101 protein-coding genes and 3 pseudogenes (2 of these 104 only partly in view) are annotated in these 114,335 nt (G+C 69.7%); 59 read left to right on the top strand and 45 right to left on the bottom strand.

Annotated elements, in window-relative coordinates; all coding sequences use genetic code 11:
* A protein-coding gene (locus OG194_RS32835) for a hypothetical protein (protein ID WP_327404382.1) crosses the window boundary here: on the bottom strand, positions 1-1,070 show its 5' portion. The gene continues 211 nt to the left of window position 1, outside the view; 1,070 of the gene's 1,281 nt are visible here — the first part of the coding sequence; it begins with the start codon at positions 1,068-1,070; its stop codon lies beyond the left edge, outside the window.
* 43 nt (positions 1,071-1,113) lie between these two features.
* Positions 1,114-3,297 carry a transglycosylase domain-containing protein gene (locus OG194_RS32830; RefSeq protein ID WP_327407294.1) on the bottom strand — a complete coding sequence of 728 codons (2,184 nt, stop codon included), beginning with the start codon at positions 3,295-3,297 and terminating at the stop codon, positions 1,114-1,116.
* A gap of 300 nt (positions 3,298-3,597) precedes the next feature.
* Here OG194_RS32830 and OG194_RS32825 point away from each other — a divergent pair, with 300 nt between their 5' ends.
* Positions 3,598-3,813 carry an FmdB family zinc ribbon protein gene (locus tag OG194_RS32825; RefSeq protein WP_327404381.1) on the top strand — a complete coding sequence of 72 codons (216 nt, stop codon included), beginning with the start codon at positions 3,598-3,600 and terminating at the stop codon, positions 3,811-3,813.
* Between the two features lie 62 nt (positions 3,814-3,875).
* On the opposite strand, the gene OG194_RS32820 is transcribed toward OG194_RS32825, so the two are convergent.
* Genes OG194_RS32820 through OG194_RS32810 form a run of 3 tightly spaced genes read right to left on the bottom strand, consistent with a single transcriptional unit; the run spans position 3,876 to position 8,442 of the window.
* A complete protein-coding gene (locus tag OG194_RS32820; protein ID WP_327404380.1) occupies positions 3,876-4,688 on the bottom strand; it encodes an HAD family hydrolase in 813 nt (270 codons plus the stop codon).
* On the bottom strand, positions 4,688-7,261 hold the full coding sequence (locus tag OG194_RS32815; protein ID WP_327404379.1) for a phosphoribosyltransferase: 2,574 nt from the start codon (positions 7,259-7,261) through the stop codon (positions 4,688-4,690). The genes OG194_RS32820 and OG194_RS32815 overlap by 1 nt, the downstream gene beginning before the upstream one ends.
* A gap of 14 nt (positions 7,262-7,275) precedes the next feature.
* Positions 7,276-8,442, bottom strand: coding sequence for an HpcH/HpaI aldolase/citrate lyase family protein (locus OG194_RS32810; RefSeq protein WP_327404378.1), 1,167 nt, complete (start codon positions 8,440-8,442; stop codon positions 7,276-7,278).
* 176 nt (positions 8,443-8,618) lie between these two features.
* On the opposite strand from OG194_RS32810, the gene OG194_RS32805 reads away from it, so the two are divergent.
* Complete coding sequence (locus OG194_RS32805) at positions 8,619-9,386, top strand: TerD family protein (protein ID WP_327404377.1); 768 nt, start codon at positions 8,619-8,621, stop codon at positions 9,384-9,386.
* 71 nt (positions 9,387-9,457) lie between these two features.
* Here the strand turns inward: OG194_RS32805 and OG194_RS32800 are convergent, their stop codons facing one another.
* From OG194_RS32800 to OG194_RS32775, 6 genes are all read right to left on the bottom strand, one after another.
* A complete protein-coding gene (locus OG194_RS32800) occupies positions 9,458-10,192 on the bottom strand; it encodes a TerD family protein (RefSeq protein WP_327407293.1) in 735 nt (244 codons plus the stop codon).
* Between the two features lie 116 nt (positions 10,193-10,308).
* Positions 10,309-11,454 (bottom strand): DUF475 domain-containing protein, encoded by a 1,146-nt coding sequence (locus tag OG194_RS32795; RefSeq protein ID WP_318016087.1) that lies wholly within the window; start codon positions 11,452-11,454, stop codon positions 10,309-10,311.
* 153 nt (positions 11,455-11,607) lie between these two features.
* Positions 11,608-12,183: a TerD family protein gene (locus tag OG194_RS32790; protein ID WP_327404376.1), complete on the bottom strand. Its 576-nt coding sequence runs from the start codon at positions 12,181-12,183 to the stop codon at positions 11,608-11,610.
* 115 nt (positions 12,184-12,298) lie between these two features.
* A complete protein-coding gene (locus OG194_RS32785) occupies positions 12,299-12,874 on the bottom strand; it encodes a TerD family protein (protein WP_019060360.1) in 576 nt (191 codons plus the stop codon).
* A gap of 113 nt (positions 12,875-12,987) precedes the next feature.
* Positions 12,988-13,446: a peroxiredoxin gene (locus OG194_RS32780; RefSeq protein WP_318016088.1), complete on the bottom strand. Its 459-nt coding sequence runs from the start codon at positions 13,444-13,446 to the stop codon at positions 12,988-12,990.
* Between the two features lie 138 nt (positions 13,447-13,584).
* Complete coding sequence (locus OG194_RS32775; RefSeq protein ID WP_019060358.1) at positions 13,585-14,022, bottom strand: DUF3052 domain-containing protein; 438 nt, start codon at positions 14,020-14,022, stop codon at positions 13,585-13,587.
* Between the two features lie 429 nt (positions 14,023-14,451).
* Here OG194_RS32775 and aceE point away from each other — a divergent pair, with 429 nt between their 5' ends.
* Together aceE and OG194_RS32765 are read left to right on the top strand one after the other, a co-directional pair.
* Positions 14,452-17,199 carry a pyruvate dehydrogenase (acetyl-transferring), homodimeric type gene (aceE, locus tag OG194_RS32770; RefSeq protein WP_327404375.1) on the top strand — a complete coding sequence of 916 codons (2,748 nt, stop codon included), beginning with the start codon at positions 14,452-14,454 and terminating at the stop codon, positions 17,197-17,199.
* A gap of 111 nt (positions 17,200-17,310) precedes the next feature.
* Positions 17,311-18,042 (top strand): annotated as a pseudogene (locus OG194_RS32765) (potassium channel family protein); the annotation flags it as partial.
* Between the two features lie 162 nt (positions 18,043-18,204).
* Here the strand turns inward: OG194_RS32765 and OG194_RS32760 are convergent.
* Positions 18,205-18,477, bottom strand: a complete 273-nt coding sequence (locus OG194_RS32760; protein WP_327404374.1) for a DUF4190 domain-containing protein — start codon at positions 18,475-18,477, stop codon at positions 18,205-18,207.
* A gap of 259 nt (positions 18,478-18,736) precedes the next feature.
* Positions 18,737-20,356, bottom strand: a complete 1,620-nt coding sequence (locus OG194_RS32755; RefSeq protein ID WP_327404373.1) for an MFS transporter — start codon at positions 20,354-20,356, stop codon at positions 18,737-18,739.
* 47 nt (positions 20,357-20,403) lie between these two features.
* On the opposite strand from OG194_RS32755, the gene OG194_RS32750 reads away from it, so the two are divergent.
* The 3 genes from OG194_RS32750 to OG194_RS32740 all read left to right on the top strand — a co-directional run bounded on the left by OG194_RS32750 (position 20,404) and on the right by OG194_RS32740 (position 23,308).
* Positions 20,404-21,075: a TetR family transcriptional regulator gene (locus tag OG194_RS32750; RefSeq protein ID WP_327404372.1), complete on the top strand. Its 672-nt coding sequence runs from the start codon at positions 20,404-20,406 to the stop codon at positions 21,073-21,075.
* A 93-nt stretch (positions 21,076-21,168) separates the two neighbouring features.
* Positions 21,169-22,401, top strand: a complete 1,233-nt coding sequence (locus tag OG194_RS32745; RefSeq protein ID WP_327404371.1) for an alpha/beta hydrolase — start codon at positions 21,169-21,171, stop codon at positions 22,399-22,401.
* Positions 22,402-22,459: 58 nt separating this feature from the next.
* Entirely contained in the window at positions 22,460-23,308 is an 849-nt protein-coding gene (locus tag OG194_RS32740) for a DUF4429 domain-containing protein (protein ID WP_327407292.1), read from the top strand.
* Positions 23,309-23,387: 79 nt separating this feature from the next.
* Here OG194_RS32740 and OG194_RS32735 read toward each other — a convergent pair whose 3' ends face one another.
* Entirely contained in the window at positions 23,388-24,404 is a 1,017-nt protein-coding gene (locus tag OG194_RS32735) for an aldo/keto reductase (protein WP_327404370.1), read from the bottom strand.
* Positions 24,401-24,865: a MerR family transcriptional regulator gene (locus OG194_RS32730; protein ID WP_327404369.1), complete on the bottom strand. Its 465-nt coding sequence runs from the start codon at positions 24,863-24,865 to the stop codon at positions 24,401-24,403. Before OG194_RS32730 ends, OG194_RS32735 begins: the two co-directional genes overlap by 4 nt.
* A 97-nt stretch (positions 24,866-24,962) precedes the next feature.
* Here OG194_RS32730 and OG194_RS32725 point away from each other — a divergent pair, with 97 nt between their 5' ends.
* Together OG194_RS32725 and OG194_RS32720 are read left to right on the top strand one after the other, a co-directional pair.
* Entirely contained in the window at positions 24,963-25,430 is a 468-nt protein-coding gene (locus OG194_RS32725) for a GNAT family N-acetyltransferase (RefSeq protein WP_327404368.1), read from the top strand.
* 19 nt (positions 25,431-25,449) lie between these two features.
* On the top strand, positions 25,450-26,271 hold the full coding sequence (locus OG194_RS32720; RefSeq protein ID WP_327404367.1) for a serine hydrolase domain-containing protein: 822 nt from the start codon (positions 25,450-25,452) through the stop codon (positions 26,269-26,271).
* Here OG194_RS32720 and OG194_RS32715 read toward each other — a convergent pair.
* Positions 26,268-26,918, bottom strand: coding sequence for a pirin family protein (locus OG194_RS32715; RefSeq protein WP_327407291.1), 651 nt, complete (start codon positions 26,916-26,918; stop codon positions 26,268-26,270). The two genes, OG194_RS32720 and OG194_RS32715, sit on opposite strands and share 4 nt — an antisense overlap.
* A gap of 297 nt (positions 26,919-27,215) precedes the next feature.
* On the opposite strand from OG194_RS32715, the gene fasR reads away from it, so the two are divergent.
* The 5 genes from fasR (at position 27,216) to OG194_RS32690 (ending at position 32,219) form a co-directional block, all read left to right on the top strand.
* Entirely contained in the window at positions 27,216-28,421 is a 1,206-nt protein-coding gene (gene fasR, locus OG194_RS32710) for a fatty acid biosynthesis transcriptional regulator FasR (protein WP_266855956.1), read from the top strand.
* An 89-nt stretch (positions 28,422-28,510) separates the two neighbouring features.
* Positions 28,511-29,428 carry an ACP S-malonyltransferase gene (locus OG194_RS32705; protein ID WP_327404366.1) on the top strand — a complete coding sequence of 306 codons (918 nt, stop codon included), beginning with the start codon at positions 28,511-28,513 and terminating at the stop codon, positions 29,426-29,428.
* 18 nt (positions 29,429-29,446) lie between these two features.
* Positions 29,447-30,445, top strand: coding sequence for a ketoacyl-ACP synthase III (locus OG194_RS32700; RefSeq protein WP_327404365.1), 999 nt, complete (start codon positions 29,447-29,449; stop codon positions 30,443-30,445).
* A gap of 106 nt (positions 30,446-30,551) precedes the next feature.
* A complete protein-coding gene (locus OG194_RS32695; protein ID WP_015660680.1) occupies positions 30,552-30,800 on the top strand; it encodes an acyl carrier protein in 249 nt (82 codons plus the stop codon).
* Positions 30,801-30,947: 147 nt separating this feature from the next.
* Entirely contained in the window at positions 30,948-32,219 is a 1,272-nt protein-coding gene (locus OG194_RS32690) for a beta-ketoacyl-[acyl-carrier-protein] synthase family protein (RefSeq protein ID WP_327404364.1), read from the top strand.
* A gap of 137 nt (positions 32,220-32,356) precedes the next feature.
* Here the strand turns inward: OG194_RS32690 and OG194_RS32685 are convergent, their stop codons facing one another.
* Positions 32,357-32,851, bottom strand: coding sequence for a DUF3145 domain-containing protein (locus tag OG194_RS32685; RefSeq protein ID WP_327404363.1), 495 nt, complete (start codon positions 32,849-32,851; stop codon positions 32,357-32,359).
* Positions 32,852-33,105: 254 nt separating this feature from the next.
* Here OG194_RS32685 and OG194_RS32680 point away from each other — a divergent pair, with 254 nt between their 5' ends.
* Both OG194_RS32680 and OG194_RS32675 read left to right on the top strand, forming a co-directional pair.
* Positions 33,106-34,011, top strand: coding sequence for an SGNH/GDSL hydrolase family protein (locus OG194_RS32680; protein WP_327404362.1), 906 nt, complete (start codon positions 33,106-33,108; stop codon positions 34,009-34,011).
* 10 nt (positions 34,012-34,021) lie between these two features.
* Entirely contained in the window at positions 34,022-35,002 is a 981-nt protein-coding gene (locus OG194_RS32675) for an aldose epimerase family protein (RefSeq protein WP_327404361.1), read from the top strand.
* Positions 35,003-35,084: 82 nt separating this feature from the next.
* Here the strand turns inward: OG194_RS32675 and OG194_RS32670 are convergent, their stop codons facing one another.
* Complete coding sequence (locus OG194_RS32670) at positions 35,085-37,583, bottom strand: beta-glucosidase family protein (protein WP_327404360.1); 2,499 nt, start codon at positions 37,581-37,583, stop codon at positions 35,085-35,087.
* Between the two features lie 107 nt (positions 37,584-37,690).
* Between OG194_RS32670 and OG194_RS32665 the strand changes: the two genes are divergently transcribed.
* Positions 37,691-38,275, top strand: coding sequence for a TetR/AcrR family transcriptional regulator (locus tag OG194_RS32665; protein ID WP_327407290.1), 585 nt, complete (start codon positions 37,691-37,693; stop codon positions 38,273-38,275).
* A 36-nt stretch (positions 38,276-38,311) separates the two neighbouring features.
* Here OG194_RS32665 and OG194_RS32660 read toward each other — a convergent pair whose 3' ends face one another.
* Positions 38,312-38,677 (bottom strand): YrdB family protein, encoded by a 366-nt coding sequence (locus OG194_RS32660; protein WP_327404359.1) that lies wholly within the window; start codon positions 38,675-38,677, stop codon positions 38,312-38,314.
* A gap of 156 nt (positions 38,678-38,833) precedes the next feature.
* Between OG194_RS32660 and OG194_RS32655 the strand changes: the two genes are divergently transcribed.
* Positions 38,834-40,087, top strand: coding sequence for a pyroglutamyl peptidase (locus tag OG194_RS32655; protein WP_327404358.1), 1,254 nt, complete (start codon positions 38,834-38,836; stop codon positions 40,085-40,087).
* On the opposite strand, the gene OG194_RS32650 is transcribed toward OG194_RS32655, so the two are convergent.
* Together OG194_RS32650 and OG194_RS32645 are read right to left on the bottom strand one after the other, a co-directional pair.
* Positions 40,073-40,876 carry an EI24 domain-containing protein gene (locus OG194_RS32650; RefSeq protein ID WP_327404357.1) on the bottom strand — a complete coding sequence of 268 codons (804 nt, stop codon included), beginning with the start codon at positions 40,874-40,876 and terminating at the stop codon, positions 40,073-40,075. The genes OG194_RS32655 and OG194_RS32650 overlap by 15 nt on opposite strands.
* Before the next feature lie 26 nt (positions 40,877-40,902).
* The gene (locus OG194_RS32645; protein WP_327404356.1) at positions 40,903-41,766 is read right to left on the bottom strand and encodes a hypothetical protein; all 864 of its coding nucleotides are present in this window, start codon (positions 41,764-41,766) and stop codon (positions 40,903-40,905) included.
* A 239-nt stretch (positions 41,767-42,005) separates the two neighbouring features.
* On the opposite strand from OG194_RS32645, the gene OG194_RS32640 reads away from it, so the two are divergent.
* Both OG194_RS32640 and OG194_RS32635 read left to right on the top strand, forming a co-directional pair.
* Positions 42,006-44,561, top strand: coding sequence for a M14 family zinc carboxypeptidase (locus OG194_RS32640; protein WP_327404355.1), 2,556 nt, complete (start codon positions 42,006-42,008; stop codon positions 44,559-44,561).
* Positions 44,558-45,712 (top strand): serine hydrolase domain-containing protein, encoded by a 1,155-nt coding sequence (locus tag OG194_RS32635; protein ID WP_327404354.1) that lies wholly within the window; start codon positions 44,558-44,560, stop codon positions 45,710-45,712. The genes OG194_RS32640 and OG194_RS32635 overlap by 4 nt, the downstream gene beginning before the upstream one ends.
* 72 nt (positions 45,713-45,784) lie before the next feature.
* Here the strand turns inward: OG194_RS32635 and OG194_RS32630 are convergent, their stop codons facing one another.
* Complete coding sequence (locus OG194_RS32630; RefSeq protein WP_327404353.1) at positions 45,785-46,783, bottom strand: NADP-dependent oxidoreductase; 999 nt, start codon at positions 46,781-46,783, stop codon at positions 45,785-45,787.
* A 126-nt stretch (positions 46,784-46,909) separates the two neighbouring features.
* Here OG194_RS32630 and OG194_RS32625 point away from each other — a divergent pair, with 126 nt between their 5' ends.
* Complete coding sequence (locus tag OG194_RS32625; protein ID WP_327404352.1) at positions 46,910-47,347, top strand: MarR family winged helix-turn-helix transcriptional regulator; 438 nt, start codon at positions 46,910-46,912, stop codon at positions 47,345-47,347.
* A gap of 10 nt (positions 47,348-47,357) precedes the next feature.
* On the opposite strand, the gene OG194_RS32620 is transcribed toward OG194_RS32625, so the two are convergent.
* Complete coding sequence (locus OG194_RS32620) at positions 47,358-48,254, bottom strand: hypothetical protein (RefSeq protein WP_327404351.1); 897 nt, start codon at positions 48,252-48,254, stop codon at positions 47,358-47,360.
* A 255-nt stretch (positions 48,255-48,509) separates the two neighbouring features.
* Here OG194_RS32620 and OG194_RS32615 point away from each other — a divergent pair, with 255 nt between their 5' ends.
* The 8 genes from OG194_RS32615 to OG194_RS32580 all read left to right on the top strand — a co-directional run bounded on the left by OG194_RS32615 (position 48,510) and on the right by OG194_RS32580 (position 59,305).
* Complete coding sequence (locus tag OG194_RS32615; RefSeq protein WP_327404350.1) at positions 48,510-49,667, top strand: mandelate racemase/muconate lactonizing enzyme family protein; 1,158 nt, start codon at positions 48,510-48,512, stop codon at positions 49,665-49,667.
* The gene (locus tag OG194_RS32610) at positions 49,664-50,668 is read left to right on the top strand and encodes a zinc-dependent alcohol dehydrogenase (RefSeq protein WP_033286858.1); all 1,005 of its coding nucleotides are present in this window, start codon (positions 49,664-49,666) and stop codon (positions 50,666-50,668) included. Before OG194_RS32615 ends, OG194_RS32610 begins: the two co-directional genes overlap by 4 nt.
* A 121-nt stretch (positions 50,669-50,789) precedes the next feature.
* Positions 50,790-51,764 (top strand): hypothetical protein, encoded by a 975-nt coding sequence (locus OG194_RS32605; protein ID WP_327404349.1) that lies wholly within the window; start codon positions 50,790-50,792, stop codon positions 51,762-51,764.
* 381 nt (positions 51,765-52,145) lie between these two features.
* Positions 52,146-53,255: a multiple monosaccharide ABC transporter substrate-binding protein gene (chvE, locus tag OG194_RS32600; protein WP_327404348.1), complete on the top strand. Its 1,110-nt coding sequence runs from the start codon at positions 52,146-52,148 to the stop codon at positions 53,253-53,255.
* Between the two features lie 47 nt (positions 53,256-53,302).
* Positions 53,303-54,853 carry a multiple monosaccharide ABC transporter ATP-binding protein gene (gene mmsA / locus OG194_RS32595; RefSeq protein ID WP_327404347.1) on the top strand — a complete coding sequence of 517 codons (1,551 nt, stop codon included), beginning with the start codon at positions 53,303-53,305 and terminating at the stop codon, positions 54,851-54,853.
* On the top strand, positions 54,850-56,094 hold the full coding sequence (mmsB, locus tag OG194_RS32590) for a multiple monosaccharide ABC transporter permease (RefSeq protein WP_327404346.1): 1,245 nt from the start codon (positions 54,850-54,852) through the stop codon (positions 56,092-56,094). The genes mmsA and mmsB overlap by 4 nt, the downstream gene beginning before the upstream one ends.
* 73 nt (positions 56,095-56,167) lie before the next feature.
* On the top strand, positions 56,168-57,328 hold the full coding sequence (locus OG194_RS32585) for an aldose epimerase family protein (protein ID WP_327404345.1): 1,161 nt from the start codon (positions 56,168-56,170) through the stop codon (positions 57,326-57,328).
* 297 nt (positions 57,329-57,625) lie between these two features.
* The gene (locus tag OG194_RS32580; protein WP_327407289.1) at positions 57,626-59,305 is read left to right on the top strand and encodes a pyridoxal phosphate-dependent aminotransferase; all 1,680 of its coding nucleotides are present in this window, start codon (positions 57,626-57,628) and stop codon (positions 59,303-59,305) included.
* Positions 59,306-59,413: 108 nt separating this feature from the next.
* Here the strand turns inward: OG194_RS32580 and OG194_RS32575 are convergent, their stop codons facing one another.
* Entirely contained in the window at positions 59,414-59,791 is a 378-nt protein-coding gene (locus OG194_RS32575; protein ID WP_327404344.1) for a MerR family transcriptional regulator, read from the bottom strand.
* Between the two features lie 72 nt (positions 59,792-59,863).
* Here OG194_RS32575 and OG194_RS32570 point away from each other — a divergent pair, with 72 nt between their 5' ends.
* Positions 59,864-60,592 carry an SDR family oxidoreductase gene (locus tag OG194_RS32570; protein WP_327404343.1) on the top strand — a complete coding sequence of 243 codons (729 nt, stop codon included), beginning with the start codon at positions 59,864-59,866 and terminating at the stop codon, positions 60,590-60,592.
* A gap of 71 nt (positions 60,593-60,663) precedes the next feature.
* Here OG194_RS32570 and OG194_RS32565 read toward each other — a convergent pair whose 3' ends face one another.
* The 4 genes and pseudogenes from OG194_RS32565 to OG194_RS32550 form a co-directional block, all read right to left on the bottom strand.
* Positions 60,664-62,268 (bottom strand): methyltransferase, encoded by a 1,605-nt coding sequence (locus OG194_RS32565; RefSeq protein ID WP_327404342.1) that lies wholly within the window; start codon positions 62,266-62,268, stop codon positions 60,664-60,666.
* 68 nt (positions 62,269-62,336) lie between these two features.
* Entirely contained in the window at positions 62,337-63,545 is a 1,209-nt protein-coding gene (locus tag OG194_RS32560; RefSeq protein ID WP_327404341.1) for a 4-hydroxybenzoate 3-monooxygenase, read from the bottom strand.
* Between the two features lie 131 nt (positions 63,546-63,676).
* Complete coding sequence (locus OG194_RS32555; protein ID WP_327404340.1) at positions 63,677-65,017, bottom strand: DUF3500 domain-containing protein; 1,341 nt, start codon at positions 65,015-65,017, stop codon at positions 63,677-63,679.
* Between the two features lie 74 nt (positions 65,018-65,091).
* A pseudogene (locus tag OG194_RS32550) lies at positions 65,092-65,547 on the bottom strand (ATP-binding protein); the annotation flags it as partial.
* A gap of 130 nt (positions 65,548-65,677) precedes the next feature.
* Here OG194_RS32550 and OG194_RS32545 point away from each other — a divergent pair.
* Complete coding sequence (locus tag OG194_RS32545; RefSeq protein ID WP_327407288.1) at positions 65,678-66,502, top strand: helix-turn-helix domain-containing protein; 825 nt, start codon at positions 65,678-65,680, stop codon at positions 66,500-66,502.
* On the top strand, positions 66,499-66,735 hold the full coding sequence (locus tag OG194_RS32540) for a DUF397 domain-containing protein (RefSeq protein ID WP_327404338.1): 237 nt from the start codon (positions 66,499-66,501) through the stop codon (positions 66,733-66,735). Before OG194_RS32545 ends, OG194_RS32540 begins: the two co-directional genes overlap by 4 nt.
* On the opposite strand, the gene OG194_RS32535 is transcribed toward OG194_RS32540, so the two are convergent.
* Positions 66,725-67,144, bottom strand: a complete 420-nt coding sequence (locus OG194_RS32535) for an MmpS family transport accessory protein (protein ID WP_327404337.1) — start codon at positions 67,142-67,144, stop codon at positions 66,725-66,727. The two genes, OG194_RS32540 and OG194_RS32535, sit on opposite strands and share 11 nt — an antisense overlap.
* Positions 67,141-67,368 (bottom strand): hypothetical protein, encoded by a 228-nt coding sequence (locus OG194_RS32530; RefSeq protein WP_327404336.1) that lies wholly within the window; start codon positions 67,366-67,368, stop codon positions 67,141-67,143. The genes OG194_RS32535 and OG194_RS32530 overlap by 4 nt, the downstream gene beginning before the upstream one ends.
* A gap of 349 nt (positions 67,369-67,717) precedes the next feature.
* On the opposite strand from OG194_RS32530, the pseudogene OG194_RS47705 reads away from it, so the two are divergent.
* The 5 genes and pseudogenes from OG194_RS47705 to OG194_RS32510 form a co-directional block, all read left to right on the top strand.
* Positions 67,718-67,900 (top strand): annotated as a pseudogene (locus OG194_RS47705) (transposase); the annotation flags it as partial.
* Positions 67,901-68,197 (top strand): hypothetical protein, encoded by a 297-nt coding sequence (locus OG194_RS47700; RefSeq protein ID WP_442811663.1) that lies wholly within the window; start codon positions 67,901-67,903, stop codon positions 68,195-68,197.
* 846 nt (positions 68,198-69,043) lie between these two features.
* A complete protein-coding gene (locus tag OG194_RS32520) occupies positions 69,044-70,855 on the top strand; it encodes a hypothetical protein (protein ID WP_327404335.1) in 1,812 nt (603 codons plus the stop codon).
* Between the two features lie 63 nt (positions 70,856-70,918).
* Entirely contained in the window at positions 70,919-71,245 is a 327-nt protein-coding gene (locus tag OG194_RS32515) for a hypothetical protein (protein WP_327404334.1), read from the top strand.
* Positions 71,246-71,864: 619 nt separating this feature from the next.
* Positions 71,865-72,878, top strand: coding sequence for a catalase (locus OG194_RS32510; RefSeq protein WP_327404333.1), 1,014 nt, complete (start codon positions 71,865-71,867; stop codon positions 72,876-72,878).
* A gap of 20 nt (positions 72,879-72,898) precedes the next feature.
* Here the strand turns inward: OG194_RS32510 and OG194_RS32505 are convergent, their stop codons facing one another.
* The 4 genes from OG194_RS32505 to OG194_RS32490 all read right to left on the bottom strand — a co-directional run bounded on the left by OG194_RS32505 (position 72,899) and on the right by OG194_RS32490 (position 76,923).
* The gene (locus OG194_RS32505) at positions 72,899-73,942 is read right to left on the bottom strand and encodes an alpha/beta fold hydrolase (RefSeq protein WP_327404332.1); all 1,044 of its coding nucleotides are present in this window, start codon (positions 73,940-73,942) and stop codon (positions 72,899-72,901) included.
* A gap of 123 nt (positions 73,943-74,065) precedes the next feature.
* Entirely contained in the window at positions 74,066-74,587 is a 522-nt protein-coding gene (locus OG194_RS32500) for a hypothetical protein (RefSeq protein WP_327404331.1), read from the bottom strand.
* A 40-nt stretch (positions 74,588-74,627) separates the two neighbouring features.
* Positions 74,628-75,539 carry an NAD-dependent epimerase/dehydratase family protein gene (locus OG194_RS32495; protein ID WP_327404330.1) on the bottom strand — a complete coding sequence of 304 codons (912 nt, stop codon included), beginning with the start codon at positions 75,537-75,539 and terminating at the stop codon, positions 74,628-74,630.
* 505 nt (positions 75,540-76,044) lie between these two features.
* The gene (locus tag OG194_RS32490) at positions 76,045-76,923 is read right to left on the bottom strand and encodes an alpha/beta fold hydrolase (RefSeq protein ID WP_327404329.1); all 879 of its coding nucleotides are present in this window, start codon (positions 76,921-76,923) and stop codon (positions 76,045-76,047) included.
* A gap of 73 nt (positions 76,924-76,996) precedes the next feature.
* On the opposite strand from OG194_RS32490, the gene OG194_RS32485 reads away from it, so the two are divergent.
* A complete protein-coding gene (locus tag OG194_RS32485) occupies positions 76,997-77,539 on the top strand; it encodes a MarR family winged helix-turn-helix transcriptional regulator (RefSeq protein ID WP_327404328.1) in 543 nt (180 codons plus the stop codon).
* Positions 77,540-77,723: 184 nt separating this feature from the next.
* Positions 77,724-78,497 (top strand): intradiol ring-cleavage dioxygenase, encoded by a 774-nt coding sequence (locus tag OG194_RS32480; RefSeq protein ID WP_327404327.1) that lies wholly within the window; start codon positions 77,724-77,726, stop codon positions 78,495-78,497.
* Positions 78,498-78,585: 88 nt separating this feature from the next.
* Here OG194_RS32480 and OG194_RS32475 read toward each other — a convergent pair whose 3' ends face one another.
* Complete coding sequence (locus OG194_RS32475) at positions 78,586-79,239, bottom strand: DUF4360 domain-containing protein (RefSeq protein ID WP_327404326.1); 654 nt, start codon at positions 79,237-79,239, stop codon at positions 78,586-78,588.
* Between the two features lie 268 nt (positions 79,240-79,507).
* Between OG194_RS32475 and OG194_RS32470 the strand changes: the two genes are divergently transcribed.
* The gene (locus OG194_RS32470; RefSeq protein ID WP_327404325.1) at positions 79,508-80,338 is read left to right on the top strand and encodes an intradiol ring-cleavage dioxygenase; all 831 of its coding nucleotides are present in this window, start codon (positions 79,508-79,510) and stop codon (positions 80,336-80,338) included.
* A gap of 43 nt (positions 80,339-80,381) precedes the next feature.
* Here the strand turns inward: OG194_RS32470 and OG194_RS32465 are convergent, their stop codons facing one another.
* Positions 80,382-81,305 (bottom strand): sulfite exporter TauE/SafE family protein, encoded by a 924-nt coding sequence (locus tag OG194_RS32465; RefSeq protein WP_327404324.1) that lies wholly within the window; start codon positions 81,303-81,305, stop codon positions 80,382-80,384.
* 81 nt (positions 81,306-81,386) lie between these two features.
* Positions 81,387-81,962, bottom strand: a complete 576-nt coding sequence (locus tag OG194_RS32460) for a TlpA family protein disulfide reductase (protein ID WP_327404323.1) — start codon at positions 81,960-81,962, stop codon at positions 81,387-81,389.
* 111 nt (positions 81,963-82,073) lie between these two features.
* On the opposite strand from OG194_RS32460, the gene OG194_RS32455 reads away from it, so the two are divergent.
* A complete protein-coding gene (locus OG194_RS32455) occupies positions 82,074-82,574 on the top strand; it encodes a DUF3515 family protein (protein WP_327404322.1) in 501 nt (166 codons plus the stop codon).
* Between the two features lie 29 nt (positions 82,575-82,603).
* Here OG194_RS32455 and OG194_RS32450 read toward each other — a convergent pair whose 3' ends face one another.
* Positions 82,604-83,077 carry an RrF2 family transcriptional regulator gene (locus OG194_RS32450; RefSeq protein ID WP_327404321.1) on the bottom strand — a complete coding sequence of 158 codons (474 nt, stop codon included), beginning with the start codon at positions 83,075-83,077 and terminating at the stop codon, positions 82,604-82,606.
* Between the two features lie 118 nt (positions 83,078-83,195).
* Between OG194_RS32450 and OG194_RS32445 the strand changes: the two genes are divergently transcribed.
* The gene (locus tag OG194_RS32445) at positions 83,196-86,171 is read left to right on the top strand and encodes a glycoside hydrolase family 35 protein (RefSeq protein ID WP_327404320.1); all 2,976 of its coding nucleotides are present in this window, start codon (positions 83,196-83,198) and stop codon (positions 86,169-86,171) included.
* A gap of 5 nt (positions 86,172-86,176) precedes the next feature.
* Here the strand turns inward: OG194_RS32445 and arfA are convergent, their stop codons facing one another.
* The gene (gene arfA / locus OG194_RS32440; protein WP_327404319.1) at positions 86,177-87,691 is read right to left on the bottom strand and encodes an arabinosylfuranosidase ArfA; all 1,515 of its coding nucleotides are present in this window, start codon (positions 87,689-87,691) and stop codon (positions 86,177-86,179) included.
* A 345-nt stretch (positions 87,692-88,036) separates the two neighbouring features.
* Between arfA and OG194_RS32435 the strand changes: the two genes are divergently transcribed.
* The 4 genes from OG194_RS32435 to OG194_RS32420 are packed head-to-tail and all read left to right on the top strand — an operon-like array spanning position 88,037 to position 92,335.
* Positions 88,037-89,377 (top strand): DUF6545 domain-containing protein, encoded by a 1,341-nt coding sequence (locus OG194_RS32435; RefSeq protein ID WP_327404318.1) that lies wholly within the window; start codon positions 88,037-88,039, stop codon positions 89,375-89,377.
* A 56-nt stretch (positions 89,378-89,433) separates the two neighbouring features.
* On the top strand, positions 89,434-89,949 hold the full coding sequence (locus tag OG194_RS32430; RefSeq protein ID WP_327407287.1) for a toxin: 516 nt from the start codon (positions 89,434-89,436) through the stop codon (positions 89,947-89,949).
* Positions 89,946-91,151 (top strand): MAB_1171c family putative transporter, encoded by a 1,206-nt coding sequence (locus tag OG194_RS32425; protein ID WP_327404317.1) that lies wholly within the window; start codon positions 89,946-89,948, stop codon positions 91,149-91,151. Before OG194_RS32430 ends, OG194_RS32425 begins: the two co-directional genes overlap by 4 nt.
* The gene (locus OG194_RS32420; RefSeq protein ID WP_327404316.1) at positions 91,148-92,335 is read left to right on the top strand and encodes an MAB_1171c family putative transporter; all 1,188 of its coding nucleotides are present in this window, start codon (positions 91,148-91,150) and stop codon (positions 92,333-92,335) included. Before OG194_RS32425 ends, OG194_RS32420 begins: the two co-directional genes overlap by 4 nt.
* Before the next feature lie 65 nt (positions 92,336-92,400).
* Here the strand turns inward: OG194_RS32420 and OG194_RS32415 are convergent, their stop codons facing one another.
* The 4 genes from OG194_RS32415 to OG194_RS32400 all read right to left on the bottom strand — a co-directional run bounded on the left by OG194_RS32415 (position 92,401) and on the right by OG194_RS32400 (position 95,556).
* Positions 92,401-93,243: an SMP-30/gluconolactonase/LRE family protein gene (locus OG194_RS32415; protein WP_327404315.1), complete on the bottom strand. Its 843-nt coding sequence runs from the start codon at positions 93,241-93,243 to the stop codon at positions 92,401-92,403.
* Positions 93,240-94,013 carry an IclR family transcriptional regulator gene (locus OG194_RS32410; protein ID WP_327404314.1) on the bottom strand — a complete coding sequence of 258 codons (774 nt, stop codon included), beginning with the start codon at positions 94,011-94,013 and terminating at the stop codon, positions 93,240-93,242. Before OG194_RS32410 ends, OG194_RS32415 begins: the two co-directional genes overlap by 4 nt.
* Before the next feature lie 144 nt (positions 94,014-94,157).
* Entirely contained in the window at positions 94,158-95,375 is a 1,218-nt protein-coding gene (locus tag OG194_RS32405; protein WP_327407286.1) for a helix-turn-helix domain-containing protein, read from the bottom strand.
* Between the two features lie 28 nt (positions 95,376-95,403).
* Positions 95,404-95,556 carry a hypothetical protein gene (locus OG194_RS32400; RefSeq protein ID WP_327404313.1) on the bottom strand — a complete coding sequence of 51 codons (153 nt, stop codon included), beginning with the start codon at positions 95,554-95,556 and terminating at the stop codon, positions 95,404-95,406.
* A 154-nt stretch (positions 95,557-95,710) separates the two neighbouring features.
* Here OG194_RS32400 and OG194_RS32395 point away from each other — a divergent pair, with 154 nt between their 5' ends.
* The 10 genes from OG194_RS32395 (at position 95,711) to OG194_RS32350 (ending at position 107,776) form a co-directional block, all read left to right on the top strand.
* The gene (locus OG194_RS32395; protein ID WP_327404312.1) at positions 95,711-96,670 is read left to right on the top strand and encodes a DUF3068 domain-containing protein; all 960 of its coding nucleotides are present in this window, start codon (positions 95,711-95,713) and stop codon (positions 96,668-96,670) included.
* A 243-nt stretch (positions 96,671-96,913) separates the two neighbouring features.
* On the top strand, positions 96,914-98,059 hold the full coding sequence (locus OG194_RS32390; RefSeq protein ID WP_327404311.1) for a glycosyltransferase family 4 protein: 1,146 nt from the start codon (positions 96,914-96,916) through the stop codon (positions 98,057-98,059).
* 5 nt (positions 98,060-98,064) lie between these two features.
* The gene (locus OG194_RS32385; RefSeq protein ID WP_442811816.1) at positions 98,065-98,859 is read left to right on the top strand and encodes a class I SAM-dependent methyltransferase; all 795 of its coding nucleotides are present in this window, start codon (positions 98,065-98,067) and stop codon (positions 98,857-98,859) included.
* Positions 98,856-103,148: a DUF3367 domain-containing protein gene (locus OG194_RS32380; RefSeq protein ID WP_327407284.1), complete on the top strand. Its 4,293-nt coding sequence runs from the start codon at positions 98,856-98,858 to the stop codon at positions 103,146-103,148. The genes OG194_RS32385 and OG194_RS32380 overlap by 4 nt, the downstream gene beginning before the upstream one ends.
* On the top strand, positions 103,145-104,446 hold the full coding sequence (locus tag OG194_RS32375; RefSeq protein WP_327404310.1) for a condensation protein: 1,302 nt from the start codon (positions 103,145-103,147) through the stop codon (positions 104,444-104,446). Before OG194_RS32380 ends, OG194_RS32375 begins: the two co-directional genes overlap by 4 nt.
* A complete protein-coding gene (locus tag OG194_RS32370; protein WP_327404309.1) occupies positions 104,443-105,171 on the top strand; it encodes a class I SAM-dependent methyltransferase in 729 nt (242 codons plus the stop codon). The genes OG194_RS32375 and OG194_RS32370 overlap by 4 nt, the downstream gene beginning before the upstream one ends.
* 23 nt (positions 105,172-105,194) lie before the next feature.
* Positions 105,195-106,100, top strand: coding sequence for a hypothetical protein (locus OG194_RS32365; RefSeq protein WP_327407283.1), 906 nt, complete (start codon positions 105,195-105,197; stop codon positions 106,098-106,100).
* Positions 106,097-106,306: a Trm112 family protein gene (locus OG194_RS32360; protein WP_019060261.1), complete on the top strand. Its 210-nt coding sequence runs from the start codon at positions 106,097-106,099 to the stop codon at positions 106,304-106,306. Before OG194_RS32365 ends, OG194_RS32360 begins: the two co-directional genes overlap by 4 nt.
* Positions 106,303-107,298 carry an FkbM family methyltransferase gene (locus OG194_RS32355; protein ID WP_327404308.1) on the top strand — a complete coding sequence of 332 codons (996 nt, stop codon included), beginning with the start codon at positions 106,303-106,305 and terminating at the stop codon, positions 107,296-107,298. Before OG194_RS32360 ends, OG194_RS32355 begins: the two co-directional genes overlap by 4 nt.
* A complete protein-coding gene (locus tag OG194_RS32350) occupies positions 107,186-107,776 on the top strand; it encodes a hypothetical protein (protein ID WP_327404307.1) in 591 nt (196 codons plus the stop codon). Before OG194_RS32355 ends, OG194_RS32350 begins: the two co-directional genes overlap by 113 nt.
* A 3-nt stretch (positions 107,777-107,779) precedes the next feature.
* On the opposite strand, the gene OG194_RS32345 is transcribed toward OG194_RS32350, so the two are convergent.
* The gene (locus tag OG194_RS32345; RefSeq protein ID WP_327404306.1) at positions 107,780-108,658 is read right to left on the bottom strand and encodes an ATP-grasp domain-containing protein; all 879 of its coding nucleotides are present in this window, start codon (positions 108,656-108,658) and stop codon (positions 107,780-107,782) included.
* A gap of 138 nt (positions 108,659-108,796) precedes the next feature.
* Here OG194_RS32345 and OG194_RS32340 point away from each other — a divergent pair, with 138 nt between their 5' ends.
* From OG194_RS32340 to OG194_RS32330, 3 genes are read left to right on the top strand one after another with little or no spacing between them, the layout of a single operon-like run.
* On the top strand, positions 108,797-109,855 hold the full coding sequence (locus OG194_RS32340) for a MerR family transcriptional regulator (RefSeq protein ID WP_327407282.1): 1,059 nt from the start codon (positions 108,797-108,799) through the stop codon (positions 109,853-109,855).
* A gap of 59 nt (positions 109,856-109,914) precedes the next feature.
* Positions 109,915-111,366 (top strand): acyl-CoA synthetase, encoded by a 1,452-nt coding sequence (locus OG194_RS32335; RefSeq protein ID WP_327404305.1) that lies wholly within the window; start codon positions 109,915-109,917, stop codon positions 111,364-111,366.
* Positions 111,359-112,957, top strand: coding sequence for a carboxyl transferase domain-containing protein (locus OG194_RS32330; protein WP_327404304.1), 1,599 nt, complete (start codon positions 111,359-111,361; stop codon positions 112,955-112,957). The genes OG194_RS32335 and OG194_RS32330 overlap by 8 nt, the downstream gene beginning before the upstream one ends.
* Before the next feature lie 48 nt (positions 112,958-113,005).
* Here the strand turns inward: OG194_RS32330 and OG194_RS32325 are convergent, their stop codons facing one another.
* On the bottom strand, positions 113,006-114,335 hold the 3' portion of the coding sequence (locus tag OG194_RS32325; RefSeq protein WP_327404303.1) for a S8 family serine peptidase. The gene runs 2,318 nt beyond the window's last position; only the last 1,330 of its 3,648 coding nucleotides appear in the window; the start codon falls outside the window, past its right edge; the stop codon is at positions 113,006-113,008.

Below are 114,335 nucleotides of genomic sequence, written 5' to 3'. Positions count from 1 at the left end.
AACAGGGGCGCCCGACTGCCGTAGTAGACGCGGTTGAAGCCGGCCATGTACGAGTCGACGGTCTTCTTCTCCCAGTCGGCGAACTTCGTGGGGTCGCCCTGGGTGGCGCCGCCCGACTGGTTGTAGAGGAAGTTGAAGTCCATCGACAGGGCCTGGATGTTGTCCCCGTAGGGGAGGAGTTCGAGCGGGAAGTCCCAGAGGCCGTCCTTCTTGGTGGGCCATATCTGGAAGTCGCCCGGGGAGCTGGCGTCGTAGCGCCAGCCGTAACCCTTCAGCGCCTTCAGGAGGTTGGGCTGGCCCTCCAGGCAGGGGGCGCGGCCGCCGACGACCTCCTTCTTGAAGTCGAAGGGCAGGGCCGGGATGTCGGTGTAGCCGGTGTTCGTCTTCCAGTTCTCGACGAAGGAGAAGAACTGGTCGATCTCGCTCTTCCACTGCGCGACGCTCCAGTCACCGCCGCCCTTGGCCTCGCAGAAGTGGCCGTTGAAGTGGGTGCCGATGTCGTTGCCCTGCTCGTAGGCCAGGCGGAGTTGCTCCAGGGTGTCCCGGATGTGCTGGTCGGTGGGGAAGTCGATCGCGGCCGAGCCCACCGGGTGCATCGGCGGGTGGTACAGGTCCCTCTTGCTCTTGGGCAGCAGATAGATGCCCGTGAGGAAGAAGGTCATGTGCGCGTTGTACTCCTTCGCCATCTCCCGGTAGTGCGAGAAGAGTTTGTCGTCCCCCTGCAACGCGCCGTCCCAGGAGAAGACCACGAACTGGGGTGGTTTCTCACCGGGCTTGAGCGGCACGGCCTTCAACTGGTCCTTCTGCGGCCCCGTGTACGAGGTCGAGCCGTCCCCCAGCACCTGCGTCTTGCCGTCCCAGGCAGGTTCCTTGGTCGACTTGGGCTCGGCGGTCTTGCCGGCCGACGCGGTGGGCGCCGTGTTGTCCCGGTTCAACGCCAGATACCCGGTCACCAGCGAGGCGACGACAAGGAACACGGCCAGGGTGAGGAACCCCGGCTTCGGGGTACGACGGCGCGGTTCAGGGGCTCGGCGGCGGCGGCCGGACGGTGCCTTCGTCCGAGGCTTCATGGGCGGCTCATTCTGCGAGGAGGTGGCGGTTTCGCTGCGGTGGTCAGCCGAGCGGGGTCATGGCTCTCGACCAGATGCCGTAGGGGACGTCGGTGACTGGCGTGCCGGAAACTCCCTTCAGCGGCAGAGGTTCGAGGCTCTTGCTCAGGTCGATGCGGTAGACGACGACGGCGGTCGACACGGACTCGGCCGTCCCGACGTACCAGGCCGCGGTGTCGTCCTGCGTGGTGCCGGTCTTGCCCGCCACCTCGGTTCTGGCGGCCTTGGCGGCGCTGGGGTGTGCGAAGCCGAAGGAGTCCGTGAGCGCGTCCGTCACCTCGCTCGCGGTGGTCTTGCTCATCGCCCGGACCGGCTCCGGCCGCTCCACGGCGACCGCGGCACCGTTACGGGTGATACGGCGGACCGAGTACGGCTCGGTGTGGAGGCCCCCGGCGTCGAACGTGCCGTACGCGCTCGCCATCCGCAAGGCGCTGGGCGTCGCGTTCCCCAGCGACAGCGCGGGCACCTGTGCCCCGAAGCTGGAGGAGAGCAGGCCCGCGTCCTCGGCGGTCTTCCGTACGGTCGTCAGGCCCGTGTCCATGCCGAGCTGCATGAACGGGGTGTTCACGGACTGGGCGAGGGCCTGGCGCAGACTGATCTGCCCGTAGGACTTGTTGCCGTCGTTGTGCGCGGCGACCTTCTTGCCGCTGCGGTCCCAGTACGGCCCCTCGGGTGTGGTGACCGGCACGGCGTCGTCCCCGTCGTACAGCGTGTCCGGGGTGACCGAAGTCGGCGGTCTGCCACGGGTCTTGGTGACCCCGTGCTCCAGGGCGGCGGCGTAGACGAACGGCTCGAAGGCCGAACCCGCGGGCACAGTGGTCGAGTTGGAGTCGTTGTAGCCCTGCTTACGGTGGTCGGGGCCGCCGTAGACGGCGAGGATCCGGCCGTCGGAGGCCACCGAGGAGGCGCCGTAGTGCGCGGTCTTCGCCGTGTCGGCGTTCTTCTTCCGCGCGTCCTTGCGGGCCTTGTTCACGGCGTCCGTCAGCTCGGTCTCCCGCTTGCGGTCGAACGTCGTGTAGATCTGGTAGCCGCCGAGGTCGAAGTCCTTGTCCGAGATGTGCGCGGTCTTCTTCACGTACTGCGTGGCCAGTTCGACCAGGTAGTCGCTCTGCTTGCCGGTGTCGTAGGTCTTCGACTGATTGAGCGGCTCGGGGAAGGTCTTGTACTTCGCGCGCTCGGCCGGCGACAGCTTGCCGATCTTCACCATACGGTCGAGGATCCACGACCAACGGGCCACCGCCCGGGCGTGGTTGGCCTTGCTGAGCGTCGGGTCGTAGAGGCCCGCACCCTTCAACAGCGAGGCCAGGAAGGCGCCTTGGCTCGCGTTGAGCTGGCTGACGTCCTTGCCGTAGTACGCCTGCGAGGCGCGCTGGAGGCCGTAGGTGCCGCGGCCGAACCAGCTGGTGTTGAGATAGCCCTCAAGGATCTTGTCCTTGCTCATCTTGTTGTCGAGCTTGAGGGAGATCATCGCCTCGGTGAACTTGCGGCTCACCGTCTGGTTCTGCGTCAGGTAGACGTTCTTCACGTACTGCTGGGTGATCGTCGAGCCGCCCTCGGTGTCCCCCTCACCGACCGTGCGGTAGAGGGCACGGGCGATGCCCTTCATGGAGATGCCGGGGTCGCTGTAGAAGCTCTCGTTCTCCGCGGCGAGCACGGCCCAGCGGACGTCGGTCGGGATGTCCTTCAGCGGCATCGCCTGCCGCTGCACCCAGCCGGTCCGCGCCATGGGCGTCCCGTCGGACCAGAAGTACACGTTGTCCTGCTGGGTGGCGTACGTGTTGAGGTTCGAGGGGATGTCGGTGGTCGCGTAGGCCACGACCAGGAACATTCCGCTGAGTCCTACGGCGGCCAGGACACCCCCGACCGACTGCCGCCAGGAGGGTATCCAGCGGCGCCAGTCCGTACGGCCGGGGCGCGGGTACATCGGGCGCAACTTGCGGACGTACGGCGTGAGGAAGATCACGGCCGGGGCGAGGCGGGCGGCGACAAGGGCGAAGCGGGTGCGGAGGACTGCGGCGAGGCGGGAGAGACGGCTGTGGAGGGACGCGCGGTAGGCCTTGCGGCCCCGGTGCCGGACCGGTTTCGTCTCCCCCTCGGGTATCTCCGACGCCTCCGGTATCTCCAGGTCGGACAACCGCAGCTGCATGGTCTCGTCCGGCCGGAACCCGGCGGGGAGCTTCAACTGCATGGTCTCGTCCGGTGCCTGGCGCTCCTCCCCCTCCCCCTCGTCGGTCACGACGCGACTCCCCTCCGCACTCCTATTGCTCGCACAGGCAGACGCATTGACGTACGAGGGTCTGAAATGGTTGCCATGAACACGACTGCAAATCCCGGTTCCCCCCGGCCTCACAGATCACGCGGCGCCCTCAAATTACCAGTGGTCTTCGCAAGTTCTCCATATAAGAAAACGACAGAACAGGACACAGCCGAAACCTTCATGAAAAAAGAAGGTGCCGTACTCATGTGAGGTGGGGGTTAGCCTGAGGCCATGCCTCGCTACGAGTACCGCTGCCGCACGTGCGGATCTACGTTCGAACTGAGTCGGCCCATGGCGGAGTCGTCCGCGCCGGCGGATTGCCCTGCGGGGCACGGCGACACCGTGAAGCTGCTGTCGGCTGTGGCGGTGGGGGGTACGTCCTCTGCGCCCGCGGCCGGAGGGGGCGGCGGGGGCGGCGGTTGTTGTGGGGGCGGGTGCTGCGGCTAGGCGAAGCCTGTGCGTTGTCGGGTGCGGGTGCGTGGGGGCTGGGCGCGCAGTTCCCCGCGCCCCTACGGCATCGCCCTCAGGAACTCGTAGAGGATCCGTTCGCCTGCCTGGACGCCTCGCTCTGGTAGCGCCGTGATGTTGGGGGCCGTCCACGCCTCGTCTGCCAGTTCACCGTGGCCCGGGCGCCAGCCCTTGTCTGCGGCGAGGAGCAGGTCGGCGTCGAGTAGGGAGTCGCCGGCTGCCAGGGTCAGGGTGGCGTTGGTGCGGTGGGCCACCTCTCGCATGGCCGCGCTCTTGGTGAGGGGCTTCGGGACGGCGTAGATCTTGCGGCCCTGCAACGACACCGTCCAGCCTCGGTTCTCCGCCCAGACCGCCAGCTCCTTGACCCATTCCTCGGGGAGCAACTCGCGCTCCACTACGAGGTAGGCGAAGAGGTCCTCGGCGATGCGGTGTTTGCGGACCCAGGCCGGGTCGGCGGTGTCGGCGAGGTACTGCCGGACCTCCTCCAGCGGGGCGCACTCGGCGGCCAGCTTCGCCTGGACCTGGGCGTGCCAGTCCTCGTCGGTGACGCCGTCGACGAGGAGGTGGCCGCCGTTGGCGCAGATCGCGAACTTCGGTTCCGGGCCGGGCAGGTTGATGCGCTGGTACTGCTTGCGGGTGCGGGTGGTGGTCGGGACGAAGACGGCCGCGTCACCGAGTTCGCCGAGTTGAGTGAGCAGTGCGGCCGACGTCTCCGTCATGAAGGACAACGGCTTGCTCTCGTGCACCTCGACGCAGAGCAGCCGGGGCGCCCGCGCGTCCGGCATCGTCAGGGCGAGGGCCGCCGCGGAGTAGATGAGCGTACGGTCGAGGTCACTGGCGACGAGTACCGGCATCAGACCGCCACCGCCTTGCCGTCGGCGCCGGTCGCACCGCGCGTGTACTTGGGGTGGATCAACCCCACGCAGGTGTACGGCAGTTCGGCCACCTCCTCGACGGGCACCCCCCGCTGCTCGGCGAGCAGTCTGACGTGGTCGAGGTCGGCGCCCGCACCGGCTCGCGCGAGGATCTTCCAGGGCACCCGGCGCAGCAGCACCCGGGTGGTCTCGCCGACGCCGGGCTTGACGAGGTTCACGTCGTGGATGCCGTACTCCTCACTGATCCGCTCAACTGCCGCCCAGCCCTCCCAGGTTGGGGTGCGGTCGGCGGCGAGCAGTTCCTTGGCGAGGACGGTCACCGCGTCCGACACCTCCGGGAAGCGGGCGGCCACGGCGTCCAGGAAGTCCACCGAGACGTCCGCGCCGGCGAGTTCGCGGTAGAACTTGGCGCCGTGGAAGTCGTGCGGGCCGACCAGGTCCGAGCGGAGCACCGTACGCGAAATCAGGCCCGACACGGTCGAGTTGAGGCAGGCGGAGGGGATGAGGAAGTCCTCGCGGGTGCCGTATGTCTTCACGCAGGAACCGGGGTCGGCGAGCACCGCGATCTCCGGGTCGAAGCCGGTGATGCCGTCGGACTCCTCGAACTCCCTGACCGCGTCGGCGAGTTCACGGGTGATGGCGCCCTTGCCGGTCCAGCCGTCGACGAACACGACGTCGGCGGGGTCGTGGTGGGCGGCGAGCCAGCGGAGCGCGTTGGCGTCGATGCCCCGGCCGCGCACGATCGACACGGCGTAGTGCGGGAGGTCGAGACCGTGGCGGTGCTGGGCCCAGCGGCGCATCAGGACGCCTACGGGGGTGCCGGCGCGGGCGAGCGAGACGAGGACGGGGTGGGGGGAGCGTTCGGCGAGGACGAGTTCGGTGACGGCGCCCACGGCCAGCGCGAGTCGTCCGGCAGCCTCGTCCAGGGCGGTGTGGAACAGCTGTTGGTAGTGCTCGCTCGGCTGGTACTCCACCGGCAGCGACTCCGCGTAGTGCGCGCCGCCGCTCTGGATGGCCTCCTCGCGCTCCTCGGTCGGCGCCTCCAGCGTCACGTCCGAGAGGTCCTGGAGCAGCCAGCCGACCTCTTCCGACGCGTACGAGGAGAAGGCGGGGCCGCGGAGGGGGTCGGGGAGCATGGGGGGCCTTTCGGGGACGTACGAGGGCACCACCGCGAGGACGACGTGCGGGGTGTGTTCGGCGAGCCTCGCCAACAGGCCGTCCGGGGCGTGGAGTTCGGGGGTGTCGGCGGTGTCGTCGAGCACGGCGACGACCGCGTCGAAACCGGCGCCGGCGATGTTGTAGGCGTAGCGGTCGCCCGGGCCGTCGGCGGGAGTGTCGTGGGCCGGGAAGGTCAGGCGGGTTCGTATCGCGTAGCCCGGGTCGTCCACCGCGAGGACGGGTGAGCGGGTGGTGGTGGAGTAGGTGACTCCGGCATCCACGACCTGCTCCAGCTCGCGGGCGAGGCGGAGGGGGGCGTACATCAGCTCTTCGAACCCGAGGATGTGCACGCGGCGAGCGTCTTCCGGGAGTGCCTCGGCCAGGCGGGCGGCCATTGCGGGGAGGGCGCGTTCGAGGCGTATTCGGTGTTGGGGAGTGAAGCCGTGTCGTCCGCCGTCGGGAAGGTTTCTGGGCCAGCGGAGTTCGACTCGGGTGATTCGGTTGTGGGTCGAGTGCGCGCCGGTGGGGGCCGGTCGCGCAGTTCCCCGCGCCCCTGCGGAGTCGGCGTCCAGGTTAGTTTTCAGGGGCGCGGGGAACTGCGCGACCAGCCCAGACGGCGCCGCAGACGACGAACCACCTGTCCCGGTACCCCCTGACTCGTACCGCGCCACCAACTCCTGCCCCTTCTCCAGCACCCCCGCCGGCAGGCGAACCGTGCCCGAGGCCGCAGCCACCAGGTCGACCCTCGCGCCTATCTCCGCCGCGAACTCGTCCAGGCGGCCCGCGTCGGCAGAGGAACGCATGTCGACCAGGGCGACCACCACGTACCGGTCTCGCGGATAACGCTCGTGCAGGTCGCGGATCGTGTTCAGGACCGTGTTGCCCGTGGAGAACTCGTCGTCCACCAGGATCAACGGGCCCTCGCCCGCGAGGAGTTCGGGGTTCTCGGGGAGCAGGAGGTGGGACGTCGCGTGGGAGTGGGACTCCTCGAAGCCGCCTGCCGTGGCCACGCCGGTGACAGGGCGGCGGGTCGAGTGGAGGTAGGGGGCGACGGCGATGCCGTCCGCCACCGCGTGGCCGAGGCCCGTCGCCGTCTCCGCGTAGCCGAGGACCACCGCCCGGGCGGACTCGTCAGGGCCGAGGAGGTCGCGGACCCTACGGCCCAGGGTGAAGCCGTAGCCGTACACGATCGACGGGGACTGCGGGACGTGCTTGCCGAGCACGTTCGACACCAGCAGGTGGGCCCGCTTGGGGTTGCGGCGGAGGGCCAGGCCCAGGAGGTCGGTCAGCTCGGGGTCGCCGAGCAGTTCGACCCCGAGCCGCTCCGCGACCCACCTGCCCGACCAGACCCCGTTGCCGCCCGACCGGACACCGTCGTTCACTGCCTTGTTCATACGTCCCTTGCGATTCAGCCGGGGATTCCGGCGGCGAGCAGCTCCACGAAGCCGACGTCCTCGCGTGCGACCCCGAAGATCTCGGCGCGCAGCATCGTCCGCTCGGCCCAGGCGCGGTGCGGCTTCACCTCGTTCATCTTGTTCGTGTACGCCGAGCGCAGCACGCCCCCGCCGCCCCTCTCCGGCCGCAGGATGTCCTGCGCGTCGCAGAACTCCTCGTGGCTGACCACGGACAGCGCGTGCACGGGCAGCACGTGGGTGGGGTGGATGCAGGTCTTGCCCAGCAGCCCGTTGGCCTGGTCGAGGGCGATCTCGCGCAGCAGGCCGTCCATCGCGTGCTCGATCAGCGCCTCGCGCAGCTCCTCCGCCTTGCCCTCCAGGAAGGGGCTGCGGCGCAGCTGCGGCTTGAACATGCGCTCCTGGACCCGGAAGTACTCCCACACCGGGCCGGTCACCGTGAAGCCGGTGCCGTCGGCGCGGCCCAGCATGTTCACCACGTCACCGATCACGTTGGCGACGATCTGGACGTCGTAGGCCGTCATGTCGGAGGCCCGGCGCAGGCCGTAGGACGAGCAGAAGTCCGTCACGCCGAGGCGCAGGGCGAGAACGCGGTCGCGGTACTTGTCGACCGCCCTGGAGATGCCCTCCAGGGTCTCGACGCGCGACTCGCGGTACAGCAGCTCCGGCGACTCCAGGACCGGCATGCCGAACAGCCGGTGCCCGCTCGCCGCCTCCGCGGCGGCCAGCGCCTCCAGGAAGGGCGTTCCGCTCTCCTCGGTGAACTTCGGCATCACGAATCCGGAGAGCAGTTCTACGGCCGGTCCCATGCGGCGGACGAGATCGGGGATCTGCTCGGGCACGCGGACCCGCACGAACAGCAGCGGAAGCTCGGCGTCCGGGCGGGCGGCCAGCTCGGTGAACTGCTGGACCAGGTTCTCCTCGGCGGCCGGTACGTCCTCGTCGCCGATCGAGTCCTCCAGGCAGAGCACCATCGACACGACGCCGCGTCCCGCCAGCTTGACGATGTCGTCGGCGAGGCGGGGGCGGGTGGCCGGGCTGTAGAGCGTGGCGCCCAGGGCCGCGGCGAGCAGCCGGGCCGGGGAGTCCGCGTCGAACTCGCACGGCTCCTGGAAGAAGAGATGCTGCCGTACCTCAGGGGCAATGTGCCCGAAATGACGCATAAAGCTCCCCCGTGGTCCGGTTGTGGTTCGTGATTGTTTTCGATAGGTGGCCGGTAATAGTACGTACAAACCCATGTCAGGGGTTCCCGCCGGGCATGAACTTCAGGTAACTCGGCCGTGTCGGTGTCCGAACCCCCACGTTGTCGTGACCAGGACCGAGAGGGCAGGATGACCGCATGACGCACGCGATGCTGAAGGGGTCGAACGTCCCGCTGGAAGCCACCACGGTACGTGCCGTGCTGCGCTGGACTCCCGGGCAGGGGGTCCCGGACGTGGATGCCTCCGCGCTGCTCCTCGGCCCCGCCGGTCAGGTGCGTTCCGACGAGGACTTCGTCTTCTACAACCAGCCCCGGCACCCCTCCGGGAAGGTCTGGTGGCTCGGCAAGAAGCGTGTCGCGGAGGGCCCCACCGACACGATCCAGACAGATCTCGCCGGTGTCGAGCCCGAAGTCGGCCGGATTCTCGTGGTCGCTTCGGCGGAGGACAACACCTTCGACCGCGTACAGGGGCTGCGCATCCTGCTGTACGACGCGGCTGTCGCCGAGGGTGAGCCGCTGCTGTATTTCGACATCAAGCCGGAGACGGGCGAGGAGACCGCGCTGATCTGCGGGGAGCTGTACCGGCGGGGTGACGGGTGGAAGTTCCGGGCGCTGGGCGAGGGATACGCGAACGGGTTGCGTGGGCTGGCGATGGACTTCGGGATCACGGTGGACGAGTCGGAGGGGGTCGCTGCGGGGGCCGTTCCGGAGGTTTCACAGCCGTTGCCTCCGGCGGTTCCGGTGCAGTCCGGGTACGGGTATCCGCAGGAGCCGGCGACCCAGCCGGCGTACGGGTATCCGCAGACGGCTCCGGCGGGGACGTATGGGTATCCGCAGCCGGTGCCTTCGGCGATGGCACCGGATCCTGACTTCCGGTTGCCGCCGCAGGGGCCGCAGTTCATCTGACGTGGGGGCGGTAGTTCGTTTGGTGCGCGCCCGGTGGGGGCTTGTCGCGCAGTTCCCCGCGCCCCTAAAAACTAGCGCTCGACCTTGGTTTTGTAGCCCCGGCCCCACTGCAAGCCCCACCCGTACAACCGGTCCAGTTCTGCCTGGAAGCCGTAGACGAACTTCACTTCCCGGCGGACGACCAGCTCGCCCTTGACGTTCTCGATCATGACGACCGCGCAGGAGCGGGCCTGGGGGTGGCGTTCGTCGAGGCCTATCTCGATGCGGGGGCCGTTGCTGGGGTAGAGGGTGACGATCGCGTGGGTGCGGTCGAAGGCCGGGGTCTGGTCGTAGATGTAGACGAAGACCAGGAGGCGCTTGATCTGGTCGCGGTGGTCGAGGTTGATGTACATCGTCTCGCCGGACGCGGAGCCGAAGCGGTCGTCGCCGCTGAGTTTCACGTACGGGGGTGAGTTGACGTCGCCGAGGAGGCCGCCGAGGGGCTGGACCACGCCCTTGGTGCCGTCCATCAGTTCGTAGAGGCAGCCCAGGTCGAGGTCTACGTTGACCATGCTCTGGCTGTGGCCCATGACCTCCGGGGGCTTCAACGCCTTGAAGGGGTGGCGCAGGAGGCTGTCGCGCTGGAGGCCGCCTATGTCGGAGGTCCGCATCCGCCAGGTGAGGTTCACGCGGAGGTTGCCGGTGGCCGCGCCCTGCTTGGTGAGCGAGACCTGGTGGTGCCGTTTGGTCAGTTCGATCGCGTTGCTGGCCGCGCTGCCCGAGTCGAAGTCGGCCTCGCGCCGCCAGATTCCGTCGAAGAAGCCCATTCCCGCCCCCACGTTCGCATCCACACTGCGTATGACAAAGCCGTCGGGGCGGCCTGACAGAGGACATGTCCTCGACGGCCGCCCCGAACAGAAGCGTTCCCTCACCAGGGAGCTTGTCACACCCCGGACGGGACCTCAGTCTTCTCGTCCGAGCCTGCTTTTCCCTCGGCTTCCGCGAGGGCCTTGTTCCTGCGGACCGAGGACCAGAAGGACCAGCCGATCAGGATGACGCCGACCAGGCCGGTGATGACCTCGTTGATCTGGTACTGGATGGTGACCATGAGGATCACGGCCAGGGCGCCGATCGCGTAGTGCGCGCCGTGCTCCAGGTAGACGTAGTCGTCCAGGGTGCCCTGGCGGACCAGGTAGACCGTCAGCGAGCGGACGTACATCGCGCCGATGCCCAGGCCCAGGGCCATGAGGACGATGTCGTTGGTGATCGCGAAGGCGCCGATCACTCCGTCGAAGGAGAAGGACGCGTCGAGGACTTCCAGGTAGAGGAACATGAAGAACGCTGCCTGGCCGGCGAGGACTACCGCCGAGCGCTGCTTGCCGGTGCGCGCGGCCTCTTCCTCCTCCTCGTGCTCCCGCTCCTCCTCTTCTTCGAGCTTGTCCTCGAAGTAGCCGGAGAGTCCGCCGACGATCATGTACGTGATGAGGCCGGAGATGCCGGCGATCAGGACCGTCTGGGCCTTGTCGGCGTGGGCGCCACCGTGCTGGTGGGCGTGGGCCGCGAAGGTGAACGAGGTGATCAGCAGGACGATCAGCGCGATGCAGACCGACAGCATGTCGACCTTGCCGAGCTTGGCGAGCGGGCGCTCGATCCAGCGCAGCCACTGGATGTCCCGGTCCTCGAAGATGAAGTCGAGGAAGATCATCAGCAGGAACATGCCGCCGAAGGCCGCGATCGCCGGGTGGGCGTCGGTGACCAGCTGCTGGTAGTGGTCCTTGTTGTTGAGCGCGAGGTCGACCGCGTCGATCGGACCGATCTTGGCGGTGACCGCGACGATGACGACGGGGAACACCAGCCGCATGCCGAAGACGGCGATCAGGACACCGATGGTGAGGAAGATCTTCTGCCAGAAGGCGGACATCTTCTTCAGGATCCCGGCGTTGACCACCGCGTTGTCGAAGGACAGCGAGATCTCCAGGACGGCCAGGATCGCCACGATGCCGAAGGCTTCCCACCCCCCGTAGAACGCCGCTGCGACAAGGCCGAGCGCGGTGACCGCGAACGACCAGCCGAAGGTTTTCAGAAGCACTGGCTACCCAATCGTGTGTTGGGGGTTCCCCCAGACGGAGTCTGGGGGAGGGTCTCCCCCCGCGCCGCACTCGGCTTTACTTAAAATTTGACGTCGAGCACTGAGTCTAGAGGGAGACTCCGCCGTCCGGGACAGCCGGTGTGGATAACGCCTTTACGAGACGTTGACCCCGAAGTCCATGGCGATGCCCCTCAGCCCCGACGCATACCCCTGTCCGACCGCCCTGAACTTCCACTCGCCCTGGTACCGGTAGAGCTCGCCGAAGATCATGGCCGTCTCGGTGGAGGCGTCCTCGGAGAGGTCGTAGCGGGCCAGCTCCACGCCGTCGGCCTGGTTGACGACGCGGATGAAGGCGTTGCTGACCTGGCCGAAGGTCTGGCCGCGGACATCGGCGTCATGGATGGAGACCGGGAAGACGATCTTGTCGACGTTGGCCGGCACCTTGGCGAGGTCGACCAGGATCGACTCGTCGTCACCCTCGCCCTCACCGGTGAGGTTGTCGCCGGTGTGCTCCACCGAACCGTCCGGACTGGTGAGCTGGTTGTAGAAGATGAACCACTCGTCGCCCAGCACCCGGCCGCCGTTGCACAGCAGCGCGCTGGCGTCGAGGTCGAAGTCGGCTCCGGTGGTGGAGCGTGCGTCCCAGCCGAGGCCGATCAGGACGTTCGTGAGGTTCGGTGCGGCCTTGGACAGGGAGACATTGCCCCCCTTGGCGAGCGTGACGCCCATAGTGCTGGTCCTCCCCGAGGCGATGCTTCTTTGGTTGTCCTGCACTCCCCCGGAGGGGAGACCCCCCGGCGCCGCACGCGAACCGCGCGGCGCCGGACGGCGAGGCCTTCGGACGTCAGACGTTGACGCCGAAGTCCTGGGCGATGCCGCGCAGGCCCGAGGCGTAGCCCTGGCCGATGGCGCGGAACTTCCACTCCGCGCCGTTGCGGTAGAGCTCGCCGAAGACCATCGCGGTCTCGGTCGAGGCGTCCTCGGAGAGGTCGTAGCGGGCGATCTCGGCGCCGCCGGCCTGGTTCACCACGCGGATGAACGCGTTGCGGACCTGGCCGAAGGACTGCTGGCGGTTCTCGGCGTCGTAGATCGAGACCGGGAAGGTGATCTTGTCGACGTCGGCCGGGACCGCCGCGAGGTTCACCTTGATCGCCTCGTCGTCGCCCTCGCCCTCGCCGGTGGTGTTGTCACCGGTGTGCTCGACGGAACCGTCGGGGCTCTTGAGGTTGTTGAAGAAGACGAAGTTCGCGTCACTGGCGACCTTGCCCGCGCTGTTCAGCAGCAGTGCGCTGGCGTCGAGGTCGAAGTCGGTGCCGGTGGTGGTGCGGACGTCCCACCCCAGACCGACGATGACCGCGGTCAGGCCCGGGGCCTCCTTGGTCAGTGATACGTTGCCGCCCTTGCTGAGGCTGACTCCCACGAGTCCTCCATTGGTGTCCAGGGGCGGGGATGCCCCGTAGTGCGTCGGTATCGGATCAACGTCTCGATCCTAGTGACGGGTTCCCGACCCTCGCAGGCTCTGGAACCTAACAATCACAGGCTGTCGAGCGCCTTCACGTACTCGTTGAGGTCGCGCGCGTCCGGCAGGCCGTTGACGACCGTCCAGCGCACGACGCCCTCCTTGTCGATGACGAAGGTGCCGCGCACGGCGCAGCCCTTGTCCTCGTCGAAGACGCCGTAGGCACGCGAAGTGTTGCCGTGCGGCCAGAAGTCGGAGAGCAGCGGGTACTCCAGGCCCTCCTGCTCGGCGAAGACGCGCAGGGTGTGGATGGAGTCGTTCGAGACCGCGAGGAGCTGGGTGTCGCGGTCGGTGAACTGCGGCAGGTTGTCGCGCAGGGAGCACAGCTCGCCGGTGCAGACGCCGGTGAAGGCGAAGGGGTAGAAGAGCAGCACCACGTTCTTCTCGCCCCGGAAGTCGGACAGCTTCACGGTCGCGCCGTGGTTGTCCTTGAGCTCGAAATCGGGGGCCTTGTCGCCGACCTGGATCGCCATCTCGTCCTGCATCCCTTCGGTGGGGCTGTTCGGGTGAGTCCACCCTGCGACCACCCTACGCAGCGATCACCGCATGCGGACGGACGGGCTGGCGTGGCCAGCCCGTCCGGGATTCAACGATCGAGGTACCTCCGGGGACTACCTCTTGGACTTGGCTGCCTTGGGCGTCACCAGCCGGCTGCCACTCCAGTCCTTGCCCACGCTGACGCTCTTGGCCGCCGAAAGGCCCGCGGTCGTGGCGGCTTCCGAGATGTCGCTGGGCTCGACGTAGCCGTCACGGCCGGTCTTCGGCGTCAGCAGCAGGATCGAGCCGCCCTCCTCGACGTACGAGATGGCGTCCACCAGCACGTCGGTCAGGTCGCCGTCCTCGTCGCGGAACCACAGCACCACGGCATCGGCGACGTCGTCGTAGTCCTCGTCCACCAGGTCGCTGCCGATGACTTCTTCAATGGCCTCGCGGAGTTCCTGGTCTACGTCGTCGTCGTAGCCGATCTCCTGGACCACCTGCTCGGGCTGGAACCCCAGCCTGACGGCAGGGTTCGTCCGCTCCTCCGCGTGGTCCGCGGTCGCGCTCACGGGTTGCCTCCTGATCATGTCTTGATGAATGTCCAGCATCGCGCGTGCGCGAAGCATTGGCCGTAGTCCACACGGACGGGCCGGATCGCGCAAGTACCCGGCGATTCGGAACGCCGAAACGGTGACGTTCCTGGCCGTGTCGCCGCAACTCCAGGCACGCTATCGCGACCGCCGGTGACGTACACCACAGCGTTCTGCCCGGTTTGCACGTTTGAGAACCCTCCGAGGGTACGCGACTCGAATGACTTTGCTAAACGAGTCACGGTTACCTCACGGTAGAGATGACGATTGCCGTCCTGCGGTAGACCATGGGGAACGGTGCAGAACCATGGAAATCCAGCGCCGATAAGCCTCATTAAGCCCCCATCAGTCCTCCATCGGCCTCAGACAGCCCCCTCACACAGCTCCCTCTGACAGGTAAGGAACAGCGTGGCTTCCGGATCCGATCGCAATCCGATCATCATTGGCGGCCTTCCGAGTCAGGTTCCTGACTTCGATCCCGAAGAGACCCAGGAGTGGCTCGACTCGCTCGACGCCGCCGTGGACCAGCGCGGCCGCGAGCGGGCCCGCTATCTGATGCTCCGGCTGATCGAGCGGGCCCGCGAGAAGCGCGTGGCCGTGCCCGAGATGCGCAGCACGGACTACGTCAACACCATCGCCACCAAGGACGAGCCGTTCTTCCCCGGCAACGAGGAGATCGAGCGCAAGATCCTGAACGCGACCCGCTGGAACGCCGCGGTGATGGTGTCCCGGGCGCAGCGGCCCGGCATCGGCGTCGGCGGCCACATCGCCACGTTCGCCTCCTCCGCCTCGCTCTACGACGTGGGCTTCAACCACTTCTTCCGGGGCAAGGACCAGGGCGACGGCGGCGACCAGATCTTCTTCCAGGGGCACGCCTCGCCGGGCATCTACGCCCGCGCGTTCCTCCTGGACCGGCTCAGCGAGCGGCAGCTGGACGCGTTCCGCCAGGAGAAGTCGAAGGCGCCGTACGGGCTGTCCTCGTACCCGCACCCGCGGTCGATGCCGGACTTCTGGGAGTTCCCGACCGTGTCGATGGGCCTGGGCCCGCTCGGCGCGATCTTCCAGGCGCGGATGAACCGCTACATGGAGGCGCGCGGGATCGCGGACACGTCGCGGTCGCACGTGTGGGCGTTCCTCGGCGACGGCGAGATGGACGAGCCGGAGTCGCTCGGCCAGCTGTCGATCGCGGCGCGTGAGGGCCTCGACAACCTGACCTTCGTCGTCAACTGCAACCTCCAGCGGCTCGACGGCCCGGTGCGCGGCAACGGCAAGATCATCCAGGAGCTGGAGTCGCAGTTCCGGGGCGCCGGCTGGAACGTCATCAAGCTGGTCTGGGACCGCACCTGGGACCCGCTGCTCGCCCAGGACCGCGACGGCGTGCTGGTCAACCAGCTCAACACCACGCCGGACGGCCAGTTCCAGACGTACGCCACGGAGACCGGCGCGTACATCCGCGAGCACTTCTTCGGGCACGACCACCGGCTGCGCGCGATGGTCGAGAACATGACCGACGACCAGATCCTGCACCTGGGGCGCGGCGGGCACGACCACCAGAAGGTCTACGCGGCCTTCGAGGCGGCCAAGCAGCACCAGGGCCAGCCGACCGTCGTCCTCGCCCAGACGGTCAAGGGCTGGACGCTGGGCCCCAACTTCGAGGGCCGCAACGCCACGCACCAGATGAAGAAGCTGACGGTCGCCGACCTCAAGGGCTTCCGCGACCGGCTGCACCTGCCGATCACCGACCAGGAACTGGAGTCCGGCGCGCCGCCGTACTTCCACCCGGGCCGGAACTCGGAGGAGATCCAGTACATGCACGACCGGCGCAACGCGCTGGGCGGCTACGTCCCGACGCGTGTCGTCCGCTCGAAGCCGCTGGCGCTGCCCGAGGAGAAGACGTACGCGAGTGTGAAGAAGGGGTCGGGCCAGCAGTCGATCGCCACCACCATGGCGTTCGTACGGCTGCTCAAGGACCTCATGCGGGACAAGGAGATCGGCCGGCGGTTCGTGCTGATCGCGCCGGACGAGTACCGCACGTTCGGCATGGACTCGTTCTTCCCGAGCGCGAAGATCTACAACCCGCTGGGCCAGCAGTACGAGTCGGTGGACCGTGAACTCCTGCTCGCCTACAAGGAGTCGCCGACCGGGCAGATGCTGCACGACGGCATCTCCGAGGCGGGCTGTACGGCTTCACTGATCGCGGCGGGTTCGGCGTACGCGACGCACGGCGAGCCGCTCATCCCGGTCTACGTCTTCTACTCGATGTTCGGTTTCCAGCGCACCGGTGACCAGTTCTGGCAGATGGCCGACCAGTTGGCGCGCGGTTTCGTGCTGGGCGCGACCGCGGGGCGTACGACTCTGACCGGTGAGGGTCTGCAACACGCGGACGGCCACTCGCAGTTGCTGGCGTCGACCAACCCGGGGTGTGTCGCCTACGACCCGGCGTATTCGTACGAGATCGCGTACATCGTGCAGGACGGGCTGCGGCGGATGTACGGCTCGGACGCGGAACACCCGCACGGCGAGGACGTCTTCTACTACCTCACCGTCTACAACGAGCCGATCCAGCACCCGGCCGAGCCCGCGGATGTGGACGTGGAGGGCATCCTCAAGGGCGTCCACCGGATCAGTCAGGGGGCTTCGGGGACGGTGCCGGCGCAGATCATGGCGTCCGGTGTCGCGGTCCCGTGGGCTCTTGAGGCTCAGCGGATTCTCGCCGAGGAATGGAATGTCCGGGCCGATGTGTGGTCCGCGACCTCCTGGAACGAACTGCGGCGCGAGGCGGTGGATGTCGAGCGGCACAATCTGCTTCACCCCGAGGAGGAACAACGCGTTCCTTATGTCACGCGGAAGTTGAGCGGGGCGGAGGGGCCGTTCGTGGCTGTTTCCGACTGGATGCGGTCGGTTCCTGACCAGATTTCTCGGTGGGTGCCGGGGACTTATCAGTCGTTGGGGGCTGATGGGTTCGGGTTCGCGGACACGCGCGGGGCGGCTCGGCGGTTCTTCCACATCGACGCGCAGTCGATCGTGGTGGCTGTGCTGACGGAGTTGGCTCGGGAGGGGAAGGTTGATCGGTCTGTGTTGAAGCAGGCGATCGATCGGTATCAGTTGCTGGATGTCTCCTCGGCTGATCCGGGTGCGGCGGGCGGGGACGCGTAGTCGTTTTTCGTCTGCGGGTGCGTGGGGGCTGGTCGCGCAGTTCCCCGCGCCCCTGATGGGCGCCCCTTCGGGGCGGCCCATCAGGCCTCCCCCGCCACCTAACATGCCGTCATGAACGAACCATCCGCACAAGCTCGTTGGGAGCAACGGACTCAGCGGCCCCTGTTAGGCCTTGCGGTGGGTTTTGCCGTGGCGTACGCCGTGCCGATCGTGGACTCGACCGCCGGGCATCGGCTGACGACGGTGTGCACGGGGGTCGAGTGGGTCGTGTGGGGGGCGTTCGCCACCGACTATCTGATGCGGCTCGCGATGTCCCGGGACCGGCGGCGGTTCGTGCGGACGCACTGGATGGACCTGTGCGCGGTGGTGCTGCCGATACTTCAGCCGCTGCGGCTGCTGCGCATGGTGTCGACGCTGATACTCGTCGGGCGCCGGGCCCGGATGGCCTCGCAGATCCAGTTGACGACGTATGTCGCCGGCGCGGTGATCGGGCTGCTGATGTTCGGTTCGCTCGCGGTGCTGTCCGTGGAACGGGACTCGCCCCACGGGAACATCCGGACGTTGGGTGACGCCGTGTGGTGGTCGTTCACCACCATGACGACCGTGGGGTACGGCGACCACGCCCCGACCACCGGGCTGGGCCGGATGATCGCCGTCGGGCTGATGCTCTCCGGCATCGCGCTGCTCGGTGTCGTCACCGCCAACATCGCCACGTGGTTCATCGCCCGGTTCGAGAAGGACGACGTGGAGGAGCGGCGGCAGACGCTGGCGATCGAGGCGCTGGCGGAGGAGGTGCGGGCGTTGCGGGTGGAGGTCGCGGCGTTGTCCGGGGTGAGGGTGGGAGGTGTCTCCGGGATGGGCGCTACGGCCGTCTCCGGGGCGGAGGTCGCGGACCTGCCGGGGACGTCGGCGGCGGGGGGAGCCACTACCGGTCGGGGACGGGCTGTCCCGTTAGCCCCGGTCCGGAAGGACGCCCTTTCAAGCGTGGCCCAGCTCAACTCCCGTTCAGAAGAACGTCCACATGACCGCCGCCAACGTGTCGATCGCTCCCAGGACCAGGGCCACCAGCGCCATCGCCCGGCGTGAGCCCGTCCACCGGCGGCCCATGGCCAGCCAGCCGCAGACCACGGCGATCGGGCCCAGGACGATTCCCAGGGTGAAGAAGCCCGCGATCGCGCAGACCAGTCCGATGATGCCGAGCGTCGCGCGGTCCGGCCCGCTCCCTGACCCCATGCGGCCACGCGAGCGGGGGGTTTTGCGCGTTCCAGAGCCCGTCATCGTCAACTCCCTGGGCGTCCATGCCGGTTCGGCCAGTTCCCTACGATGACCGGATACCCGCGTACACACAAAGAAAGCCTGCTTGCGCGCTGCCCCCCTCCGGCAGCGCGCCGCAGACCAACCCGTCCCCCCTGCCCTGCGGAGGACTTGACTTACTGTGACCTGCGGCGCGTACCGGGCGCCAGGAATCTTTAGTGGAGTCACCCTGATAGGCGAAATCGGCCTGGAACAGGGTTGGATGCGCGTTGGATGCGTGCCGTCAGATGTGCGCCGCGCCCGCGCCCGCCTCCGCGTTCTCGCCGCGCTTGGTCAGGAGCGCCACGAAGACCGCCACCACCGCTACACCGGCCGCGACGAGGCAGGCCAGGCTCATGCCGGAGATGAACGTGTCGTGGGCGACCTGCGTGATCTTCGCGGCGATCGTCTCCGGGGTGTTCGGGGCGATCGGGGCCACGCCGACCTGGACCGCCTCGGCGGCCGCGTCGAGTTGGGGCTGGGTGAGCTTGGGCAGGCCCGCGTCGGCCCAGTTGCCGGCGAGGTCGTTGTCGACGCGGGAGGCCATCACCGCGCCGAGGACGGCCGTACCGAGGCTGCCGCCGATCTGCATCGCGGCCTGCTGGAGACCGCCGGCGACGCCGGAGAGCTCCATCGGCGCGTTGCCCACGATGACCTCGGTCGCGCCGACCATCACCGGGGCGAGGCCGAGGCCCAGCAGGGCGAACCAGATCGACATGACGCCACTGCCGGTGTTCGAGTCCAGCGTGGACATGCCGAACATGGCGATCGCGGTGGCCGCCATGCCGCCCGCCAGCGGGATGCGCGGGCCGAGCTTGGTGATCGCCGCGCCGGCGAGCGGGGAGCCGACGATCATCATGCCGGTGAGCGGGAGGAGGTGGAGACCGGCGTCGATCGGGCTCATGCCGTGCACGTTCTGGAGGTAGAACGTGACGAAGAACAGGCCGCCCATGAAGGCGATCGCCATCAGGACCATCAGGACGACGCCCGCGGACAGCGGGACCGAGCGGAACAGGCCCAGCGGGATCAGGGGTTCTTTCACCCGCTGCTCCCAGTAGGCGAACAGCGCGAAGCCCAGCACCGACACGGCGAGGAACGCCCAGGTCGTGCCGGAGCCCCAGCCCCAGGTCGGCGCCTTGATGAGGGCCCAGACGAGGCAGAACATCGCGCCGGAGAGCAGCACGATGCCGAGGATGTCGAAGGAGCGCGGCGCGTTCTCGGCGCGGTGGTCGCGGAGGATCAGCAGGCCGAGGACCAGCGCGATGGCGCCGACCGGCACGTTGATGAAGAATACCGACTGCCAGTTGACGTGCTCGACGAGGACACCGCCGAGGATCGGGCCGCCCGCGGTGGAGGCGCCGATGACCATGCCCCACAGGCCGATGGCCATGTTGAGCTTCTCGGCCGGGAAGGTGGCCCGCAGCAGACCGAGCGCGGCCGGCATCAGCAGCGCGCCGAACAGACCCTGGAGCACCCGGAACGTGACGACGAACGCGATGCTGTGCGAGAGGCCGATGGCGCCGGACGCGAGGGCGAAGCCGCTCACGCCGATCAGGAAGGTCTGGCGGTGGCCGAAGCGGTCACCGAGCTTGCCCGCGGTGATGAGGGAGACCGCGAGGGCGAGGAAGTAGCCGTTCGTGATCCACTGGACGTCGGCGAAACTGGCGCCGAGGTCCTTCTGGATGGCCGGGTTGGCGATGGCGACGATGGTGCCGTCGAGGGCCACCATCATGACGCCGACGGCGACGGTTATGAGGGTGAACCACGGGTGGCCGCGCAGCCCCGTGGAGGGCGTCGGCTCGGACGGGGCAGCTGGTGCCTTGTCCCCCGGCCCCGTCGCGCTGATGGTGGTCTGACTAGTCATGCGTTCGAGGCTAATGTCAGCCGCTGACAGTTGACAAACAGGTTCAGATGTCGGCGACTGTCAACAATGGCGAGGAGAACGGCATGGAGACGTTGCGCGAGCGCAAGAAGGCCCGTACGCGGGACGCGCTGCTGCACGCCGCCCTCGAACTGTTCACGACCAAGGGCTACGAACAGACCACGGTCGACGAGATCACCGAGGCCGTCGACGTCTCGCAGCGCACCTTCTTCCGCTACTTCGCGAGCAAGGAGGAGGCCGCGTTCTTCGTGCCCCGGCTCACGGAGACGCACTTCGTGACGGCCGTCCGCGCCCGCCCGCCGCACGAGGCCCCGCTGGAGGCGCTGCGCCGGGCCGTGCTGGAGAGCTGGGACACCATCAACGAGGCGATCCAGCAGGTCGTACCGCTGGACCTGCACATGCGCACCTACCGCGCGATCGAGTCGACGCCCGCACTGCTCGCCGCGCATCTGCGGCGCCAGCAGGAGCTGGAGGAGGAGCTGGCGCGGATCGTCGCCGAACGCGAGGGGCTCGGCGTGGACACGGACCCCCGGCCACGCCTCGTGGTGGCCGTGTTCGGTGGGGTGATGCGGGTGGTGGAGCGGATGTGGATCGCGGGCGACGACCTCAGCATCGAGGCGATGCGCGAGCTGACCGCCGACTACCTCGACGGGGTGGGACCGGCCCTCGCCGGGAACTGGCGGACGAGTCACGCAAGGTGAGTCGTACTGAGTTTCTCGTCACGTACCGCTGAAACGTGATCCCCGTCACTCGGTTAACGCGAGACCCTCTCGTTCTCCTAGTGTGTCCTCCCAGTGACTTCCTTCGACTCCTCCCCCACGCTGAACGCCTGGCGCGCACTGGCCGCGCTGGCCGTGGTGTTCGTGATGCTGGCGACCACCGGTTGGACCGCGGTCCGCAGCCACCCAGGGAAAACGGCGCTCCAGACCTCGCTCTCCGCGTGGGAGCACGGCCGGATCGACGGGCGCGAGCTGCCCGACCCGGACGCGTCCCCGACCCGGCTGGCCCGCTTCTTCGCCTCGCTCACCGCGCAGCAGCGGACGCGTCTGGCGCACCGCTACCCGCTCGCGGTCGGCAACATGAACGGCGCCCCGGTCACGCTGCGCTACCGCGCCAACCACATCGCCCTCGACCAGCAGCGCGAGGTCGAGAAGAAGCGCATGCACGACAACCGCCTCACGCCGCTGGGCCAGCAGGAGGCGGGCCGCCTCATGCACCGCTTCGAGGCGCTGACGGCCGAGGGCCGCCACATCCTGGCCTTCGACCCCGAGGGTTCGGGCCGGATCGCCGAGGTCTTCGGCGACCTGGACACCGCGCAGCGCGTCTCGGTCATCGTCCCCGGCGTCGACACCGACCTGCTCACCTTCCAGAAGACGAGCAAGGACTACTCGGCACCGGTCGGCATGGCGCAGAACCTGTACGCGGCCGAGAACACGGCGAAGTCCGCGACGGACACGACCGGCACGCGTACGGCGGTCATCGCCTGGGCCGACTACACCTCCCCCGGCGGCCTCGGCATCGACTCGGCCACCGCGGGACGCGCCGAGGCAGGCGCCGTACGACTGAACGCACTGGTACGGGCGTTGCCCGGGACCTCGCAGGTCGCCCTGTTCTGCCACAGCTACGGCTCGGTGGTGTGCGGGGTCGCCGCGCACGAGCTGCCGGCCCGGGTGACCGACATCGCGGTGGCCGGCAGCCCCGGCATGCGGACTTCGAGCGCCTCCCACCTGCACACGCTCGCGCGGGTGTGGGCGATGCGGGACGCCGACGACTGGATCCAGGACGTGCCGTACATGGAACTCGGCGGCCTCGGGCACGGCGAGGACCCGGTGTCGAACGCCTTCGGCGCGCGCGTGCTGTCCGCGAAGGACGCGGAGGGCCACACCGGTTACTTCGCCGCGGGCACCGACAGCCTCACCAACTTCGCCGACATCGGAGTTGGCGCGTACCGCTCGGTGACGTGCGCGCACGAAGGTGACACCTGCCGAGAGGGTTTGTCCGGCGCCTCGGCCGCCGGACGCGCGTAGAAACAGCAGGAAGTGCGGTCTGCGCGGGGATGGGACGGAGGAGCGTGTGCCGCCTACGATGAGCCGCATGGGTGACGTACTGGCCGGATTTCATGCCGCCTGGGAGTTCGAGTCCGACTCCGTGGTCATCCGCTACGAACGTGGCATTCGAACACCCAAGCTATTTCAGGCGCTCGGTGAACGCCGGATCCCCTACGAGGCGATCCAGGCGGTGACGCTCGCCCCCGGCCGGCGCGGCACGGTCGTGCTCCGCGCGGAGCCCCGGCCGGGCGCCGATCCGCTGATGGAGGCGGCCGCGGGTCAGCTGAAGGAGAGCTGCGATCCCTATCGGCTGGTGCTGCCCGCCGAGCGCGAGACCCTCGCCGAGTACTACGCCGACGAGTTGCGTGCGCGGCTGAAGCCGGACGACGAGCCGGCGGAGCGGTTTCTCGTGGCCGCGCCCGAGGTGCCGTTGCGGTTCAAGGCGTACGACGGGAAGGCGTCCTTCGACGGCAAGACCGTGTCGTTCCGGTGGTTCTGGACGGGGGCGTCGTCCGCGAAGTGGAAGGCCGGCGACCAGAGTTTCGCGGTCGCCGACCTGAGCGGGGTCGAGTGGCGGTCACCCGAGGTTTTCGAGGGGCATCTACGGCTGTTGCGCGGGGCCGAGTCGCTTCTGCCCGTTGATCAGGATCCGGCGGCTGTGGTGTTCGGGCTGGGGTATGGGCCTGTGCACGAGTCTCTGCCGTTCGCGGGGGCGGTGCTTGCGGCGGTGCGGTCGGGGCGGTCTGTGGCTGTGGTGCCGGTCGCTCGGCGTGATCCTGGGGATATCGCCGAGCGGATCCGGCACCTGGGGGAGCTTCATCAGTCGGGGCTCGTGACGGATGAGGAATTTGCCGTGAAGAAGGCCGAGTTGTTGGCGGAGTTGTAGCGGGGGCTGCTCGTAGTTTTTTGACTGCGGGCCGGTGGGGGCTGGTCGCGCAGTTCCCCGCGCCCCTGAAAAGCTTGCTCTACTCCCTGCTGGAAGAGGCGAACGACATGTCCGCGTAGCGGTCTCCCGCCACCTTGCCCGCGATCGGCTCCAGGAGGGACAGCTCGTCATCCGTCAGGATGATCCTGGTTGCCGCCGTGTTCTCCTCCACGCGGCCCGGCTTGGTCGTGCCCGGGATGGGGATGACCGGGAGGCCGTGGACCTGGGCGCGCTGTTGGACCCAGGCGAGGGCGATCTGGCCCAGGGAGGCTCCGTGTGCCTCGGCGACCGTCCGTACCGGGTCCAGGAGCACGCCGTTGGCGGCCGCGTTCTCACCGGTGAAGCGGGGCTGCGTGCGACGGAAGTCGCCCTCTGTCAGGTCCTGGTCGGCGTTCGAGAAGGAACCGGTGAGGAAGCCGCGGCCGAGGGGTGAGTACGGTACGACCGCCACGCCCAGGTCGGCGGCGGCGCCCACCAGGCTGATCTCGACGTCCCGGCTGAAGAGCGACCACTCCGACTGGACGGCGGCGATGGGGTGGACGGCGTGGGCGGCCCGCAGTTCGGCGCCCGTGATCTCGCTCAGGCCGAGGTGCTTCACCTTGCCCTCGGCCACCAGCTCCGCCATCGCGCCGACGGTGTCCTCGATGGGGACGGCCGGGTCACGGCGGTGCATGTAGTAGAGGTCGATGACGTCGATGTCGAGGCGCCGCAGGCTCGCCTCCACCGCCTGGCGGATGTACGGGCGGTCGTTGCGGATGACGCGCCGGGTGGGCTCGCCGGGCGGGAACGACAGGGCGAACTTGGTGGCGATGACGAGCCGGTCGCGGTGCGCCTTGAAGAACGGCGACAGGAACCGCTCGTTCTCGCCGACGCCGTACGCGTCCGCCGTGTCGTACAGGGTCACGCCCAGGTCGAACGCGCGGTCGAGGGCCGCCTGTGACTGCTTCGCGTCCGAGGGGCCGTAGGCGAAGCTCATGCCCATGCAGCCGAGGCCCTGGACGCCGACCTCGGGGCCGGCCGCGCCGAGCCGTGCGGTCGGGATCGTGGTGTCGGTCATCCTGCCTTCTCCTTCTCGTAGGCGCGGCCGGCCGTGGCGTAGAAGTTGATCTTCCGGTCCAGGACGGCCAGGGTGTCCTGCAGTTCGGCGATCCTGGCGATGACGTCCCTGCGGGTCGCCTCCAGAAGTTCGAAGCGGTCGCCGTACGTGTGCTCGCCCTCGCGCATCAGCTCGGCGTAGCGGACCATGTCGGCGACCGGCATCCCGGTCAGGCGGAGCTTGCCGACGAGGTCGAGCCAGTCGAGGTCGCGGTTGCTGTAGCGGCGCTGGCCGGTGTGCGAGCGGTCGATGTGCGGCATCAGGCCGATGCGCTCGTACCAGCGCAGGGTGTGCGCGGTCAGGCCGGTGAAGGCGACGACCTCGCTGATCGTGTAGCTGTCCTCGCCGTCCGGACGCCGCTCGACGTGCGGCGGGCCCGCGCAGCTGTCGGTACTGGTACCCGTGGTCTCCATCACCGTCATGACCACCACGCTATGGCCTTGGAGTGCACTCGAAGCAAGCGGTACCGGTAAGAAATCGGCAGGACGGGCCAGGGGTGCGGTGGATAGCGTGCGGGACATGAGTCTCGTACGACGGGCCGCCCCCGACGACGCCGCCGAACTGCTCCGACTGCGCCAGGTGATGATCGACTCGATGCCGGGTTCGGACCCGGGCACGGACTGGCACGCCGAGTCCCTGCCGACGCTACGGGACCGGCTCGCCTCGGACGACGACTTCGCGGCCTTCGTCGTCGATCATCCGGAGCGGCCCGGGGCACTGGCGGCGCTGGTGGTCGGGACCGTCGACTACCGGATCGGGAAGGCGGAGAACCCGCACGGGAAGGCCGGGTTCGTCTTCAGCGTGGCCACCGACCCGGACGCGCGACGCCGCGGGTACGCGCGCGCGTGCATGGACGAACTCCTCCAGTGGTTCCGCGAACGCGGCGCCGGCCAGGTCCTCCTCACCGCCTCCCCCGACGCCGAGCCGCTCTACGCCTCCCTCGGCTTCACCCGCAAGCCCGACCCCATGATGGGGCTCATGCTCTGAACCACTTAGGCTCGACGGCATGTCCTTGCAGAGCCTCGCGCTGATCGAGAACTGGCCGGTACCGACCGCCGCGGCAGCCGTCGTACGAGCCGACGGGACCGTCCTCGGGACCCACGGCCCGACCGACCACCGCTTCCCGCTCGCCTCGGTCACCAAGCCGCTCGCGGCGTACGCGGCCCTCGTCGCGTACGAGGAGGGCGCGATCGAGCTGGACGAACCGGCGGGCCCGCCCGGCTCCACGGTCCGCCATCTCCTCGCCCACACCTCGGGGTTGGCCTTCGACGAACACCGCGTGACGGCCCCGCCCGGCCAGCGCCGCCTGTACTCGAACGCGGGCTTCGAGCAACTCGGCGACCACCTCGCGAAGGCGACGGAGATCCCGTTCGCGGAGTATCTGCACCAGGCGGTCCTCGACCCCCTGGGCATGACGTCGACCACCCTGGAAGGCGCCAACTCCCCGGCGAAGGACGGTGTTTCGACGGTCGAGGACCTCCTCCGCTTCGCCGCCGAGGTCCAGTCCCCCCGGCTCCTCGACCCCCGCACGGTCGCCGAGGCGATGACGGTTCAATACCCCGGCACCAAGGGCGTGTTGCCCGGCTACGGCCACCAGAACCCCAACGACTGGGGCCTCGGCTTCGAGATCCGCGACTCCAAGTCCCCGCACTGGACGGGGAGTTCGTCCTCCCCGCGCACGTTCGGGCACTTCGGGCAGGCCGGTACGTTCCTGTGGATCGACCCGGCGGCGGGCGTGGGGTGCGTGGCGCTGACGGACCGGGCGTTCGGGCCGTGGGCGGTCGAGGCGTGGCCGCCGTTCACGGACGCGGTACTCGCGGACCTCTAGGTCATCTCCCACATCAGCAACTCGGCCCCGGTGGCCGCCTCCACCACCAGATCCCGCGCGTCCGTGATCCGCGCCGCGTCCCCCGGCCCCAACTTCTCCCCGCCCAGGCTCACTTCACCGCGCACGACATGCACGTACACATGCACCGCGTCGGGTACGGCCGTACGCTCACCCGGCGTGAGCCGTCGCACGTGCAGCATCGCGCCGGCCTCCGGCACCGCGTACGGCGTGGAGTCGGCGATGCCGTGGACGATCCCGTACGACGGTTCGCCGCCGGGTTCCATGGGGGCGAGCCACATCTGCACGAAGGTCAGGGGCGAGTCGCTGTCGTTGCGCTCGACGTGCCGGACCCCGTCCCCCGTACTGAGCCGCTGGACGTCACCGGGCCGGACCCGGGTCAGGTGTCCCGTGGAGTCCCGGTGGCTCAACTCCCCCTCCACGACCCAGGTGATGATCTCCGTGTGGCTGTGCGGGTGTTCGTCGAACCCCGCGCCGGGCGCGAGCCGTTCCTCGTTGCAGGCGATGACCGCGCCGAACCGCAGGTTGTCCGGGTCGTAGTGCGGCCCGAAGGAAAAGGCATGCCAGGACTGGATCCCGGCCTGCGGGTCACCCCCTGGGTAGCGCTCGGCGGAACGCCGTACGTCCATCACGGGTCCACGGTAGCCCTGCGGGGCAGGGCTCGATCCCAACGGCGTCCAGCTCTACCGGATCGAGCGCTGGTGCACTCTCGATCCCGACCCACCGAGTCAGCCCGTAGCTCACTTCTGAGCCCACCGAGACGCGTGGTGGGTGGGCCTAGGCCTGGGGGTCTGGGGGCGGAGCCCCCAGGGACGGCGACCGCGACCCCGGTCCACGTACCCGGCACCGTGGGCCCAGCCCCCGCGAAAGCCCGGCGGCAGCCACCCGCACCGCACAGCCCCGCCCGGATAAGGCAGTCTTGTCCCGTGCCCGAACCCGAAACCAGCAGACCCGCAGGCCCACTGCCCCGTGCCCACTCGCACCCGGCGACTCTGAAGCGGCTGGAGCAGTCGTCCGGGAGTCTTGCCGCCCAGGCCATCGCGCGCATGGACGAGACGCTGCCGTGGTACCGGGCGATGCCACCGGAGAACCGTTCCTGGATCGGGCTGGTCGCGCAGGCCGGTATCGCCGCGTTCACCGAGTGGTTCCGGCACCCGGACGCGCCGCAGGCCATCTCCACCGATGTGTTCGGGACCGCTCCGCGTGAGCTGACCCGGGCCATCACCCTCCGGCAGACCGTCGAGATGGTGCGCACCACCATCGAGGTCATGGAGTCCGCCATCGACGAGGTCGCCGCCCCCGGCGACGAGTCCGTGCTGCGCGAGGCGCTTCTCGTGTACGCCCGGGAGATCGCCTTCGCGACCGCCCAGGTGTACGCGCAGGCCGCCGAGGCGCGCGGCGCGTGGGACGCCCGGCTGGAGTCGCTGGTCGTGAACGCCGTGCTGAGCGGGGAAGCCGACGAGGGGGCCGTCAGCCGGGCCGCCGCCCTCGGGTGGAACTCGCCCGAGCATGTGTGTGTCGTCCTCGGGACAGCGCCCGACGGCGACAGTGAACTGACCGTCGAAGCCATTCGGCGGGCCGCGCGGCACGCCAAGCTCCAGGTGCTCACCGGGGTGCTCGGGGACCGGCTCGTCGTCATCGCCGGCGGTAGCGACAATCCGCTCGCCGTGGCCAAGTCGCTGATCGGGCCTTATGCGGCCGGCCCCGTCGTGGCCGGGCCCATCGTGCCCGATCTGCTCGCCGCCACCCGGTCCGCGCAGGCCGCCGCCGCCGGGCTCAAGGCGTGCTCCGCCTGGCAGGACGCCCCGCGCCCGGTACTGGCGGACGACCTGCTTCCGGAACGCGCGATGGCCGGTGACCCCGGCGCCCGGGACCAGTTGGTGGAGGAGATCTACAGACCGCTGGAGGAGGCCGGGTCCGCGCTCCTGGAGACGCTCAGTGTCTATCTGGAACAGGCGAGCAGCCTCGAAGGTGCCGCGCGGATGCTGTTCGTCCATCCCAACACCGTGCGCTACCGGCTTCGACGTGTGACTGACGTCACCGGCTGGTCGCCGTCGGATGTACGGTCGGCGTTCACGCTGCGGATCGCGCTGATCCTGGGACGTCTGGCCGATGGAGATCCCCAGAACTAGCCTTTTGTCGGGGCTCCACAAAACCCCTTCCTGTTCTTCGTCCCTGTCCCCACGGGCGGCCGTGCCCGTCCCCAAGAGAGAGTGTGAGAGTGCTCGTACTCGTCGCTCCCGGCCAGGGCGCCCAGACGCCCGGCTTCCTGACCCCCTGGCTCGACCTCCCCGGTGTCGAGGACCGTCTGCGTGCCCTCTCGGCCGCCGCCGACCTCGACCTGGTGCACTACGGCACCGACGCCGACGCGGACGAGATCCGTGACACCGCCGTCGCCCAGCCGCTGCTCGTCGCCGCCGGACTGGTCTCCGCAGCCGCCCTCGGCGACGTGACGCCGGGTGCTGTCGCCGGTCACAGCGTCGGCGAGATCACCGCCGCCGTCCTCGCGGGCGTCCTGGACGACACCGCCGCCCTGACCCTCGTACGCAAGCGCGGTCTGGCGATGGCCGAGGCCGCCGCGATCACCCCGACCGGGATGTCCGCGCTGCTCGGCGGCGACCCGGACACCACGGTCGCGCACCTGGAGAAGCTGGGCCTGACCCCGGCGAACGTGAACGGCGCGGGCCAGATCGTGGCCGCCGGCACGCTGGAGCAGCTCGCCGCCCTGGAGGCCGACAAGCCCGAGGGCGTGCGACGGGTCGTGGCGCTGAAGGTGGCCGGCGCGTTCCACACGCGGCACATGGGCCCGGCGGTCGACACGCTCGCCAAGGCCGCGCAGGAACTGACGCCCGGCGACCCGACGATCACGTACGTCTCGAACAAGGACGGCCAGGCCGTCGCCACCGGTGCCGAGGTGCTGGAGCGGCTGGTCGGCCAGGTCGCCAACCCGGTCCGCTGGGACCTGTGCATGGAGACCTTCAAGGAGCTCGGCGTCACCGCGCTCCTGGAGCTGTCCCCCGGCGGCACCCTGACCGGCCTCGCCAAGCGCGCCCTGCCCGGCGTGAAGACGCTGGCCCTGAAGACCCCGGACGACCTCGACGCGGCCCGCGAGCTCATCGCCGAGCACGCCAACGCCTGAAGAAGGAGCCGTAGGAACATGTCGACGAAGATCAAGCCGAGCAAGGGCGCACCGTACGCGCGCATCCTCGGCGTGGGCGGCTACCGTCCGGTCCGTGTCGTCCCGAACGAGGTGATCCTGGAGACGATCGACTCGTCCGACGAGTGGATCCGCTCGCGCTCGGGCATCGAGACCCGGCACTGGGCGAACGACGAGGAGACCGTCGCCGCGATGTCCATCGAGGCGTCCGGCAAGGCGATCGCGGACGCGGGGATCACCGCCGAGCAGATCGGCGGCGTGATCGTCTCCACGGTCTCGCACTTCAAGCAGACCCCGGCCGTGGCGACGGAGATCGCCGACAAGCTGGGCACGAACAAGGCCGCCGCGTTCGACATCTCGGCGGGCTGCGCGGGCTTCGGCTACGGCCTCACCCTCGCCAAGGGCATGATCGTCGAGGGCAGCGCCGAGTACGTGCTGGTCATCGGCGTGGAGCGGCTGTCCGACCTGACCGACCTGGAGGACCGCGCGACGGCCTTCCTGTTCGGTGACGGCGCGGGCGCGGTCGTGGTGGGCCCCGCGAAGGAGCCGCACATCGGTCCGACCGTGTGGGGCTCGGAGGGCGACAAGTCCGACACCATCAAGCAGACCGTGCCGTGGACCGAGTACGACAGCACGGGCAAGTTCCCTGCGATCACGCAGGAGGGCCAGGCGGTGTTCCGCTGGGCCGTGTTCGAGATGGCGAAGGTCGCCCAGCAGGCGCTGGACGCGGCCGGGATCACCCCGGACGACCTGGATGTCTTCATTCCCCACCAGGCCAACGAGCGGATCATCGACTCGATGGTGAAGACGCTGAAACTGCCGGAGCACGTCACGGTCGCGCGTGACGTACGCACCACCGGCAACACCTCGGCCGCCTCGATCCCGCTCGCTATGGAGCGGCTTCTGGCGACCGGCGAGGCCAAGAGCGGCGACACCGCGCTCGTCATCGGCTTCGGGGCGGGTCTCGTGTACGCCGCGACGGTCGTTACCCTCCCCTAGGCACTCCGTGCCGGATCATCATCGGATCCGGTACGGCTGTACTCACCCGCCGCTGCCGCGGCGGGCAACGCCACACCCTCTGGATCACAAAGAAGGAGCGCCTGACATGGCCGCCACTCAGGAAGAGATCGTCGCCGGTCTCGCCGACATCGTGAACGAGATCGCCGGCATCCCGGTTGAGGACGTCCAGCTGGACAAGTCCTTCACCGACGACCTGGACGTCGACTCGCTGTCCATGGTCGAGGTCGTCGTCGCCGCCGAAGAGCGCTTCGACGTCAAGATCCCCGACGAGGACGTCAAGAACCTCAAGACGGTCGGCGACGCGACCGACTACATCCTCAAGCACCAGGCCTGAGCCACCTCTTAGGCCCGGTCCAGCTGGCCCGAGCCGCCTCATAGGCCCGGGCCCACCTGGCCGAGCCGCCCCACAGGCCCGGCTGCATGGCCCCGCCACCCGGCGGTGGCGCCGCTTAATCCTCGTACCGTTGGAGAAAGAATTCCCGTGAGCCCGACCAATCGCACCGTGGTCGTCACCGGTATCGGCGCAACCACACCGCTGGGTGGCGACGCAGCCTCGACCTGGGAAGGCATGATCGCCGGCAAGTCCGGCGTGAAGCCCCTGGAGCAGGAGTGGGCCGCCGAGCAGGCCGTCCGTATCGCCGCGCCGGCCGCCGTGGACCCCTCCGAGGTCATCCCGCGTCCGCAGGCCCGCCGTCTGGACCGCTCGGCGCAGTTCGCGCTGATCGCGGCCAAGGAGGCGTGGGCGGACGCCGGTTTCACCGACAAGGCCGGTGAGGACCCGGCGGTCGACCCCGACCGGCTGGGCACCGTCATCGCCTCCGGCATCGGCGGTGTGACGACCCTGCTCGACCAGTACGACGTGCTGAAGGAGAAGGGCGTCCGCCGCGTCTCCCCGCACACCGTCCCCATGCTGATGCCGAACGGCCCGTCCGCCAACGTGGGTCTGCTCGTGGGCGCCCGCGCGGGCGTGCACACGCCGGTCTCCGCGTGCGCCTCCGGCGCCGAGGCCATCGGCTACGCCATCGAGATGATCCGCACCGGCCGCGCCGACGTCGTCGTCGCGGGTGGCACGGAGGCGGCGATCCACCCGCTGCCCATCGCCGCGTTCGGCAACATGATGGCGATGTCCAAGAACAACGACGACCCGCAGGGCGCCTCGCGTCCCTACGACACCGGCCGCGACGGCTTCGTCCTCGGCGAGGGCGCGGGCGTCCTCGTCCTGGAGTCCGCCGAGCACGCCGCGAAGCGCGGTGCCCGGGTGTACGCCGAGGCGGTCGGGCAGGGTATCTCCGCCGACGGCCACGACATCGTGCAGCCGGAGCCGGAGGGGCGTGGCATCTCGCAGGCCCTGCGGAACCTGATGGACAACACCGACCTCGACGCGGCGGAGATCGTGCACGTGAACGCGCACGCGACGTCCACGCCGGCGGGTGACGTGGCCGAACTCAAGGCGTTGCGCAAGGTGTTCGGTGACGACGCGGACCACATGGCTGTCTCGGCCACGAAGTCCATGACCGGGCATCTGCTGGGTGGTGCGGGTGGCGTTGAGTCGGTTGCCACCGTGCTCGCGCTGTACAACCGGATCGCGCCGCCGACCATCAATGTCGAGAACCTCGACCCGGAGGCTGAGGCCAACGCGGATGTTGTTCGCGGGGAGGCTCGGAAGCTTCCTGTTGAGGGGCGGATCGCTGCCCTGAACGACTCGTTCGGGTTTGGTGGGCACAACGTGGTGTTGGCGTTCCGGACGGTCTGAGGCGTTTGCTGAACGATGTGTGGCCCGCCCCCTGGGTTTTGGGGAGCGGGCCACATGTCGTTTGTCGGCTTGCGGCCGGTGGGGGCTGGTCGCGCAGTTCCCCGCGCCCCTGAGGGAATCGCCCCTGACCGTGTTTTTCAGACCACCTGGTGAAGCCAGCGCACGGGGGCGCCTTCGCCCGCGTATCTGAACGGCTCCAGCTCGTCGTCCCAGGGCTTGCCGAGGAGCTTGGCGATCTCCGCTTCCAGGTCTGTCTCGCCCTGCTGAGACCTCGTAAGCGCCGCGCGTAGGCGGTCCTCCGGGATGAGGATGTCGCCGTGGATGCCGGTTACCGCGTGGAAGATGCCCAGTTCGGGGGTGCAGCTGTAGCGCTCGCCCTCGGCTGTGGGGTTGGGCTCGGCGGTGACCTCGAAGCGGAGGAGGTGCCAGCCGCGCAGGGCTGAGGCGAGTTTGGAGGCGGTGCCCGCCTCGGCCTTCCAAGAAAATTCGGAGCGCCAGGTTCCGGGGGCGGCGGGCTGTCGGATCCAGTCGAGGCTGACGCGTGTGCCGAGCACCCCGGCCACGGCCCACTCGACGTGCGGGCACAGCGCGCGCGGCGCGGAGTGCACGTACAGAACTCCACGTGTCGTCACCGGGACCTCCGGACAGAGCGGGGCATCTTGCTGACTGGCGAACGGCGGCGGCAGGGCAGCCACGTTGAGGGCGAGGCTACCGTGCGGCGGCGCGCGGAGTGTGACGTACCGTCCCTCCCGGTGCCAGGAAACGCCGCCATTCACCCATGGGGACGCTTGTACGGGGGTGAGCCGTTGCATCGCACACGTTCGGGAACCCTCGCGCGTTGTTATGGGTTGAGATGTGACACGACACCAAGGGGCTGGGCCAGGGCATGCGAATCCGACGTCACCGTTCACGGGCCGCGCTAGCCGTCGTGGCGGCGGCCGTCCTGGGAGCCGCCGGCTGCGACTCCGGCGGGGGCGACTCGGCCGGCGCGCACAGCAAGAGCGGTACGGCGGCCAAGGCGAAGCCCTCCCCCGCCCCGGTGTGGGACAGCAGCCCGTCCTCGGTCGCGGCGGTCGGTGACTCCATCACCCGCGGTTTCGACGCCTGTTCGGTCCTGTCGGACTGCCCGGAGGTGTCCTGGGCGACGGGCAGTTCGGCCGCGGTCGACAGTCTCGCCGTACGGCTGCTGGGGAAGACGGGCGCGGCGGAGCGCAGTTGGAACTACGCGGAGACCGGGGCGCGGATGGCCGACCTGCCCGCGCAGATCGGCCAGGCGGTCGCACGCGAGCCGCAGTTGGTCACGGTGATGGTGGGGGCCAATGACGCCTGCCGGGCCTCGACCTCGGCGATGACCTCCGTCGCGGACTTCCGCGCCGAGTTCGAGACCTCGTTGAAGACGCTGCGCCGGGCACTGCCGAAGACGCAGGTCTACGTCGCGAGCGTGCCGAATCTCAAGCGGCTCTGGTCGCAGGGGCGGACGAACCCGTTGGGCAAGGAGATCTGGAAGCTGGGCATCTGCCCTTCGATGCTGGCCGACGCGGACGCACTGGACTCGGCGGCGACGGAGCGGCGCGACACCGTGCTGGACCGGGTGGAGTCGTACAACAAGGTGCTTGAGCAGGTGTGCGCGACGGACGAGCGGTGCCGGTTCGACGGGGGCGCGGTCTACGACTTCCGGTTCGGCACGGACCAGTTGAGCCACTGGGACTGGTTCCACCCGAGCACGGACGGTCAGGCGCGGCTCGCCGAGATCGCCTACCGTCGCGTCATCGCGCGCACACCCGTGACCTAGGGTTTCCCTCATGAGCGAACTTTTCGGCACCCTGCCCGACGGCACGCCGGTGCACCGCTGGACGTTGGAGCGGGCCGGTGTGCGGGTGCGGGTGCTGTCGTACGGCGGGATCGTGCAGTCGGTGGAGGTGCCGGACCGGGACGGGCACGCGGCGGACGTGGTGCTCGGGTTCGCGGATCTGGACGGCTGTCTCGCCCATCCCGAGCCGTATCTCGGCGCGTTGGTGGGGCGGTACGCGAACCGCATCGCGGGCGGCCGTTTCCCGCTGGAGGGCGTCACGTACTCGCTGGCGCAGAACAACGCGCCCAACTCCCTGCACGGCGGCGAGCGCGGCTTCGACAAGCGGGTGTGGGACGTCGAACCCATCGAGCACGGGCTGCGGCTCAGCCGGGTCAGCGCGCACGGCGAGGAGGGCTTCCCGGGGCGGCTCGTCGTCTCGGCGACGTACACGCTGGACGAGTCGGGCGCGCTGCGCCTCGGCTACGAGGCGACGACGGACGCGCCGACCGTCGTGAACCTCACGAATCACAGCTACTTCGATCTGAGCGGCGCGGGCAGCACGGGCGGCCCGGGTGGTCATGAACTCCGGCTCGCCGCCTCGCGGTTCACGCCGGTCGACGGCGATCTGATCCCGACCGGTGCGCTCGACGAGGTGGCGGGCACGCGCTTCGACTTCCGGGAGGCGCGGAAGGTGGGCTCCGGCTACGACCACAACTTCGTGCTGGACAAGGGTGTGACGCCGGCCGCCGTCGAGATCGCCGAGCTGTACGACCCGGCGTCCGGGCGGGTGTTGACGGTGGCGACGACCGAGCCCGGCATCCAGCTCTACACCGGTGAGCACCTGACCGACCCGTTCGCCCCGGGCGCCGGGATCGCCCTGGAGACCCAGCACTTCCCGGACTCCCCCAACCGGCCCGAGTTCCCGAGCACGGAACTGCGCCCGGGCGACATCTACCGCTCGGAGACGGTGTACGGCTTCTCGGCCCGCTGAGTCGGTCGCCCGGGCAAGAATGAGCCCCGGTCCAGGGGTCAGGTCCCGGACCGGGGCTGTCTGAGGGGGACGGCGTCCCGGGTCAGACGTTAATCGTCGTCGCGACCCTGCGGTCGGTGATCGAGCGCCCGGCCTGGATCTCGTACGAACCCTTTACAAATGCCCACGCGTTCGCCGTCTCATCCCAGATCTCGAAAGATCGGCGCGGAAGTTCGACGACCACGTCGACGCTCTCGCCGGGCCCGGCCTCGACCCCGGCGAATCCGGCCAGCCAGCGGGCGGGACGCTCCGGAGCGGTGACCGTGTCGGTGTCGGTGGGGGCGAGATAGACCTGGACGACCTCACGGCCGTGCCGGACACCGGAGTTGGTGATCCGGACGGTCACACTCGTGCCCTCCGCCTCGATCGATTCATAGCTCCAGTCGGTGTAACCGAGGCCGTGCCCGAAGGGGTACGACGGGGTACGGCCCTCCTTCTCCCAGGCGCGGTAGCCGATGAAGACGCCCTCGGTGTACGGGAGTTCGCCGTTGTCCGGGACGACCTGGGTGACGGGGGCGTCGGTGAGGGAGCCCCAGGTGGTGGGGAGCCGGCCGCCGGGTTCGTGGCTGCCGGTGAGGACGTCGGCGAGGGCCGCGCCGCCCTCCTGGCCGGGGAACCAGCCGAGCAGGACGGCGGCGACCTCGTCGCGCCAGGGCAGTTCGACCGGGGAGCCGGAGTTGACGATCACGACGGTGTTCGGGTTGGCGGCGGCGACCGCGTGCACCAAGTCGTCCTGCCGCCCGGGGAGTTGGAGGTCCGTGCGGTCGTAGCCCTCGGACTCGACGCGTTCGGTGGTGGCGACCACGACGACGGCGGTGTCTGCGGTGCGCGCCAACTCGACGGCCTCGGCGATGAGTTCGTCGGGGTCGCGCTGCGGTTCCTGGTGGACGAGCGAGAAGCCGATGACCTTGAGGTCGCGGTTCTCGGAGAAGCTCACGACGTAGGTCAGGGAGACCTCGACCGGGGTGCCGGCGGTGAGGTCGACGCGGGCGCGGGGTGCGGGGGCGCCGAAGAAGGAGCTGAACGGGTCGTCCTTGAGCGGGCGTTGGACGTCGTCGTAGTACGTCGTGCCGTCGACGGTGAGAGTGAAGGCGCCCAATCCCTTGATGCCGAAGGTGTGTCGGCCGCTGTCGCGCGGGGTGAAGGTGCCGGCGAGTTCGACGGTGTGGAGGGTGTCGTGGGTGACGCCCTCGGGGAGGTCGGCGCCCATCCACCGGAGCTGTCCGCTGGGCGCGGAGGCGGTGCCGATGACCTGGCCCGCCGCGTCCCGGCAGATCGCGCGCAGCTCGAACCCCTTGTCGGCGTCGGCGAGTTCGGTGTTCGGGTCGGCGCCGACGGCGTAGCTGAGGGTGCCTTCGGGGAGGGCGGCGGTGAGGCCGTCGAGCGGGGAGACGGTGTGGGGCGGGAAGACGATGGCGGAGCCGCCGCCGAGGACGCGGGCGTCGCGGGCGGCGGCGCCGAGGAGCGCGACGGTGCCGTTCGGCTTCAGCGGGAGGGCGTCGTTCTCGTTCCGGGCGAGGACGAAGGAGCGGCGGGCGATCTCGCGGGCGAGGGCCTCGCCGTCGACAGGGGACGGGAGTTGAGCTTCGGAGACGACGGGTTCGGCGCCGTCCAGGATGCCGACGCGGGCGGCGAGCCGCAGCACGTTCCGTACGGCGGTGTCGACGGTGGCCTCCTCGACCTCGCCGTCGCGCACGGCCCGGGCGAGGGCCTCGCCGTAGACGGTCTTCGGGCCGGGCATGGCGACGTCGAGGCCGCCCTCGATGGCGCCGACGGTGGAGCGGGCGGCGGTCCAGTCGGAGACGTTGAAGCCGTCGAAGCCCCATTCGCCGCGCAGGATCTCGTTCACCAGGTACCGGTGCTCGGTCATCGTCGTGCCGTTGACCCTGTTGTAGGCGGTCATGATGCCCCAGGGGTGGGCGTTCTCGACGATGAGTTCGAAGGGGGCCAAGTACAGCTCGCGCAGGGCGCGTCGGGAGATCAGGTTGTCGACGGTGAAGCGGTCGGTCTCGGCGTCGTTGGCGACGAAGTGCTTGACGGTGGTGCCGACTCCGCCTGCCTGTACGCCTGTTACGTACCCGACGCCGATCCGCCCCGTGAGGTACGGGTCCTCGCTGTACGCCTCGAAGTGCCGTCCGCCGAGCGGGGAGCGGTGGAGGTTGACGGTAGGGGCGAGGAGGACGTGAACACCCTTGCGGCGGGCCTCCTGGGCGAGCAACACACCTGCCCGGTGGGCGAGTTCGGGGTCCCAGGTGGCGGCGAGGGCGGTGGGGGACGGCAGTGCGACGGACGGATCGTCGGCGGTCCAGCGCACACCCCGGACGCCGATCGGGCCGTCGGACATGACGAGCGACTTCAGGCCGATCTCCGGGAGCGCGGGCAACGACCACATGTCCTGCCCGGCGAGCAGCCGCGCCTTGGCATCCAGGTCGAGCTTGCCGAGGGCCGCCTCGACGACCGCGTCGACCGCTTCGACCGCGTCGACCGCTTCGACCGCTTCGACCGCTTCGACCGCTTCGACCGCTTTACGGGGTCCCGCCATCCCGGTGCCTCCTCGCTGAGTCCGTGTGGTGCCGTGCCTCCATCGTGCATCGGTTACCTGTAGAGCGGTAGGTTTCGTAATCTTGCTGTTACGTGAACGATCGCCGGGTGTCGTACGGTGACGCCATGAACGCCACGAACTCCAGGACCCGGCGCGAGGAACGACGCGCCGAGATCGTGCGGGCGGCCCTGGAGGTGATCGCCGAACGCGGCTACCGGGGCGCGAGCCTGGCGGCGGTGGCGGAGCGGGTCGGCCTGACCCAGCAGGGGCTGCTGCACTACTTCCCCACGAAGGACACGCTGCTCGTCGCCGTCCTGGAGGAGCGGGACCAGTGGGACGCCGTACCCGACAGCCGGTGGCGGGTCGACCTGCTGGCCTCCCTGGTCGAGTACAACGCGATGCGGCCCGGGATCATCCAGACCTTCTCGGCCCTCCTCGGCGAGAGCGTGACGGAGGGTCATCCGGCGCGGGACTACTTCACCGAGCGGTACGTCCGCGTCCGGGCGAACATGGCGGGGGTGCTGCGCGCCGAGTACGGCGACCGCCTGCCGAACGGCCTGACGCCCGAGCGGGCGGCTCCGCTGCTGGTCGCGGTGATGGACGGGTTGCAGTACCAGTGGCTGCTGGACCCGGAGTCGGTGGACATGCCGGGGGCGTTCAGGGACTTCCTGGCACTGCTGGGCGAGGGGTGAGTCGAGGGCCGACGCCCGAGGTCGTGAACTCGCCTGCTACTGACGCCAGATGACGGCCAGCGTCTTGCTCACCACACACACGAGGGCGAGGACGAGGGCCCAGTCGTAAGCACCCGCAAGACCCAGCGCGGCAACCCCGACCCCGAACCACACCACCTCGAACCCGACCCGCCCGGCGCCCCGCACCTTGTACTTGGCTTTGGGCGACCCGCACAGCCCCCACACCACGGCAAGCACGACGGGCCCACCGACCCCGAGCAGCCAGGTCAGCGGCGTGGCGAGGTCCCGCGTGAACCCCCAGTAGCCGACGGCCACGAGGACGCCGACCTCGATGGCGAAGAGAACACCGAGGTTCGCCGCCTTGGCCGTGTCCACTGGCTTCACTGCCTTCGCTGCCGTCATGGGCGGCAGTATGGCGTGGAGAGGATCAACCTGTCGCGGGTGCGACGGCCACGACTTCGGATCATCCCTCGCACCCGTGGCGTAGACCACTCCCGTCACGCGATACTGCGGCCGTCCGGCACCGCACCCCACTGCGAACGGAAGGCCTCAACCACCTTGAACGCCATACGAGTTCGGACCAGCATCCTCGGACTGGCCCTGCTGGCCGGTTTCTCCGCCCCCAGTACCGGGGCGGCGGCCGACACCACCCTGTCCCCGACCGTCGAGGAGCAACGGCTCGACAAGGCGGTCCCCCAGGAGATCCTCGAACACTCCGGATTCGACACCGTGGCGCCGGAGTTCACCCACGCGCTCGAAGGGGCGCGCAGTTACGCGCAGGCGCGGCGCATCGTCGTGGACGAGGGGACCGCGTTGTGGCGGCGGGCCGTGGCGCGGGCTCAGGGGCGGGGGGATGCCGGTGGGGATCTGAGTCGGGATGATGACCGGCCGTTGTACTGGGCCCGGTTGGGGATGACTCGGGAAGTACGGGGGTGGGAGCCCGGGTTCGGAATCAGTGAGGGGCAACGGGCTTCCCTGCTCTCCGAGTTGGAGATGTCCTCGCGCGGGCAGAGCAGCATTCGGTATCCGCACGAGAAGGGGGTCAAGCGGATTCTCGTGACCGGGTTCGACCCCTTCACGCTCGACGCGGACATCCGGATCTCCAATCCGTCCGGGGCCACCGCGCTCGCGCTCGACGGCACGGTGATCCGGACCGCGGACGGGCCGGCGCGGATCGAGACGGCCATGTTCCCGGTGCGGTGGGCGGACTTCGCGGAGGGGAGCGTGGAGCGGGCCCTGCGGCCGTATCTGCCGAAGGTGGATCTGTTCACGACCGTGAGTCAGGGACGGGTGGGCCGGTTCGACGTCGAGCGGACCAACGGGGCCTGGCGGGGCGGGTATCCGGACAACGACAACGTGTCGAAGACCGAGACCGTACCCGTCACCGACCCGGCCTCACAGCCGCAGTGGACGTCAACGACCCTGCCGTACAAGGCGATTGTGGCCGCGGACACGGGGCGGTTCCCCGTCTACGACCACACCGAGGTGACCGAGATCCCGGCGGGCGCGACCGCTCCTGTCGTACGGCCGGACGGGCCCACCGCGGGGTCCACGGCCCGCGCCGGGGGCGGCGGCAACTATCTCTCCAACGAGATCGCCTACCGCGCCACGCTGCTACGGGACCGGCTCGGGCTGCACGATGCGCTGCCGGGCGGGCATATCCACACGCCGGTGCTTCAGTTCGGGGCGGGGAACACGGACCCGGCGACCGGCACGATCACCGATCCGGACTTCGTGCGGAACCGGGTGGACATCATCGCGCAGGTGAAGGCGATGGTGACGGTGGCGTTGGAGGCATCACTCGCCGACTGACGCCGGCCCGACGTCCGCGTCCCCTTCCTGGTCCCCCTCCCCGGTCTCCTCCCCCAACAGTTCCCGCGCCATCATCGTCGCCCCCGCCACCGCCCCCGGCATCAGGAACACCGCGACGAACGGGACCAGGAAGGAGAGGCCGAGGGGGGTGCCGAAGCCCCAGATCAGGGTCTTGCGGGAGCGGAGGAGGGTGAGGCGGGCGCGGAGGTCGATGCCCCGGCGCTGGAGGGCGACCGCCGTCAGCTCCTCCGTGAGGAAGAAACCGGTGACGAAGAAGCCGATCACCGGGATCACCGTCTGACCGATGAACGGGACGAAGCCCAGGGCGAAGAGCAGGACACCCCACAGCACCGCGCGGACCAGGATGCGGAGGCTGTCGCGGGCCGAGATCCACAGTTCGCGCCAGAGCGGAAGGCCCGATTCGGGGGCCGTGCCGTCCGGGGAGACGTCCCGGTCGACCTTCTCGGAGAGCGTCTCGTAGAACGGCTGACCGATGAGGAGCGTGACGGCCGTGAACGTCAACACCGAGAGCAGCAGGGCCAGTACGAACAGCACCGCCGTGAGGAACCCGCGGAACAGGCCCTGCCACGGGCTCGACCAGTCGTCCGCGAAGGGCGTCGACCAGGAGACGAAGTCCTGGCCCCAGAGCGCCAGCGCGACCAGCGCCGCCACGTACAGGACCAGCGTGATCAGGCCGGGAATCAGCCCGAAACCGTAGTGCCTCCCGTGCCGCGCCATCCAGCGCTGGCCCTTCAGGAGATAGCCGAATCCCGCGCCAAGATCATGCATAGGGTGAACTTTACTCAGCGTCAGCGCTATGTGGTCGACACCGCCACCACAACCCCCCGGTCCGCCGCCGGCGACACCGCCGCCGTCACCCGTACCGCCGTCGCCCGGGCCACCCGGCCCGCGCGGGAGGTCGCCGCGAGGAGGGCCGGCTGGACGCGTTCCAGGGCGGAGACCAGGAGTTCCTCGCCGGCGACCAGGACCGGGCCGGCCACCTTCGTGGTCGCCGCCGCGGCCTCCGTGAGGTCGGCGAGGGGCGGGAGGGCGGCCCGGATCACGTTCGCGCCCGCGGTCGCCGCCCGTTGCGCGAGGGCGACCTGGAACGGCAGCAGCGGAGCCAGCGCCGCCGTCAACGCCTCGGCCACGCGCCGGAGTTCGGGCGAGGCGTCGGTCAGGGTGTCGGCCAGCGCGCGGATCAGCGGGGTGAGGGCCAGCAGCACGCCCGCGGCCACGCCCGCCGCCGCGGGCAACAGCGGGGACGCCGCCTCGACCAGGTCTCCGAGTGCCGTGGCGAACTCCTCGACCGCCGGTTCCACCGCGTCCAGGACGGGCAGCAGGCTGTCGCCGAGCACGGTCAGCAGCGCCTGCGCCGGTGCGCTCACCGGGTGCACGGCCAGCGGGGCGCCGGTCGTGCCGAGCTGGGTCAGGGTGTCGACGATGCGGTAGAACGCCTCCTGGGCCTGCGGCGACGCGCTCGCCTCGGCCAGTTCGGCGGTGGTCTCGCGCAGCACCCGTAGCGCCTCCGCGCCCGAACCGTCCCGTGGATCAAGGGTGTTGATCGCGATCCTGGTGATGTTCCCGGCCGTGTCCAGGAGTTGGCCGGTGATGTCGGTGGTGCTGCGGGCCATGCGCAGCACCTCGTCCCTGCTGGGGAGCGAAGGAATCGTTGCCATGGGACCTGGGACCTCCTCGCCGTACGCAGTCGTGCGCAGCGGTACGTGGACGAACACGACCATGCCCAACCGGCCGCGTCCGCTGCCCGGTACCGGTGACCTCTCCTCAGCATGCCCCCTCCCCGGCCCCGTGAATGCGCCATACGGGGCATCGACGACACCGACAACTTCCTGTTCACCGTTGAGTCGAACAGGTGCGGCTCGCCGTACCGATCTCTGGAACCAAAGAGGAGGTACGCGTGCGCACCATTGCCAGAGCCGTCCCCCCGAGACCCGTTCTGCTCACCGCCGTCGCCCTGACCACCGCCGCCGGTTCGCTCCTGCTCCAACCTCGCGTCGCGGGCGCCGACCCCCGCCCCGCCACCCGTGAGGGCTCCGGCCCCGACCGTCACGCCGGCCTCGCCCCGGCCGCCGCCGCCCGCCGCGCCCTCACCGCCACCGTCCCGCGTACCGACGCCCGCCTCGGCTACCCCCGCCGCCAGGTCCTCTCCCCCGATCCGACGAACCCCGCCGACACCTCCCTCAAGCTCGGCCTGACCCCATACCACGCCCTCGCGCCACGCCTGAACTCCCTTCAGCGGCTGGGCGACCGGGTGAGTGTCGAGGTCGCGGGCGTCTCGGCCGGCGGGCACCGGCTCTACCTCGTCACGGTCACCACCCCGGAGACCGCCGACCGGGCCACCGCCCAGGAACGGATGCGCGAGCTCATCGAGAACGCGCCCGCCACCGCCGCCAAGTCCCCGGAGATCAAGGCCGGTTACAAGACCCCGGTGCTCTTCGACAACAACATCCACGGCGACGAACGCGAGGGCACCGACGCCTCCCTCGACCTCATCCAGCAGCTCGCCACCGCCAACGACGCGCAGACCAAAGACCTGTTGGCGCACAGCCGCCTCTACTTCAACATCACGGCGAACCCCGACGGCCGTATCGCGGGCACCCGCGCGAACGCCAACGGCTTCGATCTGAACCGGGACTTGATCACCGCCTCGCAGCCCGAGGCCCGCGCGATCCGCGCGCTCACGATCGACAAACAGCCCGCCGTCCTGCTCGACCTGCACGGTTACGTCAACGGCACCCTCATCGAGCCGACCACTCCCCCGCACGGCGAGAACTACGAGTACGACCTCTTCCTCAAGAACACCTACGCCAACGCCCTCGGCATGGAGACCGCGGTCAACGGCCTGGGCTACACACCGGCCAAGGACGGCGTCTCGCCCGCCCAGATCCCCTTCCGGGACCAGGCGGAGGGCTGGGACGACTGGCCCCCGGTCTTCACCCCGCAGTACGCGGCCTTCCAGGGCGCGGTGGCCGCCCACACGGTCGAGATCCCGCTCCAGGTCGACAACTCGGCCTACGACACCCTCCCCACCGCCGAGTTGCACCGCCGCGCCGCGGTCAACGTGGCCGTCGCGGGCGCGGCCATGCGCGCGACCCTCGACTTCGCCCGGTCCCACCGGACTTCCCTCATCGCCGACCAGATCGAGATGTTCCGGCGGGGCGCGGCGGGCGCCGAGCAAGTACCCGTGTCGGCGCGGACCGTCCCGGGGGTCCCGGGCATCGGCCCCGAGGACGTCTACACGACCGAATTCCCCCGCGCCTACACCATTGCGGCCGACACCGCGGGCGCCCGCCTCGTCGCGCATCTCATCGCCGACGACGTCCGCGTGCTACGCGCGGCGAACGGCCCGTACGTCGTCGACATGCACCAGTCCAAACGCGGCCTGGCGAACGCCCTGTTGGCCGACGGCCGTGACATCAGCGACAAGGTGACGGCGATGTACGACATCTCGGCCTGGAGCCTGGGCCGGCTGTGGGGCGCCACGGTCGAACCCGCCCCCGGCCTCCCCGCCACGCCCCTCACCACCGTCTCCGCCCCCTCTCCCGTCGCCCATGTCGCCCCGCACGGCGGCCTCCGGCTGCGCCTCACCGACCCGGCCGAGTTCGCGGCCCTCAACTCCCTTCTCCGACAGGGGATTCCGGTACGACGGGCGGTGGACGGCAGCGCGATCGTGCCGGACACGCCCTCGGCGCGGGCGGGGGCGACCACGGCCGCTCAGGCGTACGACGTGGCGTTCGAGGCCACAACCCTCGCCGGTGTCACGGCACTTCACCCCGTCCGCGTCGCCGCCGCCGTCACCCCGGGTGAGCTGTTCGCGCTGCGGGAGATGGGCTTCGACGTCACACCCGTGTCGACGGACGTCCTGAACGCCGGCTTCGACTGGTCGAAGGCCGATGTGCTGTTCGTGTCCACGGAGTTGGAGTACGGCGACCTGACCCCGACCGCCCGCACGGCACTGGACACCTTCCTCTCCGCCGGGCACGGACTCGTCGGCCGGGGCGTCACCGGCGCCGCGTTCGCCTCCGCGACCGGACTGCTGAAGGCCACGCCCGTCGAGGGCACCGAGGAGGCCAACGGCGTTGTGCGGGTGGTGAATTCGGGCCCGGTCACGACGGACGCCCCGCCCTACGGCTTCGTCTACGCACCGGTGTGGTTCACCGGACTCGGACCCACGGTCCGCGTCGAGCAGTCGTACGCGACCGGGAATCCGCTCCTCGCCGGGCACTGGCGGACGCGGGCCGACGGCTCCGGCGGTCCCGCGGACGCGGCGGGGCGGCCCTCGGTCGTCAGTGACACGCGAGCTGTCCTGTTCGGTACGGAGCCCCTCTTCCGGGATCATCCCAAGGGGGAACTCCCGCAGGTCGGACGGGCGTTGTTCACCATGGCACACACGAGCGACGGCACACGCGCACGGGCACACGCGAGCAGCGGATCAGTCGAGGAGAGCAGATGACCCAGGAGATCCACGGCACCGTAGCCGACGGCTTCGAGACGGTGCGGGAGGAGTTCGCCGCGATGGTGGCGGTCGAACGCGCCGATTATGAGGGCCAGTTGTGTGCATACGTACACGGCCGACGGGTCGTCGACCTGTGGGCGGGGCCACCTGGTACCGACGGCGACTCGCTCTATGGCGTGTTCTCGTCCACGAAGGGCGCCGCGCACCTCGTGGTGGCGCTCCTCGTGCAGGACGGCACGCTGGAGCTGGACCGCAAAGTGACGTACTACTGGCCGGAGTTCGCGTCCGAGGGGAAAGGCGCGCTGACACTGCGCGAGCTGCTCGCGCACCGGGCGGGTCTGGTCGGCACGGACACCGGGTTCACGCTCGACGAGCTGGCCGACGACCGGGCGGTGGCCGAACGCCTCGCCGACCAGCGGCCGTTCTGGCGCCCGGGCACGGTCTTCGGCTATCACGCCCTGGTGATCGGCGCGTTGACCGGCGAGATCGTACGGCGGGCCACGGGCCGTTCGCTCCGGGAGGTGCACGAGGAGAGAGTGCGGGCGCCGTACGGGCTGGATTTCTTCCTCGGGCTGCCGGCGGTGCACGAGCCCCGATTCCGCACCGTCCAGCCGCAGTTGCTGACCCCGGAGCAGGAGGAGGCGCGTGCGGCGGAGCCGGCCGGGCCGCACAGTCTCGCCGCGATCGCGTTCAACGAGCACGCGGCACAGCCGACCGTCCTGGAGTCGCTGCCGAACGAACGGGTGATCCGGGCGAAGGGGCCCGCCTCGGTCGGCGGGGTGGCGTCGGCGCGCGGTCTCGCCGGGCTGTACGCGGCGGCGATCAGCGAGGTCGACGACCGGGCCGCGCTGTTGAAGCCGGACACGGCGGCGGAGTTCGGGCAGCTGCACTCCGTCGGGTACGACGTGGTGACCGGCACGCACCGGGCGTACGGCCTGGGTTTCCAGGCGACCGCGGACGCCTGGTACCCGTTCCTGGGCGCCGGCACGATCGGCCACAGCGGCGCGGCCGGCTCCCAGGCCTTCGCCGACCCCCGCAGCGGCCTGGCCTACGGCTACACCCGGCGCCGCTTCGCCTTCCCGGGCGGGGCGGCCCTGGAGAACGAGGGGTTGGTACGGGCGGTGCACAGCGCGGCGCTGGCTCAGTGACATCCGCTCGGTGACGGACGGAGGCCGCACCCCACGTCCAGGGGTGCGGCCTCGTCGCGGAAACGTCCCGCGTCAGAGCTTGACGATCATCTTGCCGGTGTTCTCGCCCCGCAGCTGACCGAGGAACGCCTCCAGGTTGTTCTCGATGCCCTCGACGACCGTCTCGCGGTACTTCAGTTCGCCGGAGGCCACCCACGCGCCGACCTCCCGGACGAACTGCGGCTGGAGGTCGTAGTGGTCGCCGACGAGGAAGCCCTCGATGCGGCCGCGGGTCTGGATGAGGCGGCCGAGGTTCTTCGGGCCGGGGGTGGGCTCGGTGTTGTTGTAGACCGAGATCATGCCGCAGATCGCGATGCGGCCGCGCTCGTTCAGGGAGCCGATCGCCGCTTCCAGGTGGTCGCCGCCGACGTTGTCGAAGTACACGTCGACGCCGTCCGGGGCGGCCTCGCGGAGCTGCTGGCCGACCGGGCCGTTCTTGTAGTTGAAGGCCGCGTCGAAGCCGTACTCCTCGACGAGGAGCTTGACCTTCTCGTCCGAGCCGGCGGAGCCGATGACCCGGGAGGCGCCCTTGAGCTTGGCGATCTGGCCGACCTGGCTGCCCACGGCACCCGCGGCGCCGGAGACGAAGACCGAGTCGCCCTCCTTGAAGGACGCGGTGCGCAGCAGGCCGGCGTAGGCGGTGAGGCCGGTCATGCCGAGGACGCCGAGGTAGGTGGAGAGCGGGGCGAGGTCGGGGTCGACCTTGACGGCGCCCTTGACGTCGATGGTCGCGTACTCGCGCCAGCCGCCGAAGTGCAGCACGTGGTCGCCGGCCGCGAAGCCCTCGGCGTTCGACTCGACGATCTCGCCGACCGCGCCGCCCTGCATGACCTTGCCGAGCTCGAAGGGGGCGGCGTACGACTTGCGGGCGCTCATGCGGCCACGCATGTACGGGTCGACCGACAGGTACTTGTTCCGCACCAGCACCTGACCCTCGGCCGGGGCCCGGGTCTCGGTCTCCACCAGGGCGAAGTCCTCGGGCTTCGGCCAGCCGACCGGGCGGCTGAGCAGGTGCCATTCGCGGTTGATCATCACAAGCGCCTTTCGTAGTGCGGGGGGCCGTGCGGGGTGACTCGCCTACTGCCAAATACTTCAGTACCTGAAACAACCATGCGCCTGAATATTTCATGATGTCAAGTAACGGGGTACTGTGAGTCCATGGCCACACCCGAAAAGACGCGCCGCTCCGACCCCGTGACCGTGGAGGTCGTCGAGCTGATCGGCGATGTCGTGGCGCGGTTCTACGCGGACTACGAGGAGGCGGCGGGCGACCACAGGCTGACCGGCGCACAGGCCAGGCTGCTCAGCCTGCTGTCCCTGGAGCCGCTGCCGATGCGCAAGCTGGCGCTGAAGCTGAAGTGCGAGCCGTCGAACGTCACGGGGATCGTGGACCGGCTGGAGACGCGTGGCCTGGTGGAGCGCCGCCCCGACCCCGCCGACCGGCGCGTGAAGCTGGCGGCGGCCACGGACGAGGGGCGCCGGGTGGCCCGTAGCCTGCGGGAATCCCTACGGTTCGCGCGCGAGCCGCTGGCCGGACTCTCGGACGAGGAGCGGCTGGCGTTGCGGGGGTTGCTGCGGCGGATGTTGGAGGTCTGAGCCGGGCGGCTCAGGAACACCACCACAGGATCTGCTTGCAGGTCTCCGAGGGCGACGGTGTCGGGCTCGGGTCCGAGGACGACGGTTCCGAGGACGGGGTGGTGGCCGGGTCCGTCGAGGACGTCGACGCGGGGGACGTGGAGTCGTCGCCGGTGCCTGTCGTCGGGGTCCCCGTCTCCTTGGGGTCCTTCGTCTCCTTCGCGGACTTCGACGGCGACGCGGACGGTGATGCCGAGGCGTCCGGGGACGCCGTGCCCGCGCTGGTTCCGACGGTCTTCGTGACGTCCAGGGGCTCCGCCGTCTGGCTGGCCTCCGCGTCCGCCCCGCCCTCCGCCGACGCACCCGGCGCCGCGGACCTCTGGGTCGAGAACGGCGCGTCCGTGCCCAGCTCTGCCAGACTCAGGCCGCCCGCCGCCAGTACGAAACCGGCCGTTACGAGAAGCACCCGGCGCCGCCGCCGACGGTGTGCCGCGGCCTTGCGATCGCGACGGCTCGCGCTCGCCGTGTCCGGGCTCTCGGCGTCGCCGTCGTCGTCCCCGACCGAGGCGAGGGCGCTCTCGTCCCGGCCCCGTCCGCGATTCTTCCGCCGCGCGGCGCGCCCCTGGTGTTCGGCGCTCTGGTCGTACGGGCCCTCGGTGTCGCCGTCGAAGTCGCCGCCGCCCCGCCCGCGCCCGCGGTTCCTCCGCCTCGCGGCGCGCCCCTGGTGTTCGGTGCCCTCGGCGTCCTCCTCGTGGCCGCCGTCGGGCGGGCCGCCGCCCTCGTGCCGGGCGCCGTCCGCTTGCGGGCGCGCGTCAACTCCGCGCGCGTGGGCCTGAGTTGAGTCGGCGGGCACTTCGGCTGATGCGCCGCACCCCGGGCACGCGAGGGCGCCGTTCAGGTGCCGGCCGCAGGGGTGGCAGTAGTCCATGACGCGGGAAGACTAAGTTCCTCACAGGTAACGTTCATAGTCACGCCTGTGAAAGTTGTGTGGGGACGCGGCGGCAAACGACAAGAATCGACACGAACCGACGCGGCCGAGCGGTACGCCGATCGCGTCTCTTGCCGAAACCGTTACGCGTTCGACCCATTGACACCCCCGCCCCGCCGTCCTTACTGTCTGCCCAGCATTTCGAACGTGAGCCGATATTTCGAACAGCACTGAAGAGCACAGGGGGCATCTGCCGTGCGCATCACGGGAATCAGTACGCACGTGGTCGGGACGCCATGGCGCAATCTGACGTACGTCCAAGTGCACACCGACGAGGGCGTCACCGGCGTCGGCGAGACCCGGATGCTGGGCCACACCGACGCGCTGATCGGTTACCTGCGCGAGGCCGAGGCAAACCACATTCTCGGTTCCGACCCGTTCGCGGTGGAAGACCTCGTACGCCGGATGAAGTACGGCGACTACGGGCGCGCGGGTGAAATCGTCATGTCCGGCATCGCCGTGATCGAGATGGCCTGCTGGGACATCAAGGGCAAGGCCCTCGGCGTGCCCGTGTGGCAGCTGCTCGGCGGCAAGGTCACCGACAAGGTGAAGGCGTACGCGAACGGCTGGTACACCACCGAGCGGACCCCGGAGGCCTATCACAAGGCCGCCCAGGGGGTCGTGGAGCGCGGGTACAAGGCGCTGAAGATCGACCCCTTCGGCACCGGGCACTTCGAACTCGACCACGAGCAGACCCTGTACGCGGTCTCCCTGATCGAGGCCGTGCGGGACGCGATCGGTCCGGACGCCGAGCTGATGCTGGAGATGCACGGCCGGTTCTCGCCCTCCACCGCCGTGCGGCTCGCGCACGAACTCGCCCCGTTCAAGCCCGCGTGGCTGGAGGAGCCGGTTCCGCCGGAGAACCTGAAGGCGCTGGAGAAGGTCGCCGCGAAGGTGGACATCCCGATCGCGACGGGTGAGCGCATCCACGACCGGATCGAGTTCCGGGAGCTGTTCGAGAGCCAGGCCGTCGACATCATCCAGCCCGACGTCGGTCACATCGGCGGCATCTGGGAGACGCGCAAGCTGGCCGCGACCGCCGAGGCGCACTACGTCCTCGTCGCCCCGCACAACGTCGGCGGACCGGTGCTGACCGCCGCCTCGCTCCAAGTCGGCTTCTCCTCGCCGAACTTCAAGATCCTGGAGCACTTCAACGACTTCGCGGACGCGGACATCAAGAAGGTCGTCAAGGGCGCCCCGCAGGTGATCGACGGCTACTTCCACCTCTCGGACGCGCCCGGTCTCGGTGTCGAGCTGGACGTCGACGCGGCGGCCGAATTCCCGCAGCAGCAGGCCCGGTTCGACCTGTGGGCGGACGGCTGGGAGCAGCGCAAGCCGAAGGGTTCGAAGTGAGCACCGCGGTCGTCATCGAGGCACCGGGCGAGCACCGGCTGGCCTCGCACGAGCCGCGGCGGCCGGACGCGGGCGAGGCGCTGGTGCGCGTCCACGCGGTCGGCATCTGCGGCAGCGACCGCGAGGTGTACCAGGGCAACAGGCCCGAGGGATACGTCCGTTACCCCCTCACGCCGGGCCACGAGTGGTCCGGCACGGTGGAGGCGGTCGGCGCGGGTGTGCCCGCAACTCTCGTGGGCCGCAAGGTCGTTGGCGAGGGTTTCCGCAACTGCCAGGTCTGCGACCGGTGTCACGCGGGCGAGACAACGTTGTGCACGGCGGGCTACGAGGAGACCGGCTTCACCCAGCCCGGCGCGATGGCCGCCACCCTCACGCTGCCCGCCCGGCTCCTCCATGTCCTCCCGGACGAGGCCGACTTGACGGCGGCGGCGCTGCTTGAGCCCGCTGCCTGCATCGCGGCCGCCGCGCTGAAGGCGAACGCCCGCCCGGGTGAGCGGGTCGCGGTGGTCGGTACCGGCACGCTCGGGATGTTCGCGGTGCAGTTCCTGAAGGCGGGCTCGCCCGCCGAGTTGCTCGTGGTGGGCACCCGGCCCGACCGCGCGAAACTGTCGAAGGACTTCGGTGCGAGCCGATTCCTCACCCGGGACCAGGAGTTGCCCGACGATTTCGACGTCGTGATCGAGACCGCCGGGTCCGCGTCCGCCGCGCGTACGGCCGCCTCCCTGCTCCGGCGCGGTGGACGCCTGGTTCTCACCGGTATCCCGGCGCCGGGCGCCGAGGGTCTCGACCCCACCGATCTCGTCGTACGGCAGTTGGAGGTGCACACCGTCTTCGGGGCGCCGCCGGACGCCTGGGCGCACACGGTCCGGGTCTTCGGGGCGGGCTTGCTCGACCCACTCCCCCTCGTCACCCATGAGCTGCCGCTCGCCGAGTTCCCGCAGGCCATCGAGCTGGTGGGGTCCGGCGATCCCAAGGTCGGCAAGGTGCTGCTGCGGCCGTAGGAAACCCCAGCCGTGCGCCGGCACGGGGTGACCTGACCACCCCGTGCCGGCGTACCACCAGAGCTTTTTTCTACCCCGAGCCGCGAACCTCGTCCGAAATACCGAACGCGAAGGACAGCAAGTGACCGACACCGCCACGGCAGCCCGCAGGCCCGGGGAGCAGGCCCTCTCCGCGCTCGGTCTGGGCGCGCCCGCCCTCGACCCCGCCGACGCCTCCACCCACACCTTCCCGGACGGCGGTCGCTGGCGCACCGAGATCCCCTCGTGCGAGGGGCCCGAGGCGCTGGCGGTCATCCTCAAGGAGTCCTCGCGCCTGGACGTGCCGATCCACCGGATCAGCCAGGGCAGCGGGGTGTGGATGCTGACCGACGCCGAGATCACCGAGATGGTCGAGGCGACCGCCGAACGCGACATCGAGCTCTGCCTGTTCACCGGGCCGCGCGGGACGTGGGACATCGGCGGCTCGGTCCGTTCCGACTCGCGTGGTGGAGGTCTGCGTGCCCGGGGCCACGACGCGGTCGCCGGGTGCATCGAAGACGCCGTGCGGGCAACGGAGTTGGGCGTCAAGTGCCTGCTCGTCGCGGACGAGGGCGTGCTGTGGACGTTGCACCGGGCGCGGGTGGCCGGGATCATCCCGGCCGACACGACACTCAAGGTGTCGGCGCTGATCGGTCCCGTCAACCCGGCGGCGTACGCGGTGTACGAACGCCTGGGCGCGGACTCGCTCAACGTGCCCAGCGATCTGACGCTCGATCACCTGACCGAGATCCGGCGGGTGTCGGCCGCCCCCATGGACATGTACATCGAGGCGCCGGACGACCTCGGTGGCTACATCCGGATGTACGAGGTCGCGGAACTGATCCGCCGAGGCGCCCCCCTGTACCTGAAGTTCGGCCTCTCCAAGGCCCCCGGTATCTACCCGTGGGGCACCCACCTGCGCGACGTCACCCTCGACACGGCGCGTGAGCGGGTCCGCCGGGGCCGACTGGCCCTGGACCTCCTCGCGAGGCACGGCGCGGACGGCGACATGGCGGCCCTCGGTACGAGGTTGCCGGGCTCCCTCCACCGTTTCCCGACCGAGACCACCACCGACTGACCGCTGGGGTCTGCGGGCCCGGTGGGGGCTGGTCGCGCAGTTCCCCGCGCCCCTAAAAAAACCCCGGGCCGGCCCCAAAGGGGCGCGAGGAACTGCGCGACCAGCCACAACGAACCCGCACCTCACAAACACACACCCGCCCCCCCAGGGGCGCGAGGAACTGCGCGACCAGCCCCCACCGGGCCGCACCACACAACACAACCCACGCCACCAAAGCCCGCACCTCTTCAGCACAGGCCCGCTCCCGAAGGGGCGCGAGGAACTGCGCGACCAGCCCCCACCGGGCCCGCACCACACAACTCAACAGGCACGCCCCCGCATCCTGGACCACCCCCCACGCTCGCTGCACTCTCAACGACGAGAAGAATGAGGCCAGTTCACATGCGCATCCGCAGAAGCGCCCTCCCTCTGATAGCCGGCGCCGCCACCCTCGCCCTGACCCTGTCCGCCTGCGGCCAGAGCGGCTCGGGCGGCAGCAAGGAGAAGGAGAGCAGTGCCAAGGGCGGCACCATCGGCATCGCGATGCCGACGAAGTCCTCCGCGCGCTGGATCTCCGACGGCAACAACATGGTCAGCGACCTCAAGACCAAGGGCTACAAGACCAAGCTGGTCTACGGCGAGGACGACCCGGACACCCAGGTCTCGCAGATCGAGAACATGATCACCCAGGGCGTCAAGGGCCTGATCATCGCGGCCATCGACAACAAGTCCCTGAACAACGTGCTCCAGGAAGCCGCCGCCGCGAAGATCCCGGTCATCGCCTACGACCGCCTCATCCTCGGCACCAAGAACGTCGACTACTACGCCTCGTTCGACAACGAGAAGGTCGGCACCCTCCAAGGCACGTACATCGCCGAGAAGTTGGGGCTGACCACCGGCAAGAAGGGCCCGTTCAACATCGAGCTGTTCGCCGGCTCGAACGACGACAACAACACCAAGTACTTCTTCGACGGCGCGATGAAGGTGCTCCAGCCGTACATCGACAAGAAGGAACTGGTCGTCAAGTCCGGGCAGACCGCGCTCAACAAGGTCACCACCCTGCGCTGGGACGGCACCACCGCGCAGAACCGCATGGAGGACATCCTCACCGGCTCGTACAAGACCGGCCGGGTCGACGCGGTGCTCTCGCCCTACGACGGCATCTCCATCGGCATCCTGTCCGCGCTGAAGTCGGACGGCTACGGCACCTCCGCCAAGCCGCTGCCGGTCATCACCGGCCAGGACGCCGAGCTGGCCTCGGTGAAGTCGATCATCGCCGGTGAGCAGACGCAGACCGTCTACAAGGACACCCGCCAGCTCGCCAAGGTCGCGGACACCATGATCGACGACGTCCTCAACAAGAAGACGCCGCAGACCAACGACACCAAGACCTACGACAACGGCACCAAGGTCGTCCCCGCCTACCTGTTGCAGCCGGTGAGCGTCGACAAGACGAACTACGAGGACGTGCTGGTCAAGGGCGGGTACTACACGGACGCGCAACTCAAGTAAGCCCGCGGCCCGTTACCCGACCCCACACTTGATTGGTAGGCACGACCATGGCGGGACCCGTCCTGGAAATGCGCTCGATCGTCAAGACCTTTCCCGGTGTCAAGGCGCTGTCGGACGTCACACTGACGGTCCGTCAGGGCGAGGTCCACGCCATCTGCGGTGAGAACGGCGCCGGGAAGTCCACCTTGATGAAGGTGCTCTCCGGCGTCCATCCGCACGGCAGTTACGAGGGCGACATCCTCTTCGAAGGGGAGGAGTGCCGCTTCCGCGACATCCGGGCCAGCGAGCAGCGCGGCATCGTGATCATCCACCAGGAGCTGGCGCTGGTGCCGTTCCTCTCCATCGCGGAGAACATCTTCCTCGGCAACGAGCACGCCACGCGCGGGCTCATCAACTGGAACGAGACGCTGCGGCACGGCACCGAACTGCTGCGCCGGGTGGGCCTGAGCGACCACCCGGAGACCCGCGTCGCCGACATCGGCGTGGGCAAGCAGCAGTTGGTGGAGATCGCGAAGGCGCTGTCGAAGAAGGTGAAACTGCTCATCCTGGATGAGCCGACGGCGGCGCTGAACGACGAGGACAGCGGCAAACTCCTCGATCTCATCCTGGAGTTGAAGACGCAGGGCATCACCTGCATCATCATTTCGCACAAGCTGAACGAGATCCGCAAGGTCGCCGACTCGGTGACGATCCTGCGCGACGGCCGCTCCATCGAGACCCTCGACGTGAAGGCGCCGGAGACGACCGAGGAGCGGATCATCTCCGGCATGGTCGGCCGCGACCTCGACCACCGCTTCCCCGAGCGCACCCCGCACGAGGGCGAGCCCGAGGCGGCACCCGCGCTGGAGGTCCGCGGTTGGACCGTGTTCCATCCGATCGACCAGCAGCGCAAGGTAGTTGACGATGTGTCAATAAATGTGCGCAGGGGCGAGATCGTCGGCATCGCCGGACTCATGGGCGCCGGCCGCACCGAACTCGCGATGAGCGTCTTCGGTCGCTCCTACGGCCGGTACGCCGGCGGCACGGTCCTCAAGGACGGCGTGGAGATCCGTACCAAGTCCGTCGCGGAGGCGGTCGGACACGGCATCGCGTACGTCACCGAGGACCGCAAGCACTACGGCCTCAACCTCATCGACACGATCAACCGGAACATCTCGCTGGCCGCCCTGAACAAGGTCTCCCGGCGCGGAGTCGTCGACGAGCAGGAGGAGCGGCAGGTCGCCGAGCGGTACCGCAAGTCGATGAACATCAAGGCGCCGACGGTCTTCGAGCCGGTGGGCAAGCTGTCCGGCGGCAACCAGCAGAAGGTCGTCCTCAGCAAGTGGATCTTCGCGGGTCCCGACGTGCTGATCCTGGACGAGCCCACCCGCGGTATCGACGTGGGCGCCAAGTACGAGATCTACACGGTCATCGACCAACTCGCCGCCGAGGGCAAGGCGGTGGTCTTCATCTCCTCCGAACTGCCGGAGCTGCTCGGCATGTGCGACCGCATCTACACGATGGCGGCGGGCCGGCTGACCGGTGAGGTGCCCCGGGCCGAGGCCACGCAGGAAGTGCTGATGCGCCAGATGACGAAGGACAAAGAGGTAACGCGATGAGCACGGACGTGACCGCCAAGAGCCCGGCCCCCGCGCCGCCGGGCGGGAGCGGATCGGCCGCGGGCGGCGGCCTGTTGCAGCTGATGCTGGACGGCCTGCGGCGCAACATGCGCCAGTACGGCATGCTGATCGCCCTGGGTCTGATCGTGATCCTCTTCGAGGTGTGGACCGGCGGGGACCTGCTGCTGCCGCGCAACGTCTCCAACCTGGTGCTCCAGAACAGCTACATCCTGATCCTCGCGATCGGCATGATGATGGTCATCATCGCCGGGCACATCGACCTGTCGGTCGGTTCGCTGACGGCGTTCGTGGGCGCCTTCGCGGCGGTCCTGATGGTCAATCACCAGGTGCCGTGGCCCGTCGCGTTGGTGCTGTGCCTGCTGATGGGCGCCGTCGCGGGCTCCGTACAGGGGCTGTTGATCGCCTACGCGGGCATACCGTCCTTCATCGTCACCCTCGCCGGCATGCTGCTCTTCCGCGGCCTCACGGAGATCCTGCTCCAGGGCCAGACGCTGGGCCCCTTCCCCAACGGTCTGCAGAAGATCGGCAACGGCTTCCTGCCCGCGGTCGGCCCGAACACCAACTACCACAACATCACCCTGCTGTTGGGGCTCGCGATGGTCGCCGCGGTGGTGTGGCAGGAGGTCCGCGACCGGCGCCGGCAGCTGGAGTTCTCGCTCGACGTGCCGCCGGTGAAGCTGTTCCTGCTCAAGCTGGTGGCGATCGTCGCGGCGATCGTCTGGCTGACCATGCTGCTCGCCAGCTACAACGGCGCGCCGGTCATCCTGATCATCCTCGGTGTCCTGGTGGTCGGTTACGGCTACGTGATGCGCAACACCGTCTTCGGCCGCCACATCTACGCGATCGGCGGCAATCTGCCGGCCGCGAAGCTGTCCGGCGTCAAGGACAAGCGCGTCAGCTTCCAGGTGTTCCTGAACATGGGCGTGCTCGCGGCCCTGGCGGGTCTGGTGGTCACCTCCCGCCTCAACGCGGCCTCGCCGAAGGCCGGCGACGGCTTCGAACTGGAGGCCATCGCCTCCTCGTTCATCGGTGGCGCGTCCATGAGCGGCGGTGTCGGCACGGTTCTCGGTGCCATCATCGGCGGTCTGGTCCTCGGCGTGCTGAACAACGGCATGAACCTCCTCAGCGTCGGCACCGACTGGCAACAGGTCATCAAGGGCCTCGCCCTGCTGGCCGCGGTCGGCTTCGATGTGTGGAACAAACGCAAGTCCGGATCGTAAGTCCAGCCCGGGCCCCGTACGTCTGTCATTCGCACAGCACGGCGGGGCCCCTTCCATGTGCAGGAGCCGCTCAATGGAACTGAACAGACGCACGGTCATTGCAGGCGCCGCGGCAGCCGGTATCGCCGCGAGCGCACTCGGTACGGGTACGGCGCAGGCAGCGAGCCCGGGAGGCGGCGGCAAGCCCGTGAAGGAACTCTTCGGCACTCTCGCCGACGGGACGAAGGTCTACCGCTGGTCGCTGGCCAACGGCGGCACCCGCCTGAAGGTCCTCTCCTACGGCGGCATCGTCCAGTCGCTCGAACTCCCGGACCGGCACGGCAAGTACGCCAACGTGTCGCTCGGCTACGACAACCTCGCCGCGTACGTCGCAGGCACCACGTTCTTCGGCGCGACCATCGGCCGGTACGGAAACCGCATCGCCAAGGGGCAGTTCACCCTCGACGGCAAGGCGTACCAGCTCTCCGTCAATGACGGCGTGAACAGCCTGCACGGCGGTGCCAAGGGCTTCAACACGAAGGTCTGGGACATCGAGCCCTTCACCAAGGGCTCCGACGTCGGCCTCCACCTCCACTACACCAGCGTGGACGGCGAGATGGGCTACCCCGGCACCCTCAAGACGAAGGTGACCTTCACCCTCACCAAGCACGGCGACTGGCGTATCGACTACGAGGCCACCACCGACAAGCCGACGGTCGTCAACCTCACCAACCACACGTACTTCAACCTCGCGGGCGAGGGCAACGGCGGCATCTACGACCACGAACTCTCCATCGCGGCAAGCCGGTACACGCCCACGGACTCGGGGCTGATCCCCACCGGTGAGCTGGCGAAGATCGCGGGCACGCCCTTCGACTTCCGCAAGGCCAAGCCGATCGGCCGGGACATCCGGGCCGGGCACCCGCAGCAGGTCACGGCCAAGGGCTTCGACCACAACTGGGTACTGGACAAGGGCGTCACGGCGAAGCCGGAACACATCGCGACCCTGCGCGACCCTGCCTCCGGCCGCACCCTGAAGATCTCCACCGACCAGCCGGGGTTGCAGTTCTACTCGGGCAACTTCCTGGACGGCACGCTGATCGGCACATCCGGTCGCACCTACCGGCAGGGCGACGGACTGGCCCTGGAGACCCAGCACTTCCCGGACTCCCCGAACGAGCCGTCGTGGCCGACGACGGTGCTGCGCCCGGGTCAGACGTATCGCACGACCACGATCCACTCGTTCGGCGCGTAGGCGCTTCGCCGGCCAGGCCGTGGGGAGCTGCGGGTCCGTCGTGGCCGGGCGCGCAGTTCCCCGCGCCCCTGTGGGGCGTGACCTCTCGCCGGGGTTTCCGAACTCACACGAATTTCACACAGGTTGAACAGCGCCACTCCCGTCCCCGTATTGATGGGTGGCCCGTGCTCCCCCGCGCGGGCCACCCAAGACGACGGGCCCGGTCGTCCCCACCGGGCCCGCCTTCATACGGAGGTTCCATTGGTCGACTCCAACGTCACCTCGCTGTTCCGCAGTACGGCGGCGCACAGCCCGTCGATGGCAGCGCTGGCGCGTGAGAGCGACGGCACCGGCCCGGTGGACTTCTGTATTCCGTGCAACCCGTACTTCCCCACCCCCGCCATGTTCGACGAGATGGCGGCCCGGTTGCGCGAGATCATCACGTACTACCCGAGCAGCGCCGACACCATCACGGCCGAGCTCTGCAACCTGCTCCAACTCCCGCCGAGCTGCGTGGCGATGGGCAACGGTTCCACCGAACTGATCACCTGGATCGACCACTTGATGGTCCGCGAGTCACTCGCCATCCCCGTCCCCACCTTCGGCCGCTGGACCGACCAGCCCATGGAGACCGGCAAGCGGGTCGACATGTTCCCGCTCCAGGAGTCCAGCGGCTTCGCCCTCGACCTCACGCAGTACGCCGAGTTCATCCGCAAGCGCAACACCAAGGTCGCGGTCATCTGCAACCCGAACGACCCCGACGGTGGCTTCATCCACAAGCAGGCCCTCGTCCAGTTCATGGACGCGATGGCCGACCTCGACCTCATCATCATCGACGAGTCCTTCCTGGAGTTCGCGGACGCCGAGGTCGAACCCAGCGTCGTACAAGAGGCGATGCTGCGCCCCAACGTCGTCGTGCTGCGCAGCCTCGGCAAGAACTTCGGCCTGCACGGCATACGGTTCGGCTACCTCGTCGCGAACCCCGCCCTGGCCGGCCGCATCCGCTCGATGCTCCCCAAGTGGAACCTCAACGCCTTCGCGGAGCATGTGGTGTTCATCCTCAAGGAGCACGGCGCGGAGTACGCGCAGAGCCTCCAGCAGGTGCGCCGCGACCGGCTCGACATGGCGAGCCATCTCTCCGCGCTGCCCGGCCTGACTGTCTATCCCTCGCAGGGCAACTTCCTCTTCGTCCGCCTCCCCGTCGGCGCCGAGGGCACGGTGGTCCGGGACCGGATGCTCACCGAGCACCGCATCCTCGTCCGCGAGTGCGGCAACAAGATCGGTTCGTCCAGCCGCTTCCTGCGGCTCGTGGTGCGCCCCCAGACGGACGTGCGTCGCCTGGTGTCCGGCATGGAACAGGTGCTCTACGGGACCAGGAGGGGAGCCGCCGTACCCGAGCTGGGTACAGGGACCAACTACAGCTCGGGTACGGCGGCCGTGGACCGCCTGGTCGGGGCGACCAACGGGGCCGGCATGCAGAACCTCGCCGCGCAGGCGCTCCTCGGCACGGGGACGTCGGGGGTCGGCATGCCGGCGCAGATGCCGATGCCCGCGGCGGCGCAGATGCCGATGCAGCCTCAGCCGGTGCCCATGCAGGTGCCCCAGCCGCAGCCTGTGCCGCAGCCTCAACAGCCGCAGTTCGAGCCGCGGTTCGAGCCGATGGTGGCTGCCGCGCAGGTTCAGCAGATGCCGATGACCGGCATGGCGGACCAGCAGTCGAACGGGGTCGGCATGCCGATGCAGATGCCGCAACAGGTACCCCAGCAGATGCCCCAACAGCCCTACGGCGTACCCGCGCCCGCCCCCGCTCCGATGCCGCAGGGGCCGACCCCGACCGGTGTGCCCGCGCGCAACGGGCTTACCGCGGCGCAGGTTCGAGGGGCTACCAGTCCCAACGGGATGCAGAACCTTGCACCGGCGCCTGCGACTGGGTGGCCCAATGCCCAGGCTCAGGCTCAGAGTTGGCCCAACGCCGCGGGGATGGGTCAGGCGGGTTAGGGGTTCGTCCGGGTGCGTGGGCGTCGCGGCTTCCGCCGGCGCCCGCACCGAGGGTCGGAAACAGCAGGCCGCGTGAGCAACTCGGCCGGGTCGTCCGGCCGACCGTGCCTACGGGTGCGTGTCCGTGATCGCGATGACCTCGTCGAGGCGGTCCAGGGCGGCCTGCATGTCGTCGATCTTGGCCTGGATGCGGTCCCGCTCGGCGCGCAGCATGGCTCGTTGGTCAGCGTCGGTGTGCCCGGAGTCCCAGCACGGAAGGAGTTCCGTGATCCTTCGGCTGGTCAGGCCGGCGGCGAACATCTGCTGGAAGAACCGGATCAGGGTGACGGCGTCCTGCCGGTAGAGGCGCTGGCCTGATGGGCTGCGCCGCGCGACGAGCAGCCCCTGCTGCTCGTAGTAGCGCACGGCGCGTACCGAGACGCCGGCGCCCCGTGCCACCTCGCCGATGCGGATCAGCCGCTCGGCCGCGGCCTCTGTGACGGTCATGGTGATTCCCCTCGCCCCGGCCCCGAGGACCACTTGCCTCTGACGTCAGCGTCAGGTTCTAGCGTACCGGGCATGGACATCAACAACTCAGTCGCCCTTGTCACCGGAGCCAACCGCGGCCTGGGCCGCGCCTTCGCCAAGCGTCTGCTCGAACGGGGCGCCCGCAAGGTCTACGCGACGGCTCGCCGGCCCGAGACCGTGGACCTGCCCGGGGTCGACGTGCTGCCCCTCGACATCGCCGATCCCGCATCCGTGAGGGCCGCGGCCGAGGCCGCCCCGGACGTCTCGCTGCTCATCAACAACGCGGGCATCCAGACGGGGACCGACCTGGTGACCGGTTCGCTGGACGCGGTACGGCACGAGCTGGAGACCAACGTGTTCGGCCACCTGGGAATGATCCGGGAGTTCGCGCCGACGCTCGCCGGGAACGGCGGGGGCGCGATCGTCAACGTCCTCTCCGCCATGTCATGGTTCGGGGGCAAGGGCGCCAATGCCTACCACCTGACCAAGGCCGCCGCCTGGGCCATGACCAACGGCGTCCGCCTGGAACTCGCCGAGCAGGGCACGCTCGTGACAGCGGTGCATCTCGGCCTGGCCGACACCGACATGGCCGCGGGCTGGCCCGTGGCCAAGATCGCGCCGTCGGACCTGGCCGACGCGGCGCTCGACGGTGTCGAGGAGGGCTCCGCCGAGGTTCTCGCCGACCAGTGGAGTCGGGATGTCAAGTCCCGCCTGCCGCTGACGCCGGAAGAATTCAACGCCGCGATGGACCGCGCCCTGGCGGCGCTGACGGCGACATGAGGGGCCGTCCGGAGTGACCGCGCCCGTCGGCACCGCCTCGCCCTCCAAGGTCCACAACTACGCCTGGAGTATCAGGGAGTTGCCCGCACAGCAGTGATGAGTGACGCTCCCAACGGCAGGGCGTGACTCGCCCGCATCTCGAAGCCTGTCTTCTCCAGCAGGCGTCGGTAGTGGTCCTCGTCGCGTTCCTGGCCGCCGACGTTGCACAGCATGTGGACGTCCCAGGCGACCGCTGTCGGGGTGGGCAACAGGCGCTCCACCACGAGGAGTTGGGCGCCCGGGCGCATCGCGTCCGCGCACCTGCCGAGGATCGTCAGGCAGCGGTCGTCGTCCCAGTCGTGGAGGACCCGGGAGAGGAGGTAGACGTCTCCGCCCTCCGGTACGGAGCGGGTGAAGTCCCCGGCTACGAAGGAGCAGCGTTCGGTGAGTCGGGTGCGGGCGGCTTCCAGGGCGCCGGGGCGTTCGTAGAGGACGCCCTCCAGGTGGGGGTGGGCTCGGAGCAACCGACCGAGCAGCGCGCCGTTTCCGCCGCCCACGTCCACCACTCGGCGGGCCTTCGAGAAGTCGATCAGCGTCGGTACCGGAGTGAACATCTCCGCGCTGGCCGCCATCGAGCGGTGGAACAGGCTTCCCAGTTCGGGGTGTTCGGCGAAGTAGGCGAAGTGGTGCTTACCGTTGCGGTGGGCGAAGGCTTCCTCGCCGGTGCGTACGGAGTGGGTCAGGCCGGCGAAGGAGTCGTAGAACGGGCCCGCGTAGAGCTTGGCCAGGGGGTGCAGGGAGAACTCCGTTGCCGTGCGCAGGGGTTGGCCTGCCGCCGTGAGGTGGTAGGTGTCGTCGGCGGCGGTCAGCAGGCCCAGTGTCGTCAGGTAGCGGAGCAGGCGGCGTAGCGCGTCCGGGTGCGTCGAGGTGAGGGTGGCCAGCCGCTCCGCCGACATGCCGGGGTGGTCCGCCAGGTGGTCCGCGATGTTCAACTCGGCCATCGTCGCCACCGCTTGGGTGGCCCAGGCTCCGGTCATCACGGTGAGCAGGGTTGTCGTCGGGTCGGGGAGGGGCAAGTGGCGGCCGGGGAGGCGGAGTTCGAAGCGGCGGTGGGTGGTGGTGCGGTGGTAGAGGACGGTGACGTTCTCGTGGCCGTTGTAGCCGCCGCCGTCGGGGACCGCGCCGCCCCGCTCCTGGAGGAGGAGTCGTAGGCCGGCGGGGACCACCGGGCCGGGGGCCGTGACCGCGAAGGCGTGGTGGGACTCGTGTTCCGCCTCGCGTTCGTCCGCGGCCACCGCCTCCAGTGCGGACTCCGGGGGCACCGGGAGCGCGAAGATCTCCACGCTGCGTCCCCCCACCGCCACGTGCACGATGCCCACCGGGATCTCGGCGAGCTCCGGGCCGTAGCGGCGGGTCAGGCGGTCGCGGACCACGACGCTCGGGGTCACCGGGCCCGGTTCGAAGCCCAGACGGCGGAGTTCCTCGCAGAGGCCGTCGAGGGAGTCCGGGAAGACCAGGACGGCGGTGTGGTCGAAGACCAAGTGGCGTGAGACGTCCGCCCGTTCGGCCGACGTGAGGGCCGGAAGGAGTTCGGCCAGGACCTTGTCCGTGTCGTGGGTCTCGACGTAGGCCGCCGCGCGCTCGATGCGTGCTACGTCGGCTGCGGCGAGGCGTGCCTGTACGACGGGGAGGTTCATGAAGGGGTTCCCGGTGGATCGTGGGGACGGGAGGCGGGAGGCGGGAGACGAGAAGGCGCGGGACGGGGTCAGATGCCCGTGTAGTTCTCGGCGAAGAGGTCCTGGTGCGTGCGGGACGTGCGCAGGCTGTCCAGGCGGGCGTACTGGAGCGCGCGGCCGTAGCGGGCGTGGGCCTCGACGGTGTTGTCGGTGTCCTCGGCGGACGGGCCGTGCAGCAGGCCGCTCATCCAGTGCGAGAACTCGTGGGCCCGCCAGACGCGCGGCAGGCAGTCGGCGGCGTAGCGGGAGAGGTCGCTCTCGTCGGCGTGCTTGAGCGCCGATGTCAGTGCCTGGGCGAGGCGTTCGGCCTGGAGTACGGCGAGGTTGGCGCCCTTCGCCGCGGAGGGGCTGATGAGGCCGGCGGCGTCGCCCGCCAGCCAGAGTCGGCCCTCGCCGGGGGTGTCGAGGACGTCGGAGCGCAGGTCGACGACCGCCTTCTCCAGGACCGGACCGTCCTTGAGCACGCCGAACTCGTCGACACGGAACCGGGTTTCCAGTTCGGCCCAGATCCGGTCCTCGCTCCAGTCGGCAGGATCGGTCCCGCGCGGGCACTGGAGGTAGTAGCGGGTGACGGTCGCCGTACGGGCCATGTGGCCGGCGAATCCCCGTTCGTGCAGGGCGTATCCGACGGCTTCCATGCTCGGCGGGGCCTCGACCAGGACCGCGAGCCAGCTCACGCCGTGGTCCCAGCGGGCGGTGCGCGTCCCGTGGGCGGTCATGGTCGCGCGGGCGACTCCCCGGTGTCCGTCGCACCCGGCGACGTAGCGCCCGGTGACGTCCGTGCCGTCGGACGTCCGTACCCGGGCGCCCTCGGAGATCTCCTCGACCTCCGTGTCGAAGCGGATCTCGCCGCCGCGTCGGAGGTACTCGGCGAGCAGGTCCCGTACCAACTCCTGCTGGGGGTAGACCGTGTGGACCTCGCCGCGCCCCAACTCGCCGTAGTCGAGGGTGAATTCACCCCGCTCGCTGCGGAAGAGGCAGGTGCGGTGGGTGTGGCCCTTGGCCAACATCCCGTCCGCGAGGCCGTGTCGGGTGAGGACGCGGACGGAGTGGGCGGCCAGGAATCCCGCTCTGGCCCGCCCCTCCACCGCCTCGCGTCCGCGCCGTTCCAGGATCACGCAGTCGATACCGCTGTCCAGCAGCAGGTTCCCCAGGACGAGCCCCGCCGGGCCCGCCCCGACGATCACCACCCCGGTCCGTACTCCGGTCCGCGCTCCGGAGTCGAATCGTTTCCCCACATCCACCCCTGATCTTGCTTTTTCGGCCAAAGGGTTTCATATCAGCCAGATCATGGTGATGAGGAATCGAAAGCGGCTTCTTAGCCCATAAGGGCCAACTGGGCATATGTCACTGGCTGTTGACTCGGTCGTCAGTGGTCGTTGTCCAGGTGCAGCTTGAGCAGGTCAACGCCGTAGTCACCGCCGTTGGGGGTCCGGATGATGGTGTGGATGTGCTGCTGGGTGGGGGTGCCGTTGGGCCCGCCCATTCCCCCCTTGGTTCCGTACGCGAGCGGTGACTGGGCGTCGTACTCGATGAGGACGACGGGGCTGTGCACGCGGTAGTAGAAGGCGGAGGAGTCCTTGGTCTCGCCCATCCAGTAGAAGTAGGTCGCGTCGAGGTGGGCCTCGACCTCCGTCATCTTCACCTCGGCGTGGCCGTCGTTCATGTTGCCGACGTAGACGCGCACCAGGTCGAGCAGGTTCTGCTTCTGGGCGCTGGTGAAGTCCTTGGCGACGAGGCCCTGGTAGGCGAGCTTGGCGTTGTCCTGCCCGGCACCGGCCTTCATGTCGTCGCCGGACTTCTTGGTGCTGGAGATCACCTTGGCGCGCTGGGCGGCGGTGAGGGTGCGCAGGAGGGTGAGACCGGCCTTGGTCTCGGGCTTGAAGAGGGTGATCTTCTCGCCCTTGTAGGTGGCGGAGGTCGGCTCGGACCCCATAAAGGTCGGGGTCATCACGACCTGGTCGCCGAGCACGAAGAAGTTGATGGCCACGTGGTGGCCCTCGTACTGGAAGCCCCACGGCTTGGTGGTGGACGGCGTCCCCATGAAGGTGAAGAAGTACGCACCTTCAGTGAGCGTGTCCCTGTTCCCGCCGCTGTAGTCGCCGAGGAAGGCGTTGAGCTTCATGATGTTGCGGGTCTGGGTGAGCCCGTCGGCGGACAGGGCGGCGCCGAGCAGCGCGTAACCGAGGTTGCGCTTCGTGGCGGTGATGTCGCCCATCCGCACGCCCTTGCGCTGGTACCCGTCGACGTTGCTCCAGGCCAGCCACTCGTCGTTGTCGACGTCGAAGGTGCAGGACTTGCGTTCCTTGGCGGTGAGCCCGTCGAGGAAGGCCTGCGCGGCCTTGACGATGCCGTCGGTCGAGACGTCGGTGGAGTGGATCGAGTAGAGCCCGTCGGTGATCGTGCCGTTGGTGGTCACGCCTTTGAAATCGGCGTACTTGACCTCACTCTGCCCGGGACCCATTCCGCTGCCCCCTCCCCCGGGCCCGCCGGAAGGCATCGCGCCGGTGGGCATGCCACCGCCGGGGCCGCCCGAGGGGGCACCGTTCGGGGCGCCGGAGGACGAGGACGCGGTGGCCGTGTCGGAGGAGTTCGACGAGCAGCCGGTCATGGTCGCGACAGCGGCGACTCCGCCGGTGAGCAGCGCCTTGTTCATGAACCAGCGGCGGCTGCGGTCGGCTTCGGGGGTGCGGGGGCGGTGTCCGTGCATACGGGCCAACCTCCCGCACCAACCTGAGCCGAACCTGAAGCCGGGCCTGAATCCCGGTCCAGCCGCCTCTCCAGCCCCCTGACCAGTGCCAACCACCTGGGCAGGTCGATTTCCACCCTCACGGTCTTGCCCGGCGGCGGCACCCGCTCCACCACCTCCCACCGATCCGCGAGCGCCTCCACGATCACGAGCCCCCGCCCGTTCTCGTCGAGCGGCTCCGGTCGTCCTACGGCCCCGGGTGCGGGTGGACGTGGTCCGGTACGGGTGTCGGTGACCTCGATGCGGACGCTTCCCGTGACGAGGGAGAGCCGGAGTTCGAAGTCCCGCCCCGGTACGCGGCCGTGGGTCACCGCGTTGGCGGCGAGTTCGGCGACGATCGCGCCGGCGGTGTCGGAGGCGGTGCTGCCGTGCGGGATGCCCCAGGCGTGGAGTTGATGCAGGGCGAGGTGACGGGCGAGGCGGGCGCCTCGGGGGGTGAGGCTGAGGCGCTGGGTGAACGTACGTACGGTGACGGTGGGTTGGGTGGTCATGGGCCCAATGTGGCGTTCGGAGAGGGCAGTTCACCAGGTTCTGAGCCCGTACGCTGGCGCAGCGTACGGGGTCACACGCTGGACAGTACGCGCTACGTTCCGTAACCATGTCCGCGGGAGGTGGGTGACCATGGTCGAGGGCAGCAGCGAGCCCGAAGTATCCGACAGCCTGCGGACGTTCGGGGCGATGTTGCAGGCCTTGCGGGAGCATGCGGGGCTGAGCCGGGAGGCGTTCGGCAGGCAGATCGGGTACTCCAAACACACCGTGGAGTCGGTGGAGTTGGGGAGGCGGATGCCGGACACGCTGTACGTGGAGCGGTCGGAGCCGGTACTGGGGAACACCGGGGCGGTGCGGCGGGGTGCGGAACACCTGGAGCGGCGGCCGGGGTTGGCGGCTTGGTTCCGGCAGTGGGCGCTGAAGGAGAAGACGGCGATCACGCTGTATACGTACGAATGCCGCATGATTCCGGGGCTGTTGCAGACGGAGGCGTACGCCCGGACGCTATTCAACGAGCATCTGCCACCGATGGACGACGCGCAGATCGAGACCCAGTGGGTGGAACGAGAGAAGCGGCAACGGCTGTTGTGGGAGCGGCCGAACACGGCGTTCAGCTTCATCCTGGAAGAGAGCATGTTCCTGCGCCGCACAGGTGGACCAGACGTTACGCGGGAACTCATCGACCACGTGCTGCGGATCGCCGAGCTGCGGAACGTAGAGGTCCAGATCATGCCCCAACTGCGGGACCGTCACGCCGGGTTGAACGGCCCCATGCAGCTACTCGAAGAGCCCAACAACCGGTGGTACGCGTACTCCGAGGGACACGAGAGCGGGCTGCTCATCACTGATCGAAAAGTGGTGAGCATGCTCCAGATGCGATATGCCAGAATGCGTTCGCAGGCTCTCACCATCCAGGACTCCTTGAGCCTGTTGCGGCGCATGCGAGGAGACCTATGAGCACGTCCGAACTGGCCTGGTTCAAGAGCAGCTACAGCAGCAGCGGCTCCGGTGACTGCGTCGAAGTCGCCCTCTCCTGGCACAAGTCCAGCTACAGCAGCAGCAGTTCGGGCGACTGCGTCGAGGTGGCCACTTGCCCCTCCACCATCCACATCCGCGACTCCAAGAACACCGAAGGTCCCCAGCTCGCCCTCTCCCCCGCCACCTGGACCAAGTTCCTCGTCACCCTGTAATCGGGGACTCCGCGATGCACCCGCCGGCGGTCGCCAGCCCGTCGGCGCTCTGTTCCTCAAGCACCTTGCCCTTGTAGGTGATCCGGCACTCGACCTCCGCGCCCTCGATGTCCGCGGCGACCGGCATGACCGCCGCGGGCATGATGCCGCGCAGGGTGACCGTCTTGGTCCAGGGCAGCTTGGGGTTGGTCACCGTCTCGACCTTGGGGTCCATCGCCTTGCCACCGCCGCCGTGGAAGCCGATCGAGTCGACGTTCTTGCCGGTGACCTCGTAGGTGACGACGTACGTCTCGTTCACAGCCTTGTCGACCTGGTCGACCGCCTCGGAACACGAACTCAGGCCCAGCGCAAGGCCGGTGACGGCGGCGGCGCAGACGGCAGTGCGGGTGGCGCGGATGGCGCGGGTCATGAGGATCCCCCCGGATCATGATCGTGAAGGTCGGTCGAACCCGCAGCCAATAGCAAAGAGAAGGCAAAGTCAAACGGGATGAAGGCGGTGCCCAGGAGTCCGGAATGCGTGAGGCCGATGAGCCGATCAATGTCGAGGATCCGGCCCGGCCACTCTCGCTTGAGAAGGCGTGCGGCACCGACGTACCGGTTGAGGTGCCGACCGGCGACGCCGAGGCGGGCCACGCCACTCACACCTGGGCAGTCTCGTGCTGCCGCGAATCTTCGATGGCCCGCGTGCCGTCGGCGCCGAAACACTGCCCGGCGTGGCGGTGGATCCTCTCCGGAGGGCTTCAGGAGATCGAGCAAAGCCTGCGATGGCCCGGTCGATAAGAGCTCGTAACACGATCTTGTTCAAGTGCCCTGGTCCGGCGTGACCGATGTGATGATTCGGCCGTTCGGGAGGGTGTGAGTACTCGGCCGTGGATCGTGGACGACGAGTTGGGGGTACTGATCGGGCCACTGCTGCCGCCTTGGCTGGAGAAGACGCCGGGCCAACAGCCGGTAGCGGACCGGGTGTGTCTGCAGGGCATCCTGTTACGTGCTCAACAACGACATAGCCTGGCAACTCCTGTCCCCGGAGCTGGGGTTCGGCTCTGGACGAACTTGCTGGCGACGCCTGGATCGCCGGCAGCAGGCCGGTGTCTTCGAGCAGCTGCACTGCATCCTGCTCGCCGAACTCAACGCGGCCGGCGAACTCGACTGGTCCCGCGCGTGAATGGACGGCTCCCGCATCCGCGAAAAGAGGGGCCCCGACCCGAGGCTGTCGCCGGTCGACCGGCGGAAGACGGGCAGTAAACACCAGCGGATCCTGCTGGTCATCTCCCGCAAGGGCGCCCCGAACATCAAGGGACTGGGCAAACTCCACTACGTCGTCGAGCAGACCTTCACTCTGCTCCACCAGTTCAAGCGCCTCGCCGTCCGCTGGGCACGCCGAACCGAACTCCACGGCGTCTTCGTCTCGTTGGCTTCCAGCCTCATCTGCTGGAGACGACTCAAGAAAGCCCACGCGTGATCCTTCTACGCGCTCCTGGACTGCTATGCCTGGAAGGCTGCGACCTGGTCCGGCATCGAGAAGTCTGAAGCACAGTCGGGACACGTCGTGGAGCCAAACAGGTGGGTCAGATGCTCTGCGGTTGCCGGCTGGCCTGCCTTGTCGGCCACACCATGCAGCCGAGACGCCAGTGGCGGCAGGTCCACGGGGGCCGCCGGGCGGACCCCGTGGACCATGGGTGCCTCACGGCCAACAACCCGAAAGCGCGCGTTCGGATCCCGACGGCGAGTGCTTGGCCCCTTGCAGGAAAGATCGATCTCCAAGCTCAGTGCGCAGGAGGGGCACACCACGGGATGCTCCTCACGGCGCAAACTGCGCCTCCATACGGTCACCCCCTCAAATGCCAGGAGGTGCTCCAGCCAGTACAGAAAGTCGTCTACATCGCCTTCGAAGGGCCTTGTCCCCACGACGTTCTAGGTCAGCTGGTGCAGCTCGTTGATCGCAGCCGGGTAGCGCGTCTGGACGTAACCGGGCTCGTGAAGCTGTTGCTCCTCGACGACGATGCGGCCGGCCAACCCAAGGGCCGGCGACCGCCAGGTTTACGACCGGCAGCGATGTCTGTCAGAACAGGCAGGGCGGCAAAGCTGGCCGTGTACACCGACCCTTGGTGGTAGAGAGAAGCCCACAGCTCCTCCCACGTCTCGTCAGCCAGCTCGGGATCACCGATCTCATCAAAAAGCCGTGGTAAGTCGGATGCGGAGCCATAGGCATGTTTCAGACGGGACCAGTCCAGTGTCATGCCCGCAATCATCCCAGCCGCAAGATCGTGTTACGAGCTCTAACGGCACGAGCCACAGAAAACAAGACGTGATCTCCCAAGGGGTGGCAAAGTACCGGCGCGCCCGCTACGACTACCCTCATACTGAGGCACTCGCCATACCTGAACGTTGCCGGGGGGACGTTTTGAAGACGCTGACGCTTACTTTTCTCCTTCTCATTCTGACCGCGGTTGTTCCCCTTGGCACATTGGATCAACACTGGGAAGCGACAGCAATGCGCAGCGTCGCAGCGGGAGTGATTTTCGTCGCCTTATGCCGAGCAGGACAGCGATATCACGTAAAGAAGATCAAGAAGACGATCGTGACGCGAGAGTCCTACACGTCCGTCCCTGAGAGCCGAGCAAAATCCCTCCAGCGGATGGCGGGGACAGGCCGCCTCCTCGACCCCTTTCAGGCCAAGATCTTCACGCTGGCCGTTACCCAGCCGATCGAGTTGAGGCAGAGAGTGGATGAGGTGTACGTGCCGCAGAAGCGTACACTTCAACGGTCGGTGACAGTCGAGTTTCAAATACCATCCGAGCTTTTGCCCACGCCCGGCGAAGACTCTGCGGAGGAACAGCGAGTCTTCATACCGTTCGTCTTCGCCCGCAAAGGAAAGTATCTAGACAACCTCAAGGTCTCCGACGGAACCGGCAAGAATCTCGGAGTTCTCTCCTACCGGGAATCCCTGCTCCTCTCCGCCGGCGTCTTGCGGGTTCTCATACTCGGCGCACTTCAGGCGACAGACGGGAAATTGAGCCAGAAAGTAGCCGAGACTGAGCGGCTCGCCCTCGCAGCGATCATCGAGCGCAACAATCCGGACATCCGACGGGCTGCCAACTCCAACGAAAGTGAGGCCGCCGTACGCGGGCGTGAGGAGCTGCTGAAGATGCAAGGGATCCGCAATCCGGCCTCTCGCGATCTGGCCGTGCTCCTCGTGGAAAAACTCGCCAAGAACTACGCACTCATCGCGTCCGTCCCGCTCCCCCATGACGGACGCTTCGTCATCCGGTACGAGGAAACCACCATCCCCAAGCTCGATCTCGTACCGGAGAAGATCACGAGCAGATTCGGCGAACGGGGAGTAGACCTCAAAAGGCGCTTCAAGGCGTTGCTGCGCGTCCTCCTCGGCACACGACCGGTCAGCCTGAAGGTACCGCTGGACAATGCAAGCACCTGCCAGAGTTTCCATGTCCGCGTACAGAGCCCGGAAGGGCTTTATCTCGCCCATCAGGAATTTTTACTGGGTGAGGAAAAGGAGGAGTATCTCACCAAACTCCAATACAACGCCCCCACCTCGCCGCATTACAGATTTCGACGACGACTCGGACAACCGTATGCTCATTTCTACGGCCGATTCTTCCCCGAACCGAAAAATCCAGACAAAGCGCCGACCCTCACGTTCCATTTCTTCGAGACCCCTCCGGGATCTTCATTCCGGGCAGCCATTGCGGCAGCCACCTGCTTCTGGCTCGTCTGGGCAATCGGCCTGGTCATATCGATCAAGGGCGATCCCGGCACAGACGCGCCCGCCTTTTTGTTGGTTTTCCCCGGAGTAGCGGCAAGTTGGCTGGGATTCGACTCGAAGCCCAATAGTCTCTTCGAGGGAACACTGACGGCGCGCGTCTCCCTCTTCGTCACCACAGTGGTATCAATGACCGCCAGCGGCTTGTACATGATCAATGTTTCAAAGGTCACGTTTCCCGTACACCTGGACACATGGAGGTTCGGTTTTCTGGGGGTCAGTCGCCTTCCCTGGATGGTCCTGGTGGCCATATCACTCATCAACGCCGCATGGATCATCTACAAGTGGCTGATGCACACGGCGACGTTTAAATTCCTTGCCGAAAGGGAACAGTAGCCGAGCGACGCGTTTTACACAGACCAAGGGGGGACTATGAATGTGAAGCAAGGAGCAAATGTTATGGAAGAGAACAGCGATACCACGGAAGGAGAGCCAGGAGAAGACTCTGTAGATCATACTGAAGACGAAGGGCGCTTCGATTTCCTCTCCCGGTGGATGCTGGGTTCATTGCGGCATAGCGAAAAAGACCAGTCGCAGCCAGGCGAGGCAAAGCGGGTCGGCTACTCCGTGGAGCCCGTCGGTTCTGTTGGCGAATCGAGCGTCCCCGTGCCTCCGCGAGACGCGCTCTACCGTGCGCTCCAAGGGATGTCCGCCTACTACGAAACGGCGATGATCGGCCTCAGCCAAGTCGATGTACCCCCTGACTCAGACGAAGTGCCGTCCTGACCTCGATGGGCAATCTCGCCCTGCTGCCGAGCTACCTCGGCCGCGAGCAGCGCCTGCTCAAGGAGGACGCCGCCGCGGGCGGTGTGCACGAGGGCGACACCGACGGGGAGCGGACCGTCCGGCTCCAGGCGATGAACGCCGGTCACAGCAGCACCGTAGGTGACAAGCACCTTTCCCAGTCGGCCGCCCAACTCGCGGACCACAGCGGCTGGTTGTGCTGGCCCACCCGATGGCGTGACATCGCCGGTACGAACAAGGAGCACACGGTGTCCGCCGCGTTCGTCTCCGACTCCGGTCACGTGGTCTGGGGGGGCAGACACCGGAGGAGAATTACGGGCACTTTCTGCGCGACGGTGCCGCTCCCAGTGGGAGACCGATCCCGCGGTCGGCGCCCTCTTCGCCGTACCGTTCCTGCTGGACGTCGTACCGCACGGAATCGGTCTGCTGCTGGGCGTGGTCTCGGGGGCGCTGGGGATCTTCGCGGGGATGACGCTGGACTCGGTGCCCGTGGACCACGAACTGTGGACCGAACGCACGACGTCAGACCCGTCCCTCCAGTAAGTCCGCGCGTTCGGCCCACCGCCGGGAAAGCGACACTCGCCAGTGCGATGATGCGGCCATGGCACAGTCACCGCAGGAACCCCAGGAACCCCAGGACTCCTCGGTCACCGAGGACGGAATGACCGCGGTCCAGGCCGTCGACCGGATCGAGGCCGCCGCGCATCCGCGTCCGCACGATCGCCGCCTGCACGCCCGCGGGGCCGTGTACGACGCACGGTTCGTGCCCACCGGGCGGATCGCGCAGTGGACGACCGCCGCCTGCCTCACCTCCGAAGCCGACACAGTGATCCGGTTCTCGAACGGCTCCGGCAACTTCGCCGCCGACGACCGGGCACGGGGCGTACGCGGGATGGCGGTCAAGTTCCTTGAGGGGGACGGCAGTAGCGATGACGCCAAGGCCGTGATGGACCTCGTCGCCGCGAACTTCCGGGTCTTCCCCAGCCACAATCCCGAGGGGTTCATCGAGCTCGTCGAGGCGTTGGGCATGGCGGGCACGGAGGGCGGGTTCGCCGACCGGGCCAAGGGAAAGCTCGCCGCCGCCGGGAAGTTCGCGACCGTGCTCGCCCAACACCCGGAAAGCCGGGGGGCGTTGAAGTCCTTCGCCGGGCAGCAGGCGCCCGCCAGTTTCGCCACCACGCGCTACGACGGCCTGCACGCCTTCGTCCTCGTCGACGAATCGGGCGTACGGCGCCCCTTCCGCTACCGGCTCGTGCCGCAGCTCGGCGAGGTCGAGATCGATCCCGCGTACGCCGCGACCCTCGCCCCCGACTTCCTCATCGGCGACCTCGACTCCCGCCTCGAATCCGGGCCCGTCACCTTCACCCTCGTGTACCAGCTCGCCGAGCCGAACGACCCGACCCACGACCCCTCCCAGGCATGGCCGGAACACCGCCCGCTGATCCCGGCCGGCCACCTCCACGTGGCGGCCCGCTCACCCCGCGAGGACCACTGGCAGCACCAGGTCTTCGACCCGACCCGCCTCGCCCCCGGCGTCGAAGCCTCCGACGACAAAATGCTGGCTTTCCGCCGCCACGCGTACTCCGTCTCGGCGGAACGCCGGCTCGCTCCCTAGCCCAGCCCGGGGAACACCCGTCAGCCCGTGGCGCGCCCGTCGATGTACGGCCGTAGCGGCTGCCGTGCTGCGACCTCGGCGAGGCGTGGCAGCGGGCGGCCCGGCGGCGCCAGGCGCGCGGCCAGCCAGCCCCACAGGGCGAGGTTGACCTGGGGCGACCGTTCGGGGGCGCAGTGGCTGGCGTTCTTGATCACCCACACGGTCGTCTCCGGCCGCCCGGCGAGTCCTACGGTGTCGCCGAGCGGGACGTAGACGTCGTCGGCGCCGTTGACCGCCAGCAGCGGCGAGCCACCGGCACCGGCCTTGTCGAGGAGCCCCTGCTCGCGCAGGGAGAAACCGGCGAGCAGGTCGGCGATCGCGGACCGGTCCGGCATCTCGTCCAGGTGGAGGGCGTTGCCGACGATCCCGGGCATGCCGTGCGGGAGGTTGAGCAGGTCGATGGGTTCGTCGGTCAGACCGGTCGGGCCGCCGAGGTCGACCGCCGCGTCCACGTGGCCGGCGAGTGCCAGCTTGGCCGCCCAGTGCGCGCCGAAGCTGGTGCCGTAGAACCCGACGGGTTGGCCGTAGGCGCGCCGGAGTCGGGAGACGAGGCCGACGAGGATGCGGTCGGCGTCGGGTGCGAGCGGGACCGTGGACTCGCCGGTGCCGGGCATGTCCACGGCGGCGACGAGGAGGCCGGTGGCGCGGGCGGTGGCCACGGCCAGCCGGTGCAGGTCCATTTTCCAGGTGTCGACGCCGCCGCGGAGGACGATCACGCCCGGGCGGGTCGCCTGTCGTCGTTGCCGTCGTCGCCGTCGTCGCCGTCGTTGGAAGAAGTGCACGGGGACGGGTTCGGGCACGTTCAGTACCGCGCGCTGGAAACGGACCGGGAAGCGGGGCGCGGCTTCGAGGTACGCGGTGAGCTGGTGCTCGTGCGCGGCCCGCCGTTCGTCGGTCGCGAGGCACGGGAAACGGGCCGCGCCCCAGCAGAGCGAGGCGAGCAGGGGGTCGCCGGAGGCGTGGACGCCCCCTACCCGACCTTGACCGCCCTGCTCCTGGTCCAGGCGGCCGAGGCCCAGGTCCACGGCGCGATCCTCGACCCACCGGCGGGGCGCACCCCGGCCGAGTGTGTGGAGGCGGCGATCGCGATGTGCTTGGCGGCGCTGGGAATCCGCAGCCCGACATAGAGCAGCAGCACTACGGCCGTGTCAGTCCAGGCCCCGCTTACGCTCCCTGCGCCGGATCTCCCGCCGCTGCTTGCCGGGCAGGGCACCGGCAAGCTCTCCCACCGGCGCGAGGTCATGCCAGTCGCCGCCGGCCGTGCCGCCCCGGCACCACCACACCAGACGCCCGCTGTCGCCGTCGTTCCAACCCTCCCAGTCGGCCGCCGTCCCCTCGGGGCGAAGATGCGTACCGAGCTTGTGGAACGGACACACCGGCCACGCCTGCCAGAGCCGCTCGGCCACCGTCTCCTGCGCCGCGTCCGCGACGACGCCCAGGGCGAGGTCGAGGGCGAGGTCGTCGGGGGCGTCGTCGTCCGGTTCCTGGAGACCGTTGTGGTGCCAGCTGCCGTCGGACACGGCCACGTAGACCTGCTCCTCCCAGACCACCAGCCTGAGGGGCGGCTGGTCGGGCAGGGTGGCCGCGAGGTCACGGTTGACCGTGGCGAGGGCGGCCTCAAGTCGCGGGTAGCGGCCGGGTTCCGCGCGTCGGGGGTCGAAGGGCTCCATCGGGTGATCTTCCCCCACCGGCCGGAAACCACTGTCCGAATTACCGAGTACTGACGGGCCGAGCCGCCTTCCACGCGCGGTAGTGGCGGGCCGGGTCGTCCGTGAACGAGGTGTGGCGCGGGGTCCAGCCCAGGAGGCGGTGGGCCTTGGCGCTGGTGACCAACTCGTCCTGGTCTGCGGCCAGTTGCATCATGCCGCCCGCCTCCGCGCTCTCCAGGGCTATCTCGCCGGTGTGGCCCGTGGCGCGTACGGCGGTGCGCTGCGTGTCCAGGGCGGTGAGGCGCTGCTCGTCGGCTATGACGAAGGTCTCCCCGTCCACGGCGGCCGGGTTGTCGAGGATGCGGACGTAGGCGTCGGCGAGGTCGTCGACGTGGACCCAGCTCCAGCGCTTGGCGGTGTCGCCGTAGAAGACGGGGTTGCCCGCCTCTGCGGCGGCGAACCACTGGGCCGTCATGGACGTGGTCGCGGGGCCGCCGTACATGAAGCCGGGGCGGACCACGGTGTGGGCGAGGCCGGAGGCGGCCAACTCCCGTTCCAGCGCGAACCGGAAGCCGATCGGGCTCTCGGGGTTGCCGGGGGTGTTCTCGTCCATGAGGGGCAGGCCGGTGCGGCCGTAGGACGAGATGCCGGTGGTGTAGACGAGGTGACGGCTGCGGCCGTCTCGCTCCTGGGCGGCGAGCAGTTCGGCGAACAGGCGCTGGTCGCCGCCGATCGGGTCGCTCATGTCCATCAGCAGGTGGACAACCGCGTCGGTCCCGTCGAGGTGATCGCGCCAGGTCTCCGGCTTGCCGAAGTCGCCCTCGACCGGGGTGACTTCGTCTGCGGCGAGCGCGTGGGCCGCGGGCGCGGAGGTGTCCCGGGCCAGGCCCAGGACGGTGTGTCCGGCGCGGGCGAGGGCGGCCGAGACACGGCGGCCGGCGTAGCCGGTGGCGCCGATGACGAGGATCTGCATGAGAGTGCTCCGTGTGCTGTGTCGTGCCGCGCGTCGGGCGGCGGGGGCAAGTGGAGGGTTCGGGTGGGGAGTTCAGGGGGGCGTGGGGAAAAAGCGGGCGAGGCGGTCTACCGCCCGGGCCGGGTTTGTCGGTCACGACGGTGTGCGCGGCCCCCGGGGCGATGTCGTGCCGCCCGTCAGACGGCGGGGCCAACAGACGGACTCGGATGGCTAGTTCTGGTCACGGGGTTCAGGTGGCGGGGGTCGTGGCGAAGAAGTGGACGGGTCGGTCCGCCGTCCAAGCCAGGCTGCTGGCCGCAAAGGTGTACGCGGCCCCGGCGACGGAGTCATGGCGACCACCGGGCAGCGAGGTCAAGTGAAGGGTTCAGGCTGCTGTGATGTTCGTGAAGAAGCCGCCCTGCCGCTCCGCCGTCCAGGCCGAGCTGTCGGCCGCGAACGTGCGTGCTCCCCCCAGCCGCCCGCCAGGCGGCGGGGCCAACAGATGGGCCCAGGTCGCGAGTTCGGGTCACGGGGTCCAGGTGGCAGGGGACGTCGTGAAGAACCGGGCCAGCCGGTCCGCCGTCCAAGTCGGGTTGTCTGCCGCGAACGTGTGCGCGGCGTCCGGGACCGTGTCGTGGTGGACGTCGGTCGCGGCCTTTCGGGTGCCGGTCAGCAACACGTCCTGGGGCAGGCCGTGTTCGCCGTTCAGGACGAGGACGGGCATGGTCAGGCGATCACCGGCGCTCGCCGCCCGGCCGTCCTCGACAAGCGTGGCGTAGTGCTCGAAACCGCCGCGCATCGCGTCGGGGCGGGTGTAGGCGCGCAGCAGGTCGGCGCGGTCGGAGGTGGTGATGCCGCCGGCGGTCATCATCGACCAGAAGGCGGACAGGTACTGCTCCTCCTTGCCGGCGGTGAGCATCGCGGCCAGGTCGGTCTGGGCGTGGAAACCGAAGTGCCAGGAGCCGCCGGTCGCGGGGTTCATGTGCTCCTCCAGGCCGTAGCCGGGCAGGAACGCCTCGCTGAGGACCAGCCGGGCCACGTCCTCGGGATGGGCCTGGGCCCAGGCGTGCGCGGTCATCGTGCCGACGTCGGTGCCGACCACGAAGGCCCGGTCGTGGCCCAGGTGCTTCAGCAAGCGGTGGAGGTCCTCCGCCTCCTCGCGCTTGGTCCAGTGGCCGGGCGGGATCTGTGAGTCGCCGGACCCGCGCAGGTCGGGCGCGATCACCGTGAAGCCGTGCGCCGCGAGCAGGGGAAGCAGCGCCCGCCATTCGATCCAGCTGAACGGCCAGCCGTGGATCAGGACCACGGCCGGGCCGGATCCGCCCACGACGTAGTGGAGTCGGACCCCGGCGACATCGACGACATCGTGCTCGAATCCGTCCGGTGCGGGTGCTCCGGGATGCATACGATCACCTCTTACTTAATTAGTTAAGCAACCATTGCACTCACTTGCTTAACTAGTCAAATACAGTGGTCGCATGGAGCCCCCCGCCGCTGCCGCCGCCGATACCGACACCGACACCACCCCTGACCCCACTCCCGGCACCACCCCCGCCGTCGATCCGCTGACCCCCGACGAGCTCCTGCTCTGGCAGAGCCTGGGCCGCCTCGTCCACTCCCTGCCGCGCACCCTGGAGCAGGACATGTCCCGCACCGGCGTGACCATGACCGAGTTCGCCGTCCTGCTGCTGCTCAGCGAGGCACCGAACCGCCGTATGCGCATGTCCGCGCTCGCGGCGGCCTCCGGCGTCACCCCGCCGCGGGTCACGCGGATCATCGACGGGCTGTCCCGCCACGACCTGGTGCGCAAGGAACGTCACGGCCAGGACGCGCGCGGCAGCGAGGCCGTTCTCACCGACGCCGGGCTGCGCGCCATGCACGCGGCGCAGCCCGCCCACCTCGCCAGCGCCCGGCGCCGGGTCCTCGACCACATCCCGGCCGACCTCCTGCCCACCATCGCCGCGACCCTCGCCGAACTCGCCGAACTCACGGAGGGCGGACGCCGCCGGCAGTCGCCGTAGCCCAACCGACTCCAACCCCCGTAACCCAACCGGCTCCAGCCCCCGTAAACCCACCGGTTCCAGCCCTCGTAACCCCCCCGACCGCAGCCGCCGTAACACACCTGTCCCGCAATCAACTTGACGACCCGTCACTTTGCCGTTCGCACAGCCCGGCGACAGCTTCCGCCCCTACGGTGCCGTGTCCATGACAGACAACAACGGAGCCACCCCCACCCCGGTCGGACGCCGTACCGTCCTGATCGCCACCGGCACCACGGCCGCCGTACTGGCCGTGGGCGCCGCCGCTCCCCACTCCCCCACGACCACCACCGCGGCGGACGCGACTCCCGCAGCGGCGGCGGCAGTCTGCACCCTCACCAAGGAGATGACCGAAGGCCCCTACTACCTCGACGGCGCCCTGGTCCGCGCCGACGTCACCGAAGGCAAGGCCGGCATCCCGCTCAAACTCGCGCTCACCGTCGTGAACGACAGCACCTGCGCCGTCATCCCCAACGCGCTCGTGGAGATCTGGCACTGCGACGCGCTCGGCGAGTACTCCGGCTACGTCGGCAACAACGGCCACAGCGAGCCGGACGACGGCACCTTCCTGCGCGGCGGTGTCCTCAGCAACTCCGCCGGGCTCGCCAACATCACGACGATCTACCCGGGTTGGTACCGCGGGCGCTGCGTGCACATCCATGTGAAGGTGCACACCGGCGTCACGCTCACCTCGGACGGCTCGTTCACCGGCGGCAGCGAACTCCACACGGGCCAGCTCTTCATCGACGAGACCATCACCACGGCCGTCGCCAAGGCCTCCCCGTACTCGACCAACACGGTCACCCGCACCACCCTCGCGCAGGACTCGATCTACGACGACGGAGGCGCCGCGTCCGGCCTCATGACCCTTACGGCGCTGGGCAGTTCGACCTCGTCCGGCTACACGGGCACCTTGACGCTGGGCGTCAGCCAGAGCTGACCCGGCTCCGAACTCCCCCCACGAAAAGGGGTGGCCCGCGGTGCGACACGGGCCACCCCTTCCTCATGTCAGCTCACAGCACCGCACGTCAGGAGCCCGGGCAGTGCTCCCACGCCATGTGGTACACCGTGCTGATGTCGCCGTCCGTCGAGTCCATCGTCATGAAGCTGACCGCACTGGACGACGAGGAACCGGCGGCGACCCGCAGCTCCGTGTTGATGTTGAAGTTGCGCTGAACTCCGCAGGGCGCCCAGACCAGTTGGGCCACGTCCGTGCTGTCGTTCGCCTGCCAGTTGTCGTCGTAGGGACCGTTGAACGGATGGTTCTTGCTCGTGGTGTTCGACGAACCCTGGAAGTAGTACGAGGCCTTCTGCGCCCCGCTCGCGCCGCGCTGGAGCGAGGCGAAGCCCCGGTAGTCGGCGCTCGCGATGGCGTACGTGAAGCCCTGCGGGACGTGGACGACCAGGTTGAGCTGGCAGTTCTTGCGGAACGCCGTGGGGTCGGAGTTGCCGCCGACCTGGGCGAGGTACGCGCTGTAGGTCACCGTGAAGGCGGTGTTGTCCTCGGAGACGGCGACCGCCGTCGTGCCCTGCGGACAGCCCGAGCCGTTCACCGTGGCGACGTTGATGACGATCTTGTCCGGGGGCGGGTCGTCGAACACGGGCGATGACGAGTGCTGCGCGGGCAGCACGGTGGTGAGGAGAGCGGCGACGGCGCCGCTCAGGAGGAGCCCACCAGGCATGGTTTCTCCTTGGGGTTGGGGGGTGGCCGCGCCCCAAGTCTTTGAAGAACCAATGAAGTTCCTGTGAAGACCGACGGCGCGCTCGCATCGTAGGGAGCCGCACAGGGAGCGGTCAGCGCGAACTCAGGCCATTCACAGACGCGTCTTTCACACTTCCTCCACAGTGTGTGAACTCTGTTGAAATAAGCGGCCGTTGACCGTTCCGTCCCCAGGCCCTTCACAGCCGCACATCAAGGAATCCTTCAGATACGGCCCTAACTTCCTTGCCATGACGGGAAACACGCAGAACGACCAGCAGTACGAGCAACAGCCCAACCGGCACCGCCGGGACAAGAGCGTCCAGCGCCGCCGCGTTCTGATCGGCGGCGGCACCGTCGCCCTGGCGGGCGGTCTCGCGGCCGCCGGCTTCGCCTCGGCCGACACCTCGACGACCACCTCGACGACCACCGTGACGACCGACGCGTCCGCCTCGGCCACGAGCGGCGTCTGCACGCTCACCGCCGAGGTCACCGAGGGGCCGTACTCGCTCGACGGCGCCCTGATCCGCGAGGACATCAGGGAGGAGAAGGAGGGCGTCGAGGTCCAGTACACCTTCACCGTCGTCGACCAGGACAACGACTGCGCGCCGCTCGCCGACGCCCTCGTGGAGCTCTGGCACTGCGACGCGCTCGGCGAGTACTCCGGGTTCGTCGGCAAGAACGGCCACACCGAGGACGACGACGGCACGTTCCTGCGCGGCGGCGTCCTCACCGACTCCAATGGTGAGGCGAGCATCGTCTCCATCTGGCCGGGGCACTACGTCTCGCGCGCCGTCCACGTCCACATGCGGGTGCACACGGACGTGACGCTCGCCGACGGCACGTACACCGGCGGCACGCTCGTCCACACCGGCCAGCTCTTCTTCGACGCCGACCTCAACGAGGAAGTGCAGGCCACCTCCCCGTACGCGGACAACACCACCGCCGAGACGTCCCTCGGTGACGACACGATCTACGACGACGGAGGCGCCGCGTCCGGTCTGCTCACGCTGACCGCGCTCGGCTCCGCCGTGTCCGACGGCTACACGGCGACCCTGACCGTGGGCGTGAGCACGAGTTGACCAGGAGGCGGATGACCAGCACGCACTGATCGGGGATCGCCGATCACACCCCGAGCGGCTGCCGCCCTTCGGCGGACTCGGACTCGGTCCGCGTCTCCAGCGCCCTCTCCCGGCGATGGGCACGGACCGAGTACGCCAGGGCGGCAGCCCACATCCCGTACAGCACGACGTACACCGGAGTGCTCAGCGCACCCGACGCACCGATCCAGTCACTCCTCAGCAGCGTACGGACGTTGGTCACGACGATGATCCCGCCGACGGCGGAGCCCAGCACCCGCGGCGGAACCAGCCGCACCAGCCAGGCGGCGACCGGCGCGGCCACAACTCCCCCGAGAAGGAAGGCAATTACCCAGGTCCACTTGAGTCCCTGGGACCCGAGGGAGAACAGGAAGCCGAGACTCGCGGCCACCGCGACCAGGAACTCGCTCGTGTCGATCGACCCGATCACCTTGCGCGGTTCCATCCGCCCGCTGGCCAGCAGCGCGGGCGTACCGACGGGCCCCCAGCCACCCCCGCCGCTCGCGTCCAGGAACCCGGCGACCAGCCCGAGCGGCGCCAGGAACCGCTTCCGCAACGGCTTGCCCAGCTGCCCCTTCGGCAGCCCCTTGAAGGTGAACCGGGACATGACGTACACGCCGAGCCCGAAGAGGATCAGCGACATCACCGGTTCGGCGACCTCGGTGGAGAGCTTCGAGAGGACGGTGGCACCGAGGAACGAGCCGATCGCGCCCGGGACGCCGATCCGCACCACGACCTTCCAGTCCACGTTCCCGAACCGCCAGTGCGAGGCGCCGGACATCAGCGTCGTACCGATCTCGGACAGGTGGACCGTGGCGGACGCGGCGGCCGGGTTCGTGCCCATGGCCAGCAGCAGCGTCGTGGAGGTGACCCCGTAGGCCATACCGAGGCTGCCGTCCACGAGCTGGGCCCCGAGGCCCGCGAGGGCGAGCAGTATCAGCGTGCGCATGGGAGGCGACGCTAGGCGGCCAATCTGAACGGAGCCTGAGACGCGGCTGAGGACACTCACAGCCACCGGCCGCCAGGGGACCTACGCGGGCAGCAGCGGTTCCAGCACCTTCGCGAGCTGCGCCCGGGTCACCGCGCCCATCCGCGTCGCCGCCACCTTGCCCGTCGGGTCGATGACGATCGTGTACGGCAGCGCCTGCGTGTTCACCAGCCCGCGCGGCAGCCGCAGGGCCTGCTTGCCCGCGGGATCGTGCAGGGACGGATACGCGAGGTGGTGGTCCTTCTGGAACGCGAGCCCGGCGGCACGGTCCCCGTCGTTGTCGAGCCCCAGCACCCGTAGCCCGCGCCCGCCCCACTCCGCCTGGACCTTCTTCAGCTCGGGCGCCTCCGCCCGGCAGGGCCCGCACCAGGACGCCCAGGCGTTGATCAGGACGACCTTCCCCCGGTAGTCCGACAGCCGGATCGCGTCCCCGTCCAACGAGGTCCCGGCCAGATCCGCCACGACGGGACGCTTCCCCACCTTGAAAGTCCGGGTGAGCGGATCGCCGGGACTGGCGTCGCTGATCGGCGCCGGGGACGAACACCCCGCGAGCAGCGCGCAACCGGCCGCCACGACCGCGCCCACCCGTCGAACCGACATCCCCCCGGTGACCGTCACGTCACTCCCCCTTCGCCAACGGGCCGCCCAACAGCGCCCCGTTCCAAGGTCATTGTCCTCCCGGCACTCCGGCGACCGGGCCCGGGGGCCGGTGCCCTAACGTTGTGTCACATGCCGTCGACACGCCGACCCCGCCTCGCCCCGGTCCTGGCCCTGACCGGCTGCGCCCTGGTCGCCGGGGCCGCCGCGACGGGCTACGCCCTCGTCCACGCCGACGCCGACGCCGACGCGGGCGTACGCCCCGCCGCATCCGCGGACGCACCGCACTGCCGTCGTATCGCCGACACCGCCCCCGCATCCCTCGGCGGCCTCTCCCGCCGCGACAGCGACCTCCCCGGGATCGCCGTGTGGGGCGACCGCGCCATCGTGCTGCGCTGCGGGGTCACACCCCCGGGGCCGACCGGCGACCCGTGTTTCGCGGTCGACGGCGTGGACTGGGTCATCGACACGGCCCAGTCCACGCACGGCAGAAAAGTCATCGTCACCTACGGCCGCGTCCCCGCGACGCAGGTCGTCTTCGACGGCGGCGGCAAGACCGACGCGGCCCTGGTCGACCTCTCCCGGGTCGTCGCCCCCGTCCGGCAGACGTCGAGCTGCGTCGCGACGGGGTGACCGGTTCCGTACCCTGCCCGGCACCGGTCCTACGGGTTCTCCCAGGCCGCGGGCTCCGCCGCCAGCGCCCGTACCGGCTCCGGCAGCGCGTCCGCCGCGATGTCCGCGACGGTGACGCCCTCAAGGATCTTGCGGACGTTGGCGCGCAGGGCGATCCAGAGGGGGAGGAGGGGTTCGGCGGTGCCCGTGTAGGCGAGGCCGGTGGGGCGTTCGCCGCGCACGGACACGATCGGGCCGTCCACCGCGCGTATGACGTCCGCCACGGTGATCGCGCCGGCCGCGCGGGCCAGCCGGTAGCCGCCGCCCCCGCCGCGCCGGCTGTCGACGATCCCGGCGCGCCGGAGGTCGCCGAGGATTCCCTCCAGGAATTTGTGCGGGATGTCCTGCGCGGTGGCGATGGTCTCGGCCTTCACCGGACCGTCCGGCACAGGGCCGTCGTCACCCCGTACGGCGAGCTCCAGTACCGCCCGTACCGCGTAATCCGCCCGTGCCGAGATCCTCATGCGTCCATTGTGGTCCGTTCTGGCGTAGAGAATGGCCCCGCACGACGGCCTCCTGGGACGACCACGGAAAATGGCTTCGCACGTGCCGCCGACGGACCGGACCCGGGAGGAGCTTCCAGTGGAGCTGAGCAGGCGTACCTTCAGCACCCTCGCGGGAACGGCCGCGCTCGGATTCGCGCTGGGGGGTGGCAGCGGCGGTAGCGGGGACGCGTACGCCGCGCATGTCGTGCCGACCGGCCCGCCCCCCGCGCCTCCGGCCGCGGACGGGCAGCCCCACACGATCGGGTACGACCGCTACTCCCTGATCGTCGACGGAAAACGCCTGGTCCTGTGGTCGGGCGAGATGCACCCCTTCCGGCTGCCGAGCCCGTCCCTGTGGCGCGACGTCCTCCAGAAGATGCGCGCCTTCGGCTACAACGCGGTCAGCATCTACGTCTCGTGGAACTACCACTCCCCCGCCCAGGGCAGCTACGACTTCACGGGCATCCGGGACCTCGACCTGTTCCTGCGCATGGCCGCCGAGACCGGCCTCTACGTCATCCTGCGCCCCGGCCCGTACATCAACGCGGAGATCGACGCGGGCGGCTTCCCCGGCTGGCTCACCGCCACGAAGGGCACGGCCCGCACCGCCGACCCGACGTATCTCTCGCACGTCGACGAGTGGCTGACTCACGTCGACTCCATCGTCTCCAAGCACCTGTTCACCCAGGGCACGGGCACGGTCCTGCTCTACCAGATCGAGAACGAGTACGACGCCCAGACCACCCAGCCGTCCGACATCGCCTACATGTCCCACCTGTACAAGAAGGTGCGCGCCGACGGGATCGACGTCCCCCTGTTCCACAACGACAAGGGACGCAACGGCTATTGGACCCCGGGGTCCTTCGACACCGGCGCGGACAAGGGCGGTTGGCTGTACGGCTTCGACGGGTATCCCTCGCCGTCCCAACTCCCGCCGGACTGGGGGCACTACGGGATCGGCGGGGCGAAGGGCGGGGCCACCGCCAGCCCCAAGACCCCTGGTTTCGTGCCGGAGTTCGGTGGCGGCTGGTTCGACCCGTGGGGCGGGTCCTGGTTCGACGGCAAGGGGTACGCGGAGTCGCGCCGGACGCGTGACGCGGCGTACGAACGGCGTTTCTATCTCACCAACCTCGCCAACGGACTCACCCTGCACAACGTCTACATGACTTTCGGCGGCACCTCGTGGGGCTGGCTGCCCGCGCCGGTCGTCTATACCTCGTACGACTACGGCGCCGCCTTCGACGAGGGCCGCAACGCGACCGCGAAGCTCGTGCCGATGCACCAACTCGGCCATCTGCTGCGGACCGTGCCCGACTTCGCGAAGCTGGACAAGGCGGCGGACGTCAAGGCGGACGGCCTGAAGGTCTACCACCTCACCAACGCCGACACCGGCGCGCACGTCTACGTCCTGCGCAACGACGGTACGAAGGCGGTCACTTCGACGCTGCCGACCACGACCGACGACATCGAGGTCACCGTCCCGGCCCAGGACGCCCGCCTCCTCGTCACCCAACTCGCCCTCGGCGGGCGCAAGCTGAGGTACTCGACGATCACGCCGATGATGTCCCTCACCGCCGGCCGGCAGGACATCGCCGTGTTCGCCGGGACACGCGGCGAGATGGCCCACATCGTGGTCGAGTGCCCGGACGAGCCCGTGGTGACCCGGCTCGACGCGCAGGCCGCCTGGGTCTGGGACCGCGGTCTCCTGCACGTCACCGTCCCGCTCGGCATCGGCGGCCTGACCCGCGTCCTCGTCGAGGGCGGCGGCGTCGACAACCCCCTCCTGCTGGTCTTCGCCGACGAGGCCGGCTCCGTACGCCTGTGGCCGTACGAGACCGGTTCGGGCACCGCGCTGGTCTACGGCCCGGCACTGCTCCGTGAGGCCACCGTCAGCGGGACGACCGCCCAGCTCACCGGTGACACCATCGCCGAGACCGGCCTGGAGGTGTGGGGGCCGCGCGGCATCGCCGACGTCACCTGGAACGGGCGGGCCGTGCCCTCGACCGTCACCAACGCGGGCAGCCTGCGCTCGAACCCGGACGCGCTGCTGCCGGGGGTGCCCGCGGTACCGCTCCCCGCACTCGACGGCTGGCGCCGGAAGGTGGAGAACCAGGAGGCCGCGGTCGCCTTCGACGACTCCAAGTGGACGGCGGCGGACAGGACTTCGACGTTCAGCACGACGGCCGTCCCCGCCGGGCAGCCGCTGCTCTTCGCCGACGACTACGGCTTCCACTACGGCGACGTCTGGTACCGGGGCCGCTTCACGACGACCACGGCCGACGACCTGGAGTCGGTGACCCTCGCCTACAGCACCGGCACCCAGGGGCTGCTGATGGCCTGGCTCGACGGCGAACCGCTCGGCACCCACCGGATGCCGGTGCCGACGAACAGCAGTGTGCGGCAGGGCAGTTGGACGGCGAAGGCGACTCTGCCGGTCCCGGAGAAGGTGCGCGCGGCCGGCTCGCACGTCCTGTCCGTGCTGGTGCGGCGGATGCAGCACGACCAGGACGGCAAGGCCCTCGACACCCACAAGGTGGCCCGGGGTCTGACTGCGGTGACCTTCAAGGGCGCCTCGCCGAAGGTGAGTTGGCGACTCCAGGGCGAGGCCTCACCCGACCCGGTGCGCGGGCCGCAGAACAACGGCGGGCTGTACGGCGAGCGGGAGGGCTGGCACCTGCCGGGGTACGCGGACGCCGGCTGGGAGGCCGTCACCCTCCCCCGCGCCGACAAGCGGCAGGGCGTGGCCTGGTACCGGACCAGTTTCAAGCTCGCCGTGGACAGCGGCATCGACGCCTCGATCGGCCTCGTCCTCGACGACGACCCGACGCGCGCCTACCGCGTCCAGATCTTCCTCAACGGCTGGAACATGGGCCAGTACATCAACGACGTGGGCCCGCAGCACACCTTCGCCCTGCCGAACGGGATCCTCCGCACCCGGGGCACCAACACCCTCGCCCTGGCCGTCCTGTCCGACGGCACCACACCGGCCGGCCCGAAGGACGTACGGCTGACTCTGTTGGGGAGTGCGGCCGGAGGAGTACCGGTCTCGCCGGTGGCCTCCCCCGGCCGGTAGCCACCTCAGCCGAGTCGGATCATGTTCCAGGACAGCGGCTCCAGTACGGCGGTCAGGGTGCCGTCCTGGAGGGTGGTGCCCTCGACCTCGTGCGGGGCCACCCGCTCCGGGTCGGCCAGGGTGTTGCGGGCGTCCGGGTCGGCGTCCGCGAGGGCGCTGTGCTCGACGACCGACGTCAAGTCCAGGCCGTTCAGGCCGACTTCGAGCGGGAGGGACTCGGTGCGGCTGCGGTTGACGGCGAACACCGTGACCGAACCGTCCTCGCCGCGCACCGCGGTGGCGTGCAGCAGGTCGGCCTCGCCGTACTTCCGCGTCTCCTGCTTCGGGGAGTCGACGCGGACGTCGAGGACCTGGCCGCGGCCGTACCGCGAGGCCTGCGCGAAGGGGAAGAACGTCGTCTGCCGCCAGGCCGGGCCGCCGGGCTCGGTCATGATCGGCGCGATGACGTTGACGAGCTGGGCGAGGCAGGCGACGGTGACGCGGTCGGCGTGCCGGAGCAGGGCGATCATGAGCGAGCCGAAGACCACCGCGTCCATGACGCTGTAGTTGTCCTCCAGGAGACGCGGGGCCTCCGGCCACTCGGCCGGGTCCGCGTTCTTCGTCTGCTCCTCCCAGTCCGACGTGTACCAGACGTTCCACTCGTCGAAGGAGAGGTTGATCTTCTTCTTCGACTTGAGGCGGGCGCCCACGTGGTCGGCGGTCGCGACCACGTTCTCGATGAACGACTCCATGTCGACGGCCGAGGCGATGAAGGAGTCGAGGTCGCCGTCGGTCGGCTGGTAGTAGGCGTGCAGCGAGATGTAGTCGACCAGGTCGTACGTCTCCTGGAGGACCGTCGACTCCCACTCGGCGAAGGTCGGCATGGCCTGGGAGGAGGAGCCGCAGGCGACGAGTTCGACACCGGCGTCGATCTGGCGCATCGCGCGGGCCGTCTCGGCGGCGATCCGGCCGTACTCCTCGGCGGTCTTGTGGCCCGTCTGCCAGGGGCCGTCCATCTCGTTGCCGAGACACCAGACCTTGATGCCGAAGGGGTCCTTGTCGCCGTGGGCGATCCGCTGCTCGGCGAGGGTCGTGCCGGCGGGGTGGTTGGCGTACTCCTGGAGTTCCAGGGCCTCGGCGACTCCGCGCGTGCCGAGGTTGATCGCCATCATCGGTTCTGCCTGGGGGCCGAGCTTCTTCAGGAACGCGATGTATTCGGACAGGCCGAACCGGTTGGACTCCGTCGAGCGCCAGGCGAGGTCGAGGCGGCGGGGACGGGTCTCTGCGGGGCCTACCGAGTCCTCCCACTTGTAGCCGGAGACGAAGTTGCCGCCGGGGTAGCGGATGGTGGTGACGCCGAGTTCGCGGACCAGGTCTAGGACGTCCTGGCGGATGCCTTGGTCGTCCGCGGTGGGGTGGTCCGGTTCGAAGATGCCGGTGTATACGCAGCGGCCGAGGTGTTCTACGAACGAGCCGAAGAGGCGGGGGTTGACTTCGCCGACGGTGAAGGCGGGGTCGAGAGTGAAGCGGGCGGTGCGCATGCGGGCCTTTCGGGAGGGGTGGCTTGTGATTCGTGGGCGAGTGCGGGTTCGCTGTGGCTGGTCGCGCCCAGGCGGCGGAGCCGCATATAGATACAGCCCCGCGCCCCTAAAAACCTGTTCGAAATACCGTGTATCGCTCGTAACCTCGAACAGGACCGTAAAATCTCACCGCCTCCGCGTCAATGGGTCGGCCACTCTGCACTGTGCATTCTCGGGGGCGATTTCCGGACACAGCGGTCGTTCCCGGTCCCACAACGGCCACCGGAAGACATGACGTTGACAGTTGTGGGCGCGTAACCTCGGACCGGCTTGTGCAGCGGACGGCGGGAAGGGGGAGCGTACGACGTGGTGACGACCTTCCTCGGTGAGCTGTACACGTCCTTCGTATGGGTCCCCACGGTGGTCCTCGGTGCCGCCCTCGCGCTGAAGCTGCCGACCATCATCCGGATGTGGCGGGACCCGCTGCTGCGGGCGGTCGGCGGGCTGCTGCTGTTCGCCTGCGCGCTGTTCGTGTCCGTGACGCCGTCGGTCATCGGCTGGATCAACCGGGTCACCGGTGTGCCCAACTTCGCGGCGCCGTGGGCGTATTCGCTGCTCACCGCGTTCAGCGGAGCGGGGTTACTGCTCATCGTCGCCTGGCGCTTCGGGCTGTCCGACCGTTCGAACACGACCCGGCGCGCCAGACGCTGGATCATCTCCGTCTACTCGGGCGTGATCGTGGCGCTGTGGGTGCTGTTCGCCCTCGCCGACGTGCCGGTGGAGCGGGTGCGGGACCTGGACACGTACTACGCCGGCACGCCCTTCATGCGCGAGGAGATCCTGCTCTATCTGCTCGCGCACACCGTGGCCGCGCTGATCACCGTGCGGCTCATCTGGAACTGGGTCCGCGCGGACGCCCTGCACGGCTGGCTGCGCTGGGGACTGACGTTCCTGGGCGCGGGTTACACGCTGAGCCTGGTCTTCGATCTCGCCAAACTCACGGCGGTGACGGCCCGTTGGACGGGGCACGACCTCGACGCGCTCAGCACGGACGTCGCTCCGTGCTCGGCCTGCCTCGCCGCCGTACTGATCGCCGTCGGTTTCATCCTGCCGCACACCGGCCAGTACCTGCACGGCCGCCTGCGCGTACGCCTCGCCCACCACCGGCTCCGGCCGCTGTACGTCCTGATGCGCTCCGTCGACGGCGCCGGCGTCCCCTTCCTGCTGTGCGCGGCGCCCGAACTGCGCCTGATCCGCCGGGAGACGTACATCCGCGACGTCCTCCTGCCCCTCGCCCGCCACCTCGACGAGGACCTCCGCACCCGCGCCCACCGCGCCGCCCTCCGCCTCGGCTGCACCCCGCGCCGTGCGAAGGCCCTCGCGGCGGCGGTGGCGATCCTGGACGCCATCGACTCCGGCCGCCGCGACGACGGCACCGGACATCCCGACACCGCCGACCTCCTCCAGGAGATCGGGCCCGTCTCCCGCGCCCTGCGCCACCGCGACGCCATCGACGCGGTGCGGGTGGCGGCGAGGAGTGAGGGGACGGGGGCCGGCGCGGCGGAGACGGTGGGTGCCGTTCAGGCCAATTCCGCGGCTCAGGTCAACTCCGGGCCCCCGGCGGCGAGTTCGGCGGACCCGGTGCGTCGTACTCCCCCCGTCCATCCCGCGGAAGCGCCCCGCTTCCTGCTGCCGCGGCGACGGTGAGGTGGCTGAGTCGGCGTATGTCCTGGCATATTGCAGCGGTGCGCACGAAGAAGGAGATGCGCCGGTTCGCCGGTGCCCTCATCGATCCCATGCGCGTCCCGGTCCCGGCCGACCCCGAGGCCCTGTTCGACGCGCTGGTCGACTCCGTCACGCGCTGGCGGGGGCGTGAGATCGTCGTCCGCCGCGAGGTGTTCCCGCCGCACACCGCCAGCGGGCTGTGGCTGGAGGGCGACACCTACGACGTCATCGTCATCGACAAGCGGGCCGCCGCCTGGCACCAGATCGTGATCTTCTGCCACGAGGTGTGGCACATGCACCAGCGCACCGCCGCCCCCGCGCCGGAACCGACCGCCGACGGCAGCCCCCGGCCCGTCGCCGCCCGTACCGACTTCAGCCTCGCCGACGAACAAGAGGCGGACAGGTTCGGCATGTTGATGAGCGGCCGGCTGCGACCCTGGCTCCAGGCGGCGGCCACAGCGAACCCCGCGCACGATCCCGCGGCCGACGACGGCACGCAGGGGGTCGCCGGGCGGATCGGCGCCGCCCTCAACTACCGCGGGACCAGAAAATGAGCAGCCTGATCGACTACCTCAGCTGCGGCCTGCTGTGGCTGGGCGTGCTGGTGAAGACCCCGGACCTGATACGCCACTGGCACGACCCCTATCTCCGGGTCATCTGCGTGTTCCTCGGCCTGGCCGGGGCCTGCTTCCTCCTCGGGGCGCCGCCCACCGTCGGCGCGATCAACCACCTCAGCGGCATCCCGAACCTCGCCGCGCCGCTGACCTACGCGTCGGTCACCGCGTACGGCGCCTCCTCGCAGGTCCTGATCGTCTACTGGCGGGGCGGGCCGCACGTCCACCGCACCGCCCGCCGCTGGATCGTGGCGTACACCTTCATCCTCATCGGCATCGCCGTGACGTTCGCGCTGGGCCGCACCCCCGTGGAGCGCCGCACCGACCTGGACACCTACTACGCGACCACGCCGTTCATCGCCGAGATGATCGTGCTGTACCTGGCCGGGCACCTCGCCGCCGTCAGTGTCACCGCGGTGTCGGCGCTGCGCTGGGCGCGGCAGGTGCACGGCTGGCTCCGCGCGGGCCTGATCACGCTGGGCGTCGGCTCGCTGTGCGGCGCCGGGTACAGCCTGACCAAGTTCGCGGCGGTGATCGCCCGTTGGTGCGGCCGGGACTGGACGCGGCTCGGGACGACGGTCTCGCCGGTCGCCGCCGGACTGGGCGCGGTCCTGACCGTCGTAGGCGTCCTGATCCCGCTGACCGGCCCCCGGCTGACCCAGTGGCGGCAGGCCCGGCGGACGTACGCCGGTCTCGAACCGCTGGAGCACGAGCTGGCCGAACTCCTCACCCGCCGCGCGCTACGGCTGCCCCGGCCGCGCTGGTCCTCCCCCGCGACCCGGCTGGTGTGGCGGCAGACGAGCATCCACAACGCGCTCGGCCACCTGGACGCGTTCTTCGACCGGGCCCTGTACGAACGGACGTTGGAGGCGGCGGCAGGGACCACCGGCGACCCGGAGCAGGCCGAGGCGACGGCGTGGGCGGCGGTCGTGGCGGCGGCCGTGGCCGAGGAGCGGCAACGTGACGTGGAGGAACGCGCCGGCGACCCGCGCCCCGCGCCCGCCGACGAACCGGGCGGGCTCCCCGACCGCGCCCCCGGCACCGCCCTCCTCGTGCCCATCGCGGACGCGCTGACCCGGTCCCCGCTCGTCGCCGCCGCCCGGGTCCGCGCCGGCACGACGGAAGGGAGCACCCGGGCATGAGCCTCATGGTGTATCTCGCCGCCGCCGTCTTCGGGCTGTCCTGCACCGTGCTGCTGCGCCGCCCCTGGCGGATCCCGCGCGACCCGTTGACCCTGTCCACCTGCGCGGCGATCGTCCTCGGCTCGCTGGCCCTGGTCTGCTCGGCACCGCTGACCCTGGGCACGGTCAACCGCCTCACCGGCATCCCGAACTTCGGTGCCCCGCTGACCTACGGCATGCTCTCCGCCTACAGCTGCTCCCTGCTCGTCCTGCTGATCCACTGGCGGGGCGGTTCCCCCGCCCGGATCCGCCGCATGGTCCTGCGCAGCATGGCCGCCTACGGCGCGCTGATCGTGGCCATCGTCGTGCTGTTCACGCTGGCCGACCCGAGCACCGAGCGGCTCACCGACCTCGACACGTACTACGCGGGAACGCCGTACATGAGCGAGATGATCGTGCTCTACCTGCTCGGGCACAGCGCGGCCACCCTGGCGCTGTGCACGGTGTGCGTCACCTGGGCCCGCGAGGTGACCGGCCTGCTCAGGACCGGTCTCCAGCTGATCCTCCTCGGCACCCTGCTGGACGTGGTGGGCTTCCAGCTCGTCAAGTACGCGGCGCTGGTGGCCCGTTGGACCGGGCACAACCTCGACTTCCTCTCCACCGGCGTGGCCCCGCCGATGGCTTCCTTGGCCGCCCTGACCTGTTCGGCCGGCTTCGCCCTCCCGAGGCTCCTGCCCATGGCCCGAGCCCACTGGCGCGACCTCAACGACCTGCGCGGGCTTGGCCCGTTGTGGTCGGAGGTCCGCTTCGCGTCCATCGCCCCCAAGCCCCCCAGCGCCCTGCGCCAACTCCCCCGCATGCGCCTCCACTGGCGCGAAGTCTCCATCCACGACGGCCTGTTGGCCCTCACCCCCTACTTCGACGACCACCTCCGCGAACGCACCCGCCACGCCGCCCTCCACAAGGGCCACTCCCCCCACGAGGCCCGCGTGACCGCCGAAGCAGCCATGGTCGCCGACGCCGCCCGCCGAGCCGCAGCCCAGGAACAACCCTTCAACACCCCGAGCACGTACCGCCTTTACGCCACGGAGGTCTCCGACACGGGGGGTCTGGTAGAGCTGGCACGAGCGCTGGCGCAGTCCCGCCTGACGGCAACACCGGCGGAAGCAAAGACGCTGGCCGACTTGGACAACACGGGCGCCTGAAGTACCCCAGGGGCGCGGGGAACTGCGCGACCAGCCCCCACCGGCCCGCACCCAAAACTCAACCCTCAGCCCCCAAAGGCAGGTTGCGCCACCCCTTTCCCCGCCCCAGGCACAACCAACAGCGAACCGGCCACAGGTTCCGGCGCCTCAAGCCCCACCCGAGCAGTCGTAACGTAGAGGTCAGTCAAATCCGCCCCCCCGAACGCGCACGCGGTGACCAGCGAGGCCGGCAACGAAACAACCCGCTCCAACTCCCCGTCCGGCGTATACCTCCGCACCGCACCCCCACCCCACAACGCCACCCACACACACCCGTCCGCATCAACGGTGAGCCCGTCAGGAAACCCCGCGCCGACCTCGACCTCCGCGAACCGCCGCCGCTTCGACACCCGCCCGTCCGCGTACTCGAACACATCGATCCGACGGGTGGGCGAGTCGATGTAGTACATCAACCGCCCATCAGGACTCCACCCGGTCCCGTTGCTCACGGCCACGTCATCAAGGATCAGCTGCACGGACCCGTCCCCGGCAACCCGCGACAACGTGCCTCCACAAGCCGCCTCGTCGTACCGCATCGTCCCCACCCACAAGGCCCCGTCAGGCGCCACGGCCGCGTCATTGGCCCGCCGCCCGGCAACCGGCTCCCGATGCAACCACCTGAACTCCCCGTCGGGATCGACAAGCCCGACCCCGTCCCGCAGATTGAGAACGAGCCCCCCACCGACACGGGGCTTGGCAGCCCCGACGTGCTGCTCGGTCACCCGAACCGTACGCACGCCGGACACGGGGTCGTACGTATGCACCCGGGACCCAAGGATGTCGATCCAGATCAGCCGCCCCGCCGCCGCGTCCCACGTCGGCCCCTCACCAAGCGTCGCCTCGGCCCGTACAGCCACCTCGTACGTCATCCCACACTCCTGTGCCCGAGCCGCTCCGACAGTTCGACCGCACCCTTCGCGGCGAGCTGCTCCAACTCCACCCGCCGCTCGTCGCTCCACCGGATCATGGGAACGGAAATAGAAAGGGCGGCGACAACCTGCCCCGTACGGTCCCGCACCGGCGCCGCGACGCACGACACATCCGGATTCGACTCACGGCTCTCGACGGCGACCCCCCGCGACCGGATCTCGGCGAGAGCCTCCCGCAGCGCCCCCGGCTCGACAATGCTGTTCGGCGTCATCGCGACCAACGACACATCGGCCGGAACGCGCGCGGTCAGCTCCGGCTCGGGCAGCGAGGCGAGCAGCATCTTGCCCACGGACGTGCAGTGCGCGGGCAGCCGCCGCCCCGCCGCCGACACCATCCGCACCGCGTGCGTGGAGTCGACCTTGGCGATGTAGATGACGTCGGTGCCTTCGAGGATCGCGACGTGCACCGTCTCGTCGCAGGTCTCGGCGACGGACCGGGCGACCTGCTGCCCCTCGGCGGCGAGGTCGAGCTGCTCGGCGTATCGGCTCCCGAGCTGGTACGGACGGACCCCGAGCCGGTAGCGTCCCGGTTGTCCGGGCACGGGCACGATGTACGACCGCGCGGCGAGGGTGGTGACCAGTTCGTGCACGGTCGTACGCGGCAGTTGCAGCTTGCGCACGATGTCGGGGGCGGAGAGCGTCCCGTCCCCGTCGAGGAAGAGCTCGAGAATATCGAGAGCCCGGGTCACGGCAGGTACGAGTCGTCCCACAACCGGCCCCCTTCTAGGTGTCTGCGAGTGGCTGTATGGGGTGCCGCACCGAGCGTCGTGTTCGAAATTTCAACTGACGATCGGCATGACGAACACAGGCTAGCCATAGAGGGTTGCACGGGCAATGGTCGCGTGACCATGTGACTACCGACCGGCCCTGGGATCGCCCAGTTCACCACGCAACCGCTGGGCGCGCAGCACGAGTTCGAGCTCGAACCGGCGGTCCGGGTGGTCGATCTCGTCCCCCCACAGTTCGCGGATCTGCCGCAGCCGGTACCGCACGGTCTGTGGATGCACCCCGAGCCGCGCGGCCACCTCCGGCGCCCCGCCGCGCGTCTCCAGCCAGGCCAGCAGGGTCTCCGCGAGCCGCCGCCGGTGCGTCGGCCCGGAGTGCTCAAGCGGCGCGAGACACCGCAGCGCGAGATCGTCGATCAGCTCCTCCGGCTGCAACAGCACCAGCGCCTCGGTGTGCTCGGTGCAGTACAGAACACCCCCGCCCGGCAACAGCCCCCGCTCCATCAGTCCTACGGCCGCCTCGGCCCAGCGCGCCGACTTCACCGCGTCGGCCAGCGGCACCGGCGGCCCGATCGCCCCGGCCCAGCCGGTCAGCGCCCGGTGCAGCAGCTCGGGCCGCCCGGCGGCATCGGGCTCGGGCACGACCATGCGTGGCTGCTCGTACTCCATGTCGAGCAGCACCTCCTGCCCTACGGCGGGGGCGACCGCCTCGCGGGCCGGGCGCAGCAGGACGCCCACGGCGACCTTGTCGGGGAGCGGCCAGCCGATGCGGGCGGCGCGTTCGGAGAGGGCCTCGGTCGGGTCGCCGCGGTGGTGCTCGGCGAGGAGGAGTTCCATGAGCCGCCGCTGAAGCCGCAGCCGCTCCCCCGCCTGCCGCGCGGCGGCCTCCGCGTACCCGCGCACGGACTGGTCGACGAGCCCGTCCAGATACTCATAACCCGCGTCGACGAGCGCGTACATCGCCGGCGGCGGGATCTCGACCCGCTGTCCGATCTCGGCCAGCCTCCGCCAGGCGAGCCGCACGCCCATCCGGTAGATCGCCTGGAGCGAGTCGAGGCTGCGTCCGTGCAGACCCTCCCCACGCCCGAACTCCTGGAAGACACCCGGCGGTACGGTCGGACGCCCCTCGGCGGTCTCCAGGTGCTGGACGAAGACCTCGATGGCACGCCGGATGCCGACCAGCGCCATCGGCTCACCCGAGTCGTCGAGAACCAGGGGCAGTTGAGGGTGTTCGCGACGGATCTCCCGCAGGATCTCCTCGGCGAGCGCGGGCGCCTCGGCCATGGCGATCGCCGCGAACTCCCGTACCTGGACCTGCGGTACGTCGTGCCACGCGGAGCGCGGCATCACGGTCGCCGGTGGTGCGGACACGGGGTCAACTCCCCTGGCCCGCTTGCTCGTACGTGACCAGCGGCGTGTTCGGCTGGGCCGGTCTCGCGTCCAGCAGCGCGACGACACCGAGTGCGGCGCCGACGGCGAGGGCGGCGGCCAGGACCATGGTGAGTGCGGCGGCGAGCAGTCTGGGCATCGCGGGGTCAGCCTCTCTGTCCTGAGGTCCGTGCGCCCTGCCCCTGCCCGTCGGCCCAGTGTCGGCAGACATTGACACTCCGTCAAGGGCCCTCTACGGTTCCCGGCCCAAGAGCGGCCCGAACTCCGTCACCAACCTTCACTGGAGTGTCCGGATGCGCCGTACGACCTCTCCATTTTCCTTGATCCTGCTGGGACTTGGCACGTTTCTGCTGGTCCTGGCGCCACTGCTGGCGTGGTACGTCGAGCCGCGGGCCGCCGTGACCCCGATCGACATCGACACGACCGCCGTCTACCGGGGCACCGGAAGCTACTTCGACACCGGCGAGTTACGGACCGTGGACGACCAGCGGATCACCGTGACGCAGCAGGTGCGCGGCGATGTCGCGGACAGCGAGAAGAGCGGGGACGCGGTCTGGGACGTCACCACGACCGTCGACACCGACAAGTCGCTGCCGGCCGCCGATCCGCACGACGCGCTGGAGTTCTTCCCCAACCGCTGGGTCACGGACCGTAAGACCAACAAGCCCGTGCACTGCTGCCACGAGAACCCGTACTTCGAGGGCGACGCCTTCCTGAAGTTCCCGTTCGACGTGCGGAAACAGCCGTACCAGTGGTGGGACAACTCCCTCGGCGCGACGGTGACTTTGCGTTATGCGGGGACCAAGAAGGTGCAGGGCTACTCGGGTTACGTCTTCAAGGGCACGGTCCCGCCCACGAAGATCGGCACCCGGCAGGTCCCCGGCAGCCTCGTCGACCAGCCCACCTCCCCCCAGATCCTGGCCGAGGAGTGGTACTCCAACCACGGCATCGAGCTGATCGTCGACCAGCGCACCGGCCGGGTGATCTACGCGCGGACCGGCCCCCGGCGCACCCTGCGCGCCCCTGGTCACGCCTACGACGCGGTCCTCCTCCTCGACGCCGACAAGCTCGCGTTCACCACCGCCACGCAGCGGGAACAGGTGAAACTGGCGAAGCGGGAGAGCGGTCAACTGCGCCTGGTGGGGCAGTCGTTGCCGATCGGTGCGGCTGTGGCCGGATTCGTCCTCGCCGTGACGGGTGGCGTTCTGGTGCTACGCGGCCGCAGGCGCCCCGAATCACCCCCTTCACCCTAGTATCAACCCACGATGTGACGTGACGTCAGTTCTAACAACCCCGGAAATTGTCATGCGGGTGAGTAGCCGTCAGGAACGCCGGGGCGAAAACTGTCCAACCCACCCCGGCACAGCCCACCCACAGAACTCCGCACCGCGCCCCATCCCGCCCCATCCCGTCCCGCACCGACCCCGGGGAGTTCCGCCAGAGTTCCGCATCCTGATCCGCCAACGTTCCGCACCCTGAGACGAGTTGGAGCACCCATGCCCCAGCACGTGCCCTACTCCCTGCGCGCCCCGTTTCCCCCGGTCGCGCAGCACCCCCCGGCGCCGGTACCGCGCCGGATCGTCTTCCTCGCCCACCGGGACCTCGGCAATGCCCAGGCCGGCGGCTCCGAACTCCTCGTGGACAGACTCGCCGACGGCCTCACCCGACTCGGCCACCAGGTCACCCTGCTGTGCGGCGGCCCGGCCGCCTACCGCGACTACCGCGTGGTGTCGGCGGGCGGTGCGTACGGTCATTTCCTGCGCGCCCGTACCGCCTTCGCCCAACAGATCGGTGACTGCGACCTGTTGGTCGAGGTGTGCAACGGGATGCCGTACTTCGCTCCCGTGTGGCATCGCGGGCCGACCCTGTGTCTGGTCAACCATGTCCACACGGATCTGTGGAAGATGCGGTTCGGCGGGCCGATGGCACCGGCCGCGCGGATCGGGCGAAGACTTGAGCACTGGGCGTTGACCGGGGCGCAGCATCGTGGGCTGTTGGTCGCGGTGTCTCCCTCGACCGCGCACGCGCTGCGCGGGATCGGGGTGGAGCGGGACCGGATCCGGGTTGTCCACAACGGAGTTGAGGAGCCGGGGCCTCGGGCCGAGCGTTCGCCGGAGCCGCTGTTCGTGGCGGTGGGGCGGCTCGTCGAGTACAAGCGGATCGATCTGCTGCTGCGGTTGTGGGAGCGGGTACGTCCCGTGGTCGGGGGGCGGCTGCTGATCGTCGGGGACGGTCCTGAGCGTGAGCGGCTGGAGCGACTCGCCGGGCCTGGTGTGGAGTTCACCGGGCATGTCTCGGAGGCTCGGAAACACGAACTGCTGTGTGCGGCCTGGTTGTTGCTGCATCCCTCTGCGCTGGAGGGGTGGGGGTTGGTGGTGACGGAGGCTGCCGCCCGTGAGACTCCGGCGATCGCGTTTGACGTGCCCGGGTTGCGGGACTCGGTTGTTGACGGGGAGACGGGTGTTCTGGCTCGTGGGGAGTCCTCGTTCGCGGCGGCGTGGTGTGCGCTTGCGCTGTCCACGCGTCGCCGTGAGGCCATGGGTAAGGCTGCGTGTGATCTTGCGGGGGGTTATCGCTGGGATCGGACGGTCAGACAGTTTCGTGTGGTGGCCGGTGAGGCGGTGAAGGGCTGGGGGCCGTGAGGTGGCTGCGGGCCGGTGGGGGCTGGTCGCGCCGTTCCCCGCGCCCCTATAGGGGCGCTCCACCTCGCCGGGGTTTCAAAGATCCCTCTCTCCAGCGCTCCATCGCCCTCTTTCGTGCCTTCCTGCATGAGCAGGACGAACCGGAGTTCTGCTACTCGCTGCTCGCCCGCGACGCCGTTGATCAGGTCGAGGCCTACGACGGGGCTGTCACCGGCCGCACAGTCGTGGACGTTGGCGGCGGCAGCGGGTATTTCACCGAGGAGTTTCGGCGGCGTGGTGCTCACGCCTACCTTTTCGAGCCGGATGTACGGGAGTTGGGGCGGAAACCGCCCGACGGGACCGTCATCGCGGACGGGTATTTGCTGCCGTTGTCCGACGGGGTCGCGGATGTGACGTTCTCCTCCAACGTCCTTGAGCATGTGGCCGATCCGGAGACGTTTCTCAGTGAGCTGGCGCGGGTGACGCGGCCCGGTGGGCTCATCTATGTGTCGTTCACCAACTGGCTGTCCCCGTGGGGCGGTCACGAGTGGGCGCCCTGGCACTATCTCGGTGCCGAACGGGCCCGCGCCCGCTACCGGCGCCGTACCGGAAAGCCGGCCAAGCACACGCTCGGCGAGAACCTGTTCGCCGTGCACATCGGTGCCACCCTGCGGCAGGTCCGTGCCCGTGATGACGTCATGGTCGTCGCGGCGCGTTCCCGCTACTGGCCCTTCCTCGACCGAGCCGTCGTAAAAGTGCCCGGGATAAGGGAGTTGGCCACCTGGAACCTCCTCCTCATCCTCCGGCGGTGTCCACCATGACGGCGACCACGGTCCAGGCCCCGCCCCCGGCGGCCGACCCCACCACCACGACCATCGCGGGCCCCCCGGAGGGCCCGAGGTCATGGCGCTGGCTGCTGGGGTTCTGGGCCGTGGTGTTCGTGCTGTTCCTCGCCGTGCACCCAGGGCGCCAGACCTTCGACACGAAGCTCGGGGTCACCGTCGACCCCGGTCAATTCCTGTCCGACCTGGGGCAGTTGTGGCACGACCGGGGTTCGTTCGGCGGTATCCAGGACCAGTACGCGGGCTACCTCTGGCCGATGCTCCCGTTCTACTGGCTGGCCCACGCCGTACAGTTGCCGGTCTGGCTGGCGGAGCGGCTGTGGCTGTCGCTCGTCGTGTCGGTGGCCTTCTGGGGCGCTCTGCGGCTGGCGGAACGGCTGCGCGTCGGCAGCCCCGCGTCCCGCCTCCTCGCCGCCGTGACGTACGCGTTGTGGCCGGTGTTCACGATCGTCGTGGGGTCGACCTCCGCCGCCGCCCTCCCCGGGGCCTTCCTCCCCTGGGTGCTGCTGCCGCTGACCAACGAGCGTTATACGGCCCGGATCGCGGCCCTCCGCTCGGCTCTGCTCGTCCCCTTCATGGGCGGCGTCAACGCGGCCGCGACCCTGGCCTCGCTCCTCCCCGTCGGCCTGTATCTGCTCTCGCGGCCACGGGGACCCCGGCAGCGCAAGCTGATCGCGTGGTGGGTGCCGGGGGTGATCCTGGCGACGGCATGGTGGTGGATCCCGCTCCTCATGCTCGGCGTCTACGGCGAGAACTTCCTTCCCTACGTGGAGACTTCGCAGACCACGACGGACACCATGTCGGCGACGGAGGGCCTGCGCGGAGCCGGTGACTGGGTCGCCTATCTGCATCTCGGGGAGGCCTGGATACCGGCCGGCTGGACGGTCGCCTCCTCGGTGATCGTGATCGTCTGCTCGGCGCTCGCGGCAGGACTGGGGCTGGCCGGTCTGGCCCGCCGGGACATGCCGGAGCGGCGCTGGCTGGTGCTGACCGCCGTGACGGTCGCGCTGATCCTGTTCGCCGGGTACGGCGGCGCGTTCGGGGCGCCCTTCCACGGGCTGGTGCAGGACTGGCTGAACGGCCCGCTCGTCCCGTTCCGCAACATCTACAAGTTCCAGGCGGGCCTGGCCCTCGCACTCGTCCTGGGCCTGGCCCACCTGGTGGGCGTGGCCGCCGAGACACGCGGGGCCCGCCCGGTGCCGGGCCGCCGACTCGCTCCGCTGATCGCGGTGATCCTCGTGCTCCCCGGTCTGGCGTGGCCGTATCTCAACGGGTCGATCCTGAACCCGGGTTCGTTCCAGCAGCTCCCCAAGTACTGGCAGTCCACGGCGGACTGGCTGCACAAGTACTCGCCCGACTCCCGTGCCCTGGTCGTCCCGGCGACCGCGCACGGCATCTACACCTGGGGCTCCCCCATCGACGAACCCCTGGACGTCCTCGCCGACTCCCGCTGGGCGGAACGCGATTACGTCCCGATGGGCACCCCCGGCAACCGGCGCGCGATGGACGCGGTCGAGCAGGCACTGGCGAGCGGGAGTGAAGTCCCCGGCCTGGCCGACTACTTGAGCCGGGCGGGCGTCTACTACGTCGTCGTCCGCAACGACCTGGACCCCGACCAGATCGGCTACGTCCCGACCACCACCGTCAAACGCACCCTCGAACAGTCCGGCTACCAACGGGTCACGGGCCTCGGCCCGGTCATGACCGGCGGCCGGATCGCCAACGACACCCCGCTCCGGGTGGAGGGCCTCTACCCGCGCCAACGGGCGGTGGAGATCTACGAGCCGACGAGCAAGGACGTGATCCGACCCGGCCAGGCGGGCCTGACACCGGTGTCCGACACGGCGGTGGTCTCCGGCGGCCCGGAGTCCCTCCTCCCCCTCGCCACCGAACTCCGTGGCAGGGCAACGGTGTTGACGGGCGACAACCACCCGGGCCTGGGATCGCCCGCGCTCCAGGTGGTGGGCGACGGACTGCGCCGCGCCGACACCCGGTTCGGCCTGGTGGACGCCAACACGTCGTACACATACACACCCACCGAACGCAACGCGCCCGACGCGGTCCAGGACGCCGGCAAGAAACCGAAGCAGATCCTGCCGACGAAGGGCATCACCCACCAGACGGTGGCACAGCTGCGCGGCGCCCGTTCGGTGACGGCGTCTTCGAGCGGCAACTGGCTGTTCTCGCTCCCCCAGTTCGACCCGGTGAACGCCTTCGACGGCAACCCGGACACCGCGTGGGCGGAGGGCACGGCGGGCTCACCGAACGGCCAGTGGCTGCGCATCGCCTTCGCGGGCGGGTCGTACGACATGCCGGGTTCGTTCAAGGTCACGCCGCTCCCGCAGGAGAGCGTGCGGGCGGCGGCGACGGAGGTGCGGGTGGAGACGGCGAGGGGCTCGGCGACCAGCTACCTCCAGCCGAACGGCATGACGCAGACGATCAAATCCCCGTCCGGCGCCACGAGTTGGATGAAGCTGACGATCGTCGCCTCGGTGGCCCGCCACACCGGCCTGGCCGGCGCGGGCTTCTCCGAGATCGCCCTTCCCCACATCCAGGTCACCCGGCTCCTCAAGCTCCCCACCGACGCGAACACGACCGACGCCTCCGCCGAGATCGTCTCCCTGCACCGCACGGCCGACCCGACCGGTCTCTCCCCGACGGGCACGGAGGCGGGCCTGCACCGCACGTTCTCGACGTCGACGGCGGGAACGTACGAGATGAAGGCGACCGCGGTGGCGACACCCGGCGAGGAGTTGGACAAGCTCCTCTACGAGGTGGCCCCCGCCCAGCAGCACCGCATCACGGCAACGGCCGACTCCACAGCGGCACTTGGCACGGGCCTCTCCGCCCGCAACCTCACGGACGGCGACCTCACGACGGGCTGGATCGCGGGCGACCGCCCGACGATCCACCTCACCTGGACCGGCAAACAGCCTGTGGGCGAAGTGGTGTTGGCACCCGCGGGCGGCCTGTCGACCCGCCCGACCGAGGTGAACATAACGTCACCGGACGGTTCGACGATCGCGGGCGTGGACGAGAACGGCGTAACCCGCTTCGACCCGATCACGACGGACAGCCTGACCATCACGATCACGAAGACGGCCCCTCTCACTCTCCACAACCCGATAGCCGACGAGAACCTCCAACTCCCCGTGGGCCTGACAGAGGCCTACATCCCGGCCCTGGACCAGTACCGCACCCCCCGACCGACCCCGTCCCGCCCCTTCACCCTGCCCTGCGGAAAGGGCCCGGTGGTGGCGGTGGACGGCGAGCTGTACGAGACGAGCGTGAAGGGGACGGCAGCCGACCTGACGGAACGCCGAGGGGTTGAGGTGACGCTCTGTCAGGAGGGCAAGTCAGACGGGGCGTTGGGGCTGACGTCGGGCCCACACCGGGTGGAGGCGGGAGACGCGGGCCCGTTGACCCTGACGGACATGACGCTGACCCGGGGAACGGTCACCGAACCCACGTCACAGTCCCGGGAGTTGACGATCAAGGACTGGCTGGGCGACCGCCGAGAGGTGGCGGTCGGTTCGGGCACGGCGTCGTACCTCACCACGTACGAGAACTACAACACGGGCTGGAAAGCCACCCTGAACGGCAAGGAGTTGACTCCCCTCCGCCTGGACGGCTGGCAACAGGGCTGGCGAGTCCCGGCAGGCGCGGGCGGCACGATCAAGCTGACGTACGAACCGGCGACAACATACGAGGCCGGCCTCATAGGCAGCGGAGTCGCCCTGGTCGCCCTCCTGGCCCTGGTGATCTGGCGCCGCGACGAACCCAACCCCGACGAGATACAACCGCCCCCACCGCTCCCCGGCCTATGGCTGGGCACGGTGGCCCTGACCCTGATCGGAGTGGTGATAGCAGGCTGGTTCGCCCTACTGGTCCCAGCCCTGGCCCTGCTGGCCTACCGCAGACACGCACTCCTGGTCCCGATCGCCTTCGCGGCACTGGCAGGAGCGGGCATCGCGGCGGCCACGGGAGCGGGCGAACCGGTGGGCGCAGGCGAGGGCGCCTTCAGCCACACAGCCCAACTCCTCGCGCTGATCGGCTTGTTCGCTGGCCTGGTAGGCGTCCGGGAGCGGAGCGCCCCTTCAGGGGCGCGGGGCCGTGACATCAGCGGCTCCGCCGCGCGGGCGCGCTCAACCCCCACCGACCCGAATGACGGCACCAACCAGACGCCCTACGGCGAGTACCCGCTAGGGGCGCGGGGAACTGCGCGACCAGCCCCCACCGACCCGCACCAAGAGGACGACCCCCAATGACCACACTCGACCAACCTCGCTCCCCCACCCGCATCCCCTTCCCCACAGTCGACGAAATCGCCCGCCACTGCCACCAATCCGTCGAACCGGAAACCGTCCACATAGAGGTCCACCTCCCAGGCCCCGTAAACCCGGACCGGCTCCGCACCGCATTCGCAGAAGCCCTGCACCACCACCCCCGCGTCCTCATGCGCGAGGCCCCCGGCCCCTGGTACCGCCGCCGCTACGAATGGGAGCTGACCGACACCCCGGACCTGGAGGTGGTGACCTTCCCGCCCTCCACCCAAGACGCCCTGAAACAGGCCCGCACCCGCTCCCTCACCCACACCCCACCCCTCACCGCATCCCCACCCATCCGCCTGGAAGCAATCGACCTCCCCCACGGAACCGCCCTGATCCTCACGGTCAACCACACGGCGCTGGACGGCCCCGCCTGCCTCCGCGTCCTCGCCACCGCAGCGGAGCGGTACGGAGGCAAGGACAACACCCCCACCGCCCCACCGACCCGCCCCCCGGACCCCCCAGACCCCCCCACGGACACCCCCTCCGTATGGACCCCACCCGCCCGAGTAGCCCCCGGCACCCCCGCACCCACCCCCGGCGGCAACGGCCTCCTCCTCACCGAACTCCCCGTCCCCCACCGCCCCAAGGGCTCCCCCTACACGGTGAACGACCAACTCATGGTCACCACGGCCCTGATGATCGCCCACTGGAACCGCGAACACGGCGCACACCCCCGCCCGATGCGCATCACGATGCCCGTGGACGACCGCCCCCGAGGCACCGACATGCCGATAGGCAACGGCACCCGACTGGTCGAAGTCACCTTTGCACCGGCCGAGTTGACCACCACCCCCGCCCACCCCATGGCCGAACTGCTCCACCGCACGGCAACCCGGACCCGCGCCCTCAAAGCCCTCCCCCGCCCCCAACTCGGCTACGGAGCAACCCTGTTGACGACACCGGTGATCCCCGTCGCCTGGCGGGCCACCCTCACCCGAGGCCTACGCAGAGCCGCCGCCCCCTGGACCTCGACCACCCTCCTCAGCAACATCGGCCGCATCCCGTACACCCTGGACTTCGGCGCCCCGGCGGGCCGAGCGCACGCGGTCTGGTTCTCCGCCCCTGCCCGCATGCCCCGAGGCCTCACCGTGACGACGGCGTCCACCGCGGGGAAACTCCACGTGGCCCTCCGCTGGTCCCGCACCCTCCTCGGTCCCGGCGACGGCGCCCACCTCCGCGACCTCTTCGAGCACTACCTGCGCACGACGGAACCGACGGAGGAGCACCCGGCATGACGACGACCACCCCGCACCGCCCCGACCTCCGCGACTTCTACGAGAACCCGGCCACCCCCGTCGCCTCCGGCCCCTCCCGCACGCTCCGCCAGGCCCGCATCCTCGCCACCGCCCTGGGCCCGCCCACCGAACAGACCCGCACCGTCCTCGACATCGGCTGCGGCGACGGCACCGCGGCCGCCACCGCCGCCCCTCTCCTCACCGGCCACCGCGTCATCGGCGTCGACTGGTCCCAGGACGCCCTCACCCGAGCCCGCACAAACCTCCCGTACACGGTCCGAGGCGAACTCACCGCACTCCCCCTCCGCTCAGCCTCCGCCGACGCCGTCCTGTTCAGCGAGGTGATCGAGCACCTCGTCGACCCGGACACCGCCCTCGCCGAGATCCGCCGCGTCCTGCGCCCGGGAGGCCATCTCATGCTGTCCACACCGAACTTGGCCGCCTGGTACAACCGCGCCCTGCTGCTCGCCGGCGTCCAGCCCGTGTTCTCGGAGGTGAGCCTGCGCGCGATCCACGGCCGTCCGGGCAAGGAGGTCGTAGGACATCTGCGGCTCTACACCCCGCGTGCGCTGCGGGAGTTCGTGACGGCGGCCGGCTTCGAGGTCGTAGGACTCAAGGGCGCGCCCTTCCACGGCGTACCGCGACCGTTCCGCCCCCTCGACCGACTGGCCTGTGCCAGACCGCAGTTGGCGTCGATCCTGCTGCTGCACGCGCGGAAGACGTAGGGGGCGCGGCCGTGTGGTGGGGAGTGGCCGCGGCCCTGTTGGCGAACGTGCTGTACAGCACCGGTTTCGTCCTGGAGAAACGGGCGCTCGCGGCCCTGCCCGAGGTGACGGTCCGTCAACCGGCACGGCTGCTGCGGCTGGTGCTGGGCAGTCCGCTGTGGATCGGTGGGTCCCTCGCGCTGGCCTCCGGGTTCGGCGCGCAGCTCGCGGTGTACCGGACGCTGCCGATCGCCGCCGCGCAGGGCATCTTCGTGTCCGGCCTGGTGCTGCTCGTGCTGCTGTCCGCCCGCATGCTCGGCGAGGAGACCAGTGGCCGCGAACGGTACGCGCTCGCCGCGATCCTCGTCGCCTTGCTGATGGTCGTGCTGTCCCTCAAAGAAGGCTCGGACCACGTCAGCCGCAACGCGCCCTACCCGCTGATCCTGCTGGTCTGCGTACCCTCGCTCGCGGCCGGTGTCTGGCTGTACCGCTCCACCGAACGCGGCGCGGGCCACCGGCACCGACGGCCCACCACGGGCGTCGAATACGGCGTGGCGGTGGGCCTGTTGTACGGGGTCAGCTCGCTCGCCATCAAGGGGGTGTCGAGTTATCTCACGACAAGTGACCTGGGCGGGGCGGTGGTTGGGCTGCTCCGCTCTCCGTACCCGTATCTGCTCCTCTTCACGGGCGCGTTCGGCCTGGTCATGTCCCAGGCGGCGCTCCAGCGTTGCCGGGCCTCGCTGATCGTGCCGGTCTGCACGACGGTGACCAGTCTGTTCACGGCGGTGCTCGGCACGCTCGCGTTCGGCGAGGCCCTGCCGCACGACCCGCTGCGCCTGGCCCTGCGGATCGGGGGCACCCTCCTGGCGGTCACCGTCCTGCTGACCATGCCGAAGCACGACAACGCGCCCCAACCACCGGTCGAGGCCAAGGAGTTGACACCCCCATGAACCCGGACGACCCACTGCTGAAGATCCTGGCGTGCCCGCTCGACAAGGGCCCGCTGCACCTGCTCCCCACGGACGCCCTCTACAACCCGCGCCTGCGCCGCCGTTACCCCATCGTCGACGGCATCCCGCAGCTGCTGCCGTCGTCCGGAGAGCAAGTGACCGACGACGCCGAGCACTTGGAACTCCTCAAACGGATGGCGCCATGACCCCCACAGATCCCGGGCATCCCAAAGGCCCTCCGGACCCCGCTCCTCCCACACCCCGTACCCTCACCGCCCGCCTCGCGCCCCTTCTCCCCACCCGCCTCGTCGCCGCCACCGCCCGTGCCGTCTACCCCCGCTTCGAACCCGAACTGGCCCGCCTGGCCGACCTGTTGCCACCGGACTGCGGCACGGCGGTCGACGTCGGCGGTTGGTACGGCCCCTGGACGCACCGGCTCTGGCGGCACGCGCGCGAGGTGGTGACCGTAGAACCGGTCCCGCACCTCGCGCGGCTCCTCGAAGCCGCCGCCCCCGCGCACGCCCGGGTGATCCCGGCCGCCGCCTCCGACCGTCCGGGCACCGCCCGCCTGTGGCTGCCGCCGGACGACGAGGGCGACCGGGGGGTGTCGTCGCTGGTGCGCCGGGACATCCACGCCCGTGCCGTGCACGTGCGCTGTGTCACGCTCGACGGGCTGGGGCTGCGGGAGGTCGGTTTCATCAAGATCGACGTCGACGGCAGCGAACTGGCCGTCCTGCACGGCGCGACCGGCCTGCTGACCCGCGACCGCCCCGCGCTCTTCGTCGAACTGGAGTCCCGTATCCAGCCGATCGCTCCGGTGGTGACGTACCTGTCGCTGCTCGGCTACGAGGGCTGGGTCCTCCCGGACCGGAACGGGGACTGGGTCCGGCTGGCTGCCTTCCCCTTGGAGGAGCATCAGGCCCGGACCTCGTACGTCGTCTCGCAGGGGCTGCTGCGCCGGGTCCTGCCCTTCGCGCGCGGGCCCCGTTACGTCAACTCGGTGCTCTTCCTCGCCGACGGCCGCACCCCCGGTGCCAGACCCGGTGTCGGGCCCGATGTCAGTGCCGTGCGCGACGATGGATCGCATGCCCGACGCGAACCGCCCAGCCCGCCCCTTCAGCCCCCTCGACTTCCAACTCGTCCTGCTGCGCCGCATGGCGGACCACAACCCGGACCTGGTCGAGAACGCCCGTCATGAGCTGGGCGTCTCGATCGCCGACATGCGCGAGGCCAACAAGCGTTGGCAGGCGATGCTGCACTCCCCGCGCGGTCGGGCCGCCGCGTCCCGGTACCGCTCGATCCTCGGCACCCCCGAGTCGACCGTCAAGCGCAGGATCGGCGACCTGGACTGCGAGGCCTGGCAGTGGCCGGTGCCCCTCTGGCCCGATCTCCGCTTCGAGGTGCTCACGGCCCCGAACGGCGCCGTGTGGAACGAATGGTTGGTCCGCGCCCCGGGCGCCACACCGCCACCCCTCCACACCCTCGACGACCTGACCCCCTGGTCCTGCACGGTCGACGAGGCGGCCCGCGCCTTCGCCCCCGCCCGCCCCCTGGAGGGCACGGCCCCCACCCGCTGGGGCCTCGCCTTCACCGCCCCGGACGCGCAGGGCGCACGCCACCAGTGCGCCGCCGAGTTCACCTGGGGCCTGCTCCAGCGAACGGCGGTCAACGACTGACGGTCAGCGACTGACGGCCGCCCCCAGAATCGCCTCGACCACCGCGGCCAGCGAGGACTCCGGATGCAGATCGAGGAAGAGGTTCGGCTCGACGAGTTCCAGCTCCATCACACACGGCTGTCCGTCGGGCCCGTCGACGAGGTCCACGCGCGCGTACAGCAGCTCCGGTGCGTCCGGTACGGCGGCCAACGCCCGCTCGGCGACGGAGAGTTCGGCCTCGGTCGCGGTCCACGGCTCCAGGTCCGGGTGGGACACCTTGTCTGCGTCGTACGCCGTCCCGCGCGCCAGCACGGCCCCCTTCCGCGAGGCGTGCACGAACCGCCCCCCGAAGAACAGCAGCGCCCGCTCCCCGCTGACGTCCACGTTCGTGAGGTACGGCTGCACCATCGCGGTGAGCCCTTCCGCGTGCATGCGCTCCAGCTGTCGTACGGCTGTCTCGTGCTGGTCGGGCGTGTAGCGGGCGGCGAAGCGGGCGCCCGCGCCGGAGGTCGGCTTGACGACGTACTCGTGGTCGTCGGGGAGGTCGGCCGGGTCGCCGGGGGCGAGATAGCGGGTCGGCACGACGGGCACGCCGGCCGCCGCGAGGTCGCCGAGGTACCGCTTGTCGGTGTTCCAGCGCACGACCCGCACCGGGTTCGCGAGCCGTGTCGCCTTCGCGGTCCGCTCGGCCCAGGCCATGAACTCGGCGGGGCGCCAGCTGTAGTCCCAGGTGGAGCGGATGAGCACGAGGTCGTACGCGCCCCAGTCGGTCCCGGCGTCGTCCCACGGCACCCCGACGGCCTCGGCACCGGCCGCCCGCAAGGCATCCACCAGCACCGGGAGGTCACGGTCCTTGCTGGGCTTGGGTCCGGGGTCGTAGGTGGCGAGCGCGATTCGGGGCACGGAGCCTCCATCGTCGTACGGACTGCGGACAGATCCGCAGGTTAACCGGCCGCCCCGCAACCACGGCAACCGGATTGACCTTCCCCTTCGGTGAAGCCCCAGCATCGGTGGCGGAACCGAGAAGAGGTCGAGGCGCACATGGGCGGTACGGGGAACATGCTGACGATCGGGGCCTTCGCGCGGGCGTGCAGGCTGTCGCCGAAGGCGCTGCGGCTGTACGACGAGTTGGAGCTGCTGCGGCCGGCGCGGGTGGATCCCGACAGCGGATACCGGTACTACGCGGTGGCACAGCTGGAGCGGGCGCGGCTGGTCGCGTGGCTACGGCGGCTGGGCATGCCGCTCGCCGAAATCCGTGCGGTGTGTGACCTCGAACCGGCCGCCGCCGCCCGCGAGATCCGTGCCTTCTGGGCGCGGGTCGAGGCGGAGACGGCGGTGCGGCGGGATCTCGCCGGGTTCCTCGTCGACCATCTCGCGGCCGCTACGGCCGTACCGGGAAAGGACACCACCATGCTGGAACTGCGTTACGCCGCCCACTCGGACCGCGGCCGGGTCCGCCCCTCCAACCAGGACACCGCGTACGCGGGCACGCGGCTGCTCGCGGTCGCCGACGGATTCGGCCCGGCGGGCGCGCCCGTGAGCGGCGCGGCGGTGGAGGCGCTGCGTTTCCTGGACACCGAGGAGGTGCCGGCGGGCAATGTGCTCAACCTGCTGGAGGAGGCGGTACGGGGTGCCACCGACGCGGTCCGTGACGTGGCCGATCCCGGCGAGAACGGCACGACCCTGACCGCGCTGCTGTGGACGGGCTCGCAGCTGGCGCTCGTGCACATCGGGGACTCGCGCGCGTATCTGCTGCGCGACGGCGGGCTGTTCCGGATCACGCACGACCACTCGGTCGTCCAGTCGCTGGTCGACGAGGGCCGGCTGACGCCGGAGGAGGCCGGCTCCCACCCCCAACGCTCCATGCTGCTCAAGGCGTTGACGATCGGCACCCCCGATCTGAAACTCCACGACACCCGCCGCCGCGACCGCTACCTCCTGTGCTCGGACGGCCTGACCGCGGTCGTCCCGGAGCACCGGATCCGCGAACTCCTCACCGCGCACCCGGAACCGGAGGAGGCGGTACGGTCCCTGGTCGACGCGGCGAACGAGGCCGGGGGTCCGGACAACGTCAGCTGTGTGGTGGCGGACGTGGTGTAGGAACGGGGGTGTCCCCGGCAGCTGGGGACCGTTGCCCCGACGACCAAGGAGTGCGCCGCGTGTCCACCCTCTTCCCGGCCCTGACGAACCCGGGCGAGCAGCCCGCTCTCCGGTTCGGTGACCGGTCCCTGACCTACGCGGAGCTGGGCGCGGCGGCGGACGCCCTCGCGGCCCGGTGCGCGGGCACCGGCCGGGTCGCCGTCTGGGCCACCCCCTCGCTGGAGACGGCCGTCGCCGTGATCGCCGTACTGCGGGCGGGAGTCGCGGCCGTCCCCCTCAACCCGAAGTCGGGCGAGAAGGAACTCGGCCACATCCTCGCCGACAGCACCCCGACCCTGATCCTGGCCGCCCCGGGCGACGAACTCCCTTCTCCGCTACGGCACTTGGAGCGCGTCGACGTCGAGGTGCGGGGCGCCGGGGGCGCCGGTCCGGCCGTCTCCCCGGGCGACGAGGACCCCGCCCTCGTCGTCTACACCTCCGGCACCACCGGCCCGCCCAAGGGCGCGGTCATCCCGCGCCGGGCGATCGCCACGACGCTGGACGCGCTCGCGGACGCCTGGCAGTGGACCGGCGACGACGTCCTCGTGCACGGGCTGCCGCTGTTCCATGTGCACGGGCTGGTGCTGGGTATCCTGGGCCCACTGCGGCGCGGCGGCTCGGTGCGGCACCTGGGCAGGTTCAGCACGGAGGGCGTGGCACGGGAGTTGAACGACGGCGCGACCATGATGTTCGGCGTCCCGACGATGTACCACCGCATCGCCGAGACCCTCCCCGACGACCCCGGACTCGCCAAGTCCCTCGGCCGCGCACGCCTGTTGGTCTCCGGCTCGGCCGCGCTCCCGGTCCACGACCACGAACGCATCACGTCGGCGACCGGCCGCCGCGTCATCGAGCGCTACGGCATGACGGAGACCCTCATGAACACCAGCGTCCGGGCGGACGGCGAGCCGCGCGCCGGGACGGTCGGAGTCCCGCTGCCCGGCGTGGAGTTGCGGCTGGTCGAGGAGGACGGCACGCCCCTCCCCTCCCACGACGGTGAGAGCGTGGGCGAGATCCAGGTGCGCGGCCCGAACCTCTTCACCGAGTACCTCAACCGGCCCGACGCCACGGCCGCCGCCTTCACCGCCGACGGCTGGTTCCGCACCGGGGACATGGCCGTGCGCGACCCCGACGGCTATGTCAGGATCGTCGGCCGCAAGGCCACCGACCTGATCAAGAGCGGGGGTTACAAGATCGGCGCGGGCGAGATCGAGAACGCGCTCCTGGAACACCCCGGGGTGCGCGAGGCCGCCGTCACCGGCGAGCCGGACCCCGACCTGGGCGAGCGGGTCGTGGCCTGGATCGTGCCGAGCGACCCCCAATCCCCGCCACAGCTGGCCGAGTTGGCCGACCACGTGGCGAGCCGCCTGGCCCCGCACAAGCGCCCCCGCGTCGTCCACCACATCACCGCACTCCCCCGCAACGACATGGGGAAGATCCTGAAGCGCTCCCTGACCACGACCCATGACTGAGCGACCTGTGAGTGAACGCCTGTCCGCGCGCGAGACCCTGGCCCTCGTCACGGACGACACCACCTTCACCGAACTCCCCTACCCGGCAAGGGAGTCCAAGCCCGACGGCCCCCTCGCCTGGCAGGGCTACGACGCCTCACGCGCCCGCGCCGCCGACCGCACCGGCGAGTCGGAGTCGGTGGTGTGCGGCACGGCGACGGTGTCGGGCACGCAAGCGGTGCTGATCGCCTTCGAGTTCGGCTTCCTGGGCGGCTCGCTCGGCGAACGCACCGGGGACCGTCTGGAGGCGGCGTACACGTACGCCCGTGAACACCGGTTGCCGGTCGTGCCGTTGGTCGCCACCGGCGGCAGCCGGCTGCAGGAGGGCATGATCGCCCTCACCCAACTCCAGCGTGTGGCACGCCAGTCGGCGCTCACGAGGGAGGCCGGCCTCCCCCAGATCGCGGTACTGCGCGACCCCACCACGGGCGGCGGCTGGGCCACCCTCGGCGCGGGCGCCGATGTGATCCTGGCCCTGCCCGGCGCCCAGATCGGCTTCGCCGGCTCCCGCGTCCGACCGCCGGACGCGGACCCCACTGCCTACACGGCGGAGGCCCAGGTGGCGGCGGGCGCGGCCGACGCGATCGTAGAACCGGAGCGGCTGAAGGAAACCCTGGAGAGGTGGCTGCGGCTGCTGACCACGCCGTGGGCGGGGCAGGCGCCGGTGCCCGCGGCGCTCGACCGGCCGACTCAGCACACCCCGGTCGGCCCAGCGGCGACCGCGCGAGACGCGGTGCAGGACTCCCGACCGGCCCGCCACACCGAGGCCGACCTCCCAGGGACCGGGCGGGACGCGGCACAGGACTCCGGATCGGCCCAGCCCGCCCAAGCCGACCTCCCAGGGACCGGGCGGGGCGCAGAGCAGCGCGCCCGGGCCGCTCAGCAGACATCGGCCGACGCACCAGTACCCGCGCAAGAAGCCGTGCAGCGCGTCGCGGCCGACTTCCCGGGCACCGGCTGGGAAGCCGTGCAGCGTGCTCGGTCGCCTCAACGGCCGCGTGCCGAGCGCTACTTGGATGCCTACTTCACTCACCGGGTGGCGATCAGCGGTGACCGGTGCGGCGGTATCGACGCGGGGATGCTGTGCGGGTTCGGGGAGCGGGAGGGGCGGACGGTCGCGTATGCCGCGCAGGCCGGGACGGCGACCCGGCCGGCCGGTTATCGGACCGCCGCCCGGCTGATCCGGCTCGCGGACCGGCTCGGCATCCCGGTGCTGACGCTGGTGGACACCCCGGGTGCTGCGAACGACGCCGAGGCGGAACGGCAGGGCGCGGGCGCGGCGATCGCCGACCTGTTCGGCGCGGTGGCGTCCGCCCGCACTCCGCTCACCACGCTGCTGATCGGCGAGGGCGGCTCCGGCGGTGCGCTGGCGCTGGCCGCGCCGGGCAACACCTGGGCCACACCGGACAGTTACTTCTCGGTGATCGCCCCCGAGCTGGCCGCCGCGATCCTGAAGCGGCCATCGGAGGAGACGGAGTCGACCGCGGATCAACTCCACATCCGTCCGCAGGACTTGGCGGAGTTGGGCGTGATCCGGACGGGATCTGTATGAGCGGCGGCGCCGTCTCCCCTCCCAAGGAGACGGCGCCGCCCGTCTGGATCACCGGACTCCTACCGCCCGGACTATCTCCTGTCGGACCGAACCGCCCTGGTCGTCACTCGTGGAGGCCCGTAGCGAGATGTACTGAGCATCCCGGGGCACGGTGAGGGTGCCGCGCCATGACGCGTGACCGCCGGTGAGCTTCACCGTCCGCCACGACTTCCCGTCGTCGTACGACACTTGGAGCGTGCCGCCGACGATCGTCCCGGTGTCCGGCGCGCCCACCACGTACGAGGCGCTGATCCCGACCGGTACCCGGCCGCCGCCCCGCACGTCGCCCGCGAGGTCGGTGTCGACGTCGAAGGCGAGGTTGAGGAGAGGGAGGAAGGTCCACCGATCGGCAGGCGTGGCGACCGAGTTGAAGGTCCACTCGGCATGGCCCTCGGTGGAGAGTTCCCAGCGGCCGGGGTCGAGGGCGGTGTCGGTGACGACCTTGTAGGTGTGTTCGTCGGCGGGCGCGTCCCAGTCGTAGGCGCCGGAACTGGTCCGCCGGTCGACCAGGGTGCCGTCCCGGTACACCTCGGTGGTCTGGGTCATGCCGCTGTCGGCGCTCCACGCGTCGCCGAATCCGGTGTGGTCGGGTCCGGAGTCGCCCCACCCGGGGGTGTTGAACTGAAGCTGGTTTCCCGACCGTTGCTGTCCCCACCCGAGCCCGGTGCCGAGCCACGGATGCCACACGGGCTTGAACCAGTCGAGGGTCCGGTGCGTCCCGCCCGTGTACTGGACCAGCCCGCTGCGCTCCTCCAGCGTGCCGTCCCCGACCGTCACGGACTCCGACCAGCGCTGCCCGGGACCGGTCGACACGTAGTCGGTCCGCTCGGCCGGGTAGTCGATGCGCTCCTGGAAGCCGAGGCCGATGGGGAAGGCATCGGTGATCGAGTAACGGAACTCCCCGCCGCTCACCGGCTTCCCCGGCTTCACCGCGTGGAACTTCGTGTCCAGGACGGCGAGTTGACCGCGGCTGGGCGCGTAGGCGAGATCGGCGTTCGGGATCGCGCCCTGGTGCCCGGCCGAAAGATCGTATGTGTAGGGCGTGTTGCGCGTCCCGGTCATGTCGACCGTCTTCGCCGCGCGCAGCCGTGCCGCGTCGGCGGCGTTCACCGAGGCGATCTGGAGCGTGCGGTCGGAGCCGTCGTCCGCTCCCCACCAGGCGCTGAGCCGCCCGGCCACGTCGTCCGTCACGAACAACGCCTTGGCGCCCGCGTCCTGGGCGGCCTGCGCGAGCGCGACCGGATCGGCACCGTCGCCATCGCCGTCGGCGAGGTGGGCGAGCACCGCGCGACCCCGGACGGCAGGGGTCATGGGACCGTCCCCGACGTCCACCAACGGC

Source organism: Streptomyces sp. NBC_01288 (assembly GCF_035982055.1).
GTDB lineage: Bacteria > Actinomycetota > Actinomycetes > Streptomycetales > Streptomycetaceae > Streptomyces.
The sequence above is the reverse complement of the archived record's forward strand: the minus strand, read 5'-3'. Positions and strand labels throughout refer to the sequence as shown.

What these genes read in the sequence shown, in the direction of transcription:
- mmsA (WP_327404347.1), top strand. Translation starts at nt 53,303, where the DNA reads ATGGCGGGACCCGTCCTGGAAATGCGCTCGATCGTCAAGACCTTTCCC.
- OG194_RS32360 (WP_019060261.1), top strand. Translation starts at nt 106,097, where the DNA reads ATGAACCCGGACGACCCACTGCTGAAGATCCTGGCGTGCCCGCTCGAC.
- OG194_RS32700 (WP_327404365.1), top strand. Translation starts at nt 29,447, where the DNA reads ATGTCGACGAAGATCAAGCCGAGCAAGGGCGCACCGTACGCGCGCATC.
- OG194_RS32415 (WP_327404315.1), bottom strand. Translation starts at nt 93,243, where the DNA reads ATGACGTACGAGGTGGCTGTACGGGCCGAGGCGACGCTTGGTGAGGGG.
- OG194_RS32390 (WP_327404311.1), top strand. Translation starts at nt 96,914, where the DNA reads ATGCCCCAGCACGTGCCCTACTCCCTGCGCGCCCCGTTTCCCCCGGTC.
- OG194_RS32735 (WP_327404370.1), bottom strand. Translation starts at nt 24,404, where the DNA reads ATGACCGACACCACGATCCCGACCGCACGGCTCGGCGCGGCCGGCCCC.
- OG194_RS32725 (WP_327404368.1), top strand. Translation starts at nt 24,963, where the DNA reads ATGAGTCTCGTACGACGGGCCGCCCCCGACGACGCCGCCGAACTGCTC.
- OG194_RS32510 (WP_327404333.1), top strand. Translation starts at nt 71,865, where the DNA reads ATGGCACAGTCACCGCAGGAACCCCAGGAACCCCAGGACTCCTCGGTC.
- OG194_RS32545 (WP_327407288.1), top strand. Translation starts at nt 65,678, where the DNA reads ATGGTCGAGGGCAGCAGCGAGCCCGAAGTATCCGACAGCCTGCGGACG.
- OG194_RS32695 (WP_015660680.1), top strand. Translation starts at nt 30,552, where the DNA reads ATGGCCGCCACTCAGGAAGAGATCGTCGCCGGTCTCGCCGACATCGTG.
- OG194_RS32810 (WP_327404378.1), bottom strand. Translation starts at nt 8,442, where the DNA reads ATGCGTCATTTCGGGCACATTGCCCCTGAGGTACGGCAGCATCTCTTC.
- OG194_RS32355 (WP_327404308.1), top strand. Translation starts at nt 106,303, where the DNA reads ATGACCCCCACAGATCCCGGGCATCCCAAAGGCCCTCCGGACCCCGCT.
- OG194_RS32730 (WP_327404369.1), bottom strand. Translation starts at nt 24,865, where the DNA reads ATGACGGTGATGGAGACCACGGGTACCAGTACCGACAGCTGCGCGGGC.
- OG194_RS32465 (WP_327404324.1), bottom strand. Translation starts at nt 81,305, where the DNA reads ATGCGCACGCTGATACTGCTCGCCCTCGCGGGCCTCGGGGCCCAGCTC.
- OG194_RS32375 (WP_327404310.1), top strand. Translation starts at nt 103,145, where the DNA reads ATGACCACACTCGACCAACCTCGCTCCCCCACCCGCATCCCCTTCCCC.
- OG194_RS32495 (WP_327404330.1), bottom strand. Translation starts at nt 75,539, where the DNA reads ATGCAGATCCTCGTCATCGGCGCCACCGGCTACGCCGGCCGCCGTGTC.
- OG194_RS32740 (WP_327407292.1), top strand. Translation starts at nt 22,460, where the DNA reads ATGAGCCGCATGGGTGACGTACTGGCCGGATTTCATGCCGCCTGGGAG.
- OG194_RS32645 (WP_327404356.1), bottom strand. Translation starts at nt 41,766, where the DNA reads ATGGCAACGATTCCTTCGCTCCCCAGCAGGGACGAGGTGCTGCGCATG.
- OG194_RS32620 (WP_327404351.1), bottom strand. Translation starts at nt 48,254, where the DNA reads ATGGACTACTGCCACCCCTGCGGCCGGCACCTGAACGGCGCCCTCGCG.
- OG194_RS32535 (WP_327404337.1), bottom strand. Translation starts at nt 67,144, where the DNA reads ATGACCCGCGCCATCCGCGCCACCCGCACTGCCGTCTGCGCCGCCGCC.
- OG194_RS32585 (WP_327404345.1), top strand. Translation starts at nt 56,168, where the DNA reads ATGGAACTGAACAGACGCACGGTCATTGCAGGCGCCGCGGCAGCCGGT.
- OG194_RS32800 (WP_327407293.1), bottom strand. Translation starts at nt 10,192, where the DNA reads ATGGGCTTCTTCGACGGAATCTGGCGGCGCGAGGCCGACTTCGACTCG.
- OG194_RS32780 (WP_318016088.1), bottom strand. Translation starts at nt 13,446, where the DNA reads ATGGCGATCCAGGTCGGCGACAAGGCCCCCGATTTCGAGCTCAAGGAC.
- OG194_RS32790 (WP_327404376.1), bottom strand. Translation starts at nt 12,183, where the DNA reads ATGGGCGTCACGCTCGCCAAGGGGGGCAATGTCTCCCTGTCCAAGGCC.
- OG194_RS32750 (WP_327404372.1), top strand. Translation starts at nt 20,404, where the DNA reads ATGTCGGCGACTGTCAACAATGGCGAGGAGAACGGCATGGAGACGTTG.
- OG194_RS32540 (WP_327404338.1), top strand. Translation starts at nt 66,499, where the DNA reads ATGAGCACGTCCGAACTGGCCTGGTTCAAGAGCAGCTACAGCAGCAGC.
- OG194_RS32625 (WP_327404352.1), top strand. Translation starts at nt 46,910, where the DNA reads ATGGCCACACCCGAAAAGACGCGCCGCTCCGACCCCGTGACCGTGGAG.
- OG194_RS32485 (WP_327404328.1), top strand. Translation starts at nt 76,997, where the DNA reads ATGGAGCCCCCCGCCGCTGCCGCCGCCGATACCGACACCGACACCACC.
- OG194_RS32805 (WP_327404377.1), top strand. Translation starts at nt 8,619, where the DNA reads ATGACGCACGCGATGCTGAAGGGGTCGAACGTCCCGCTGGAAGCCACC.
- OG194_RS32450 (WP_327404321.1), bottom strand. Translation starts at nt 83,077, where the DNA reads ATGAGGATCTCGGCACGGGCGGATTACGCGGTACGGGCGGTACTGGAG.
- OG194_RS32575 (WP_327404344.1), bottom strand. Translation starts at nt 59,791, where the DNA reads ATGACCGTCACAGAGGCCGCGGCCGAGCGGCTGATCCGCATCGGCGAG.
- OG194_RS32475 (WP_327404326.1), bottom strand. Translation starts at nt 79,239, where the DNA reads ATGCCTGGTGGGCTCCTCCTGAGCGGCGCCGTCGCCGCTCTCCTCACC.
- OG194_RS32350 (WP_327404307.1), top strand. Translation starts at nt 107,186, where the DNA reads ATGCCCGACGCGAACCGCCCAGCCCGCCCCTTCAGCCCCCTCGACTTC.
- mmsB (WP_327404346.1), top strand. Translation starts at nt 54,850, where the DNA reads ATGAGCACGGACGTGACCGCCAAGAGCCCGGCCCCCGCGCCGCCGGGC.
- OG194_RS32425 (WP_327404317.1), top strand. Translation starts at nt 89,946, where the DNA reads ATGAGCAGCCTGATCGACTACCTCAGCTGCGGCCTGCTGTGGCTGGGC.
- OG194_RS32660 (WP_327404359.1), bottom strand. Translation starts at nt 38,677, where the DNA reads ATGACGGCAGCGAAGGCAGTGAAGCCAGTGGACACGGCCAAGGCGGCG.
- OG194_RS32670 (WP_327404360.1), bottom strand. Translation starts at nt 37,583, where the DNA reads ATGGCGGGACCCCGTAAAGCGGTCGAAGCGGTCGAAGCGGTCGAAGCG.
- OG194_RS32430 (WP_327407287.1), top strand. Translation starts at nt 89,434, where the DNA reads ATGCGCCGGTTCGCCGGTGCCCTCATCGATCCCATGCGCGTCCCGGTC.
- OG194_RS32755 (WP_327404373.1), bottom strand. Translation starts at nt 20,356, where the DNA reads ATGACTAGTCAGACCACCATCAGCGCGACGGGGCCGGGGGACAAGGCA.
- OG194_RS32555 (WP_327404340.1), bottom strand. Translation starts at nt 65,017, where the DNA reads ATGCACGGACACCGCCCCCGCACCCCCGAAGCCGACCGCAGCCGCCGC.
- OG194_RS32380 (WP_327407284.1), top strand. Translation starts at nt 98,856, where the DNA reads ATGACGGCGACCACGGTCCAGGCCCCGCCCCCGGCGGCCGACCCCACC.
- OG194_RS32565 (WP_327404342.1), bottom strand. Translation starts at nt 62,268, where the DNA reads ATGAACCTCCCCGTCGTACAGGCACGCCTCGCCGCAGCCGACGTAGCA.
- OG194_RS32500 (WP_327404331.1), bottom strand. Translation starts at nt 74,587, where the DNA reads ATGGAGCCCTTCGACCCCCGACGCGCGGAACCCGGCCGCTACCCGCGA.
- OG194_RS32570 (WP_327404343.1), top strand. Translation starts at nt 59,864, where the DNA reads ATGGACATCAACAACTCAGTCGCCCTTGTCACCGGAGCCAACCGCGGC.
- OG194_RS47700 (WP_442811663.1), top strand. Translation starts at nt 67,901, where the DNA reads ATGGACGGCTCCCGCATCCGCGAAAAGAGGGGCCCCGACCCGAGGCTG.
- OG194_RS32580 (WP_327407289.1), top strand. Translation starts at nt 57,626, where the DNA reads ATGGCAGCGCTGGCGCGTGAGAGCGACGGCACCGGCCCGGTGGACTTC.
- OG194_RS32330 (WP_327404304.1), top strand. Translation starts at nt 111,359, where the DNA reads ATGACTGAGCGACCTGTGAGTGAACGCCTGTCCGCGCGCGAGACCCTG.
- OG194_RS32470 (WP_327404325.1), top strand. Translation starts at nt 79,508, where the DNA reads ATGACGGGAAACACGCAGAACGACCAGCAGTACGAGCAACAGCCCAAC.
- arfA (WP_327404319.1), bottom strand. Translation starts at nt 87,691, where the DNA reads ATGCGCACCGCCCGCTTCACTCTCGACCCCGCCTTCACCGTCGGCGAA.
- OG194_RS32630 (WP_327404353.1), bottom strand. Translation starts at nt 46,783, where the DNA reads ATGATCAACCGCGAATGGCACCTGCTCAGCCGCCCGGTCGGCTGGCCG.
- OG194_RS32830 (WP_327407294.1), bottom strand. Translation starts at nt 3,297, where the DNA reads ATGCAGTTGAAGCTCCCCGCCGGGTTCCGGCCGGACGAGACCATGCAG.
- chvE (WP_327404348.1), top strand. Translation starts at nt 52,146, where the DNA reads ATGCGCATCCGCAGAAGCGCCCTCCCTCTGATAGCCGGCGCCGCCACC.
- OG194_RS32720 (WP_327404367.1), top strand. Translation starts at nt 25,450, where the DNA reads ATGTCCTTGCAGAGCCTCGCGCTGATCGAGAACTGGCCGGTACCGACC.
- OG194_RS32715 (WP_327407291.1), bottom strand. Translation starts at nt 26,918, where the DNA reads ATGGACGTACGGCGTTCCGCCGAGCGCTACCCAGGGGGTGACCCGCAG.
- OG194_RS32480 (WP_327404327.1), top strand. Translation starts at nt 77,724, where the DNA reads ATGACAGACAACAACGGAGCCACCCCCACCCCGGTCGGACGCCGTACC.
- OG194_RS32490 (WP_327404329.1), bottom strand. Translation starts at nt 76,923, where the DNA reads ATGCATCCCGGAGCACCCGCACCGGACGGATTCGAGCACGATGTCGTC.
- OG194_RS32340 (WP_327407282.1), top strand. Translation starts at nt 108,797, where the DNA reads ATGGGCGGTACGGGGAACATGCTGACGATCGGGGCCTTCGCGCGGGCG.
- OG194_RS32760 (WP_327404374.1), bottom strand. Translation starts at nt 18,477, where the DNA reads ATGACGGGCTCTGGAACGCGCAAAACCCCCCGCTCGCGTGGCCGCATG.
- OG194_RS32405 (WP_327407286.1), bottom strand. Translation starts at nt 95,375, where the DNA reads ATGCCGCGCTCCGCGTGGCACGACGTACCGCAGGTCCAGGTACGGGAG.
- OG194_RS32650 (WP_327404357.1), bottom strand. Translation starts at nt 40,876, where the DNA reads ATGCATGATCTTGGCGCGGGATTCGGCTATCTCCTGAAGGGCCAGCGC.
- OG194_RS32515 (WP_327404334.1), top strand. Translation starts at nt 70,919, where the DNA reads ATGGAAGAGAACAGCGATACCACGGAAGGAGAGCCAGGAGAAGACTCT.
- OG194_RS32420 (WP_327404316.1), top strand. Translation starts at nt 91,148, where the DNA reads ATGAGCCTCATGGTGTATCTCGCCGCCGCCGTCTTCGGGCTGTCCTGC.
- OG194_RS32395 (WP_327404312.1), top strand. Translation starts at nt 95,711, where the DNA reads ATGCGCCGTACGACCTCTCCATTTTCCTTGATCCTGCTGGGACTTGGC.
- OG194_RS32820 (WP_327404380.1), bottom strand. Translation starts at nt 4,688, where the DNA reads ATGCCGGTACTCGTCGCCAGTGACCTCGACCGTACGCTCATCTACTCC.
- OG194_RS32635 (WP_327404354.1), top strand. Translation starts at nt 44,558, where the DNA reads ATGACCCAGGAGATCCACGGCACCGTAGCCGACGGCTTCGAGACGGTG.
- OG194_RS32815 (WP_327404379.1), bottom strand. Translation starts at nt 7,261, where the DNA reads ATGAACAAGGCAGTGAACGACGGTGTCCGGTCGGGCGGCAACGGGGTC.
- OG194_RS32680 (WP_327404362.1), top strand. Translation starts at nt 33,106, where the DNA reads ATGCGAATCCGACGTCACCGTTCACGGGCCGCGCTAGCCGTCGTGGCG.
- OG194_RS32675 (WP_327404361.1), top strand. Translation starts at nt 34,022, where the DNA reads ATGAGCGAACTTTTCGGCACCCTGCCCGACGGCACGCCGGTGCACCGC.
- OG194_RS32455 (WP_327404322.1), top strand. Translation starts at nt 82,074, where the DNA reads ATGCCGTCGACACGCCGACCCCGCCTCGCCCCGGTCCTGGCCCTGACC.
- OG194_RS32400 (WP_327404313.1), bottom strand. Translation starts at nt 95,556, where the DNA reads ATGCCCAGACTGCTCGCCGCCGCACTCACCATGGTCCTGGCCGCCGCC.
- OG194_RS32825 (WP_327404381.1), top strand. Translation starts at nt 3,598, where the DNA reads ATGCCTCGCTACGAGTACCGCTGCCGCACGTGCGGATCTACGTTCGAA.
- OG194_RS32370 (WP_327404309.1), top strand. Translation starts at nt 104,443, where the DNA reads ATGACGACGACCACCCCGCACCGCCCCGACCTCCGCGACTTCTACGAG.